This is a genomic window from Salinisphaera sp. T31B1 (assembly GCF_040361275.1).
Classification (GTDB): domain Bacteria; phylum Pseudomonadota; class Gammaproteobacteria; order Nevskiales; family Salinisphaeraceae; genus Salinisphaera.
The window spans coordinates 575,370-690,712 of record NZ_APNH01000002.1; the positions used below are offsets into that span (position 1 = coordinate 575,370).

The window sequence follows — 115,343 nt, forward strand, 5'->3', positions numbered from 1 at the left end:
CCGCGCCGCTGCTCGATTCCGCCACCGCGCCGCTCGTCGAGCCGATCGAAGCGATCGACCTGGACAGCCTGAAACGCTTCTTCGACCACCCGCCACGGGCGTTCTTTCGCGAACGCATCAAGCTCGATCTGGATATCGACGACCAGCGCCTCGACGACGCCGAGCCGATCGCGCTCGACCCGCTGGCCGCGGCAAGCCTGCGCCAGAACCTGTTCGAGTCTGCCGATGCCCAGGATCTGGCCACGGTGGATAGCGTGCCCAGCGCCCTGGAACGCGCCCGCGGCACGCTGCCCCCGCCGCCGCTGGCCGACCCCAACTATGCCGACCAGGCCGAGGCCGTGAACGCCCTGCTGCCCATCTGGCAGGCCTGGAAGGACCAGGGCACGCCCGAAAGCGTGGATATCGATCTGGCCATCGACGGCATCCGGGTGACCGGCCGGGTCGCCCAGCGCTGGCCCCACGCCCTGCGGCGGCTGCGTACCGGCAAGCTCAAGACCCGTTTTCGCCTGCGCTACTGGATCGATTATCTGGCCGTGGTCGCCAGCGGCCACGACGTGGCCCTGGAAATGGCCGGCTTCGCCCCCCGCAAGAAAACACTGGAGCCGGCCTGCTATGCCGGCCGTGTCGATGCCGAAACGGCGCGCCGGATCCTCGCCGAGCTGATCGGGCTATATATAGAAGGCCAGCAGCAGCCGCTGGCCTATCATCCCGATCTCGACGACGAATACGACCCGGGCCAGAACAAGGCCTTCGACAACGTGAGCTTTCGCTTCAAGCCGGACGCATATTTTCCGCACCACCTCACGCGCGATCCGTATTTCGCCCGCCTGCTCGGCGACGACGATGCGCCGCTGGGCGAAAGCGCCGAACAAAGCCCCTTCATCCGCGCCATCGAGGCGATCAGCGGGCCCTTGAACGTGACCCTCGCGGCCGTCGAGGCCAGCGATTGAGACAATTCCGGATGTCGCGTGCGCAGCCAACCGCGTAAGTTGCCGCGCCAAAACACTGTCGAGGGATCATCAATCGCATGAAAATTCTGCGTATCGCGGCGTTCGCGCTCGTGGCCACGGCCGGCATCGGCCTGTCGATCGCGAGCGTGCTGCCGCTCGTGCCGAGTTATATCTGGTGGATTCGCATCACCGATTTTCCGCGCCTGCAAAGCGCGTTGCTGCTGGTGGTCCTCATCGCGCTCGCCGCCTGCTTCGTGCGCCGCTATCGCTACGCCAGCCTGTCGCTGATGGCCGTGATGCTGGCGACGCTGATCTATCACGCCGTGATTCTGCTGCCCTACGCGCCGCTGCACGGCAGGCTCGAAGACACCGACTGCGCTCCCGACCAACGCCTGTCGGTGATGGTCGCCAACGTGCGCCTGAGCAACGACCCGGACGGACGGCTCATCCAGCAGGTGCGCCGCTACGCGCCCGATGTGCTCGTGGTCCTCGAAGCCAACGACCAGTGGCTCGATGCGCTTTCGCCACTCGAGCAGGCCATGCCGCATACGATCACCCATACCACCGGCTCGTACTTCGGCATCGCCCTGTATTCGCGCCTGCCGCTGCATTCCAGCGCGGTGCGCCATCTGGCCGGCCAGAACACGCCGCAGATCGTCACCGAGGTGGAGCTGCGCACCGGCGAGCAGATCGATTTTCTGGGTATCCACCCGCGTCCGCCGCATCCGTCGCAGTCCGCGCTGGGCCGCGATGGCGTGCTGCTCAAGGCCGGCCTGCTGCTGCGCGACAGCGACCGGCCCGGCGTGATCGCCGGCGATCTGAACGCCACGCCGTGGGAAAGAGCGGTGACCGAGATGCGCAAGATCGCGCGGCTGGTCGACCCGCGCCGCGGCTATGGCTATCTGCCGACCTACGACGCGCAATCGGCCTGGATGCGCTGGCCGCTCGACCACGTATTCTACGAAGCCGGCTTCGACGTCACCGAGCTGATTCGCGGCGACAACTTCGGCTCGGATCATTTCCCTTATGTCGCGCGGCTATGTCGCGTGGACCGCAGCAACAGCGAAACCGTCGAGGCCACCGATGCCGACACGCTGCGCGACGCACGCCAGACCATCGAACGGGCCCGTGCCCAGAGCGAACAGAAGAGCGGCGGTTGATGCGCGTACACGCTCGCCGGCACGCCGGGTCGCCAAATGACCCGGCCGGGCGCTAGCCTGATGACAACGCTTGATTGCCTGCGACAGCCGATGCCGCCTCATCCTCACCCATTCGAATCCTGCCGCGCCATCGATTCCCCGGCATGCGCCGTTCGCGATGACCGCTAGCCAGCCCTTCGAGGCCGCCACGCTGCCGCTGCACGGCCTGCGCCTGATCGAGGCCAGCGCCGGCACCGGCAAGACCTTCAGCCTCGCCGGGCTGTATCTGCGCCTGATCGTGGAAGAGCGCGCCAGCGTGCGCGAAATTCTGGTGATGACCTTCACTCGCGCGGCCACCCAGGAACTGCGCGAACGGATTCGCGCGCGCCTGGCCGATGCCGCACGTATCGCCCATAGGCCCGAACTGGCCGTGCCCGGCAACGCCGAACACGATTTCACCCGCAGTATTCTCGAGGCCAGCGACGAACCCGCGGCCGCGCTCGCGCGCCGGGCGGCCGATGCCGCCGCCCGCGTGGACGAAGCCACGATCGTGACCATCCACGGCTTCGCCCAGCGCGCAGCCACCGAGAACGCCTTCGAATCCGCGCTCGCCTTCGACCGCGGCGAGCCCATCGACGACCCGTCGATCTATCGCGAAGCCGCCGCCGACTACTGGCGCGAACATGTCTTCGGCGCGGCCGACGAAGCCGGCGATATCCTCGCGCTCTGGCCGTCGCCGGATGCGCTCTATGCCACGCTGGCGCCGCTGTTGAACCGCCCGCATATCCAGCTCGCGGGGATCGACCGCGAACGCCTGACCGCGCTGCAGGCCGAACTCGCCCAGCACTGGCCGGAAACGGCCGAACCGTTGGCGGCGACACTCGCCGAGGCGATCGAAGCCGATGCGCTGCTCAAGAGTGCGGCGCTCTACAAGGCGCTTGCGGGCATTGACGATATCCACACCGAAGTCGAAGCGATCGACCGTCGCATTCGCAACGCGACGCTCTCCGGTTCGATACCGGCCCTGCCGGACTGGGTGGTGGCACTCGCCGACCCCGCGCCGCATTTCAAGAAGGCGGCCAAGTACCAGGCATTCGCCGAGCCGTTGTCCGATCTGGCCGCCCTGCCGCTGCTCGCCGAGCTGCAGCCGCTCGCCCGGCTGGCCGCGATCGACGACGCCGTACGCGCTGTGCGCGCTCGCGCCGCCCAGCGCAAGATCGAGCGCCGCCAATACAGCTTCGACGATCTCATCGCCGCCCTGCACGCCGCGCTCATCACGCCCGGAACCGGCGACACGCTCGCCGACGCCCTGCACGCGCGCTGGCCCTATGCGCTGGTCGACGAGTTCCAGGATACGGACCCGCTGCAATACGCCAGCCTGTCGCGTATCTATCTGGAACGCCCGCGCGAGCGCGGCGCGCTGCTGCTCATCGGCGACCCGAAACAGGCGATCTACGGTTTTCGCGGCGGCGATATCTATGCCTATCTCGCCGCCGCGCGGGCCGCGGACGACGCGCGCTATACGCTCACCACCAATTTCCGTTCGACCCAGGGCGTGCTCGATGCCATCGAAGCGCTCTATGCGCTACCGGGCGACACGCCGTTTCTGGTCGACGCGATCGATTTTCCCCACGTCGAGGCCGGCCGTCGCGAAAACGACAAACGCCTCGTCGATGCCGACGGCCGGGAGATGGCCGCGCTGTCGGTCTGGAATCTCACCGGCGGCAAGGGCACGAAAGGCGAAGACCGGCCGCGGCTCATCGACCATACCGTGGCGGCCATCGCCCGCCTACTCGACGGCGGCACCCGCTGGCAGAGCGGCGACGGCCAGACGTCGGCACTCGCGCCCAGCGATATCGCAGTCCTCGTCAACAGCCACCACGAAGCCACCGCCATTCAGGCCGCGCTCGCGGCCACCGGCATCATGGCCGTCTGCCAGCATCGCGATTCGGTATTCGCCACCGAAGAAGCCCACGATCTGCGCCTGATCCTGCGCGCCATGGCCGCGCCGGACGATGCCATGGCCGTACGCGCGGCCCAGCCCACCGCGCTGCTCGGCAAGCGCCTGGCCGATCTCATCGCCCTGGCCGACGACGACCACGCCATGCAGCAGGCCATCGAACGGTTCCACGTCCTGCACGAAGCCTGGGCCACGCGCGGCGTGCTCACCGCACTGGAACGGCTGTTCGTCACCGCCGCGCCCGCCCTGCTCGCGCTCACCGACGGCGAACGCCGCATGAGCAACTATCTGCAGCTGGGCGAACTGCTGGCCGGCGCGGAAGCCGAATGCTTCGGCATGGCCAGCCTCAACCGCTGGCTGGACGAACGCATCGCCGCGGCCGTGGAAGGCAGCGCGAGCGCGATCGAGGACGACAGCCAGCTGCGCCTGGAATCGGATGCCGATCTGGTACGCATTACCACCGTGCACGCCGCCAAGGGCCTGCAGTACCCGATCGTGTTCATGCCGTTCGCGCTGTGGCTGGGCACCGCCGGCGCGCCCGACAAGCCGCCGCTGATCTTTCACGACGAGCGCGGCCGCGCGATGATCGATCTCGTCGGCGACGACGACACGCACCGCATACAGGCCGTGCTGGAAGCCCGCTCCGAAGCGCTGCGCCTGCTCTATGTCGCCCTCACCCGTGCCGAACAGGCGATCGTGCTCGGCTGGCGCGATGCGCCGACGACGGCTTCGAGCGCGCTCGCGAACCTGCTCGCCCGCGACGGCGGCACGGCCGACGCCGCGCTGGAACAACTCGAAAAGCGCCACCCGCACCAGATCGCAGTCGAGCCGCTGGACGTGGAACAGCCCGCGCCGCGCGTCGAACGCCGCGCGCCGAATGCCACCGATACGCTCGCCGAGGCACGCCACGACCTGCCCACGCCGCGCCTGCGCTGGTCGACCTACAGCTTCTCGCGGCTGGCGCATGCGCCGGCCGAGCATCGCCCCGCGGAACTGCCCGAACCCGGCGCCGAGGACGAACTGACCGGCAGCGCCGGCGAAACGCTCACCGCCGACGCCGAAGGCACGCTGCCCGCGCTCGATGCCCGCCTGTCCGGCGTACGCTTCGGCTCGGCGGTGCACGACGTGCTCGAAGCCTGGGTCGGCAACGACGAACGCATCGCCTGGCCCGCGCCGGGCGCGCCGTTGCCGGAGGAAGCGCGCACCTATCTGGTCCGAACGCTGCGCCAGTACGGCCTGATCGGCGACGACGAACGCGATGCGCGTATTGACGACACCGCCGCGCTCATCGCCCGCACCCTGCACGCGCCGCTGCCGGATCTCGGCCCGCTGGCCGCGCTCGAGCCCGCGCGTTGTCTCGCGGAAATGGAATTCATGCTGCGCCTGCGCGGCAATCGCCTCGGCGATCTGGTGGATACGCTGCGGGCCGCCGGCTATCTGCCCGCGGCCCTCGGCGGCGCGCCGAACCAGACGCTCTATGGGTTGATGCAGGGCTTCATCGATCTGGTGGTCGAACACGACGGCGCCTACTACGTGCTGGACTACAAGACCAACCGCCTCGGCGACACGCCCGGCGCCTATCGCCACGAAGCGCTCGAACGCGCGATCGGGCGTGCCCACTACGACCTGCAATACCTCATCTACACCGTCGCCCTGCACCGCCATCTGCGCCAGGCGCTGGGCGGGGCTTACGACCCCGCCCGGCATCTGGGTGGTGTGCAGTATCTGTTCGTACGGGCCATGGATGGCCAGACGAGCGCGGGCGTATTCACCGACACGCCGGATACCGCGCTGGTCGAAGCGCTGGACGCGCTATTCGATGCCGAAAACGCGGACCGGGACGCCACCGCATGAACGCGACTCCACACGTAGGTCGGCTTAGGCCAAAGGCCGTAAGCCGACATCGCCAAGTGGAGCGGCCTTTACCGGCCTGGTTCGACGCGCGAGTCGTTCGGCACTCACGAGGTCGTCGAACGTTCTGTTTCGCGCTGCAGCGCGACTCACTTTCGTTTGCTTGTCCAAACGAAAGTAAGCAAAGGAAAAGACACCCGGCACAGCGCCGGCTTCGCCGTGCCGTACGAGGCGAGGAGCAGAGCCTTCCCAGCGTCGCTGGGATGCGACCGCCGGCGTTCGGCAGGAGCCCGGGGCGACGACTCGTACGGTTCGCCCCGCCGAGGGTCGCATCCCACAGCTTCGCTGCGGGAACGCCCTGCTCCGCCTCTCGGGGCGATACTCCGATGCGTAGCGCCGACGGGATGCACGCCCTTGATAATCTTGATGAGGTCGGATCGCTTTGGCGATCCTCAAACATGCTGCGCGCACCGGCGCAATGCGCCGCACACCCGTCGCCACTACACCTCTCCGTCGCTGCACTAACGGGAGGGAATACAGGCAGGTTAGTCCGTAGTCCAGAGTCGTTACAGCCAGGAACTGAATCGTCGCCCGTGGCTGCGTTCTGTCGGATTACGCCTTTGGCTAATCCGACCTACAAAAAGCGTGACCTTGAGCGAGCGCCAGCGAGCTTGCCTGTATTCGCTCCCTTGGGCGCAGCGCCGAGCAGCGGAGGACGAACGCGGATACAGCCAGCCGGATGTTTGAGCGTAGCGAGTTTCCGGCTGGCCCGCGTTCGGCCGCAGCCGCGCAGGGCATCGGCGCGTAGCGCCGACGCAAGACAGGGTGTCCTTTGCTTTGGTTACTTTCATTTGGACAAGCAAATGAAAGTGACTCGCACAACAGTGCGAAACCCAAGGTACAAATGCACCCGAACATTTCGTTCAAACCGCTCGAGCACAAAGACCCGCCGAAGCCCCGAACCCTCCCGAGGCCGCCCATGAACGAATCCCGAACCGGCGATCTGTTCGACACCGAACCGGCCCCGCCCAAACCCAAGCAGCCACAGGAACCGAAGGCCGAGCCGCAACAAGAAATGACGGCACTCGCCGAGGACGCCAACCTCTCCGATCTGGACCTCGCTCTGGCCGACTGGGCCCGCCGCCACGGCGCGGATCGTCTCGTGGCCCGCGCCTTTGCGCTGGCGAGCTGGGCCGTCGCACAAGGCCATACCTGCCTCGCGCTGGATCAGATCCCCAAGGCATTGATGAGCGCCGCGAACCAGGCCGCGCTGCCCGACGCGCTCGCCGCCAGCGATCTCGTCACCGTGCTCGACGACGCCGACGCCGCTCATGCAGAAACACCGACCCGCCCGCTCATTCTCGAAGCCGGCCGGCTCTATCTGCAGCGCTATCACGCCTACGAAACCAAGCTCGCCGAACGCCTGAGCGCACTCATGGCCGCCGAACCGAACGCGGTAAACGTCGACACACTCAAACCCGGCAACGGCCTGTTCGCCGCAGACGCTGCCAACCCGAACGCCACCAACTGGCAGGCCGTCGCCGCATTCGCCGCCCTACGCCATCACTTCACCGTCATCTCCGGCGGCCCCGGCACGGGCAAGACCTACACCATCGTGCGCCTTCTGCGCGTGCTCATCGAAGCCGCGCTCGGCGAGAACGACACACCGCCGCTCATCGCCCTGGCCGCGCCCACCGGCAAGGCCGCCGCGCGCATGCTCGAATCCGTCCGCAACGGCCTGGACGACATGGGCGCGGATACCCGCTTCGACCACGCCACCGTCGGCGAACACATCCCGCAGACCGCCCGAACCCTGCACCGGCTGCTCGGCCTGACGGGTGCCACCACCCGTGCCCGCTTCAACGCCGACAACCCACTGCCCTACGACGTGGTGATCGTCGACGAAGCCTCCATGGTCGACCTGCCGATGATGGCCAAGCTCGCGGACGCGATAAGAAACGATGCCCGGCTGATCCTGCTCGGCGACCGCTACCAGCTCGCCTCCGTCGAATCCGGCTCCGTGCTGGCCGAGATCTGTGCCAACGCAGGCGTGAACCGCTTCACCGCCGAACAGCAAGCCGCCGCCGGCGATCTGCTCGCCCAACCCATGCAAACCGCCGACCACGCCCTGGCCGATCACGTGGTCACGCTACAAACCAGCCGCCGTTTCAACGCCGATAGCACCATCGGCCGCCTCGCCGCCGCCGTGAATGCGGGCGATGTCGACGCCGCGCAAGCACTGCTCGACGCAGGTTACGACAATCTCGTCTACCACGACCGCGCGGACGCCGCCGCCATCAGCCGGCTCATGGATCGACTGGCCGACGACTACGCCAGCCTCTGCGAAGCCACCGACCCATCGCTCGCCCTCGCCCAGCTCGCCAAGCAATGCGTGCTCACCGCCGTACGCCACGGCCCGGTCGGCAGCGAAACCATCAACGCCGGCATCACCGAACGCCTGGCCCGCCGCTTCGACTTCAACCCGGCCAACGCCTGGTACCACGGCCGCCCGGTCATGGTTAGACGAAATGACTACAAAACCGGGCTCTACAACGGCGATGTGGGTGTTGCGCTATACAACGAATTTGGGCAAATTCGAGTCTGGTTCATGGGGGACCACGGCCTGCGGGCTTTCTTACCGAGCGCACTACCCGCGCACGATTCCGTGTATGCGATAACCATTCACAAGAGTCAGGGGTCGGAGTTTGATTCCGTTACCTTGGTTTTGCCAAATTATGCTGTGCCGGTTCTGACGCGGGAGTTGTTTTATACGGGGTTAACTCGGGGGCGGCAGCGGTTGGTTGTGTTTGCTGAGCAGGACGCTTTGCAGCGGGCTGTTGGGTGGCGCATTAATCGAGTGTCGGAGCTCGCGGTTCGGTTAGCTAAAGGAGGCTAGAACATGCCTAGAAAAGCTTTCGAGGGCATAAAAGCTGGCCTGCTCGAAGCCATCCAGCATCAGCGCGGCCAACGGTCAGGCGTCGTGGTTATCAACTCAAAGGCGCCCAACCGCCTTGACACGAAACGCAAGACCTGATCCCAAAGTGCAGAGTACAGTGCGAAATGCGTCGTTACTTAATAGCGCCGTTCGTCGTTTCTTTGCCGTCCGGACGCGGCAACTTGACCCACCCAGTTTCGATTCATTGTCTGCGATTTCCGAAAACGCCATTAGCCCGGTCGAACCGGCATCTCCGACGCTTTACACAAACACTCCGGGATGGTGAACGACGTGTGGCCGGCGGGTTCGCCGGCCGAAGAAGTGACATTGCAAAAATTGATTAGGGGCTCGTGGCATGCGGCGGCGAAGCTCTTAAATTTTCGTATGGAGATATCGTGACGGGCAACTTTAGAACCGGCGTCTATTACGCCCGCCACGTCGTGCAATTCTCGTCACTGATCTTGCCGAATTTCAGTATCGCACCCACCGACGCTTTAACCGCCCCCCATTGGCGCTTCGGTCAGCGCGAGCCGCGGCCATCAAAGCCTTGCGCCGAGCCGCGCGTGCAGATAGCTAAGCCTGCAAACTAATAAAGAACGTACTGGGAGAGTCCCGGACCATGGTCGATACTCTAAGTCTTCAATATTCGCTTTGGCTCGATAAATTTCTGCAGCGACGCTTCATGGGGCAACCGGACCAGCGGCCGCTATACGCTTATCAATGCAACCGTGATGAGTATTTCGAGCTTTTGAATTTGCTGAAAAGGCAGGGTGCGAAGGCAAGCTACGACGAAAACCGCGCCGCTTGTGCCGCATTCGTGTTGTTCTGCGCGGAATGGTACCGACGTGACTATCAGCAGAATTTTGGTTGGAGCTGGGATCAAATCTGGCAGCGGCTGGGCTACGAATTATTGCCGAATGCACGCGCCACAGTTGTCAGCAAAGGCTTGGAGGGCTACTGGAAGCGGCCCTTGCACCATTACGACAGTGGCACACGGAATTTTCTAGGCTCCCTGTTCAGCGAAGGCGGCCTACCGTTTCAAGTTCTTCGCCAAGGAGATAACCGCTTCCAGACGTTGTTCGAGCGCACGCTCGCGCAATATGACCAAGCCCGGTTGCTGGGCTATGACACCTTTAAACACGTCGAACAGCAGCTCGAGCGTATCAATCTGCCGGCGGTCTTCTCGGAAGCCGTTTCCGTGCAGTTAATAGCCGAGATGACGGACCAGCTAGTGGCCCTGGTCAGGGAGTACAGGCTAACGGATACCAACGATCCGGTAGTCCATCTGGACACCAATAACCCTAGGTGGCGCGAACAGTTTCCACTGCCGTTGGATAACACGACCGGCAACAGGCTACTGAACCACCTGCTTAACCGAGCGACCAGCGAGACCAAAAAACGCAAACGAGACGATTCAGCACTTTGGCAGCATCTTTGGCGGCCCAGCCAGCCGGAACACCTTTGGTTTAAGGTCAATCTGCCGAAACAAATTAGTTTCCGACTCGAAACACAGCCGTCGACTACCCGTTTCGAGCTGGCTATTGTCGAAGGCGAGCAGTCGATCAAGGCGATAGGCCCCGGATATGCGGCGCTCGATGACTTGGTAGCCAGAATCCAGCTCCGCAATCCCAAAGTGATCGGCCCGCGCCAGTCCAGTCATCTGCCCCTTGGTCTAGTAGCCATGGCGGGCGGGATAGTCATTGCCAGCAGTCAGCTTACGGGCAGTGATGTTGCACTGGGGGAAGTGCCTCTAGGCTTTGAAAGAGAAGGCGACGATTGGCAGCTCTGTGGCCAAGCTTCGCTAGACACCGCAAGCGAAGAGCTCCTGCTGGCCCTACCTGCGGGCAGCGTTATCGAGGATCTCGAAGTGGTCGAGGGCCAGCCGGAAATTATCCCAATGCCGGAGATGCTGGGGCTCGTGGCTGTAATGATCTGCGGCAAGGCCGAGCTGAAGCTCAACGCAGATGAGTCCTACCGGATTCGCACGGGCCACGGCTCAAGTGGCGATCCGGGACTGGCGCTGGCCGGGGAATCCGTCGGTTGGGCTACCCAGCCAGCGCTGTCCTTCATAGGCCTACCGAAACCAAGCTGGAAGAACTCCGATCCGCGTGCGCAATACGATACCCGGCTGCTCATAGGCGGTCACGAACCTGGAAGTGTCGGTGCAGAGGATATGCTGGGCGTTCGCCATGTCACCATTCGCAACCGACAGGGCGATTCGCTACTGCGACGCAAGGCGGGAATCCTGCCAACCGGTTTTCGTCTACAACTGCGCCCCGGGGATACCGCCGGACAAGGCAGTGTTTTGGTGTTTTCATCCCGGCGCGTTCTGCTCGATATCCAAACCGATACGGTCACCACCCGGCAGATAAGGCATGACGACCATACCGAGTTGCGGCTAACAGCAAACAGTCTCCCACCGGTGGAACTGCGGCTGACTGTAACCCCTAGCCTTCTAGCAGACCCCATAGAAATTACCTTGCCTTTTCCGGGGACCGGCTGCCTCGGTTTCGATAAAAAAGGCGATAAGCTGCAATCGGTTCTATCGTTTGACGACCTACTGGGTAGCCGCCTTCTTTTGTTCGCAAAACCGCAGGCCGCCACCTGGTTTGTCCTTGAGTTGACCCTAAGCGGCTCGCTAGCAAGACACGTTTATTGCCGCTGGTCCTACCAGGTCATCAACAAGCCGGTCGAAATCAGCCTATACAACTTGCGCGAGCAAATTATTGATCTCATGTCGCTCAGCGGTGATATCGACCAGACGGTGGAATTACGGATATCCTCGCCCGGCGTCGGAGACAAAATCTATCGCATACGTCAGCACTCGGCAGAGCTGGTACTAGACCGTAATCGCGGGCTGCTAGCCACTTCCGGGCTCAATAAAATTAACGACGCATTCCCCGAGCCGGCTCTGATGCTATTGCATGACCCCCATCAGCGTGCACGGTTGCTGGTTTCACGGACCAGCCAAGGTACCGATGTCGGTACTTACGAATTGCCGGCCACTTTAGACAGGGACGGCCCGTGGCTGGTCGTGCCATCGACGTCGGATTCTTTGTCCTTCCGGCCAATTTTTCTGCCAGGCAACTGGCAGGCACCCGCCACGACCCGACCCTCCAGCAGTTTACAAAGCGCAGTACTAAATTTTGATCCGACGGCCTCGGCATCTTCGAGTCCTTTCATTCCTGTACTGAACGCCATGGCCGAAAACCCGTTGCACAGTGGCTGGCAGTTCCTGCGAGCACTGTACGATCAGTATGGCTACCTGCCACTCGCCACTTTCGAGGTTTGGAAGGCGCTGGTACACCACCCGCGGGCTTTGGCTATGTCGTTGTTCAAGTTCGAGATGGACCCCAAGTTTCTTGGCAGGATCGAAACAGAGTTCCCGATCCTCTGGGAGCTTTTTCCGATCGCTCACATACAACAAGCGCTTCGGGCCTTTAGCGTTTTTCTCGCCGAAAATGGCGTTAGACCCGAGGCTATCGACGAAATTTCAAACCGCTATCTGGAGCAACTCGGTGCAACACTTCCCAGCTATGGCGGAAATGTGCAGGCCTACCTGGGTGGCCACTTATCCAGTTCGCACATGAATGTTCCGTACGAGGCATTCAAAGCCGTCTTGCATAGCTGGCATCAGGAGTTGATCAGGGTCCACAGTGAGGATCAGTGGCCAGAATTTTATTGCAGCGAGCTCAAACAGTGGCAGCGGAGCCAACAGGAAGCCGTTATTGATTTCGATACCACCATGAGCTTTCGCAACGCGGTGGTCTATATGCCCATGTTCGCTGCGGCAGTGGCCAGCGGTGATGCCGAACTTGGCGATATCTTTAGTGAAGACAGAAAATCCGTTTTCTTCCTCCGCCAGGTTCGGGATTTCGACTCGAACTGGTTTACATCGGTTTACCAATACTGCCTGCTAAAGCGGCTCGCACGTTATTAAACAAAAAAACAGACGATGAATAACTATTTTGCCAATCTTTCTAGCCAAGCGCTTTCGCGAGCTACGGAGTCGACCCTAAGCATTCTGGGTATAACCGATCCCGCTTTGCGCGCGCACTTGGGCGATATTATGAGCCGGGATCCCGGCAACGCTGGATCTTTTCTAGCTCCGCCCGTTTTCGAGCAGATGTTTGGCTGGGAGACCTCTCCACAAACCATGAACGACTTGGCGACCGACGGCAGCATGCTAAGCCGCGAAGTCGTTAATTCTCTGGACAACGCCGCCAATGGCAGATATCGATTCGGCGCGGATTGGCAGCCGTTCACCCACCAACTGGCCAGTTGGCGGTCGCTTCTGGAAAAAAAGCACTCGGTCATAGTGACCAGCGGCACCGGTTCGGGCAAGACAGAATGCTTTATGGTGCCGGTACTTGAAGATCTTCATCGCGAGTACGTCGCTCGCGGCAGACAGCCGCTAGAAGGTGTACGTGCACTGTTCTTGTATCCACTTAATGCGTTGATAAATTCCCAGCGGGAGCGTCTGGATGCCTGGACACGGGGCTTCGGCAACGGTATCCGCTATTGCCTTTACAACGGCAATACCGAGGAAACCGCACGCAATCGGGCAGAACAGGCGCAGCGGCCCAACGAGGTGTTGTCGCGCCAGCTGATGCGGGAGAAACCCGCGCCGATTCTGGTAACCAACGGCACCATGCTGGAATACATGATGGTGCGTCAGGTAGACGCCCCCATCGTACGAAAATCGCGAGCAGAAAAATCGCTGCGGTGGATTGTGCTCGACGAAGCCCATACCTATGTCGGTTCACAGGCGGCCGAACTGGCGTTACAGCTACGCCGGGTGATGACCAACTTTGGTGCCGAGCCGGAAAACATTCGCTTTGTGGCGACTTCCGCCACTATTGCCGGCGACCCCGACGCCACCGGACGTCTGAAACGATTCCTATCGGACTTGTCTGGCGTAGCAGTTGCCAATATCGACGTCTGGGACGGACAAAGAGTTACGCCAGAACTCCCGCCCTGCCGAAGCCGCACCATGTCGCTGGACGAACTGGAATCGATACCAGCGGATTCTCCCAAAGACCGCGAAGCGAGCAAGCTCCGCTACGACGCTTTGGTCCATAGTCCGGAAGCGCGCCGCCTGAGGGGGCTCGTGGTAGATGCCGAAAAGCCGTTGACGCTGACCGAGATTATTACAGGCATGCACGGCGATAGCGATTGCAAGCCCTCGGCTCAGGAAACCTTGCGCTGGCTAGATGTCTGCTCCGGAACCCGTCCGGCATCTGACAAACCGGCGTTTTTGAAGCTCAGGGGGCACTTTTTTCAGCGTACTACCCATGGTTTGTGGGCATGTTTCGACGCCAACTGTTCAGCCAAGAGAGGTACTTCTCTGGAGAATGGCTGGCCTTTTGGCTATGTATACCCTACCCAGCGGCAGACTTGTACTTGTGGCAGCCCGGTATTTGAGCTGGCTTTTTGCCATGACTGCAATGAACCTCATTTACTCGCTCGGGATGCCTATGGCCGCCTGATGCAGTGGGAAGGCGTAAGCATCGACGAATTTTCGTTACAAGAGGAAACGCCGGCGGACGATGATCAAACTATCGCCGGTACCAAGCAAGACCATATCCAACCTCAATTGGCGCTGTGCCCCGCGGCCAACGCTGGCGAGAACTACCTTGCCCAGTGCTTTGATAAGCGCACTGGCTCCTTCGATTTGGGATCCGATGACCATGTCCAGCTGGGACTAAGGGACTCCGACCCACAGTGCAGCCGACCTGGATGCGAATACAGGGGTTCGCACGGCCGCCAAACGTTCAGAAGGGCACTGTTGGGCGCCCCCTTCTATGTCAGTAGCGCGGTGCCAACCCTTCTTGAGCATTGTAAGGATTTCGAATCCTCGGATTACGGAAAGCAATCGCTCCCTGGGCGCGGACGCCGACTGATCACCTTTACTGATAGTCGGCAAGGAACGGCCCGCATGTCGGTACGCATGCAGCAGGAAGCCGAACGTAGCCGCTTGCGCGGTCTTGTCGTGGAAATACTGAGCTGGCACCAGCGCCGGCACGCGCAGGAGGTTGAATGCTCTCCCGATCTAGATGCCGAAACGCTCCACGGGTTTATAGCCGATGCCCGAAAAAAGGCAGACCAATTCCGTAATCTTGGCTTACATACCCAAGCGAAGCGAGAGGAGCAGAGCATAGATGAATTCCGACAGAAGCTGAATACGGCAACCGGCAATAAGCCTCGCATCCCGCTCATATCGCTATCGTGGGGGGAAGTAGTTAACGAATTATCGAGCAAAGAGGACATCAGAAGCTCGATCTTGGATTACAACCGTTACTTGGATCCGGAAACTTTCGGACGAGACGCTGGGCCTCTTAAGCTTTCGGAATTATTGTTGTTTCGAGAGTTCGCGCGCCGGCCGAAGCGACAGAATAGCCTCGAGACGTTGGGCCTCGTCAAGCTAGGCTATGCCGGCCTCGAACACATAGACCGCTCTCCCGAGCGTTGGGAACAAAATGGGTTAACGCTCGACGACTGGCGCAGCTTTCTTATCGTGGCGCTAGATTTCTATGTTCGAGAGAACACCTATGTACAAGCCGACCGGGACTGGACCCGGTGGGTAGGCGCGCACTTTTCTCCCAAGACGCTGAGAACCCCCCTCTCCGAAGAGAAAGATGAGATTCGAATCAAACGCTGGCCGCAGATTCGAGGCGGCTATTACTCGCAACGGCTGATAAAACTCCTGCTGTTGGGCGCCAATCTGAGTCCGAGCGACACATCCCATGTCGATCTGGTGAACAGTTGGCTGCAGGCGGCGTGGAAGCAGTTGACTCAGACCAGCTTCATTCTTAAACCCGACGGCAACCAATACTCTCTTCCTCTCCAGAACATACGATTCTCCCTGACCGCCTGGGCTGACGTCTGCCCGGTAACTAACAAACTGCTGACGACTAGTTTCAAAGGTCTGACCCCTTACCTTCCTGCGCACATTGATTTCTCGCGGTCGGTTGACGAACTACGTGAGCGCTACCGCACCCTTCCGGTCGAGATGCCCGAGATCTGGCGGTTTGACAACTCTCAAGAGGACTACGACACCGGGCTCAGAAAGATCCGAGCCGAGGTAGGCCATGATCCGCTGATAGCCAGTTTGCGTGTCGAAAACCTTTGGACAGACATCAGCGACCGAGCGGTCGAAGGCGGTTTTTACTACCGCACTGCTGAACATTCCGCGCAACAGTCCGCCGGCCGTCTAGAGCAATATGAAAGTAAGTTCCAAAAGGGACAGGTCAATGTATTGAACTGTTCGACAACGATGGAAATGGGCGTCGATATCGGCGGTATTTCCGCGGTGGCCATGAATAATGTACCGCCCCACCCAGCGAACTACCTGCAACGCGCCGGGCGCGCCGGGCGCGGCAGCGAATCCAGGGCCATAGCCTATACGCTCTGCAAGAACAACCCGCACGATCAGCAGGTTTTTATGAGGCCGGAATGGCCATTTGAAACAGCGATACCGGCACCAGCCGTCGCATTGAATTCGGAGAAACTGGTGCAGCGTCATGTCAATTCGCTGCTGCTGTCGGATTATCTTTGCAACATCGTCGCCCCCACGCGCACCGAAAAAACCAAGCTGAACACGGCGTGGTTCTTCCATAACGAGGCTGGCCCGTCCCATTGTGATCAATTTATGGAACGTCTAGCACTGGCCGAGCTCAAGTGCCTCGACGACGCGCTCTACCGACTGGTCAAGCGAACAGCTTTGGACGGCATCAAACCCCATCGATTACGGCAGTATTCTCTAGAAGCTATTAAAAAACTCCAGGAACGCTGGCAAGAAAGCTACCGTAATCTCAGCGCCCAAGAAGCCAGTGCCGAACCCAAGACGCCCTTCCGGAAGCGTCTGGAGATCGAAAAATCCCGACACTGTCAAGAATATTTATTGCGCGACCTCGCTGCCCGAACATTTCTACCGGGCTATGGGTTTCCTACAGATGTAGTCAATTTCGACAATTTCACAATCGAAGACTATCTCAGGGAAATAAGGGGCGAAAATAAGGAGCGAGAAGACAATATCGCTCGCTACAAAGGCCTGCCCTCCCGCAACCTGGCGATTGCAATTCGCGAATACGCTCCAGGCGCCGAAATTGTTCTTGATGGGCGGGTTTTCACGTCGGCAGGGGTTTCTCTGCATTGGCATAATTTGTCAAGCGAGAGTAAGGAAGCCCAGAAGATGGATACCGCTTGGCGTTGCGACGTGTGCGGCCAAGTCGGCTACGAAGAAGGGCTTGGCCAGATGTCGGAGCTGACCTGCAGCAATAACCGATGTCAGAGTCTCATCAAACCGAATAATATTCGCAAGGTTTTACAACCGACCGGGTTTGTAACTGACGCCTATGCACCGATTTCCAATAACGTGCAGCGCCAGAAGTTCATCCCCGTCGAAACGCCTTGGGTTTTCGTCCGTGCCACCCCCGTCCCCTTACCCAACCCGGCTCTCGGCGACATGTCTTTTGCTCATGATGGGCGGGTCTTCCATTACAGCGCCGGGGAGAATGGCCAAGGTTATGCCCTGTGTCTGGGTTGCGGACGTGCTGATTCTATGTCCCCCCAGGGTGAATACCCGCCGGGGTTGAGGCCAAGCCAGAATCACTTTCCACCCCGGCCCGGCAAGGAGGATAAGGACAGCAATAACCACCGTGTCGCCTGCCCCGAAAGCGGTAATGTAAAAGCCGGCATTTATTTAGGGACGATCTCGACAACCGATGTATTCGAACTGATTATCCGTAACCCCGAGACAGGCGAGTATCTTCTGGATTCCGATAAGGAATGCCAGCAGATCGCCCTGACCCTAGCCGTGGCCATGCGGGCAGCATTAGCTGGGACTCTAGGCATATCTAGAGATGAGCTGGGTTACGCTACCCGTCCAAGTAAATTACCGGAAGGCCAAGCGGCTCTTGTCCTCCAACTATTCGATGTCGTGAGCGGCGGTGCGGGCTTTTCCAGTAGCGCGCCGGAACACGTGGAAGCGCTCTTACTTGGCATGGCAAAGCAGCTGGAATGTGAATTCTGCGAGACCAGCTGTAGCGAGTGTCTGCTTGACAGCCAGACACGCCATGATTTCAGCATGCTGAACCGCAAACTTGCGCTGCAATGGCTGGGCCAAAATTTTACGCGCCACGTAGTGTTGACCCGCGATGATCAACTCGGGTTGGAAGATGCGAGATACTGTCCAGGCAGCATGGAAATCGTGCTGCGACGGCTGATCAATCGCGGAGCGCATAAAGTCAGTATGCGGGCCACGGGCGACGCTTCCGAGTGGGATTTGTTGGCCCCACAATTTAACAAGGCCATCCAGCAGTACTTGTTCAACGACGAACTCGAAATCGACTTGCTTCTGCCCGACCACATCGGAGACCAGGTGCTATTGCAAGACCTCGACCGCCTAAGGTCTTTAGGGGCCAGAATTGGCTTGGCCAATAAGCGCCTGCCTCAACCCCTTGCCGCCCAGGTTTTCCTCGATGGAAAGATCATCACGCTAGCCACCGGGGACACCCGGGCCACCGTGCCGGGAGAAAATTGGCACCAAGCAGGTGAGATTGTCGTATCGTCCGAATCCTGTCCGGCATTCGAATTGCAGCCATTCGATTTTCCAGATACCAATCTGGCTCCGGTGGCAATCATTCAGATCCGCGATGAGGCCAATGCGCCTTGGCGGAGATTCGGTAGCCGTTTTTGGAACGCAGTCATAGCACAATGCCCTGCTGCGTCCGAGTTGCTGAAAGATGCAGCGGTGAGCCGTATTTGGTATTCAGACCGTTACATCCAGAACCCAGCTGCGGTTGCAATCCTCAGTTCTATTCTAAGTTATTTTCGCGGGCGGTTGACGTCCGATGCACATATTGGTGTCCACACGCTATTCAAATCGGGGAAGTGGGCCGGACGAAAGACTTTCGAAGACTGGGCAGAGCAACAGGACTTCGAGCTTTTCCTCCGTAGCTGGGTCAGCACTATTTTGGATAAACCCGTGGACGTGACCGTAGCAACCTCCAACAGGGATATTCCGCACCACCGCAAACTGGGCATTGAGTTTTCGAGCGGCAAAACATTGGAGTTAAGGCTGGATCAGGGCGTTGGCTACTGGCAGCTATGGTTTCGCGACCGCCGCGATGCGCTGTTTGATTTTGACCAAATCGTTGAACGGCAGCTGGTAGCGATGGGTGAGAAGCTCAAGTACGCCGAGGTCCGCAACTCAACAGATAAATGGCCAACCGATATATTCGCTGAGGTCCTTACTTGAAAACCGTATGTTGAGTAACCGGGTCAGATATCTTTTGCGATGTACCTGGGTGCTCTGCACGGTTTTCGGGCTCCAGCTCATTCGGCGGCTGAATCATGTCCCGCGTCATACCACGGTCATCGGAGATTACATCGCCCTGAATCAGGCCCCGTGCTGCGCCCGCCGCGTCGATTTTAGCGTGACGAGAACCCGGGAGATATCAAAGTACGCGGCTTCCTGGCCAGGGAGTAGCATCTGCAAAACTCGGGGGGCGTTCGAGAGCCCCCTCTTCGGGGCCACTGCTCTTTCCCACGTGGCCTTATCCACGATACGGGCGCCTTGCGGTAGCCTCCACTCGTAATTGCCGCTGCTGGTATGGCACCAGAGCTTGAGCAGAAATTCGGAAACCCGTTCGCATTCGGCGCCGTGAGTGATGAGATCGCCGACCCGATTTGTCGGATACAAAATCTAAATTCATCGTAAGGTTTACGTTGCGTCAATAGCCCTAATTCGCGACGCTGGCTCCTAAGCTATCCGAGAATCAGCTTATTACGGAAAAAGTTCGGGGTCAGGTCTTGCATTGTGCACCTACGCATTTTGGGGATAGACCACAATTTCCCATCTGCCGCGACTATCGACCCGCTTTGCTTTACGGCCGTCCCGGTTGATCTCGCGTCACCCGTTGCTTCAAAGTCCTGGGGGCGGCCATACGCGAAGGCGTGTTCGTATTGTGCGAGCGCGCTGCGATTATCTGCTAGCGTTATGAACGAGTAAGGTGCCCGGCCCACCGGCTGTCGCTCCAGCGGACTACAACAACGAAGGGAGAATTACATGACCGCGATTACCGCTTTGATGGCTTTTGTACTCTGGACGATCGTGCTGGCGCTGAGTTATGCGACGTATCGCGTACCCGTGATTCTGGCCGGCCGCCAGCGCGCCGACCACTGGGAACGCAACAGCAGCGAGGCCGTCGATGATCCGCCGCTACTGCAGCGTTCCAAGGCCGCGCACATGAACTGCGTAGAGAATCTGCCGTTGTTCGCAGCGGTGGTGCTGGCCGGCGTGGCCAGCGGCCAGAGCGCGGTCGTGGACGCTCTGGCGGCGTACGTGTTCTATGCGCGCTTGGTACAAAGCATCGCGCATCTGATCGGGACATCGTTCGTGCTGGTTTCGGTGCGAGCGACGTTCTTTCTGATCCAGATCGCGTTGATCGCTTATATGGCGTTGAACCTGATGGGTTGACGCTCACCACCGCCCGCTCGGCGACCTCCTGGCACAGCCGCCGAGCGGGCGGCCGTTCGAGAAAATTTGCGTCAAGTCTTGCATTGCCACATTCCGGGCGGATCCGGTGACAGTACGGATCCTGGAGTGATCCGGCCGCATTAGACCTAACTCAAAACGTTGCCCGCCGTTCTCTGCTTATCGGAAACTGGCCCGGTCGCTGGCCAAATTGACGTTGAAGGCGTCGGTCAAGGCATTGCTTCCCGCCTAGGCACGATCTATCGGTCCGACCACTCCGGGACGCGCTTGCCGATGAAAGCATCGATCCCCTCTTCCGCGTCGCGCGCGAGCATGTTCTCGACCATGACGCCCGAGGCGTATTCGTACGCTTGTGCCAACGGCATCTCACGCTGGCGGTAGAACGCCTTCTTGCCGGTGGCCACCGTCATGCTCGATTTCGCGGCCACCTGGTGCGCCACACCGGTCACATGGGCCGTCAGCTCCTCCGCCGGCACGACTCGGTTGATCAGCCCGATGTCGGCGGCGCTTTCCGCCGGTATGAGCTCGCCGGTCAGAAGCATCTCCATCGCGTGCTTGTTCGACACGTTTCTCGACAGCGCGACCATCGGCGTGGAGCAGAACAAGCCGATATGAACCCCGGGCGTGGCAAAGCGGGCTTCTGGACTCGCGTAGGCCAGATCGCAACTGGCCACCAGTTGGCAACCGGCCGCGGTCGCCACACCTGCGACCTCGGCGATGACCGGCTTGGGATTGTCGACGATGGCCTGCATCACGCCCGAGCAAGCCGCCATCAACTCGGTGAAATAGGCACGGCCCCGATCCGGTGCGTCGCGCACGGCCGTCATCTGCTTGAGATCGTGCCCCGCACAGAAGGCCGGTCCGTGGGCCGCCAGCACGATCACCCGCACCGTGTTATCCGCTGCGGCCCGGTCGAGCGACTCCCGTAGACGGGCGAGCATGGCCTCGGAGAGCGCATTGCGGCGTGCCATATCGTTCAGCGTCAGCCGGAGGATTCCTCGCTCGTCCGACGCTTCCAGGAGGATGTCGTCGTGCTGCTCGGCGTGTTGTTCTGGCGGCATTGCTGAACCTCTGATCCCGGTCGTTGCCTGTCAAAATCGCAATCGTGCCAGCGCGACGCGCTTGCAAGCGTGCCTTGCCGACCGGTCGCTCTGGAATTCGGCGCTGTTGGCGCCACCGAGCCTACCAATTTCCGCGCGCCGCGCCATTGAAGCGATCGGCGTATCGGCATCGCTCGCGGGCGAATCCGGCAACAGTGTACTCGGCGCGTATAGGCGTCGCGCTCTCTTTCCCGCTGTCTGCGGGAACGCAGCACCCGCCGCGCTTGAGCTGGTATTGCTCGACTTCGAGCCGGGTTATCGGCCAATCGGGGTGGCGGCGGCCGGTCGGCGCACCTCGGGCTATCCGTTTGATCAACCGTCCATGCAGTCGCGCACTCGCCCGGCTGCCGGCACCTACGACATACGGGAGTGCAGGTTCCAGAGGATCCAGATCGTACCGCCCGCCATCAACAGTAGTATCAGGAAGGTGAACAGAATGAGCTGCAGCTCGTCGCGGTGCGAGCGGCGCAGGTCGATATGCAGGAAGTAGCGAAAGTGCACGACGACTTGCAAGGCAGCCAACACCGTGATCGCGCCCAGCAGCATCCCCGGCGCGAATACGTGCCAGTGCACGAAGGCAAAGGCGAGCGCCGTCAACAGGACGGCCAATGCGCCGCCGATACAGTACTCGCGCATTTCCTTGCGCGGGTCTTCGGCTTCGCTATCCGGCAATTGGCTTGGGGGCATTCCCATCAGGCCGCTCCAAACAGGTAGACGAACGTGAAGATGCCGATCCACACGACATCGAGCATGTGCCAGAAGATGGCCAGGCGCATCAGGCGCATCTTGACCTCGCGGGTGAGGCCCAGCACCCCCAGCTGAACGATCATGACCAGCATCCAGACGAGGCCGCTGGTCACGTGAAGACCGTGGGTACCCACCAGCAGGAAAAACGACGACAGAAAGCCGCTCCGCTGAGGCCCATGGCCTTCCGAGATGTATTTGACGAAGTCGCTGCCTTCCAGATAGACGAAGCCGGCACCCAGGGCAAAGGTCACGAGCAGCCAGCCCACCAGACGCAGGCGATCCTGTCGGTATTTGAGCGCCAGCGCGGCCATGCCGAAGGTGAAACTGCTCACCAGCAACAACGACGTCTCGATAAACGGGTTCTTGAGTTCGAACAGGCTGTGCGGGGTGGGCCCGCCGGCGACCCCGTGCTGGCTCTGGGCGGCATAGGTGGCGAACAGCAGTGCGAACAGCACCAGGTCGCTCATCAGAAAAATCCAGAAACCGAACAGCACGGATTCGGCGGCCGCGTGCGTGCCCGGGTCCGTGTGGCCCAGATTCAGCCCCGGATGGCGCGATTGCTGGCGTGTCGTGCTCATACCGCCTCCGCCGCCAGGCCGCGGTTGGCCGGCGTGGTTTCCTGTTCGCGCGTGACCGCTTTGATCTCGCGCAACGACTGCAGCCAGTTTTCGTGTTCCTCGCGCACCTGGCGGGCGGGAATGGTGTGCTCGGTGTCTTGATAGAAGCTGCGCGCGATGACCGCGGCCCAGATGCCCACGAGCGAGACGATCGTCAGCCACCAGATATGCCAGGTCAGCGCAAAGCCGAGCAGGACCGCAAAGACCGCGATCACCGGGGCCACGGCGCTGTTCTTCGGAATCTGGATGTCCTCGTACTCGTCCGCAGCGGTATACGCCGTGCCGTGGTGCTTCATCCAGCTGAAGGCGTCGCGGTCATGCACGCGCGGAACGACCGCGTAGTTGTACTCCGGCGGCGGCGCGCTCATGGACCATTCCAAGCTGAGCCCGTCCCAGGGGTCGCCGGCCGGTACGGCCAGCTCGGCACGATCGCGGATACTCACCCAGAGCTGGATCATCTGGCTGATCAGGCCGGCGGTGATCAGCAACGCGCCGACGAACGCCACGATCAGCCACGGGAGATAGGCGGGTTCGTACCATTCGACGGTACGCCGCATGCCGCCCATCAGGCCGATCGCGTACAACGGCATGAACGCCAGATAGAACCCGAACGACCAGAACCAGAACGAGATGCGGCCCCAGCGCTCCGATAGCCGGAACCCGAACATCTTGGGGAACCAGACATAGTAGGCCGCGAACATGCCGAACAACGTGCCCGGGATGAGCATGTTGTGAAAATGCGCCACCAGAAACAGCGAGTTGTGAACGGCGAAATCCACCGGCGGGTTGGCGAGGATGACGCCGGTCAGGCCGCCGATGACGAATGTGAGCATGAACATGATCGAGAACAGCATCGGCGTTGTCAGGCGCACGCGCCCGCGCACCATGGTCAGCAGCCAGTCGTAGACCTTCACCCCGGTCGGCACGCCGATGAGCATGGTGGCGATACCGAACACCGCGTTCATGTCGGCCGTCTGGCCCATGGTGAAGAAATGATGCAGCCAGACCGTGAACGACAGTACGGCGATCGCCATGGTCGCGAAAACCAGCGAGTGATAGCCGTACAGGCGTTTGCCGGAGAACGTGGAGAATACTTCCGAAAACACGCCGAAGGCGGGCAGGATGACGATATAGACCTCGGGGTGCCCGAACAGCCAGAACAGGTTGGCGTAGTTCATCATGTTGCCGCCGGCCGCATTCGTGAAGAAGTGGAAACCGGCGTAGCGGTCGAGCGCGAGCATGGCGGTGGCCACGGTCAGCGGCACCATGGCGAAGATCATCAGGATGCTGGTGCACAGCGCGGTCCAGGTGAACAGCGGCACCCGGAACCAGGTCATGCCGGGCGCACGCATCTTGTAGATGGTCACGGCGAAATTGAGCCCGGTCAGGGTATTGCCGATCGAGCTCAGCGTCAGCGCCCAGATCCAGTAATCCACGCCGGGGCCGGGGTTGAACGCCTGCTCGGTGAACGGCGGATAACCGCTCCAGCCGCCGGTCGAGAACTTGCCGATGACCAGCGAGATCATGATCAAGGCACCGCCGGAAGCGGTGAGCGCCAGACTGATCGCGTTGAGCAGCGGAAACTTCACGTCTCGCGCGCCGATCTGTAGCGGCATGACCACATTGATCAAGCCGATGAGAAACGGCATCGCCATGAAGAAGATCATGATGGTGCCGTGGGTGGAGAACAGTTCGCCGAAGTGCTCGGGCGAGAGCGGCCCGGCCTGATTGACGGCCAGCATCTGCTGGGTACGCATCAGCGCGGCCTCGATGACCGCACGGATCAGCATCACCAGCGCAACCACGATATACATGATGCCGATCTTCTTGGCGTCGAGCGTGGTCAGCCATTCGCTCCAGAAGCTGCGCCACTTGCCGAACCAGGTGATCAGCACGAGCGCGGCCACGGCACCGCCGATGGCGATAGCCGCGGCGACCGCGCCGATCACCGTGCTGGAATTGGGGTCCTTGATGAGCTCGACGAACGGCAATGAATCGACACCGAGCTTGCCCAACCAGAAATGAAGCGGATGCGTGATCATGACTGCTGCTCTCGATAGTCGCGCCGTTGCTGCTTCAAACGCTCTTTCTCGCGCTGTTTTTCATGATCGGACTTGGGCGCGGCCACTGCGGTCGACGCCGCCGGTATACGCTTGGCATCGGACACGATGCGCTCGAACAGCTTCGATGGGGCCCTGCCGAACGTCTTGGGCTCGGGCAGAATGGAGCGTTCGCTCAGCTTGCGATATTCGGCCATATCCAGCGCTGGCCGCGAGCGCTGATCGGCGACCCATTCGTGGAACCGCGCCGCACTTACCGCCTGGACGCTGAACTTCTGTTCGGCGAATCCCTCGCCGTTGTATTGCGTATTCAGGCCGCCGTAACGGCCCGGTTTCGCGGCCAGCAGGTGCAACTGGGTCACCATGCCCGGCATGGTGTAGATCTGGCTGCCCAGGCGCGGAATCATGAACGACTGCATCACCGTGGCGCTGGTCAGGCTGAAGTGGATCGGGCGATCCACCGGCAGCACCAATTCGTTGACCGCCGCCATGTGCTGATCCGGGTAGATGAACAGCCATTTCCAGTCGAGACTGACCACCTGAACATCCAGCGCGGGCCGGTCGTGTGCGATCGGCTTGTACGGATCGAGCTTGTGCGAGACCTGCCAGAGATTCCAGCCCAGAACAGCCACGACGACGACGGGCAAACCCCAGATCAGCCCTTCCAGGATCCAGGAAAAATCCCAGTTCGGCCGATAGACCGCCCCCTTTTTGCCGATGCGGTATTTCCACAGCACGATCGGCGCGGCCACGAACAGCGGCACGATGACGATCAGCGTCCATCCGATAATGGAAAAGAAGTGGTCGCGCTCGGCCTGTGCTACCGGACCCGCCGAGGCGAGAAAGCCATGGTCGGTCAGCCCGCAGCCTGGTAGAAGCAGAACCGCCGCGAAAACGACGCAGTATCCAGCGACCTGTTTCACCATGGGCCTGCTGACCAAACGGGTTTGTCGTCTGTTGTCATTTGTATCGCGCCTCGTCTGTCACCCGCTCAAGGGTCCTATGCCCTCGCCCGGCCGCCGGCATGCGGCCGCCGCGCAGGACAACGCATAGCGAGATTCGGCAGCCTGCTTCCGGCAACGCTAATCACGTGACCGTGGCCGGTATGCCCTCAGCCGATACAGGGCCGCGGGCAAGCCAGCCTCGCACCGCGTGGATGGACGCTACAGCCCATGGTTGACCGCGCCGGACGCGAACGTGACGAACGAATCTCGCCTTCGACCCATTAGACCGTGGGCGATCATCAGCGCCGGCACGGACTCGACACCAGCCCCACGGGCCTGTTCGAGCAGCTGCTTCGGTTGTCGATCTCGCTTGGTTTAAAAAAACGGCGCGATCATAACAGCGTGCAGTATGCAGCTAAATCAGGGTAATTGCGTATACCGATGAATCCGGGCCGGCGCTTGCCGCCGCGGTCTGGGAATCTGCGGGCCGCGGCCTTACGATGGAAATCGGGAATGTCGCGATGCCGCAGCATGCCGTCGAGCCAGAAATTCGACTTTCCGAAGACCGAACAGTGCAGCTCAGCAAGAAGCGACCTGGTTCTGCTCGACGCCAAAGCGTACCGGCGTGTCCCATCTTTCACCTGCCGTTGGTCAGGTAGCCATTGAGGCAATCAGTGCCGCCCGCCCTTCCTCCAATTGCTCTTCGCTGAGGAACACGGTTGCCTGCAAGGGAAAGAACTGCAAGGAAGACAAACCCACGCATCCGAGTGCGGCGGTCAGATAGGGGATCAGAAAGTCGGGCTGCTTTGCACGATCACCCGTGAACACACCGCCCGCGGCGATACCGATATAGACGGGTTTGTCGTCTAACAGGCCCATCTTTTCGCCGCTCGGCGTTGTCCCGATCGTGCGACCCATCCTCAGGATTTGATCGATCCAGGCCTTGAGTACCGAGGGCACGGTAAAATTGTTGATGGGCGTGCCAATCACGAGGATGTCGGCCGCTTCGACCTCCTGTATCAGTGTTTCCGACAGTCGTGTCGCCCTGTCCATTTGATCGTGAGCCAGAGTCTTCGGCGAAGACAGCGCCGACGCGTAGTCCATGTCGGGATGTGGTATGGGTTCTCGGCCGAGGTCGCGACGCGTGACCCTCGCATCGGGAGCCATGTCGAGCAGCTGCGCAACGATGGCTGCCGACAGTTTCCGGCTATGAGAGTCGGGTCTTGGACTGCAATCGATATGGAGAATTTTCATACAACGTCCTTCAGGGAGTGGCCACGTTACGGATGGGTCGCAAGCGTGTTGCGCGAGCAAAGCAATTCCAGACATTGCTCCAGCGACGCCGCCGCCTGTTCGAGCAACTCATGGCTCATGGCATCACCGCGTCGGATGAGCTCGGCACTGTCCTCGCGCATGGTCTGACTCACCAGCCATAAAGCCCCATTGACTGCATCGACAAGGCTTTCTGCCTCCTCGACCATGACCGGGTATCCGCTCAATCCCGAGCGCTCGACAACCTGTGCCAGCGTGCCCTCGACGTGGCCGTTCAATTGCACAACGCGTTCGCCCATCAGGTTCACGTGCTGCTCGATCCGTCGTATGGCCTGAGTGCAGACCGCGCGGTGCTCAAGGTAAGCGCTGTCGGTTAGATGCCACCGGACCTGGCGACACTGGCTCTGCAGATCCACGCAGTCCGCGATGCATTGATTGAGTACGCGACAACTGTTGCCGTCCACGGCCGTCGGCGCATCGCGATCATCCGCCGCATGGTTTAGAACCTGGGCATATCCGTTGTAAAACAGTCTGTTCATGTCGAGGCTCAAGCGTTGACCCATGTTCGTGGATGCGGTGACGCTCGCGGCATCCATGATTTGGGGCTGGCTGATGCGAACCGACAGGCCCTGCGGGTTGCTGAGAGATTCCTGACTCATTGCGGGCTCCTGTGGGTAAGACAGACTGGGTCGGCACGGGATAGACCCGTGGATATCGCATTGCCCGTCAAAGGGGCGCGGGCCAATGTTCGGATCATGACGCGGTTGAAATCCGCCAAGTCGCTCGGCCAGCGCGTCGAGACGAGGCCTGCATCCACGACGACCGATTCGTCCATCCAGTAGGCACCGGCGTTTTCAAGATCGCGTCGCAATGAAGGCCACGAGGTGAGACGCCGTCCGCGAACCACGTCGGCATCGATCAAAGGCCAGGCACCATGACGGATGGTGGCCACTGGCTTGTCGTTATCGAAAAACGCACGTATGAAAGCCAGCGCTGCCTGCTCGGTCCGCAGCGCGTCGGCGTTCATGAGGCCACCGGGCAGGACAAGTGCGTGGTAATCATTCGAATCGGCCGTGGCCAGCGGCACGTCGACCGCGACGGCCTCGCCCCAGTCGTTCACATCCCAACTCCGCACCGGCCGGCGAGACGACGACACCACCGTCACTTTCGCGCCGGTGGATTCCAGGTGGCGCCGCGGCAGCAGATATTCGACGTGCTCGAAGCCGCCGGCAATCAGAACGGCGATGTTCAGACCGTAGAGTTCGGATGTCATTGGCTATCACCGTGTCGTTCAGGCCATCGCATACGGATCAAGCGACAATGACGCGGGCGGGATCCGCTGAGGCCAGAATCTCGGCACGGTCACCGTTCGGCGGATAGATCCATTGGGTATTGATCATCGTCTTGAGTGCCCCGGCCTCCGGCCCCTTCAGTTTCACCTGGCGATCCCAGCCTTCCGTATAGACAGCGCCCCACGGCCCCAGCGCCAGGCAGGTCACGTACTCCGACTGGCTGTACGCGATCGGGTCAAGACCCAACAAATCTGCCGCGACGTTGTGGCCCGCCGAGCGGCCGAGATTATTCGCGTGCTGGCAGGACATCATCGTGTGGTTGCCTTTGTCGTCGGTGGCGGCGTAGGCACAATCACCTGTTGCGAACACCGCATCGATACCCTTGACCTTCAGATTGCGATCCACATGAAGGCGCCCGAAGCGGTCGTGCTCGCCTGGAATCTGGGCCGTGAGTTCGCTGGCCCGCGCGCCGGCGGTCCAGATGACGGTGTCGGCTTCGATCCGCTCCCCGTTTTCCAGCGTCACCCCTGCCGCGTCGACGACTGCAACACCGGAGCCGAGCCGCCACGTCACACCCAATTCGGTCAGTGCCTGCGTGATGACGGGCCGCGGGCCGGGACCCAGGTCCGGGCCCACCTCGCCGGCGCGTTCGACCATGATCACGTTCACGGCCACGTTCGGCCCCAGGATTTCACGTAGACGTGCGGGCATCTCTGCCGCGGTCTCGATGCCGGTGAAGCCGGCCCCGGCAACCACCACCGTGTTGCGGCCGGCGCTGTCGGCGCGTTCTGCTAACCCGTGGAGATGCGCTTCAAGTCTTGCGGCATCGGCAATCTGGTCGACGTTGAATGCATGGTCCTTCAGGCCGGGGATCGGCGGGCAGTTCAGACGGCTGCCGGCGGCGAGTACCAGCCGGTCATATTTGATGTCGCAACCTGACGTGTCCGCGCCGGTGCCGATCAAGCGGACCTGCTGATTCGCCACATCGATGTGCTTCACCAGGCCCTGGATGAATTTCACGCCTGCGGTCTTGAAGATCTCCAGCAGCGGCGCCTTCATGCCTTCCGGGTTTTGCTCGTACAGACGGGGCCGGACATGCAGCGCCGGCTCCGGTGCGATCAGCGAGACCTCGACATCGCTGCGCCCGGCCTGTTCCAGCAGCCGGGCCGCGCCCAGCGCGCTCCACATACCGGCGAAGCCGGCGCCAATGACAAGAATCTGTTTCGACATGGGTCGTTCTCCTGGAACGGGTATTTGTTTCAGATGCTGAGCAGAGCTGCTGCTTCGATAGTCACGACTTGAAACGCGCTCGGCTTGACCGGCCTCGGATCATTTCGATGAGTGCGTACACGGCGCTTGGCACGCGCTGCGTTTCGTTTGCTATTGCCGCATGCCGATCGCCAAGCGGTTGAACGCACTCATCAGTGCAATGGCGAAGCACAAGTCGGATATTTCGACGTCGCTGAACTGCGCTCTGAGCGGCTCGAAATCGTCATCAGGCGCATGCGTGTGATCCACGTGCGTCAGCGACTCCGTCCAGGCCAGTGCGGCACGCTCACGCGCGTCGAAATGCTCGCCGACGCGCCATCCCGCCAGGCTGTCGAGCTTGGCGTCTGGCATGCCGCCCGTGCGCAGTGCTTTCGTATGCATCGTCAGGCAATACGGGCAGCCGTTGATCTGCGACATTCGAAGCCAGACGAGCTCAATCAATTCCCTGCCAAGACTGCTTTTTTCCAGTGCTTTCTTGGTAGCGCCCAGGCCTTTGTATGCGTCGGGCGAGAGGGACCAGTAAGGCAAACGAAGAGCACTCATTCTTAAATCTCCAGAAAGAAAACAAGCAAAACGACTTGATTCATCGAACCTACAGCGGTTGGCAGAAATGGATTCCTCTAGCCAACAAGCCTTGGCGAAAATAGAAACGTTGTCCCAGCGCGTTGGCCAGGGCGGTATCCAGAACAAAGTGCGCGCAGCCCTGTTGCTTCGCCTGTTCGCGCAAGGTATCGATCAGCTCGCCGCCCAGACCGTGGCGACGGGCCTCGGGGGCCGCGACCAGATCATCGACATAGAGAAAGCGCCCATAGATCAGGTTTTCCTGAATTCGATAGCCCGCCAAACCTTTGACTTCGTCGTCCTGCCACGCGGCGAGCAGGCGATACCCCTGCGTGGCTTGACGACGTGCCTGCGCGGTGAATGCGGCCGCATCGCTCAGATGGGGACGCAGTTCACGCATGACGTTGAAACAGGCCTGGTACTCCGGGTCGCTATCGACCGACCGCAGTTGAAAGACGCTCATGTGGATTTCCGTGTGGTACAGGCTGCAAAATTAGCCGGACGATGACCTGCTCGATAGGTCCAAGAATTGAACAAACGAGTAGGACATCGCCCATGGACCTGAAACACCTGAGACCCAACCGGGCGCAAGACGCACCGATCTACCTGCAGCTGTATCGACGCTATCGGGAGGCGATCGCGGCCGGTCGGCTTCACCCGGGGGACCGAGTACCCTCCGTACGTAGCCTCGCCAGTGATCTCAGCCTGTCGCGTGGAACCGTCGAAACGGCCTATCAGATGCTGGTGAGCGAAGGCTATTTCGTGACGCGCGGTGCGGCGGGCACTGTCGTGTCGCCCCGGCTGGGACGCCTGGGTGAGCCAAGTCAGGCGCCGACGCCTGAACCCCCTGCCCAATCGTCGCCCCGCCCCCAGGCCGTAGCGGGTAAGGCATTGCCGTTTCAACTCGGTATGCCGGCGTTGGACGCGTTTCCGCGAAAGACCTGGGCACGGCTGGCCGGGCGCAGCGTACGCACCCTGGACACGGCGGCGATGGACTATCCCGATCCGGCAGGATACGAACCGCTTCGGCGTGCCATCGCCACTTATCTGGGTATCTCACGCGGAATTGCGTGTTCGCATGAGCAGGTCTTCATCACGCCCGGTTATCACGGGGCGCTGGACCTGGTGTGTCGTACGCTGCTGAAGGTTGGCGACCTGGGCTGGTACGAGGACCCGGGATACATCCTCGCGCGCCAGTATCTCGAGCGTGCCGGCATGCGCCTGGCCGCGGTCCCGGTCGATGAAGAAGGTTTGAGCGTCGCGGCCGGCAAACAACGCGCCGCCGCGGCCCGCTTCGCCGTGGTGACGCCTACCCATCAAAGCCCGACGGGCGCGGCCTTGTCATTGCCCCGGCGCCTGGAACTGCTGGAGTGGGCCAATGACCGTCATGCCTGGGTTATCGAGGACGACTACGACAGCGAGTTCCGATACCACGGCCGGCCCCTGCCCGCCTTGAAAAGCCTCGATCGTGGTGGGCGAGTGCTCTACACCGGCACATTCAGCAAGGTGTTGTTTCCGGGTTTACGGCTGGCATATCTGGTGGTCGACGAATCTCTGGTCGACAAATTCGAGGAGACGGTGCATCTTCTTCGCGGGCCGGGTTCGATCCTGCCGCAAGCCATGGTTGCCCACTTCATGGAACAGGGCCATTTCTCCCGCCATCTACGCAAGATGCGCTCGCTTTATGCGGTCAGACGCGGTTATCTCGTCGATGCACTCACGCGAACCTTAGGAGAAAGTCTGGATGTCCAGCGACAGGCAGGCGGCATTCATATACTGGCTCACCTGACCACTCGGCAGAACGATAAAGCGCTGGCCGAGTCCGCAAAGGCCGAGGGGCTTGCCCTCGACGCATTAAGCAATTGGCAGATCAACAAGGCATCGCAACGCGGCTTGTTGATGGGGTTTGCCAACTTTGCGACGGCGGACGATGCAATGGCGTCGGTCCACCGCTTGCGAACAGTCCTGGCTAATCCTTAGTTCATTGGCCGAGCGGACAGCCGCTATTGCAACCATCGGGTGGGCTGGAAAGACTCGCCAACGGTACATGTCGATTGCCCGCCTATAGAAAACGATCGCGATTCTCAGCATGCGGCGATATCCAATCAGGAAACTGGCCGTAGTGGCGGCGCGTTCTGAGCGCGCCGGTCAACGTCTTGCGCATCGCTGGATGATGAGCGCTGCCGCCCGACGCTATGCAAAGAAATCGCTTCGAACGGTCACCACTCGTACTGCACGCCGCTATAGACCGCGCGTCCAGTACCCGGGTTGAACAGGGCCGCTTGCTCATCGGCGGTGCCGGCGATCGCCACCGTGCCGATATATCGTTTGTCGAGCAGGTTTCGCCCTTCGATATAGGCCGACCAGTTGCTGGTGTCTGGTTCGTAGCCGATTCTGAAGTTCAGCAGTGCGTAGTCGTCGGCCGTGACTTGGTTCCTATTGTCGACGTAGTAACTCTCCGGTACCCATTCCGTGCTCGGAGCGGCGTAGAACCCGTCGGGATGGTCGTAGCGCACTTCCGCGCGGACATAGTGCGGCGGCACCCCGGGAAGCTCGTTATCGCCATAGCGGCGATCGTCGTCGAAAAAGAAATCGCTGTAGGTATAGGTTGCGTTGAACCCGACACGGTCGCCCGCGACAAGAACCGATTCGAGCAACCCGAGGCCCAGACCCAATTCAACGCCCTGATGCACGGTACGGTCGGCGTTGACCACCGTGCAGGGACTGAATGGCGACGTGGTCAGGCACTGCAGCTCGTTGTCGATCTCGGATCGGTAGAGCGCGATATCCCAATGGAAATTGGGCCGCTCGCCGCGGGTGCCGATCTCGTAGGTGGTGGCGGTCTGGTCGTCGACGGTCGAACTCGCCGGCGTCGCGAAGGTGTTGGCGTCGTAGCTGGGCACTTCGGCGCTACGCGACACGTTGGCAAATGCCTGCCACTGCGGGTCGATATCCCAGAGCACGCCAATCCGGGGGCTATAGTTGCGGTAACTGCGGCTGCCTGATTGATCGCCGTCGGATAGGAATCGATCTCGCCGGTCACGCTTGGCGTACTGAAACTGAAGACCCGCGATCAGGGCGAGGTCCGACCGGAGATAAAACGAATTCTGCAGGTATGCGGATATGTTTTCTGACTTGTCCACATTCGACGAGAGCAGTTCGCCTTTGACTGCGTCTGTCTGATTGGCATATTGCCGATTATCGATTTCGCCGTTGTGAATATTCGCGCCCGCGATCACTTCATTATCGAACCCGGCGAACCTTAGATTATCGGTGAGCCGAACGAAGCCGCCGTAATCGTCGACATCGTAGTCGAGCCACTGAAAGATCGGGTGATCGACATGCCGGTGCACACCGAATGCACCGAACTCGAGCGTTGTATCGTCGAAGCGTAGCGTGGTCTTGTTGGCGATGCGTACCGAGTCGATATTGCGCTGCTGGTCGAGTCGTTCGAATTCCGGGTTCGCCGTACGAGGCGTTTCAAGGGCCGAACGTTTGGAGACCTCGCCCGGCAGGCGCTGCCGGATCCGGTTCAGATTCAGATAGAAGCGGGTCTCGGCATCCGGCGAGAACCGATAGCCGATATTGGAACTCAACCGTTGCTGGTCGCCATCGCTATGGTCGCGATAGCCATCGAAGCGCTGCGCTGATGCGGTGATGAAATAGTCGTACGCACCCTCAGCGCCGCCGGTGCTGGCTTGCGCTTTGCGATAACCGAAACTGCCGACGTCCAAGCGCCCGGCAAAAGGCGCCGCATCGCGGCCTGTCGGGGTCACGAAATTGACCGCACCGCCCAGCGAGTTGCCGCCATATCGCAGCGCATTGGCGCCCTTGTAGACCTCCACATAGCGGTACGCGGTCGGATCGATTTCGAAAAGATCGACCAGTCCGTCCGATGTGTTGATCGGGACGCCGTCGATGAACATGTTCACGCCGCGATTACCGTAGTTGCGCGACAGTCCGGAGCCCCGGATCGAGACGCGCGCGTCGTCGCCGAACCGCGGTTGGACGAACACGCCGGGCACCCAATCCAGCACATCCTTAACGGTCTGGGCGCGGCTATTCTTGAACTGTGTATCTGGCACCACCTCGACACCGCCGGGCGTGCGACGGATATCCGCGATGGCCTCAGGTGTGGTGGGTACGGTGATGCTGCCATGCTCGTCGGAAAGCGCCGGCGCATTGATGGTCAATGGCTCCATCGCGAGACTTTCGACACTCGAATCGCGGGTCGAAGTCTGTGCCCATCCCAGAGATAGCGGCGCGATGCCCGTCAAAGCGAGCGCGAGCTTGCAGGCCCTCGTGCTCAAGGTGCGACGGCGCCCCATTGCTGTGTGCCGTGCGCGACGTCCAGTGTGCATGTTTTCCCCTAAAACCGCCGCATCGGCGTTGCGCTCAACCCTTCGCGGGCAACGTCAGGTGTTTTTGAACCAGCCCGGCGGATATTAGAGGAAAAACTGTCGAAATAAGGGCTTTCACGGTGCGACAAATTGTCGCCGCGCAAGCTTTATAGCTATAACGGCGCTAGCCACGCGAATGTCGAGCGCCATTCTCAAGCATCAGCATGTACGGCTGGCTGGCCGCTGGATAAATTATAAAGTTCGAACCGATTTCCGACGACTGTAACCGCGCGACCTTGAGTGTCCCCGCCCGTGATCCATCGTCTATTTGGATAGTGCCGCCGGTTTTCCTTGGCCGCTTCTGAATCCGAGCGGACATCGGTCCGCTGCGACCGATTGGGCTAGATCGTTCGCCTGTCCCAACCGTTCAACCGTCAACCGATCGTTCGGCGTCACCAAGTCAGTACCCTGTCCACCATCGACTACTGGACGTGTCTCACAGCGCATGGACGTGTCCAGCCGGAAGTACGGTCGTGCAGAGATCGCGTAGCCATTGAAGTTGACGTTAAAGCCTGCTTAAAGGTTAGGGTTCTTCTTCAAGCAGGTCTTCAACGTAATATCGGGCCGCTGCACGGAAACGCGTTCTGATAGTTCGAGGAACAACCACGATGCAAACGATATTAGGCGCAAGCGGCCAAATCGGGCGTGAACTCGCGCGGCAGCTAAAACAGGACTTCACCAGTGAGATTCGGCTGGTGAGCCGTCATCCTCATCGTGTGAACGAGACGGACGAGCTTCTGAGCGCCGACCTGCTTGACGCCGAACAGACGATGCGCGCGGTAGAAGGCTCGGACATCGCGTACGTAACCGTCGGGCTGCCCATGGATACTCGAAGGTGGGTCGAGCAATGGCCGGTCTTGATGCGAAACATCATCGATGCCTGTGAAAAACATGGTGCCAAGCTCGTATTCTTCGACAATACCTATATGTATCCGCAGACCGCCACGCCACAGACCGAAAAAACGCCGTTTACTCCGAACGGCCGCAAAGGACAGGTGCGGGCCGACATCGTGCGCGATCTGCTTCAGGCCATGGAGGACAAACGTGTCGAGGCGGTGATTGGTCGGGCGCCGGAGTTCTACGGTCCGGGCAAGACCCAGAGCATCACGAATGCCACGATTGTCGACAACCTGAAGGCCGGCAAAGCCGCAAAGGTCTTCCTGCGAGACGACACCCGGCGCACGCTCATCTACACGCCGGACGCGAGCCGTGCGCTGGCCCTGCTCGGCAATACGCCGGACGCGTACGGTCAGACCTGGCATCTGCCCTGCGACGACGATCGCCTGACCTATCGGCAATTCATCCAGTTGGCGGCCGAGATCTTTAACACGAGCGCGCGCTATAAGGTGCTCAAGCGATGGCAGCTTCGCCTGGCCGGATTATTCAGTCAGCAGGTCAGGGATGCCGCAGAACTCTTGCCCCGCTATGCCGTGGATAATATTTTCGAGTCGAACAAATTCAAAAAGCGCTTTCCCGAGTTTGGCGTCACGTCATATCAAGATGGTTTGAGCGCTATTAAACGTGAGGGGTCTACCGCCTGAGGCGCTTGCTTGTACTGACCGGGGTAGTGAGTGTCGCTGCGCCCGGGCGGGCGGAATCGTCGACGCGCAGCCAAACGCGAGGGTGCTCAAGATCCAGACATCTCGATCGTTCCACCTCCTTCGACCCGGGCGATCAAATCATGGCCCATCAGGCGTGACGGCGTGGTGAAGCCGGGCGCAGGGCTGTTATCCAGCAAGAACCTGGTGACCGCGAGCGCCGCCGGGATAGTCAGGCTGTAACTGTTGGTGGTCTTGACCCGTGCCACCCGGCGTTCGCCGCTCGGGTTTCGAGCTTCGCCCCAGATATACACCGGTGTCTTTGATCGAGCCAATTCATCCGGGCCCTTCACGAACCGCGATATCGCGCGGCCCAAGAGCGACTGAAGCCAACGCTGTCGCAGTATGGGTCGGAGCGGGTTGATGATGCGCATGCCGATCAGTTCGGCGCGGCTTGTGGGCACATAGACGGTGATGTCGCCTATGCCTGTCGAATGGTATGCAGTGGCGACATCACCCCATGGGAAAGAGGCCGCCAGTTTTTCGCCGCGGCCATAATCGATACGCCGCGTGGCGTACCCGTGGCCAACGGTACGAATGACGCCATCACGACGAATCCGGCCGCCAACGGCTGCCCCTTCTATCGTCGTTTTCAGTGTCCCGGGCGACATCTTCATGTCGGTATCGAAGCCAAGGTCGAGCTCCGTGGCATCCGGCAGTGCTTCTTTAAGGGCGGCAGCCACGCAATCGGTCGGCACGACATCGAAACCCACACCCGGACAAAGCACAACGCCCGCCTCGCGGGCGGCGCGATCTGATGCCGCGACCTGTTCGAAGATATCGATCTCGCCGGTGATATCCAGATAATGGGCACCGGCTGCGATGCAGGCTTGCACCATCTGCGCGCTTGTTTTCGAGAACGGGCCGGCAGTGAGCAGGACGAGCTCGATGTTTTCGAGATGCGCGGCTGCGCTGGTTGTCTCGTCGAGGGTGAAGACCCGTGTCTCAAGACCGAGCTCCTCGGCCAGTGGCGCTATCTTGTGCCGACTGCGGCCCGCGAGCACCGGGTGCATGCCGCGTGATACGGCCTCGCGCGCGATCATTTCGCCGGTGTAGCCGTTGGCGCCATAGAGCATCCAAGCCATGTGTTGCGATGCCTCCTCAACCACTCCTATGGGGAACCGCGGCGCCGCGAGGTTTGACCCGTGGCGCCGCGGTCATAATCAATCTCGAATGAACGCCAACAAATCGGCGTTGACCGCATCGGCGTGTGTGGTGGGCAGGCCGTGCGGCGCGCCCGGGTAGGTCTTGAGCGTGGCGTTAGGCGCCAACTCCGCGGATTTCTTGCCGGCGATCTCGAACGGCACGACCTGGTCGTCCTCGCCGTGCATGACCAGCACAGGCAGGGTCGCGCTTTTCAGATCCTCGGTGAAATCGGTCTGGGAAAAGGCAACGATGCCATCGTAGTGCGCTTTCGCGCCGCCCATCATCCCTTGGCGCCACCAGTTCCAGATCACGGCTTCGGACGGGTCTGCGCCGTCGCGGTTGTAGCCGTAGAACGGACCGGCGGGGACGTCGTAGTAGAACTGGGCCCGGTTGGTCGCCACCTGCGCCTGGAAATCGTCGAACACCGATTGATCCAGGCCGTCCGGGTTGGCGTCAGTTTTAACCATCAACGGCGGCACGGCACTGATCAGCACCGCCTTGGCGACGTTGTCTTCGTCGTGGCGTGCCACATAGTGGATGACCTCGCCACCGCCAGTGGAATGACCGACATGGACCGCGCCCTGCACGCCGAGATGCTGGACCACCGCGGCGACATCGTCGGCGTAGTGATCCATGTCATGGCCGTCCCATACCTGGCTGGACCGACCGTGGCCGCGACGATCGTGCGCGATCACGCGATAGCCCTCGGCCAGGAAGAACATCATCTGTGCATCCCAGTCGTCCGCGCTGAGCGGCCAGCCGTGGTGAAAGAAGATGACCGGCGCATCGCGCGGGCCCCAGTCCTTATAGAAGATATCCACACCGTCGGTCGTCGTTACGTATCCCATGTCCGTATCTCCTGTTGGCGGGTGTTGACGAGATCGATCTCGAATCCCTGTGCGTTGAAGCCCAACGCACTTATCAGTCTGCGACCCAAACCTAGGATTGAAGCCCGGTTTAAGGTCAACGTCATGCATAAACTATGCGCGAGGCACCCAACAATGCGAACGCCGACCCGCACTTGACCTTAAATCTAGCTTCAACCATAGAGTCGCTAAATGGGAAAGCCGACCGCATCGCGCGATCGGATCGAAGAAGACATCGACACCAAGGCGACGCTATGGACGAAGGCTTTACGGAGATCGAGTTTGGATCACAGACCGTCGCGGTGCCCAAGGGCGGCTACTACGATCGGTTTCGCATGAACCCCGATCTGGACGCGGTCGCGCAGGATGCGGCAGTGGATGATGTCAGCTGGTTTCGACGGATTCCCAAACAGCGCGTCGAATCCCGCGTCGGGTCGATATGGGCACCGAACTTCTACTATCGTGCCCGCAGCATTCAACTCCTGATGACCGCGCCCGTCGCGCGGCTGCGCGCCATGCTCCCCGAGCCGTTGGAGCCGTTGCGCGCGTTTCCGGGCCGCGGACTCGTGGCGTTGACGTTCTTCGCCTACGACGTGTGTGATAACGACCCGTATCGCGAGGTATCCATCGCCGCGGTGGTGCGCCGGCCCGGCGCACGCGGCCCGCATTCGTTCGAGTTGCTTGATTCAATGCGGCGCCGCAGTTTCTTCGCCCACGTGCTCGCGCTACCGGTCGACACCGAGATTGCTCGGGTGCGCGGCGTGCATGGGTATCAGCTGCCCAAGTGGCGGACGACTATCGATATCGCAACCGATGATGCCGTGCAGGCCGAAATCCAGACGACCAACGGTTCGCCGGACCTGTCTATGAGCGCGCCAGTGCCTACATTTACGGAAGCCGCGTCGCAGTCGCATATGGGCACGAGCACGATGCTGCATCAGGTCGACGGTCGATGGCATCAAACCGTCGTTCGCTCGAACACGCTGTCGTACGCCCAGCGTTCCTTCCCGCACGACGTGCACTTGGAACGCCACGGCGGGCCAATAAGTCAGTTGCTAGACGGTCTGGGGGCCGCCAAGATCCTGCGAATGGATGTGGTTCGCAACGCCCAGACCGTACTGAATCTGCCTGCGCCGCTGCGTACGTCCGACCGTTAGTCCGTGATCCGACGGGAAGAAGGCAGCTTGTAATGACTTACAACATAGAACCAGAAAGGACTGACGCCATGAGCAAGCGCATCCTGCACGTCGTCAGCAACGTGTCGCACTACGAAGATCCGGCGCATCCGACCGGACTGTGGCTGTCGGAGCTGACCCATGCCTGGGACGTTTTCGCCGCCCAGGGTCACGAGCAGCACCTGGTCAGCCCGAGCGGCGGGCCGATACCGCTTGAGCCGCGCGCGCTCAAGTGGCCGCTGCTCGATGCGTCGGCCCGTGCCTGGCTGGCCGATGGGGCGCGTCGTACGCTGTTATCGAACACCGCCGCACCGCAGGACATCGACGCAGAGCAATTCGATGCGATCTATTTCACCGGCGGTCACGCGGTGATGTGGGATTTCCCCGACAGCGCCGGCCTGCAACGGATCACGCGCGAGATATTCGAGCGCGGTGGCATCGTTTCAGCCGTCTGTCATGGCTACTGCGGGCTACTCAATACAAAGCTGTCCGATGGCACCTTGCTGGTTGGCGGGCGACGCGTGACCGGGTTTTCCTGGACAGAAGAAATACTCGCCGGTGTCGCCAGGAAGATGCCGTATAACGCCGAGCAGGAAATGAAGAATCGCGGTGCGCGCTACGAGAAAGCCTGGTTGCCGTTCGTGAGCAAGGTGACGGTGGACGATCGGCTGGTGACCGGACAGAACCCGCAATCGGCCAAGGCAACCGCAAAGCGGGTCGCCGCGCTGCTATAGAACGTTACAGCTTCGCGGCCCGCCGATTAACGGGTTCGACGACGCGGGCGGTGCACGCTCGAAGGCGCGGCTGTGGCATCGAATGTCGCGGTATCGGCCATCTCGCTCAGGCCGATTCGCGACAGCACCCGTTTTGCATTCGCTTCACAGTCGATCGACTCCGGCTTGGTTTCGATATCGCGGATCACCGCTTGCAGCTGTGCCTTGCTCTCACCCAGCTGCGTTTCGAGTGACTCGATATCCGCCACTTTGCGACGAAGCGCCTCGACCAGAGAATCATGATCCCAATGCGCGAGATCGGGCGGCATGAGTTTTTGCAGTTCGTCCAGGCTGAAGCCGGCGGCTTGCCCCTGCGTGATCAGGTTAAGCACGAGTTCGGCTTCTGGCGGATAACTCCGGTATCCATTGGCCTGGCGTTCTACCGTCCTTAACAGTCCGATCCGTTCGTAGTAGCGGATACGCGATGCGGCCAGCCCCGTCCGCTTTGCTAGATCACCTATCTTCATATTCGAGTTCGCACCTGACTCTCATTAACCTTGAATCTGCCGCTGATGTGATTCGGTTGAAAGCATGGATCGGTTCATGGAGTCGCTTCGGATTCTCGACTGTAACTTCTATCGGGTTCGGTCACGCAATCATCAAGGTTCGCTAACGGCGGCTAGCCAGCTACGGCCAAGCGACATGTAAAAGCGCGCTCGCACGGCCTGCTAATCAAACGCGCTGGCGCAATTCGCCGCTGCCCGAATCGCGCAGACCGGGGCGTGGTGTGAAGCTATACCCCTCCTCCAGGATCGTTACTCTGGCTTCTGTCGAATGAAACGATCGGACGATTCGCGACGACCGATAAGAGATGAACTCAGTCGGCCGCGATCCATTACGCTGCGGTCAGAGCGTACCCGGCACGCGGGAAATGCACGTGCAGCAATCCGAATTCCCGGGTGTCCCGTGCGACGACGATACGGTCATCGGTGAACGCAGCCAGGGTTCCCGAGACCGGCACCTTGCCGTAGTCCGACGGGGTCACTTCCACCTTGGCGCCGATCGCGGCGGGCGCATCGGACACGCTTTCGGGCACGGGGCGCGGTTCGGCCTCTTTGGCTATCGCAAACGCCTTGTCCTTTGTGATCTCTGCACGCTCGCCGTGACCGATCTCACTGACACGCTGGTACCACGCTTCGACCTTTTGACCGGCCTCGAGCGGACGGCGATTGCAGCTGACATAGAGCCAGAGCGGATGAAAACAGGCGAAATCCGCGACGGAGACGGCGTCGCCGCCAACCCATTCATGGGTTTCGAGTCGGGTTTCCAGGTCGTCCAGCAAGGCGTTCAGTACGGCCTTGGCCTTGTCGCCCTGCGGGGCGCGGACCGTCGAGCCCTTGAGCAGGCTGATGCGGTCCTTGACGAAGCGTACCGTGCCGATCGGCCCGAACATGCGCAGCATCGTGCCGAACAGCCGTCGCGTGGGCACCGCCCCGATCGCGGCGAAGAACGCCTTGCCCTGGGCTTGCGCCATGAGTGCCGCGGCATCGGGGTCGACCTGCGCGGGATCGAGCGCCGGATAGTTCAAGCGCGTGGCCAGTTCCTGTGCGATAAGCGCCGTATCGCAGAACATGTCTGCACCGATTTGGGCGACGGGGATGCGGCGATAGCCGCCGGTGAGCGGGTCGAGGCTCGGCCGCGGTGGCTGCACCGGACACAGCACGGAGGACCACTTCGCGTCGGTCAGGCCGAACATCAGCCGGATCTTCTCGGCGTAGGGCGAGCCGTCATAATGGTGAAGGATCAGCGAGTCGTTCATTTTTATTGTTCATCCTTGGCATCGAATGACGCCGCGTGCCGGTTGCCGTAGGTCGACAGGCGCTTCGATTCCGTTAACAAAGCGAGATGGATCGTCCGCGCCAGTATAGGGAAGTTCGGATGCTGGAATGGAGCCGGCCGGATCCGGGGCAGCTCGTGGCTGTTGTATCGATGTGGCCGGCTCGGCATTCGAGCGCTGCGCCGCACGCTAGCGCAATGCCGCCCGTCCAACGGATGACTTGCGTTGCAAGCCCGGGGCACGCCGCCCCGTTCAGCCCTCGCCTCGTATGAGCTTTGTTGTATCAACTACGGTCTGCCTGCCGGACAGATTCGCTGTCCGCCTTCTCTGCATCTAACCGCCGATCTTCAATCCGCCATCGACGATTGCACCGGCGCACACGCCCCCGCACCGGGGACAAGAGGCCCGACGCTGCGCTGGAGAAACACACCCAGCGCTTTGGTAGGACGTATTCATTCGCGAGCCGCGATTGTCTGTTGCAGCAGGTCTGCCAGCGCCTGGTATCGGTGGTCGAAGTGATGCCCGCCGGGCAAGGCGACGACGTCCAGGCCGGCGGCTTGGAGTTGTTCGCAGACAGCATCCGGGTCGTCGACGCCGTACAGGCAAGTAGTGCGGTCAGCCGGTAGGCGCTGTGCCTCGGGCAATACCGCACGGCCCTGTGGGCCACGGCCGATCATGGACAGCAGGTGATATTCGAACGTGATGTGACTGGCCAGCCCGAGCAACAGGACAGCTGAAACCCGCGCCCGGGTATCGGCCGGTAAGCGGTTGTAGAGAAACGGCAGCACGTCCGCACCGCGGGAGTAGCCGACCAGCGCGACATGCGACAGCTGCCAGCGTTGTCGATAGGTCTGCACGATGCGATCGAGATCGGCGGCGGCTTCGGCAGGCTCGCGTGCCCGCCAGTAATAGCGCAGCGAATCCCAGCCGACAACGGCATACCCCGCCTGCGCCAGCGATTGCCCCACGGCTTTGTCGAGCCCGGCCCAGCCGCCGTCGCCGGAGAGCATGACAACCAGGGTGTCGGTCGCGTTGTCGCTGGCGTTGATATCCAATCCTGGTGGGTAGACGATCAGGGGCAGATCAGCCACCGCGGGGGCAACGGGTTCGCCGCCCGAGCGGAAAACACAGCCCGGCATCCCTAACAGAATCGCTGCGAAGCCAAGCAGCCATGCCGCGCGCTCAACAAGAAATCGCCGATTCATTCACTTCCCATCGCAGCAGACACGCACGCCCTGAGCCAAAGGTCGATGACCGACCGGGATACACGGGCCGGATTATACGTACATGCATCGAGGCCAGACGGCGAGTTTCGCGCATGAAACCGCCGGGCCCTGGACCGGCAACGGCAGCGATGGGGCATCGTTCCAGCCGCAGCAAACGGGCGCTTTCGATATGAAACCCCGGACGACGTCTTGTCTTTCGCACGGGATCCTACGATCGGCGTGCGCCTAGCCCGCGCGCAGCTACAAGACGCATGGAATTTTCTCGCCGACTCGCGAGATCACCGCCCCGGCAGAAACACGGAAACGCCCGGCGAACCGGGCGTTTCATACACCATCGGTCCCGACCGATCAGCCGCCGAATTTCTCGTTCTCGCCGATGTTCGGCGTCTTGTCGCTGTCTAGATTGGCCTTGGCCATTTCATACAGCTGAAAGACCTTGCTCTCCTTGGCGGCCCAGTGCTCGCCCATCTTGATATCGATTTCGAGCATGACGACGTCCGGGTCTTCCTTCTCTGGAAGCCAGGCCGCGACGCCCGGGTTCCAATACCGGTCGATTATGTTCTGGTCATCGGTAATACGTGCCTTGCCCGACATGGAGACATAAACGCCTTCGTCCTGATCGGAAAACGTCAGGCAGACATCGCTGTCGCCTTTCGCTTCCAGCACTTTTTCCGTGCTGCGTCGCGTGTAGAACCAGATCGTGCCGTCGTATTCGTCCTGCACCAGATGCATGGGCCGGGCCCGCGGCACATCTTCGTCCAACGTGACGAGCATCCCGACTTTGATGTCGTTGATGAGTTTCCAGATCTTCTGCTTGTGTTCAGGGCTAGACATGAACTTGCCATCCTTCGAGTACGTGAAGTGAATCAAACTCCGCGGTGCGGCCGGCGGATACGGCGTTCGGGCGCGAAACGCACGGCGCGTCGGCGGTCAGCCGAGATGGCACGTCGTAGGCGAATGCCCGGGGCCACGCCGCCAGTCGGTGACGAAGGTCTGATACCAGCATACGCGGGGACGAGCCGAATGGTGGCACCGGCCGTCATTCAGTCGCTGTCATCGGAACGCGCGCCATGGCGAGATATAGCGTCGCGTATTCAGCATCTTGCCCTCGCCGTACGACAACGAGGGGCGCGCGGGCAGAACCGGCATTCGCATCCACGCAGCGTTTGACGATCACCGGCGACTGAATACGGCGTCTGCGCCCACAGCCGATGCACCTGCACCGTCACATCGGGCCGGCGGGCCTCGATCGGTTCTTCCCAGCCGGAATCCCCGGCTCGCATAGTATGGTGTGGTGAACTCATTCGCGCCGGCGGCCGATCGATCAAAGGCCCGACGCCCATCGACAAGGATGCCGCGGCATGGCCAGTGACAGGTCTGATTCAGACGACGAGCAGAATCAGCATACCCAATCGAGCGACGATCAAAAGCCGGTCGACAAGAGTGAACAGGAACAGATCGCCCAGCCCCATACGCCCGAGGAACACGCCGAAAGCAGCGAAAAGGAAGAGCGCCGCGTAGGCCCGGGCCGGCTGGCCGCCCTCGCCCTGGGGGCGCTCGGGGTCTCCTACGGGGATATCGGCACCAGCCCGCTGTATGCGCTGCGCGAATGCTTCCGGGGATCGAGCCACCTCATGCCGACCAGTGCCAACGTGCTCGGCATCCTCTCACTGATCTTCTGGGCGCTGGTCCTGGTGGTCTCGACCAAATACATGCTGGTCGTCACCCGCGCCAACAACAATGGCGAAGGCGGCATGCTGGCGCTGGTGGCGCTGCTCAACCCCTGGCGGCGGGATGCCGGGCGTCACTCACGGCTGCTGCTCAAGCTCGGCGTGTTCGGCAGCGCCCTGCTCTACGGCAGCTTCATGCTCACGCCCGCTATATCGGTATCCAGCGCGGTCGAAGGCCTGAACGTGGCCACCTCGATCTTCCGGCCCTATGTGATCCCGATCACGATCGTGATCCTGATCGGGCTGTTCGCGATCCAGAGCCGCGGCACCGAGGCCGTGGGGCGCTTCTTCGGCCCGGTGATGATCGTCTGGTTCGTCACGCTCGGCGGCCTGGGACTGTATGGCATCGTGCAGGAGCCCAGCGTGCTCGGCGCGATCAACCCCTGGCACGGGGTGGACTTCTTCGTGCGTAACCGCGGTACCGGTTTCGTGGTGCTTGGTGCGGTGTTCCTGGTGGTGACCGGCGGCGAGGCGATGTATGCCGATATGGGGCATTTCGGGCGCCGGCCGATCCAGCTCGCCTGGTTCGTGCTGGTGTTGCCCGCGCTGCTGCTCAATTACTACGGCCAGGGCGCGATGCTGCTGCATTCGCCCGGTGAATCGGCCAGCCAGCCGTTCTATCATCTGGCGCCGGACTGGGCGCTCTATCCGCTCGTGGTGCTGGCGACCTGTGCGACCGTGATCGCCTCGCAGGCGGTGATCTCCGGGGCCTTCTCGCTCACCCGTCAGGCCGTCCAGCTCGGCCAGCTGCCGCCCATGCGGCTGTTCCAGACCTCGTCCGAGGAGTACGGCCAGATCTACGTGCCCACACTGAACTGGCTGTTGATGCTGGCCACCATCGGTCTGGTGCTCGGCTTTCGCAGTTCGGACAACCTCGCCTGGGCCTACGGGGTGGGCATCTCGTTCGCGATGACGATCACTACCTGCCTCGCCTTCTTCATCATGCGCGAGCGCTGGAGATGGCCGCTCTGGGCCGCCCTGCCGCTGACGCTGGGTTTTCTTGCCATCGATCTGCCGTTTTTCGGCGCCAATCTGCTCAAGATTCCCCACGGCGGCTGGTTCCCCGTGGTTACCGCGATAGTAGTGTTCACGCTCATGGCGACGTGGCGCCGCGGCCGCGAACTGCTGGCCAAGCGCCTGACCGAGGACGACCCGGTGCCATTGGAGGAATTCATCCATAACCTGGCGACCGAAGACACGGTCCGTGTGTCCGGCACTGCCATTTTCCTGGCCAGCAGCGATGCCGGCACCCCACCAATGCTGCTGCATCATCTGGAGCACAACCAGGTGCTGCACAAGCGCGTACTGTTGCTGACCGTACGCACCGAGGACGTGCCCCGAATCCCGGCCGCCGACCGGCTGGAGATCAAGGAGCTCGGTGAAGGGGTGTATCGCGTATTCGCCCGCTACGGCTTCATGCAGAACCCGAACGTGCCGGTCGCGGTACGGCTGTGCGAGCGCTTCGGCATCGAGATCGATACCGACAGGGTCACCTATTATGTCGGTCGCGCCACCATCATCCCCACCGACGACGTGCCCGGCATGATGCTCTGGCGAGAGAAGCTGTTCGCCTACATGTCGCGCAACGCGATCCAGCCGGTCTCGTATTACAAGATCCCGCCGGAGCGCGTTATCGAGCTCGGGCTGCGGGTCGAGATCTAGCGCCGCGGCTCGGTCGTCACGCAGCGGCCGTGGCCCTGCCCGACGGAACAGTCGATCGCCTTTACGGTCAGGTCTGACGTTTGCAACCGGCTGGCCGGCGCGCGGTGCACGGGCGATACCGCGCGCCTTAGACACCTGTAGCGGGTCGGCCGGTCGCGGGCTCACGATGTGCACGACGACAACCAATCGTGCTATCAAGCCTGCTGCACTCATCTGCTTCGATAAGGATTCCTCATGCCGCTCACCCCTGAAGTCGCCGGTGTTGTCGAGCGAATGCGCGAAGCCGGAATTTCGTTCGCCGACTTCGAGTTGGCCGAGGCACGCCAGTTCTATATCGATACGCTGGCGGCCAGCGGTGGCGAACCGGTGCCGATGGGCGAGGTCGTCGAGCACGAGCTTGCGCTCGACGGCCGCAGCCTGCGCGCGCGGCGTTATCGGCCGGAAGGCCTGGCCGAGGGCGCGGCCCCCACGCTGGTCTACTTTCATGGCGGTGGTTGGGTGCTGGGCGATCTGGAATCGCACGACCGCGTGTGCCGTCAGCTGGCCCAGCGCGCGGGCTGCCAGCTTGTCGCCGTGGATTATCGTCTGGCGCCGGAGCATTGCCTGCCCGCGTCGTCCGACGACGCGATCGCCGCTTATGGCTATCTGGTGGCACAGGCGAGCACGTTCGATATCGATGTCCAGCGGCTTGCCGTGGGCGGCGACAGCGCGGGCGGGCATCTGTCGGCGGTGGTCGCCCTGGCCGCGCGCGATGCCGGCTGGCCGCTGGCCTTGCAGGTGTTGATCTACCCGGCCACCGACCTGCGCGAAGCGGCCAGAAAATATCCGTCCAAGGGGCGCAACGCGAACGTGCCGCCGCTCACGGCCGAGCTCATGGCCTGGTTCGGGGCACGCAGCGTGGATGCCAATACCGACCCGCTCGACTGGCGGGTATCGCCGATGCTGGCCGACACGCTGGCGGGCACGGCGCCGGCACTCGTCCTCACCGCCGGCGCCGACGTGCTCATGGACGAGGGCGTGCTCTATGCCGCGCGCCTGGCTGATGACGGCGTCGAGGTCGACCACGCCCACTACCCGGGCGTCATTCACGGCTTTATTGAAATGCAGGCCTGGCTGGCGGCCACGAGCGACGCCATGGACCGCATCGCAACGGCGGTGCGTGCGCAGCTGAAAATTACCGGCTAGGCCTTTGCTTCGTACGCGCTGTGTAACCAGGCGTCGCGGGCAGACCGCGCCAGCCGTGGATGCACGCGTCCGCGATTGATCCGCGCCAAGCACACGCCCAGGCGTGAGGGCCGGCGTCGTGTCTAGGGTTGGGCGCCGTTTGCGGCCATACGGGCCATGATCTCGGGTCCGTCGTTCGACGGGCTGCCCACACGCGTATCGATCGGCCAGCTCTCGTATCGGTTATGGCGTTCGTGGTCGAGCACCTGCCGGGCCTGCTCGATATCCAGATCCGGATCAAGCCAGTGGCGTGCGCCTGCGGGCGTAAGCGCCTGCGGCTGACGACTGTGGATGTGTTCGATATCGGCGGTCGGCACGCCGGTGAGAATGGCGAACGTGACCTGGCCCGCGGCGGCGTGATCGCTTGGCAGACGCGCGGCCTTGGACCATATCCCTGCGAAGAAAAACGGCTGGGCGTCGGCGGGGCGGATTGCATAGGGCTGTTTCGCCTGGCCGGTTCGCTGCCATTCAATCCAGTAGTCGGCGGCTACAAGGCACCGCTGCTGCGCGAACGCCCGGGCGAACAGTCTCTTGTCGGCAGCGGTCTCGGATCTGGCGTTGATCGGTGCGAGCCGGGTATCGCTCGCCCAGTTCGGCACGAACCCCCACCAGGCCGGGCCAAGCGTCGTCGCGCCGTCATCGGGGTTGATCAGCCCGACCAACTGAAACGTGCCCGGCGGACGGTTATAGCTTGCGCTGTCTTCAAAGCGCGGCGACACGGTCGCACCGATGACTCGGGCACTGTCCTCGACGGCGGTATAACGTCCATAGCGACCACACATGCGACGAGTGTGCACGCCGGCCAAGGCCGGGAAAAGCCGGAGCCCCCCACAGACAGACTTGCGCGCGATGCGATGTCTCCGGTCGCGACATGGGGCACAGCCCAACCGGGAGGTTAAAACCGCAGAGAATTCCAGCGATCGTCCGCCGAATCGCACGTGGCCACTGCTCGACCTATGGCTCGCGAACGATTCGGCGGAGTGTCGTATCGATCTTGTGAATCGTTGCGATGGCTTGACACAAAAAAGCCCTCGTTCGAGGGCTTTTTCATACCGCTGAATCGGCGGTTATCTGTCGCCGCGTAGGGGCCGGCGCCCTACTGCGCGATCATCAGCGACTTGCTGTTGACGAACTCACGCATGCCGAAGCCGCCGTGCTCGCGTCCGTAGCCGCTGTCCTTGACGCCGCCAAAGGGCAGGTTCGGCTGGGCGATGTAGTAGCCGTTGATGCTGACCATGCCGGTATCGAAATGGTCCCGCGCGAGACCCACGGCGCGCTCCTCGTCTTCGGAGAAGATGCCGCCGCCCAGGCCGTAAACCGAATCGTTGGCGATACGGATGGCATCGGCTTCGTCCTTGGCCCGGATCAGCGAGGCCACCGGGCCGAACAGCTCGCCGTCATAGGCGGGCATGCCGGGCGTGACGTTTTCCAGAACGGTCGTGGGATAGAAGAAACCCTGTGCATCGGGTACTTCGCCACCGATCGTGGCGGTCGCGCCCTTCTCGACCGATTCCTTGACCTGCTCGTGCAATTTGTCACGCAGGTCTTCGCGGGCCAGCGGCCCGAGTGCGGTGTTCTGATCCGACGGGTCGCCGAACTCGACCTGTTTCATCTTCTCGACATAGGCGTCGCGAAACTTGTCGTAGACCGAATCCACGATCACGAAGCGCTTGGCGGCGACGCAGGTCTGGCCGTTGTTGTTGATCCGGCCGGTGACACAGGCATTGACCGCCTTGTCGATATCGGCGTCTTCGAGTACCAGGAACGCGTCGTTGCTGCCGAGTTCCAGCACCGTTTTCTTGAGATGCTGGCCGGCGTCCGCGGCAATCTTGCGACCGGTCGCTGCGCTGCCGGTGAAGGTCACCCCGCGTACGAGCCGATGTTCGGTGACCTGGCTGGCCTGCTCGTCGTGAATATAGAGCACGTTGAAGACGTTCTCGGGCACGCCGGCTTCGCGGAAGATGTCTTCCAGCGCTTCGGCACAGCCCCAGACGTTGGGCGCATGCTTGAGCAGCACCGTATTGCCGGCCATCAGGTTGGCGATGGTATAGCGGATCACCTGGTAGAACGGGAAGTTCCAAGGCTGGATGCCGAAGATGACGCCGATCGGCTGGTGCGTGACGAGCGCGCGACCGCCCGGCAGATCGCGGGTTTCGTCGCCCAGGAATTCGGCCGCGTGGTCGGCGCTGTAATCGCAGATACCCTTGCACAGGTCGATTTCGCCCGGCGCCTGCGCGATGGGCTTGCCCATCTCGTCGGTGGCCAGACGAGTCAGCCGGTCCTTGTGCGAGACCAGCAACTCGCCGACCTTGCGGATGAGCGCGCCGCGATCGTCGAACGACCGCTGCCGCCAGTCGAGGAACGCCTCGTGGGTCTGCTCGATTTTCCGGCGAAGTTGCTCATCCGAAATGGTATCGAATTCGCGGATGGTCTGGCCCGTGGCCGGGTTGATGCTCTTGACGGTGTTCGTCATACAGGACTCCAGAGATCGTAGAAAGACGCCTGGCGCGATGATGGCGATCGACCGCGTGGCGCCGTGTCACGTGATGGACCTGCCGGTAACCGGGGGTTTTTTCAAGCCGTGATCTACAATCCATCGTTCGCATAGCTACTGCATCGGCGCGAGCGGCCAGACTCCGATGTGCCCCACACGCCGCGGTTCGACGGACGCAACGCCGCCCGGGCGGCCCGCGACCAGCCGGTATGGAAAAATGAACGATCGGCGGGGGCTTGGTCGCTCGCTTCGAGTATCGCCAACGACCGGCCCGAGGCGGGTTCGAACCGGCCAGGTTCGCATGGGTGGCCCGGCATGCGATTGCGTCGTGTTACTCGGGTGACAGCGCGCGGGTTGTCGATACCGGTGGCCGACGGCTGCCCGTTCCGATCGGTCTCGCCGCCGGCGGGTCTATTCGTCTCGGCTCGTCTGGTGGAAATGCTGCTTGACGAGCGCCCGTGCACGCTGCCATAACGCCGGCGAACCGCGTTCGATCGTCGGGCCGTAGCGTTCGTGGACCTGCTGCTCCAGGACGCCGTTTTCGGTCCACGTGCCGCCGCCAGTGAGAGTGTTCAGCAACAGCGGCTGCAGGCGATCCAGGGCTTTGGCGAACCGCGCCTCCGGGGTTTCGGCGGCTTCGAACTCGTGCCAGAGCGCCTTGAGCCGCAATGCCTGGTCGTCGGGGAGCAGGCCGAACAGCCGCTCGGCGGCTGCGTGCTCGCGGGCCGCGACGCCCCCGCTGTCATGGTTGCCGTGGATCGGCGCATCGCCCGCGTCGATCTCGACGATGTCGTGGACCAGCAGCAGCTTGATGACCCGGGCCGTATCGACGGCTTCGTCGTCTGCCAGGACCAGCGCGAACATCGCCAGATGCCACGAGTGTTCGGCAGAATTCTCCCGGCGACTGCGGTCGGCGAGCGGCGATTGACGCACGACGGTTTTCAGGCCGTCGATTTCCGCGAGGAATGCGAGCTGTTCGGTAAGACGGTCTTTGCTCATAGGCCGATCGGTTGTGGGTGAATGGGCAGCGTGGCGCGCCGACTGTGTTCGGTTGATTTGGCCACCGTGATACACCCTTGGGTTGGCGGACCGAGATCGCAACCGGGCACAGAACGTGGCGCGCTCCGGTCACGCAAGCGTCCGCCACCGCAGGTGATCGCGTCGCCGGCGGTGATGAGGCGGATCGGCCGTGCCGCCCTGGGATACGGAACGTTTCACAGGCCGTGCCCGGGCGATTATGCAGGGTGGGTTTGCCGCCTGGCGTGGTGCGCCCCGGCCCGGCGAGGACATGACGCCGATCCGTTTGCACGCGTTTGTCGAAACGTGGTCTTGGGCAGTCGTCCGATAGACAACGACCGATAGCCCCGGCCCACATCCGGCCGAGCGAACGGGACAGCGACACGACGGCGGCCGGCTCAGGAAACAGAAATCACCTTGAATGTCTCGACGACTTACCGCGTCATCGTAAGCACGGATGACCTCGGCGAATGGATACCTGTGCCCCGTCTGGCCTGACTGCCGGGATGCGGCCCCGAGCACCGGCTCCCTGCTCATCCCACGGCGCGATAGGCCGTGGGCGCCACACCGAGCTGGCGCCGGAACATGGTCGAAAACGCGCCGGCACTGTCGTAGCCCAGATCGAGGGCGATACGGGTTACCGAGTCGCCGGCGGCCAGACGCGGCAGCGACAGCAGTACACAGGCCTTTTGACGCCAGGCGATGAAGCCCAGCCCGGTCTGCGCATGAAAACGACGCCGGAATGTTCGTGTGCTCCAGCGCAGGCTCTGGGCCCAGGTCGCGGCCGACTGATGAATATCGGGCTGGCGGAGAAAATCCTGACAGCGTGCCCGCAGGGCGGGCGTACTGGGCAACGGCAGGTACAACGGCAACACGGCGGCCCGACGGATCTCGTGCAGCGTCAACGCCATCAGTGCGCCGTCGCGACCCTGTGGGTCGTAGCCTGCCTCGATATCGACCGCTGCCATGAGCAACTGGCGCAGTAACGGGGATATCGCGATCACCTCGCATCGCGTCGCCGCCCGGCCACGAACCGCCGGCTCGATATACAGGCTGCAGGTGGTGACACCGAGCATGCGCACACGATGCGGCATGTCCGGGGGTATCCAGACTGCACGTTGTGGCGGCACCATCCAGTCGCCGTCAGCGGTCGTGACCTGCATGGTCCCGGTGGCCCCGAACAGCAGCTGCGCCCGGCGGTGGGAATGCCAATCCAGTAGCCGGCCATAGGGGTAATCGTTGCCGATCGGGACGACGGCCTGTGGCAGATGATCCAGTCGATCGATCGAAACATTGCGCATGAGTAACAGCCGTTGGCCGAATCACAAATATGACTGGACGTTACGCGAAAGACGGCCAGATTCGCGAAGGCTATCGTAAGCGCGACTCATCTGCCTGCGAACATTAAATGCTCTTTATCCTGCTGCTGGCTGGCTGCGGCGTGATCGCCGGCATTACGACCATTCTGTTCGGGTTCGGCGGCGGTTTTCTGGTGGTGCCCCTGCTCTATCACAGCCTGCTTTTACAACAGGTGCCCAGCCAGGCCGCCATGCCGGTCGCGGTGGCGACATCGACCTGTGTCATGGTGGTCACCGCGAGTTGGGCGACCTGGCGTCAGGCGCGTCAGGGCGCGGTCCACTGGCCGGCGATACGGCGGCTCATCGGCCCGCTGTCCCTCGGCGCCGTGCTCGGCGCGATCCTGGCCACGAAAGCCGACGGCGACTGGCTGCGCTGGGGTTTCGTGAGCTACCTGCTGGTAACCGTCGCCGACAGTCTGACTCGACGCGGGTTCGTACGACTCGCCGCCTCTCCGCCGGCGCCGGCATGCTCACGCCCGTTGTCGCTCGGGGTATTCGGCATTCTGATCGGCGGCATCGCCGCCGCGCTCGGCGTGGGCGGCAGCGTCATGACCGTACCCATGATGCGCCGACGCGGACTGCCCATGAACGAGGCTGCCGCCACGGCCAACCCGCTGACGCTGCCGATCGCCCTGGCCGCGACCGTCACCTATGCCCTGACCGAGGCCCCCTCGGACGTATCCGGCCCGCTCGGGCTCGGGTATATCGATATCGCCGCGTTCATCGCCATCGCCGCGGGTTCGTGGATCGGTATTCAGCTCGCCATGCCGTGGACACAGCGGATTCCGGACACGCTCCATGCGCGTGTGTATATCGGTCTGCTGATCGTGTTCACGATCGTCATGGCCTGGTAGTCGTGCGCGGCGGCAACGGCGTATTTGTGCCGGCCGCCGCCGCTCTGGCGTGCCGAGACAGACGAGACCGCCGGCGTGGGCATGACCACAGCACGGTTCAAGCGGCGGTGGCCGCAGTGATCTCCCGTTCTGGCCGGCGACGCTGCTAGAGTGCCGCGTGATCCACCCACCACCGGTATCGATGATCTTCTGCCCTTTGTTCGACACGCTGCAGCGCGGTCCGGCTGACCGATGCTGATACCGCTGGTGGCCATTGCGCTCGGGCTGGGTGTACTGATCTGGAGCTCGGAGCGTTTCGTCGACGGCGCGGTCGGCACGGCGCATCATCTGAAGCTGCCGCCGTTCGTCATCGGCACGGTGATCGTGGGGGTCGGCACGTCGGCACCGGAGTTTCTGGTGTCCGGGCTGGCCGCCTGGCAAGGCCAGCCGGGCCTGGCCATCGGCAACGCCTACGGCTCGAATATCGCCAATATCGGCTTGATCCTGGGCACCGCGCTGCTGCTGTCGTCGATGCGGGTGGGCGCAGGCATCGTACGCCGCGAGATGATGCTGCTCGTCGCGGCTACCGTGGCCTCGCGCGTGTTGATCGGCGACGGTCTGATCGGCCGCTTCGACGCCCTGCTGCTGGTCGTGCCGCTGATCGTCTACCTAGCCGTCATCGTTCGACAGGCACATCGCACGCCGTCGACGGACGCCGCTGCATCGCCGGCCGACACCGATGCCAGCCACGCCGGCGCGCGCGGTCTGGGCCGATCGCTGTTCTGGTTGACGCTCGGGCTGGTACTGCTGCTGGCCAGCTCCCGCCTGCTGGTATGGGGCGCCAGCACTATCGCGACCGCGCTCGGTGTCAGCGATCTGATCATCGGCCTGACCATCGTGTCGATCGGTACCTCACTGCCCGAGCTGGCTGCCTCGATCAGCGCGATACGTCGCAAGGCCTACGATCTGGTGCTGGGCAACGTGGTCGGATCGAACCTGTTCAACACATTGGGCGTGGTGGGTTTCGCCGGCTTGATCACGCCGATCGGCATCGAGCCGAGCGTGGCGAGCCGGGATTGGCCGGTCATGCTGGCGATGACGCTGTTGCTGGTTGTCTTTGCCATGCGATTCGGCCGCGGCCCGGCCCGCCTGACGCGCCTGGAGGGCGCCATCCTGCTGAGCGTGTTCGTGGCCTATACCGGCGCCCTGATCGCAAGCGCGCTCGCCACGGCCGGCTGAGACGCGCACGGCAGAGCATCTCGCCGCGATCCGGGCTTCGTGGCACAGTAGCCGACGTTCCCGCGTTCGACCTTCTCGATGAATCGGTTCTCCGACACGGCCTCCGCCTCCCCGTGGGCCAATCCGTTGTTGCTGGTGATGGTGCTTGCCGCGTTCACGAGCGTGCTCAACAACAGCATGGTGAACGTGGCGATTCCGACCATCAGCCGGCATCTGAACGTATCGCCCAGCCTGTCGGGCTGGGTGATCACGGCGTTCTCGATCGTGTTCGCAACCGGCGTGGCCCTGTACGGCCGCGTGTCCGACAGCTACAACTTCCGTACGACGTTTCTGGCCGCACTGGTGATCTTCGGAGCCGGTTCGCTGACCTGCGCGCTGGCGCCGACGTTCGGTTTCCTCGTGGGCGGACGCGCACTCCAGGCCGCCGGCGCGGCCGCGATCCCGTCGCTGGCGTTCGGCTCGGTGGCGCGCCTGTTCGCGCCCGGCCGACGAGGCGTAGTGTTCGGCACGTTGTCCTCGGCGGTCGGACTCGGTGCGGCAACCGGCCCATTGATCGGCGGTCTGGGTGTAAGCGCTTTCGGCTGGCGTGTCCTGTTTTACGGCACGCTGGTGGTGATCTGCCTGCTGTTTTTCGCAGCCTGGCGTTTTCTGCCCGACCTGAATGCCGAGCGCGAACCCCAGCCGCATCGTTTCGTACGGCTGGATCTGCCCGGCGGACTGCTGCTGGCATTGGGCGCGGCCGCGCTGCTCTACGGCGTGACCGCAGCCAACCACGTGGGTCTGGCCGCGCCGCGAGCCTGGGGAACGCTGGCGGCGGCGATCCTCATGCTGACGGGTTTTGCCGTACGTATCCGCAGCGCGGCCTATCCGTTCGTGCCGCCGAGGCTGTTCGCCAACCGGCAATTCCTGTCGGCCTCGGTCATTGCACTGCTGTCTCAAGGCGCGTTCATCGGCGGGGGACTTTTCCTCACCCCCTTGTTGTTGATCAACGAGCTGGGCATGTCGGCATTTCAGACCGGCCTGGTGATCGCGCCCGGCGCTTTTGCGGTCGCCCTGCTGGCGCCTACGATCGGCCGGCTGTCTGACCTGTTCGGCCCCCGAGCGGTGCTGGGTATCAGCCTGTCCTGCCTGCTCGCCGGCCTGTTGTTCATGTCATCGTTCGCGGTCGGCGGCGCACCGTGGAAGGTGGCCGTGGCCCTGGTAATCGCCAGTACGGGCTATGCAGGCGTGACCTCGCCGGCGGCCAACGCCGCGTCCAAGGCGCTGTCCAGCGAAATCGCCGGCGTTGGGTTCGGCATCTATCAATTGTTCTTCTTCATGGGCGCGGGCACGGGCGCGGCCGTGTTCGGTTCCGTGCTGTCTGCGCGCCAGCGCATCGGCGACGCGGCCTTCAACCCCTTGTACGCCGGCGGCGATGCGACCGCGGCCTATTCGGACGCCTATCTCGTGGCCTGTGTGGCAGTGCTATTCGCCCTCGGGTTGCTCATCGGTCTGGGTCGGGCCGACGCCCGACCGGTCGCCGACGACTGATCCGCAGCACGGCCACCGCAGCGGCCTCTGTCGGTGGCCTGCCCACCGCCGGTGTTGCGCACAGCGATATACTCTCCGTACGAAACCGGCCCCATCCGATTGTGCAGCGCAAGGGGCCGGCGTGGCACGACAACCGCAGACCTACGATTGATCTTCGCGCCTATTCCTTCCCCGTCATGGCTGATCGTCGCAACGATCTCGGCTGCTGCACTGTGTCTGTGCGCATCGGCGGGCGTCGCGCTGTGGCTGAATCCGCGCCTGCGTCGAGCCAGCCGCCGGCACCCAACCGCAAGGGCAATCTTCTTCGCACTCGCCGGTCTTTTATCGCTGCCGTTCATCCTGAGCCAGGGACTGACCGCCTGGGCGTTGGGTCGCGCGGCGCTGGACGAGCAGGCCCGCCGGCAGACGCTGGATACGCCGACCATCATCCAGCAGGTCAACATGCCGCGCAGCACGCGTCTGGTGCTCCGCGAGCCCGGGCAGCTCGAAACGTTCGAGCGCGCGGCGTTTCCCGAACCGATCACGGTGTATGGTTTCCGTGCGCTGGCGATGCGACGCATTCTGGGCATCGACGACACGGGCCGACGCGACCGACTGCACAGCGCGATGATCGAACTCGCCGAGGATCAGCCGTGGTCGGGCTGGCACTGCACGCGCGATACGCCGGTTGCGGTGGAACTGGGCCCCGACGGTCGGCTCGACTCGATTCGTTCCTGCCGCCTGGCCACCGAGTATGATCGCGGCGCAATCACGTTGCCGGCAGACAGCGAGATACGGGCGTCTGCGGGTACACGCTACGTCTCGGGCCGACGCGGACGCGATCGCTGGATCGTCTCTCCACCGCGGGGCACTGCGCTGGCCGTCGGTTCTCTGCGATTGAATGCCACGCTGTTTCTCGATCGCGAACGCCGACCGCTGCGGGCGCGCGGCGTGCTGGCGGACCCGCTCGCTCTGGGCGGCATCCACTACCCGCGCGGCACCGCCACACGGATTCGTTTCGATGCGGACACAGCGCGTGTGTCGTCCTGGTTCATGAGCCCGACACGGGACGGGATCGCGGCGCGCGACAACGGCGGCGATATCGTGTTCGGGCAGGCGGTTGCCCACGGCCCGGGCGGTGATGTGGTCGAGATAACCGACAATACGACAGCGGGCTTTCATCATCTGCGACCGCTGCGCACACCGCCCTGATCGCACCGGATCACTCGGACCCACCGACCGACACAAGCCCGCGGCGGGCTACCGCAACCAGTGGCGCAGGGCGCTTGCCGACACCTCTTTCGAGCGTTTGGCAGGCCCTGTCCTGAACCTGCGCGGTGGGCGCGACCGTCGCGGCGGCCGACGACAACCGCCTCACCGAGCTGTTGCGTGCGCTATACATTGAATGGTCTGATCGTGCGTGCTAGCTTGCCTGGCGATTGCACCTAGGGTTCCGCGCCCCGTCCGGCGGACTGGACCGAGCGGTGTCACGGTGCCCAGGTACCGACAACTGAAGGGATAAAAGCCTGGAGGTCTCATACATGGCCGACGCCATACGCGTCGGTCCCAGGGACCTTTTCGCATGACGCTTGCCGCCCTTGCCCTCATCCTCATCGCCGCGTTCCTGCATGCGGGATGGAATCTTCTCGCCAAACGCAGCAACGGGGGTGCCATCTTCGTATGGTTGTTCGCCGCATGCGCCTGTCTGATCTATGGCCCGTTCGTAGCCCTGCTCGCGCTGGCCTACCCGCCCCATCTCGATGGTTTGGCCTGGGCGTGCGTCTTGGCGACGTCGCTGCTGCATCTTGGCTATTTCCTGTCGCTTCAGCGCGGCTACCGGAGCGGGGATCTGTCGGTGGTCTACCCGCTGGCGCGGGGCACCGGGCCACTGCTGACGATGCTGCTGGCGGTTCTGCTGCTCAACGAGCAGCCGAGCGGCCTGGCCGTGTTCGGCGCGGGTCTGATCGTAGCGAGCGTATTCATCCTGTCCGGCGGGCCGGGCAATGTCGCCCGGCGGCCGCAGCCGGCCGCAATCGGCTACGGGCTGCTCACCGGCACGCTCATCGCCAGCTATACGCTGCTCGACAAATACGCGGTCAGCGCGGTGCTGGTGCCGCCGTTGCTCTATGACTGGCTCGGAAACCTGGGCCGCACGCTGCTACTCACCCCGTATGCGCTGCGGTGTCGCAGCCAGATCGCGGCCGAGTGGCGAGCCAACCGGAACGCGATTATGGGCGTCGCGATCATGAGTCCGCTGGCCTACATCCTCGTGCTGACAGCAATGACGTTCACCCCGGTCAGCTATGTCGCGCCGGCCCGGGAAGTCAGTATTCTGATCGCCGTCGTGCTCGGGGCGCGGCTGCTCGATGAAGGCGCCTTGCGCAGTCGCCTGATCGCGGCCGTGGGCATGGTCTGCGGCATCGCGGCCCTGGTGCTCGGCTGAGCCCCGCCCGGCGGCGTCGGTGGTCGTAACCGACCGTCGGTCGTGAACCGACAGCTGTGGCGTATTGAGTCGCTGGCGGCCGCCCGGCATGCTCGTCTCGTCGCTTTCACGGAAATCCCGCCTGCCCGACATGTCCGCCGCCTGCCCCTGCCGATCCGGCCTGCCGTACGCCAAGTGTTGCGGGCCGTACCACGCCGGTGCGCCCGCTCCGGCGCCGGAAGCACTGATGCGCGCACGCTACAGTGCCTATGCGCGCGGGAATGCGGCCTTCGTCGAGGCGAGCTGGCACGAATCTTCACGCCCCGAGCCGCTGGTGCTGCCCGAGGGCGACCACTGGCTGGGCCTGGCGGTCCTCGACAGCGGCGAACATGGCGACGACGGCTGGGTGCATTTTCGCGCAACCTGCCGTGACCGGGCCGGCTTTGCCGTGCTCGACGAGCGTTCGCGCTTCGTCCGCGAGAACGGACACTGGTTCTACCTCGACGGCTGCCCCGGTGTGACCGCGCTCAAGCCTGGGCGCAACGACCGCTGTCCGTGCGGCAGCGGGCGCAAATTCAAGAAATGCTGTGGGCACTAGCCGCGCACTGAGACGACACGGGCGAACAACCGATCGCTGACGGCTGGCGCTGTGAGGGCCTGCATGTTCGCCGCCCGGCCATTGAAAACTCCGCCACCAGGCCGTGCGGCCGGCCGCCCCGCCGGTAATCATGCTGGACGGGCGCGGTCGCCGCGTGTCGGTCCACAACCCGTGCGCACGATCGCGTGGGCGGCTCTCGTCCGAAGCAGGCCGAGACCTGCCGCTGCGCGGTCGGTGTCGACCCGCCTTTCGCGCGACCATCGGCCGACGATGATCGCGGTGGTCGTTCTTGACGGACGGCGACACCGCGCCTACGGTATTCGGTGCATCATGCAAATAGATCGCAGCCGCTCGTCGCGCGCGTCACGAGGCCGCTTCCGCGCGTTTGTCCGGACACCGCCGATGTCCTGCCCGGCCGCGACCTATCCGCTGCGGCCCACCGATCCACCCATCTTCCAACCGGAATAGCTCGACATGACCCAATCGACCACGCTGACGGTCAACGGCGAGAAGCACACCGTCGATATCGCCCCCGACACGATGCTGCTGTATGTGCTGCGCGACAACCTCGGCCTGAAGGGACCGAAATTCGGCTGCGGGCTGTCGCAATGCGGCGCATGCACGGTGCTGGTCGGTGGATCGGCGGTGCGCTCCTGCGTGACACCCGCGAGTTCCATGCAGGAGCAGGACATCACGACCCTCGAAGGGCTCGGAACGCCCGACGATCCGGACCCGCTGCAGCAGGCGTTCATAGACGAGCAGGCCGCCCAGTGTGGCTACTGCATCAACGGCATGATCATGCAGGCGAAGTCGTTCCTGAACGAAAAGCCCGATCCCGGTCGCGATGAAATCAAGCAGGCGCTGAACAACAACCTGTGCCGCTGCGGCACGCATATGCGAATCGTGCGCGCGGTCGAACGGGCAGCCAAGAACGGAGCCAAGGCATGAAGAACGGCGACAACACTCTGACAGGTGCAGGCGGCGGCAGCCAGCCGTCCGGCCTGAGCGATCTCGGCGCGAGCCGGCGGCAGTTCCTGAAGGCTTCGGGTGGCCTCGTGCTCGGCTTTTCCCTGTTCGGCTCGGGCCTGGCCACGGCCGCAGAGAGCATCGCCACCGGTCAAACCGATGTCCATGAGGCGAGCCAGCTCGATTCATGGCTGGCCGTGCATCCGGACAACACCGTGACGCTGTTCACCGGCAAGGTCGAGGTCGGCAACGGCAACGAGACCTCGCTCGCCCAGATCGCCGCCGAGGAGCTCTATTTCCCGGTCGACCAGGTGGTCGTCGTCATGGGCAGCACGGACCGCACTATCGACCAGGGCCCGACCTACGGCAGCCGTACTATTCCCTATGCCGGCCCCCAGATTCGGCATGCGGCCGCGGCCGGGCGACAGGCGCTGCTGTCGCTGGGCGCCAAGCATTTCGACCTGCCGGCCAATCAACTGTCTACCCAGAACGGCCGGGTGGTCGTGATCGGAGACCCCTCGCGCTCGGTGGACTACGGCACGCTCGTTGGCGGCGAACGCTTCAATGTCGACATCGGCGCGACCGGCAACAGTTTCGGCATGGACGTGGCGCCGGACGTGAAGGTCAAGGACGAAACGGCCTATTCGACTGTCGGCCAGTCGGTGCCACGCAAGGACATCCCCGAGAAGATGTTCGCGCAGTACAGCTATATCCAGGACATCAAGGTCGACGGCATGTTGCACGGTCGTGTGGTGCGCCCGTACGGCGTGCAGGCGACGCTCGAGCACGTCGACGACAGCGGCCTGAAGGATATCCCGGGCTTCGTGCAGATCGTGCAGGAAAAGAACTTCCTCGGTGTCGTCGCCGAGACTGAGTGGGGCGCTATCCAGGCGGCCAGCAAGCTCGGCTCGGTACTGCACCCGGAAGGCCGCAAGGCCGGCCAGGCGACCTGGTCGGACTGGAATGGCCTGCCGGACCAGGACTCGGTCTGGAAGACCGTGCGCGAAACGGCCGGCACGGACAACTCGGTGGCCTCCAATGGCTCGGTCGGGCTGGCCCGTCATTCCGCGGCCAAGACGGTGAAGGCGACGTATCTCACACCTTTCCAGATGCATGCCTCGATCGGCCCGTCCTGTGCCATCGCGGACGTGAAGAAGGACAAGGCGACGTTCTGGGCAGGCACCCAGATGCCGCACCAGGCCAAACGCGACATGGCCAAGATACTCGGCATCGACCCGTCGAACATCACGCTCTACTGGCACGGCGCCTCGGGCGCCTACGGCCGCAACGGCCTCGAACACGTGATCGCCGACGCAGCGTTCATGTCGCGTGCCGTCGGACGACCGGTGCGGGTGCAGTGGATGCGCTGGGACGAGCACGGCTGGGAGCCCAAGGGCCCGCCCATCGCTCAGGACCTGGAAGGCCTGATCAACGAAAACGGCAAGGTCATCGGCTGGCAGCATCACATCTGGGAGCCGACCACCGGTGACACGCGCCTGATCGCGGCCGATCTCGTGGGCCATCCGCACGGTTCGGAGGGCTCGGGCAACGGTGCCATCACCTATGCCTACACCTTCGACAACGCCGATGTGGCCTACCACGGCGAAGGACGCGTAGGCCTGCTGACTGCCTGGCTGCGCTCGCCGGGCCAGTTCGAGACGACCTACGCCATGGAGGCGTTCATCGACGAGCTGGCCGTAGCGACCGATACCGATCCGCTGAGCTTCCGGCTGGCAAATCTCAAGGACCCGCGTGCGCTTGACGTGCTGCAGGCGGCCGCCCGGAAGTACGGCTGGACTTCGCGCAAGCCGAGCGAGAACACGCATGATGGCAGTGACACGGGCAAGGCCAAGGGTCGCGGTATCGCCTGGGTCAACCGCGACGACAGCTACGTGGCTACGATTGCCGACGTGGAGGTCGACCGCAGTTCCGGCGAGATCCAGGTCAAGCGGGTCGTGGTTGCTCACGACTGCGGGCTGGTGATCAATCCGGATGCGCTGCGCAACCAGATCGAGGGCAACGTCGTCCAGTCGCTGAGCCGCACGCTGCACGAGGAAGTGACGTTCGACAATGCGCACGTGACCAGCCGTGACTGGATGGGCTATCCGATCCTGCGGTTCAACGAATTGCCGGACGATATCGAAATGGTCTTCGTGAACAATGCACCCGGACGCAAGAGCACTGGCGGCGGCGAGCCTTCGACCTGCCCGACCGCCGCAGTGGTCAGCAATGCCGTATACGATGCCATCGGCGTGCGGCTGCGTCAGACGCCGTTCCGCCCCGAACGCGTCAAGGCGGCCATGAGCTGAACCGACCCCGCCGGCACCCGCCGGGGCCTCATACCCAAACCGGGGCCTCGGCTATCGTGCCGAGCCCCGCGTGGCGTCGCTTCGTTCGGCTTCCCGGGCACGTAGCCGGACGTAGCGGCGCGGTCGGCCGTGCCGTTGCTGGCCCGGAAAGGCAACGGTATCATTCACTTATCAGACTTACGGCTAACTCGTATACGCCGCAACCCTGCGCTGTTCCGGCGCGCGGTTGACTTGCAGTCATGACAGCCCGACCTGGGTTTGTCTCGGCAAAGGATGACTGATGATCCATGGGCCGGCCCATACTCTGCGCCTGCTCCTGCTTGCCGGGCTGACCGGCATCGCCGGCTGTAGTGACCCGGGCGGTACCGCCATCCTGCATTTCGGCAAGAGCAACCCGATTCCTCTGGGTGGCGGGCCATTGCCAGCCTCACTACGCGAATCCATCCAGCAGCGCCTGGGCGAGTTCGGCGCGCTACGTATCGAGGCGATGGATCCCATCAAGATCCGCCACGACCAGGGCGTGATCACGCATCGGTATCGCCTGCGTGTGACGTTCGTCGATGCGCTCGACGACACCCAGCGACAAGCGATCCGTGATCTGTTCGATACGCTGGTGACCGCACGTGATCAATGGCCGCGCGGACTCACGCTGCACGGCGAGACCACGACGATCGATCTCGGCGACCGGGCCCGCCTGATCTACGTGCGCCGCAACGGCCTGTATCCCGACGCCGATGCCATCGGTGCCCCACCGACCCACTGTACGGTCAGCGTGGAACTGAATCCGCCCGTCTCCGGCGGCGATGTGGCGCTGGTGAAAGCCATGGACGATAGCGAGGTGACGTTCGATTTCGTGCCGCTACAACGTGCCTACGACGACGGGCAGTTCACCTTTTTCGACAAGACCGAGTTGTCCGGGCCATTCGGGGCGAGCGACGACACCCTCTATCATGCCGCCTTCGACTTTGGGGTGATCGGCACGGCGACAGATCTGGGCCCCATGGGCGGCATGGCCTCGCCGGGCAGCACCGACGAATGCATCACGCGTATCAGCCATGCCGGCCGTCCGTTCACCTTCAATATCGGATGGACACTGGACCGCACGAGGCGGGTCGAACTTGATTTCCCTGAAGCCGGCTAAGCGGGGACACCGCCGTTATCCGACGACACCCGCCCCTGCGCAAACAGTCGCCGGGCCGGTTCCTGCGGCTATGCCTGTCTGGCGTTGCCGCCCGGCGTGCCCGCCGGCCAACGGTGGTCAGACGCCCGTCGCGGCAGCCCACCGGGCGCTGCAAACGACCCCGCGACCGCGCGGCCGGGGGGAGTGCTCACGGCGATCTGGAGTGCGGCAGGCACACCGCACGGTCACCTTATCGGGCGCGTGAGTTCAATGGCAGCACGTTTCGCTTGACCTGGACTCGATCCTCGCAGAAAACCGTCTTTTCCTCGCCCCGCTCGACGATAGCCGGCACATTTCGGATCAGCCGTTGCAGATCGTCGATCGCCATCGGCCGCGCCAGCAGAAAGCCTTGCACCTCGCTACATTCATCGTAGGTCAGCATTGCCAGCTGCTCGTTGGTCTCCACGCCTTCGGCGGTGACCGTCAAATCCAGGGCCTGACCAAGACTCAGAATGGCTCGTACGATCGCCCGGTTGCCGTCATCGGTGTCTAGATCCCGGATAAACCGACGGTCGATCTTGATCACATCGAACGGAAACGAGCGCAGATAACTCAACGACGAATAGCCGGTGCCGAAGTCGTCGATGGCCAGGCGCACACCGAGTGTCTTGAGACGCTCCAGCACTGAGCGTGCGTGCTCCGCGTGATCGATCAGCACGCCTTCGGTGATCTCGAGTTCCAGGCGCTCGGGTGACAGGCCTGACCGCTCAAGCGCCAGGCCCACCGTTTCTACCAGGCTGTCGTCGCGAAACTGGATCGGCGATATATTGACGGATACCCCGAGCGTGTCGCTACGCTGGGCAATCGTGTCGCAGGCGGTATACAGCACCCACTCGCCGATGGGAATGATCAAGCCGTTGCGCTCGGCCAGTGCAATGAAATCGGCCGGTGGGATCACGCCTTTCTCGGGATGAGCCCAGCGGATGAGCGCCTCGACGCTGCGTATCTGCCGTTCGCGGGTATCGAAACGCGGCTGGTATTCGAGTATGAATTCATCGTTGCGAAGCCCACGACGCATGTCCTGGGTCAACGCGCGGTAGTCCACAACCCGGGCGTTCATTTCTTCAGTGAAATAGCTGTAGGTCGCGCGGCCGTCGTTTTTCGACCGGTACAGCGCGAGATCGGCGTTCTTGAGCAGCTCGTCCGGCGAGGTGCCATCCTGCGGCGAGATCGCGACGCCGATCGAGGCCGTGACGCCCAGCTCGCCTTCGGCATGACGCACGGGCATGGCAACGGTCTCGAGAATGCGCCGGCACATCGTTTCGATCTCGTCATCGTCGAGCGCAGGGGCCGCCACCACGAACTCGTCGCCACCGACCCGGGCGGCGATCTGATCGTCGCGCAGACAATGGCGCAGCCGATCGGCCACTTCGCCGAGTACGCGATCGCCGACATCGTGACCGAAGGTGTCGTTGACCGGCTTGAAACCGTCCAGATCGATATAGAACACCGCCAGACGTGCGCTCGGATGCGGCAGCGCGCTGGTCATGTAACTGGCCAGCTTGAGCCGATTGGGCAAGGCGGTGGTCGCGTCGTGCTGGGCCATGCGCGCGGCCTCGTCATAGGCTTGCGCCATGGCTACGTTCGCCGACACATCGGTCGCGAACTTGATCACCTTGTAAGGCTTGCCGTTGAGATCGAGCACGGGATTGTAGCTGGCCTGCAGCCAGATCTCGGTGCCTTGTTTCCCCACACGCCGGTACAGGCCGGTATGGAACGTACCCGTACGCAGCGTCTGCCACAACCGTACATATTCGTCTGAATCGGCGACACCAGGCATGACCAGAATGCTGTGATGCTTGCCCTTGAGCTCACTCAAGCGATAGCCGAAGGTCTCCAGGAAGTTGCTGTTGACGTCGAGAATCGTGCCGTCGAGGCCGAGTTCGACCACGCCCTGCGACTTGTTGATGGCATCGATCTGGCTCTTGTAATCGGCCTGCTGGATCTTCTCGCGGGTGATGTCGGTCGCGTACTTGACGACCTTGAAGACCTTGCCGTTCATGTCGAAGATCGGGTTGTAGCTGGCCTGCAGCCAGACTTCACGTCCTTCGTTGCCAAGCCGCTTGAACTCCGCGACCTTGTGCCGGCCGGCGGCCAGCTGGCGCCAGAACGTCTTGTAGGCATCGCTTTCGGCGTCGCGATCCTCGACGAACATACGGTGATGCCGGCCGCGCACATCGCGGTAGCGATACCCCATCAGACGCAGAAAATTGTCGTTGGCATCGAGTATGGTGCCCTCGACGTCGAACGAGACCACGCACTGGGCCTTGTGTATCGCCGCGATCTGGCCCTGATGATCGGCCTGCAGAAGCTTCTCGTCGGTTACGATCGTGGCGTACTTGATTACCTTCACCGGACGGCCGGCCATATCGAAGATGGGGTTATAGCTGGCCTGCAGCCAGACCGTGTCGCCGTTGCTGGCCACGCGCTGGTATTGCCCGGCGTGGTGGCGACCAAGCTCGAGATTACGCCAGAACTGGGCGTACTCGATGCTGTGTGCGTAGGCGGGCTCGACGAAGATCCGATGATGCTCGCCGATTACCTGGTCGGCGCTATAACCCATTGCCTCGAGAAACGCCTCGTTGGCGTCGAGCACGGTACCGTGCATATCGAACACGACCACGGCATTGGATTTGTGGATGGCTGCAACCTGCCACTGATATTCGGCCTGTCGGAGTTTCTCGCTCGTCACGTCGGTGGCGTACTTGACGATCTTGATCACCCGCCCCGCAGGGTCGAAGACCGGGTTGTAGCTGGCCTGAAGCCAGGCATCGGAGCCGTCCTTGCGAATCCGCCGGAATTCCCCGGTCTGATGATGCCCGCTCGCCAGCTCGGACCAGAACGCCCGGTACGCCGCGCTGCGCGCCTCGTCGGCTGCAACCAGCATGCGGTGATGCCGGCCGACCAGCTCTTCGCGCATATAGCCGACCGCCGCACAGAAGCGTTCGTTGACTTCGACAATCGTGCCGTCGCAGCCAAAGTGCGCCACGGCCTGAGAGACATTGATCGCGCGGACCTGGCCACGGTCATCGGCGAGTCGCAGCTGCGCTTCGGTCACGTCCTCGAAGATCACGACCACTTCGACGAGCTCGCCCTCGGCGAGAATCGGGGTGTAGGAAGTGCGGATCCAGGCCTGCGAACCGCCAGCGACAACTCGCAGCGCGGTCTGATCGCAAATCTGCCCGGCCCTGAGCGCGGCCCAGCGCGCCTGCGCATTCCTGTCCGCCTGAATCGCATAACTTGCCGATTCGTCGCTACCCAACGCGTGCTCGAGCGTCGTACCGAACAGTTTCAGATAGCGGTTGTTGGCACGGATCAGCTGGCCCGATCGATCGAACACGGCCACTGCGTAGTTGATATTGAGCGCCCTGAGCTCGGACGGAACGCGTTCGCTATTTATTGAATTGTTATCGATCATGGCCTTACGCGGTACCGCGCATCTTATTCGATCGGCATACAGTGTATATCGCACTGTTAGGTCGCACACAATGCAAGGCCTGGACCCGCGGTCGGCGATACGCTGCGCCCCGGGCGGGCCCGGTACGGCACCGGGGTGGTCGGTCGGCGACTCGATCGTATCCGGCGCGGTCGCCGTTGCCACGGGCCGCGATACGGCTTGCCCGATGGATCAGTCGCCTGGACGACTGTCAGCAGGCGCTGTCATCCGGCGCCCGGTCCATGCACCGGTTCAGGAAACGAACGGATCACCCGGGCGCGCGCCGCCGGCTGCGACCGTCAAGAGCCCCGCGGCCCGCCGATCAGCGACGATCGCCGTTTTCGAACTCTGCGGCAGCGCTCATCAGCGCGTCGAAATCGTCTTCGCGTGCGGCGGCGGCATCGGCCATGGCGTCGAGCTCGGCCGCGCCTGCGACATCGGTCCGCAGCGGCGCCGCGGGTTCGTGTTCGTCAGCGACCGGCGGCCGCTCGCTCTTTGGCGCCGCGTCGGCGCTGTGCCCGGATGTCGACGCGGCCTTGGGCTTCGCGGCGCCGCGGCTATTCTCGCTGGCGGTCTCGCAGATCCAGGTTTCATCGTTGGTCCACACGATCTGGGTGATCTCTGCGCGCCACTGCTTGTTGGCACGGGTAACGATGCGCACGGTGTCTCCAACCTGCACCGCGGCGGTGGTCCTGCAGCCCCAGTCCCCATTGCGCAGTTTGCAGGGGCTGGCTTCGACGAGTTCTTGTTCGCTCATGGGCTCCGCTGTTTGGCCGGGGATAAGATGACTATGTGCCTGGATGCTGGGGGCCGCGGCCAACAAATTCCAGTCTCGGGGGCCGTAGGCCGCCGGCTTCGATCGCCCGGTCAGCTTGCCTTCCGGTGCGTCGTGACCGGACGCGCGAGGCGAAAGCCTCCCCGCGAGCCATTCTGATGCCATCGGCTGCTCGATTCCCGCGGGTCGTAGTCCATGGGCGATGCTCGATCGGTCGATAGCGCGTACGCTGTCACCTTGTCGCGTAGCCCATGACTGCCATCGCAGACGTGAACCCCAGTCGGACGCATTGGAATCGCGATGCCGGAGCCCGTATACGACCCTTACCACCTGCCGCCCGGCCTGGCGCCGGGTGATCGCGTGATCCTGTTCGACGGCGTATGCCGCCTGTGCAACGGCTGGGCCCGGCTGATCATTCGCGGCGATACCTCGCGACGGTTTCGACTCGCCGCCGTACAGTCGCATACCGGCCAGGCGTTGTTGCGGCACTTCGACAAGCCGACCGATCGCTTCGATACCATTCTATTGATCGAAGACGGCTGCGCCTTCGAAAAGACCGATGCCGCGCTGCGTATTATGAGGCGGCTCGGCTGGCCGTGGCGGGCGTTCGGCGTGCTGCGGATCGTCCCGCGGCGGCTGCGGGATGCGTTATACGACGGCGTGGCGCGTCACCGGTATCGTCTGTTCGGCCGCTACGCCGCCTGTAGGCGGCTCGAAGCCGACCACGACGATCGGTTCGTCGACAGCGAACCGCGATGACCGTCACCGGAGGCATCGATACATGCCCGGGCCGGGCCCATTCCCAGGCTGTGCTCCCACGCCAGCGCACAGGGAGCCCGGGCGCAGCAATCGGCGCGAGCACACCGGCCGGTGGTTGCGCGTCAGCAATGGCCGGAGGCCCGTCCGTTCCGTCCGCCTTCCTGCGATGGCCCGGGGACGCGATCTGCCCAGCGCGGCCGTTCGCTGGGCCGCGGGAGCGCCGACCGCCGAGGCGTCGACAGACAGCCGATCGTCGGGCGCTCCCAGTTTATTTTCGAGCCGGCCGCTGCGCCGGCCCGAATACGGCTAGACTGAAGATCAGGCGGCTCGGGTTGCCGGGCATGCCATCGCCGATCGATACGATCGACCATGGCATCCGGCCCTCTTGCCGCCCACCGAGACACGCGCCCTCAGCGGCCGCAGGCCGCGACGCGTACGCCTCGATACGGGAGCATCGCTCATGAGCAAGGGTATGGATCGCAAGAAAGGCGAGAAGAAAAAGCCGGCTCGTACGTTGATGGAAAAACGCGCCGCCAAGGCAGCCGCACGCGGCAAGACGGGCAAGGGCTTGCTCGACTAGGGCCTGCCCGGACGGCCGGCGCATCGCCGACGGTCCGGCGACGCAGGCTATCGGCGCACTCAGTCGTGCGCTGATGCCTCACGCGCCCGGCACCAATCGAACAGTGCATCGGCACGGATGGGCCGGCTGAACAGGTAACCCTGGGCCTGGTCGCAGCCCCATTCGACGAGCAGCTCGAGCGTAGCGAGATTCTCGACGCCCTCGGCGACGACCGAATGCCCCAGATCGTGGGCCAGCCGGATGATCGCCCGGGTGAGCGTCTGGCCACGTTCATCCGTATCGAGCGTTTGCACGAATTGCCGGTCGATCTTGATCTTGCTGGCATCCAGCTTCTGGATATATGACAGATTGCAGTAACCGGTGCCGAAATCGTCGATCGCGGTCGCCACGCCCATGGCGTGCAACTGCTTGAGCTGGCGCGTAGCCGCATCCAGGTCGTGAATTAGCATGCTCTCGGTAAACTCGACCTCCAGGCTGTCGCCGGCCAATGAATGGAAGGCCAGACGCTGTGCGATGCGCTCGACCATGTTTTCGTCGGCGATGTCGTAAGCCGACAGATTCACTGCTACCGGCAGCGCCAGCCCACGCCGCCGCCAGGCCGCGCTCTGAGCCAACGCCGTATCCAGCACCCAGTCGGTCAGGGAACGCATCAGCGCGGTCTTTTCGGCGGCCTCGATCAGTTCGGCGGGCGGTATGAAGCCAAGCCTCGGATGCTGCCAGCGCAACAATGCCTCCACGCCGATACAGCGGTTGTCCACCGTTGCAATCTTCGGCTGATAGACCAGATACAGTTGATCGGTCGCACGCAATGCCGTGGCCAGATCCGCCAGCAGCTGGATCTTGCGTTGGCGGCGCTCGTCGCGGCCGGGTTCATAGCAGGCCCAGCCCCATTCGCCCTCCCAGGCATCGTCGGCGGCGACCGACGCACGGCGCAGGATCTCCACGGCGTCGCCGGCCCGATCGGTGCCGGGATCGATACGCGCCATGCCCATCACCGTGTCGGGTGCGAGCAGCACGCCTACGTCGGATTCGAACGGCTTGCGAAGGGTCTTCACCAGATCGGACAGTCGCGCCGCTGTTCGCTCGCCCGGTTGCTCGTCGAGAATCACGGCAAACCGGAACAATCCCACCCGGTACAGCGGCTGATCGCGCCCCAGTGCGCCGGCGAGCCGTTCGATACATTCGGCGATGAAGCTCTCGGCATGACCGTGCCCCAGCACCTGAATGAGCTCGTGCATCTGCCGGTGCAGCGCCACATCGACCACGCCCAGCAACCGCTCGGGACCTGTGCCTCGCGTGCGTCGCAGCAAGGTACCGAGCCGCTCAAGCAGCCGCTGACGGGTAAAGATACCGGTGGCCGGGTCCATTTTGCCGGCCGATTCGCGCATTCGGAGCCAGCCGCTGACCAGCGCTGCCAGATCGGCGAGCGTCCGGGCCTGCTCGTGGCCGAAATCGGGCCGTAGCTCATCGCTCATCACACACAGGGTACCCACGATATGCCCGTCGATCGTACGGATCGGCGCGCCCGCATAGAAACGGATATGCGGCGGCTCGGATACAAGCGGGTTGTTGGCGAAACGCATGTCGGCGGTAAGATCCGGCACCACCAGAAGCCGGTTGTCTTCGATGGCGTGAAGACAGAACGAATGGGCCCGAGGCGTGCCGTGGGCCGTCGTACCCACCCGCGACTTGAACCATTGCCGGTCCCGGTCAACGAGCGTGATCAAGCTGATGGGCATATCGAACAGACGTGCGGCCAGGGTCGTGGCCCGATCGAGCGCAGGATCACTCGGCCCGTGGATCAGATCGAGCCGATATAGTGCGTCCAGCCGCTCGGCTTCGTCGGCAGCGGTGTATGGGATCGTCATATTTTTAGAAGTCGGCAAAAAAGGGCCGTTATCGTCGCGACCCGGGTATTCTGACACTCTTCCACATCCCGGCGTTTTTCAGGAAGGGTCTCGTCACACGCCAAATAGCCGTCTGCAATCGGATGTTGGCTCGAATTTTCCACGCGCTACCGGCCCGGCCGTGGCGCGAAGGCTCGTATCACAGTTGGCGACGCCGGCCACACCGGCACCACATCGAGCCGTCTATCGGCGGCCGCGTGCGCGCGAGCCAGGCCCGGCAGTCAAGCAAACACAAGGCCGCATATTTCTTTGTCGCGGCATGCCCGCTTGGCCCCGATGGGCAAAAACCAGCCACCCCACGCAGGCCGCGGCCGCAATACGCGCATGCGCTCGCGCGTCGCGGTATCCTTTCTACCGGGGAGCTGACCATGGCCGTCTCACCCGTCGTATCCGAAGCCTGGAGCGGCTTCGTTGCGCCGGTCGGGCATCGCATCCGCGCACGCGGTGTTGTCGCCCGGCGGCCGGAACGCTGTACGGCAGAGAGCGCGCGACGACACCGCCGCGCCGGTCGCTGCCGCGGAGGGGCATAGCACGATGAAGACATGTTTCGCGGCCATGGCTGGCTGGAGCCGATCGGTCGTCGTGGGCGAGGCCGAGACCCCGGCACACCGCATGCACCTGATGTTCCTGTTTGCGGTAGCGCTTGGTTGTTTCGCCGGCGCCGCGCTCAACCATTTCGGCGCGATCACGCCGCATCTATACGTCCTGCTGCTCGCTCTGGTCGGGCTCATCGTTCTCGGCATGTGGTGGTACGCGCGCCGCCACGAACAGGCACAACAGGTTGCGGTGCTGTTCTGTGCGGCGGCGGTGTTCGCGATCCTGCCGTTGAACTGGATTTTCAACCAGGGTGTGGACGGACCAAGCCTGATGATTCTGGTGGTCGTGGTCGGCTACGCTTTCGGTGCGCTGGTGATCCGGCCCTGGAAGCGCGTGGTGCTCATGGCCTGTTTCGTGATTGTGCCGAGTGCGTTGATTTATGCCGAACTGCGCTGGCCCGAGTGGATATCGCCCTACCCCACGCGTCAGCTGCAGGCCGTCGACACCGCCATGACGTACTACATCTGTGTGGCGTTGCAGTTCGCGCTGATCAGCGGTTTCTTTCGCCGGTTCCGCAGCGAGCAGCGGCTGATCCAGGAATATGCGGAGCAATTGCGTGAAGCCTCGCGGCTGGACAGCCTCACCGGTCTGCTCAACCACGGCGCGTTCTATTCGAACCTGGAAGCAGCGCTGTCGACCGCGGACCGACACCAAGCCGCCGCGCTGGTGCTCTACGATCTCGATCATTTCAAGCGTATCAACGATACCTATGGGCATCTCTACGGCGACCATGCGCTGCGCGAATTCGCACGTCTTCTGGACCAGACGGTCGAGGCCTTTGGCGGCAGCGCCGGCCGCTGCGGCGGCGAAGAGTTCGCCGTGCTGCTGCACAGGGCCTCGTGGGCGACCGTGCAACGCATGGATCAGACTCTGCGCGACCGATGCGCCGCGCGACCCATGACCCACGGCATCATCCGGGTGAGTGGCGGTGTGGCGTTTTCGGCCAGCGAAACGCCCACGCGCTGGATGGAGCGCGCGGACCGGACGCTTTACGCCGCCAAGACCGAGGGCCGGGATCGGACGCTGTTCGCCGCCGCCGAGACCGTCGGAGCGCGCGGCGATACGCGCATGGACAACAACCGCAGGACCTCGGCGGCCGGCTGAGCTTGAAATCCCGGCCCGGTCGCCGGATCGTATCGGAGACGCGCCCCGCGGCTACAAGGTCCTTGCGTTGTGCTCGGCGGCCTGGTTGCCGCGCTCCAGATCGGCAATCGCGGACTCGCCCTGGCGTGCCATGTCGGCCAGCCGGGCGATTTGCTGGTCCAGTCGGGGCAACGCCTCACGACGATAACGAGATACCTCGTCGATCGCCCCGAGAACCTCGGCGAACGCATTCTCCAGTTTCTGGGTATCGAGCATCGCCGCGGCGCTGCGGTTCTGTATATCCACGCCCTGGGAGCGCAACTGTTTTGCGGTACCCGCGATCAGATCCGAGGTGGTGGTATTCAACGCTTCGACCCGATCAAGCACCAACCGCTGGTTGGCGAGCGCCAGCGCCGTGGTTACGGCCACACTCAGCGCCGATACCGTCACGTTGAGCGCTCGATCGACCCCGCGCACCAGCTCGCGATTGTTTCGGATCACCACCTCCAGTGCGAGTACGCCCTGCTGGCTCACCGCGAGCTGCTGCTGGAGATCCACGATACGCTGGCGCAGCGGAAACAGCAGTTCCTCTTCGATGAAGGCGCGCTTGGCGCTCTCGGCTTCGAGTCCGGCGCAGGCGTCTGTCAGCCGACGGTCGATCAACTGCCCGAGTTCGATCTGGCGTTGCAGCTGCTCGAGACTGTCACGCAGCGCCTGCTGGTCGTCGGCCAGGGTGAGGTTGTCGCGTCGCAACATATCCTTGCCCGCTTCGAGATCGGCAATGATCGCGTCGATGGCTTGCTGTGCCGTTTCGTATTTCTTGAAGTAGCGCTGGAGCCGGTTGCCGACGCCCGGGATGAACGACAACGCCCGTGCCAGCGGCCCGTCGGAGAGGTTGTGCCGGTTGGGATCGAGATCGCGCATGCGCCCGCGCAGATTCACCAGCGCCTGGGCGACCGGTCCGCCATCCTCGCCGTGACGGGCCAGTTCGCGGATGGGGGCTTCGAGCATGGCGCTGCGATGCGCGGCCTGGCGCTGCACCTCAACGCCCATGCTGTCGATCGCCTGGCGTCTTCGCTGTGCAGCCGCGGCCTCTTGTTCGTCGGCCGCCAGAACATCGGCAACGAACTCATCTGCGCGGGCGGCGAGCGCCGGGTCCTCCGCGGCCGAGCCCGATGCCGGCGTAGCGATCTCGCTGGCTATCTCGTCGACCGGCAGCGAGAGTCCGAGCGGTGCGCGCTCGTCCGGCTTCGAATCGTCGTGGTGGTCATGCCTTGTGTGCATAGCGGTCGGCCTTGTCCATGAATCGTTTCAAATCCGCCACGGCCTCATCGGCGGCCACCGAGGCCTGCGGACGGCCAGTGGCGACCCGCGCCATCACGACTGCCGCGTTGTCGAGGGTGGTCATTGCCGTTTCATTGCGCGCGCCGAGTTCGCTCAAGCGCCGCTCGGTGTCGGCCGCCAGATCCAGGCGCTGCTGGAGCGCATCGCGTTCGTCTGCGTGCAGCCGCTCGGACGAGTTCTGCAACCGGTGTCGTACGAATGCGGTATCGATCCCCTGCACCCCGGCGGCCAGCGAGCTCATGACATTGAGATTGTCCACCGCGGTCAGACAGACCTGAGCAGCCAGCGACCGAGACCGGTCGAAGGTAAGCTCGCGTTGATCGAACTTGGCACCGAGCACCTCCAGTACGCGGATATAGCGGGCATACAGTCGATCGGCCTGGGTGGCCAGCTCGGGCCGCTGAGCGTCGAGCAGGGCTTTTTTTGCCGCGCAGAGCGCACGTACCACGTCGTCGGCATCCGCCGGCGGCGCGGCCGGGTCGAGTACCGTCACGCCCTTCTCTCGCTGCGCATTCGCCGCGGCGTCGTGCGCACGCCGGGCCTCGCGCGCATCCACGGCCGCGCGTCGACGTGCCAGCCGGCGCGCACGCCAGCCTCGCCATCGCCGCTCCACAGGAATTTCAACCGCGAGACCGGCCAGACCGGCGATCCAGCCCAGCAGACTGGGACCAAACCCGCCCCAAAGCGACGTCAGCCACAGCAGAAAAGCCACGAACGGCACCACGAACCAATAGCGCAGAATCGCCTGCCAGCGCGACGGAGGCTCGGTCGGCACCGCCAGCCGCGGTTCCACCATGCCCACCACAAACCACGGCAGACAGGACAGGAACAGCCCGTAGGCGAAACCCTGTAGAAATTCGAACATGATCGCCCGCGCCTGCGCCCTCTGAATCGATTGCCGACGCCCTGGAAATGGGGTTGCCGACAACGATTATCAAACCGAGGGCGATCGACGACGGCCGACGGCCCGACTGGCGTGGCGGACAGGAGCGCGCGCCGGGCCGGTCAGCCGCCCACCATGCAGGCAATCGGACGCTCAGCGCAGGAGCTGGGTGACGTCGCGCACCGCGCCTTTCGAGGCATTGGTGGTCAGTGCCGCATAGGCCTTGAGCGCGGGCGAGACCTTGCGCAGACGGTTCTGCGGCTTCCAGGCCGTGGCGCCCATCTCGTCCATCGCAGCACGACGTGCCGCCAGCACGGCATCGTCGACCACCAGCTCGATCGCCCGATTGGGGATGTCGATAGCGATGGTATCGCCGGTTTCGACCAGACCGATCAGCCCGCCTTCTGCAGCCTCCGGCGAGACGTGGCCGATGGACAGGCCCGAGGTGCCGCCGGAGAAACGACCATCGGTGATCAGCGCACAGGCCTTGCCGAGGCCCTTGGACTTGAGATAACTGGTCGGGTAGAGCATCTCCTGCATGCCCGGGCCGCCCTTCGGGCCTTCGTAGCGGATCACGACCACCTCGCCGGCGGCGACTTCGTTGCACAGAATGCCGGCCACGGCCGCATCCTGGCTTTCATAGACCCGGGCCGCGCCGGTGAATTCGAGGATCGAGTCGTCCACGCCCGCGGTCTTCACGATGCAGCCTTCGGGCGCGAGGTTGCCGAACAGAACGGCGAGGCCGCCGTCGGCCGAAAACGGATGATCCGCCGAGCGGATGACGCCACTCTTGCGATCCGTGTCCAGGGTTTCCCAGCGCGCCGACTGGCTGAACGCGGTCTGAGTCGGAACACCGCCGGGCCCGGCGCGATAGAGATCGAGCACCGCTTCATCCTCGGTGCGGGTGATATCCCAGCGCGCGAGCGCTTCGCCCAGGCTGGACGAATGGATGGTCGGCCGCGACGTATCCAGCAGGCCGGCACGATCCAACTCGCCCAGGATCGCCATGATGCCGCCGGCGCGATGCACGTCTTCCATATGCACGTCGTTCTTGGCGGGCGCGACCTTGCACAGACACGGCACCCGACGCGACAGCGCATCGATTTCGGCAATGGAGAAATCCACCTCCCCTTCCTGGGCCGCGGCCAGCAGATGCAGCACGGTGTTGGTCGAGCCGCCCATGGCGATATCGAGGCTCATGGCGTTCTCGAACGCCGCACGCGTGGCGATGCCGCGCGGCAAGGCGCTTTCATCGTCGTTTTCGTAGTAGCGCCTGGCAAGATCGACGATGGTCCGGCCGGCGTTGCGGAACAGCGCCTCGCGGTCGCTGTGCGTCGCCAGAACCGAGCCGTTGCCGGGCAGCGCCAGGCCCAGCGCTTCGGTGAGACAGTTCATCGAGTTCGCGGTGAACATGCCCGAACAGGAGCCGCAGGTCGGGCAGGCCGAACGTTCGATCGTGGCCACGTCCTCGTCGGAATAGCGGTCGTCGGCGGCCACCACCATCGCGTCGACGAGATCGAACGAACGGCTATTCCCGTTGATGACGGCCTTGCCCGCTTCCATCGGCCCGCCGGAGACGAACACGGTGGGGATGTTCAGCCGCATGGCCGCCATCAGCATGCCGGGCGTGATCTTGTCGCAGTTGGAGATACAGACCAGCGCATCGGCACAGTGGGCGTTGACCATGTATTCCACGCTGTCGGCGATCAGCTCGCGCGAGGGCAGCGAATACAGCATGCCGTTGTGGCCCATGGCGATGCCGTCATCGACCGCGATGGTGTTGAACTCCTTGGCCACGCCGCCGGCCTCGGCGATCTCGCCGGCCACCAGCTGGCCCAGGTCCTTCAGATGCACATGGCCCGGCACGAACTGGGTAAAGCTGTTGGCGATGGCAATGATCGGCTTGCCGAAATCGGCATCGCCCATGCCGGTGGCGCGCCACAGCGCACGCGCACCGGCCATGTTGCGGCCGTGGGTACTGGTTCGGGATCGATAGGCAGGCATGGCGGCATCTCTGGGTTATCGCACGCAGCGATGCTATGTGGCGCCGCATCGTTTTTGAAATATATTATTCCGATCCGATTAAGTCGCCGGAGATATGAATAGTGGACGTACGACGGCTCAGACACTTCGTGGCCGTGGCCGAGACCCTGCACTTCGGCCGGGCCGCCGAACGACTGCACATGACCCAGCCGCCGCTGAGCCAGTCGATCATGGCGCTGGAACGCGAACTCTCCAGCCCGCTGTTTACCCGGACCAAGCGCAACGTGGCCCTGACCCCGTTCGGCCGGCAATGGCTCGAACCCGTACGTTCGGCACTGGCGAACCTGGACGCCCTGCCCGAAACGGCCCGCCGAATCCGGCACGGCCAAACCGGGCGCTTGAATCTGGCATTCGTCAGTACGGCCGATTACAGCCTGCTGCCTCGCCTCGTCCAGCGCTTTCGCGGACGTTACCCGGACGTGGAGCTGGCGCTGAGCGAGGCCACCAGCGATATCCAGATCGCGGCCCTGCTCGAGCGTGAAATTCATGCCGGCATTCTGATCCCACCGACACACGCGGCGCTGCCCGGCCAGCTGGCGTATCTACGATTGCTGTCCGAGCCTCTGGTCGCAGCCGTGCCCGAGCATTGGATCGAAGACGGACGGCTGACTTTGACCGCCGGGCGGCTCTCGCCTGCCGCCGTCGTCGGCTCGCCCCTGATCGTCTTCCCGCGCCACGTGGCGCCGTCGTTCCACGACCTGGTCACGAACTACTATCTGGACTGTGGCGGGCCGGCCACGATCGCCCAGCACGCAATCCAGATGCAGACCATCATCAGCCTCGTCTCGGCAGGCATGGGCATTGCGCTCGTCCCCGAATCGCTGCGCCACCTGGCACGAACGGGTACGCGCTACATACCGTTGGAAAGCCGCCCACCCCGGCTGGAGACCGGCATCGCATGGCGCCACGACGACGCCAGCCCGCTGCTGAACAATCTTCGCTCGATACTCGCCGAGTCCGCCCCGGCGGCGAAATGAACAAGCAGCCCGCACGTCTATCGCATGATCTGCCTCGTCTTGGTTTGTGTCCCGACAGCGTATCCCCGATCGCAGGGATCAAGAGCCAGCGATTGCAACTGTGTGCACACGGGCCTCGTATGCCTGTTGGAGCCAGCGTATAGCCGACTCGACTCATGAGCGCCTGCTGGCCATGGCTCGAGGAAAACGTGTCGTACGGCCGCGCTGCGCCGGGCATATATCGATGATGGCCAGGCCATATGCCGCGGAACCGTTCGTACCGTGCACATCAGAATGAACACGGCAATCTGACCCACGTCACCGCCACGCGCCGGCCCGTTGTGCGTATGGCGCCGGGCCGGCACGTCCGACGGACGCTGTACAGCCGAGCCTGGCGTGATACTGTACATACATACACTCTGCAGGAGATCCACCATGACCGAGAATACGAAGAACCATCCCGAAACCGATCACAGCAATCTGGAAAAACAGCCCAGCGACTGGACGACGGGCGACGAGGCGATGACCGGCGCTCAGCAGTCGTATCTGCAGACCCTGTGTGAAGAAGCCGGCGTCGAATTCGACGACTCGCTGACCAAGGCCCAGGCCTCCGAGCGTATCGACGAGTTGCAGGCCACGACGGGTCGTGGAACCGACGGCTGATTGGCGCGGCCAGTGTCATGGCGCCGGCCGATCGCGGCCCAGGCGTTGGCGAACGCCGAACCAGCGGTGTCGGGCCGCTCGGCGAATCGGCCGGTTTTGTGTGAATTGGCGTAGGCGCACCGCCGGGCTTTCGCTCGGTCGATAGCCCCCGGTCGTGCCAACAGATCGCGGCCGATACGGCGTCAGTACAGTCCATACCGTGCGTCTGGCCGACGACCCGGTATCGGGCCAGCGACGGCAGGGCCAGCGCTGCACACGGGGCGGACGGGGCAGCAGCCCGCCGCGTACTGCCGGGTTCAGCGCGACCGGCCACTCGAGCCGCTGTCGGCAGGCGTCTGCTTCCATAGCGCTTGTGCGGCCTCCTGGCGATTCAGTCCCTGGCGGCGCAGCGTGACGTAGTAGCTGCCGTACTGGCCGAAGTTGCCCAGTCTGCGTCGGCCGCTCGCGTGCTCGAAGACAGACAGCGTGTCGACGACCGGTTCACGAACGCCGGCCTCGCCGAGCATGCGGTGGATCTGCAGGGTACGATTGGCCAGCATGCGGCGACTCTCTTCGAACAACGGCGCCAGCCGATCGAATCGAACGCCGATCGCCACGACCTGGGGATCGTCGGTCGGCACCGCTCTGCCTGATAAACGGTTGACCAGCCAGCGCTCCGGTACGGCCTGACTGGCGTCGTCCAGCCAGTCGGAGACCGGTGTGGGTGCGGCGTCTCTGCTACCGGTTATCGGCTCGAAATGGCGATCGTCGCTGGCCGACGGCGAAGCATCGCAGCCGCCCATGAGCAGGCTCTGCCCGAGCAACAACAGCCCTATCGATCGAGCACGCATGAACATTCTCCGCTGGCATGCCGACCGAGCTTAGCAACGCTTCATGCGGCAACCGACCGGCGAACGTCGAATCGTGAAAATCTCCCGACGCGGCGCCGCTCGACCCGACCCGGGGGCCTTCCAGGGCAGACCGCGATCGATTTACGTCCGCCACACGGCTTGACGTCCGCACTGAGCCCGAGCTCATGGAGACCGCGCCCTAGCGCTTCCGATGCTCGGCTTCGCGCAGCACGCGCCGGCTGGTACGGGCGATCGTCCAGCCGATCAATACCACCACCAGCAACGTGGCCACCAGACCGCCGCCGTAGAGAAGCCATTCGTTGACGCCCCAGGCGGACGGCTCGGTCGCGCCCAGCAGCTTTTGACCGCTGGCCCCAATCCAGACCAGAAACAGCTTGATCGGGAGCATGCCCAGCAGCGAGGCCATCAGGAACGTCACCCACCGCAGAGTGCTGGCCCCCAGAACGTAGCTGGTCAGATTGAACGGGACCGCCGGCGACAAGCGGATCAGAACCGTGATCCAGAAGCCGCGCTGTTCGACCGCTGCTTCGATCTGTTCGGCAGTACGGTTACCGGCCATCTTGTTCGATACCCAGTCCCGGGCCAGCCAGCGCCCACAGGCAAAACCGATATTGGCCGCCATCAGCGCGCCTGCCAGCACGGCGGCCGCGGCAATCGAAAACCCGAAGATCGCGCCGGCGATCAGCTCGATGAGACCGGTCGGCGCGGCCAGTGCGCCAAGCACGCCGTAGATCAGCGCAAAGATCACCGGGCCGGCCCAGCCGAGCGATTCGAACCAGGCACGGGTATCTCGGAACAACTGACCCAGATCGAATACCGTCGTGCCGAGCACGAATACCGCGAGCACGAGCAAAAGCAACCCGATACGCATCAGTTGTTTGGGCGACACAGTACGTTCCTTGACGAGTAAGCAGGCATCGGTTGGATGCATCGACCGGCGCTATGGCGCTGGACAACGCCGTCGCAGGAACCGGAGTGGAGCGTGAGCATACGGGTCACGAGCCGCCACGTCTGTAGGCGTATCGCCCACTGGGCGCCAGCGCCGTTCGAGCCCGCGGCGACAGCCATCGAACAGGCAGGTAGTACACGACGCGCCCGGCCGCCGCATGCGGCGACGGCGGGATCTGGCGACAGGCGAAGACAAAGTCCCGCGCATATCAGGACTCGCCGGCCCGGCGCTGCGCCTCGGGCAGGTCCGCCCACCACTGTGCATAGCGAGTGTTGTCGGGTTTTCGACGGGATTCGTCCTCGGCGCCATCCGACCACCACACCGGCCCGCGTTCGCCCAGGCCGATCTTGGCCTGGTCGACCTGCCCGCGTGCCCTTCGTCGTTGTGCCTCGGTCTCGGCGTGCTTGACCGCGCGCCGAGCGTCCATCAGCTGTTTGACCAGCCGAGTGCGCTCGGTCTCGTCGAGCGAAGGATCGGTACAGCGCCATAGACGATTGCGGGCCACGAAATACCGCCCGTCGGGCGTTCGCGGGTAGCGCCGGCGAGTCAAACCGACCCCTCGGAAACACCACACCAGCACCAAATCGAACAATCCGTCGTACGCCGCCGCGCAGCACGGTGGTGTGCGCGGCGCCTGCACGATCGTTCAAGACGGCCTGCGGCCCCGGCGGCGATCATCGGGGCCTGTCTCCCGTACAGCGAGCGAATCGATTCATGGAGATCGTGATCTATACCTTCTGTGTAATGTATTCGCCGGGGCCGGTGAATCTCCTGGCCTTCAACGGCGGCGTACAGCGCCAGGGTCTCACGCTGGCAGGTTACGCGGCCGGTGTCGGGGCGGCGATGTTTACCGGTTTCGTCGTGCTCGGCACGCTCGGAAGCGCCGTCGTGAACGATGCGATCCTGCCCTATATCGCGCTGGCGGGCAGCGGATATATTCTTTATCTGGCATACCGGATGTTCCGGGCGCCGGTCTGCCCAGACACGCCGTGTAGCGCCCGGGTTCGCCTGCGTGTGCGCGATGGCTATCTGCTGCAATTGCTCAACCCAAAGGGGCTCGTGGTGATTCTGCCGGTAACCACTCTGATGCTTCCGGCGGCCGCTATCCACGGGTCCGCGCTGGTCGTGGTCGTCGCTCTCATATCGATCGGGGCGGTCGGCGCGCCGGCGGCGTATGCGCTGTTCGGTACCGCCGTCGGTCGACGCTGGAGGGACAAACGGATGCTCGGCCGGCTCAACCGGATCATGGCGGTCCTGCTGGTGCTGGTGGCCTGTTCGATCGTCTATGATTTTTTCCTGACCGGCGCGGTGTATCCCGCATGAACAGCAAGACCCGCGATAGCGACTGGTTCGTCCATACGCAAGGTACTCGGTTCGAGCGACTCGAAGCCTATTTCGGCGGCCATGCGTTCAACCCGCACCGGCATGATACCTACGCGATCGGACTCACCTTGTCCGGCGTGCAGAGCTTTCACTATCGCGGCGCCCTGCGCAGCAGCACGCCCGGGCATACCATCGTCGTGCATCCGGACGAGCTTCACGACGGCCATGCCGGCTCGGCATCGGGTTTTCGCTATCGCATGCTCTATGTACCGCCGACACTGATTCAGGACATTCTCGGCGGCCAGCCGCTACCGTTCGTCCCGGGCGGGATCGTGCGCGATGCGGCACTGGGCCGAGCGGTCGGCCGCCTGTTGCGCCATGTCCAGGCCCCGTTCGAGGGATTCGAGGAGGATGACGCACTGTTCGACCTGACCCGGGCCTTGTGTCGATACGGCCCGCACCCGCCGACGCCGCGGCATATCGATTATCCGGCCGCCGAACGCGCCCGTGATTACCTGGACACCGCGGCCGACCGCGGTGTCACACTGGCCGAGCTGGAAGGCGTGAGCGGCCAGAACCGGTGGCGCCTGTCACGGGATTTCCGGCTTCTGTACGGCACCAGCCCGTATCGCTATCTGACCATGCGCCGGCTCGCCCACGCGCGCCGCCAGCTGGAACGCGGGGTGCGACCGGCCGCCGCCGCCTTCGAAGCCGGGTTTGCCGACCAGAGTCACATGACCCGGCAGTTTTCCGACGCCTTCGGTATCACGCCCGGGCGATGGGCTGCGCTGATCGCCGCGCGCCGGCGCGAAGCGCAACACAGCTGACCCGCGTGCCGCGACAGCGAGTGGCCGAATCCGCGCCGCCGACCGTCCCCGAGCCGCTGGTGGCGGGCCCAGCCAGCCCGATGGGTCGGCGACGGGGAATGTCCGATGCGACCTCAGGTCGCCGGTGACGGCTCGCTGCCCGTGTCCCGCTTGAGCGGCGCGCGGCCGATATAGTCAGGGAACGCGATCGGGGCCGACAGCAATTCGTCGGGAATGGCGAAGGCCTGAACATAGGCCAGGGCATCGGGTCGGATCTGTTCGAGCAGCCTGAGCCGGAGTTTGCGGATCGCCTTGCTCTTCGACGCACTGAAATAGCCGTTTTCCAGGTACCAGCCGGCATCGGCATGGAGCGTATCGAGTACCGCCAGCTCACGCATAGTCTCCAGCGCGTCGCGCGAGGCACCCGGCGGCTGGCGTTCGATTACCGCGGCGAAGCATGAGGCGATGTGGTGGTCCATCTCCGCGCGCGCAAAGGCCATGACATGATCCTGGACATCGGTGAAGGCCAGGTAGGCATCCATGCCGTCGCTGATGCGCTTGCGCAGCCGCCGTGCAGCGGAGACCAGCAGGTTGTGGGCGCGCAGCTTGAGCACCTCGAGATGGAATTCGACATCGCGCAGATGATCTTCATCGGTCTTGCGAACGATGACCGGATTCGCCTCCAGCAGCTCGGTGCGTGCTCGCGCGGCCAGTTCGCGGGCGATGGTCATGACCAGGTCCTGTTCGAAGCTCTTGGCATACCGCGCCAGCCGGTTCTTGGCCACGAGGTTGAGCAACACGATGTTGTCGCCTTCGAAGGTGGCGAACACGTCGATATCGCGCCGAATGTTGGCGATCTGGTTCTCCGACAGAAAACCCAGCCCACCGCAGCATTCACGCGCCTGCTGACTGGCATCGATCGCGTTCCAAGACGCCATGGCCTTGAGTCCGGCGGCGAGTGTCTCGACTTCGCGCGCCGTGTCCTCGGTACGGTGCTTGAACCGGTCAACGAGATCCTCGACTGCGAAATGCAGCGCGTAGGTATGGGCGATCTTGGGGAACAGGCGTACCTGGTGTGTTCGATAATCCAGGATACGAAGCTCGCCGCCGGCCTCGCCGCCGAACTGGCGACGCAGCGTGGCATAACGCGTAGCGATCGTGAGTGACTTCTTGGCGGCCGTGACACAGGCCGAGGCCACGCTGATCCGCCCGCCCACCAGCGTACCGAGGGTGACGAAAAAGCGTTTGTTGTCGTTGGCGATCGGACTGTCGTACGTGCCGTCGGGCGCAACCTGGCCATAGCGGTCGAGCAGGTTTTCGCGAGGGATACGCACGCCGTCGAAATACAGCCGGCCGTTGTCGACGCCGTTGAGCCCCATCTTGTTGCCACAGTCCTCGATGCGCACGCCAGGCATGGGCGCGCCGTTCTCATCGCGGATCGGCACCACGAAAGCATGCACCCCGTAGCTTTCGCCGCCGGTCTTGAGCTGGGCGAATACGGTCGCGGCATGGCCGTCGCGGGCTGCATTGCCGATCCATTCCTTGCGGGCCGATACGCTCGGCGTATCGATCACGAATTCCTGGCGCTCGGCGTCGTAGCTGGCGGTCGTCTCGAGCTCCTGGACGTTCGAACCGTGCCCCGACTCGGTCATGGCGAACCCACCGAGCAGGGCCAGCGACGCGACGTCGGGCAGATAGCGTTTGTGATGGGCTTCGTTGCCGAGAAAGATGATGCTGCCGCCGAACAGACCGAACTGAACACCGAATTTCACCACCAGCGACAGATCGAACATCGCCAGGGCCGTGAACACGTGAATGAAGCCGGCCATATCGCCCTGGCCACCGACACTGGGCGGCAGCGCGGCAGTCGCGATATCGCGGTGTTCGGCCAGATGTTCGAGCCAGCGTAGTACCCGGGCGCGTTTTGTTTCGTCGGTCTCGTTGTCGGCGTAGACGAAGATGTCGTGGGCGAGCACCTTGCGGACATCGTCCCATTGCCGGGCATAGTCACCTTCCAGCACCGCCTGGATTGCGCTCGGATTGAATGGCGCCGGTATCTCGTCGAAACCCATCTCCACCGGTTCGCCGGCATCCTGAAATATCTCGGCCGACACCCCCACCCCGCTGACGCTGTGTTCGCGCGCGTAGGCATCGACAGCCTCGGCCAAGCCGGGGTCGCGGCCGGCGTGCAGCGCAGCGCTCATGGCGGCCAGACTCGGTTGCCGGTTCTTGACCCTTTCACGGATACGACGACGCAGATGCGCCATTTCGTCGACCCGTGGCGGTGAGTCGGGCGTCAGCCATTCTGTCAGGGTCTGGTGGTCGGCATCGTCCAGTGCCGGCAGGGCATCGGCGATCTCACGGATGCGTGTGCATTCGGCCTCGGCCAGGCCTCCATCGGCCCAGGCGATATAGAGCACCGGCATCAGCGGCGCCAGCGCGCTGCTGGAAACAAGCGATTCGAGACGGCGTGTCATATCGGCCTCTTGTGTCATGAGTCGGACAGATCTTCTTTCTACCAGAGCGTAGCGCTGGCCGATGCATCGCGGATCGATTCGAACGCCATCCAGGCGCCTTTGGCCAGCAGCACGCACGACAGGATCAGCAGCATGATCTCGATCATCCGGCGATAGGTCGTCTCGGAGAGCACGCCGGCAATCCAGCGTCCGACCCCGGTGCCCAGAATGCCCGTGGCCGCGAGCGTCAGCGTGAGGTGCCAGCTCAGGTTGTCCAGCTTGCCGAGATGCCAGTAGGCGGGCAGCTTGGCCAGGTTGCCGATGGCAAAAGCAATGGCGATGGTGCCGGCGAATTCGAGCTTGGGCAGCCGCTGCGGCAGAAGATAAGCCTGTACAGGCGGACCACCCGAGTGGGTGATGAAACTGGTTATACCGGTGATCGTGCCCCAGAACACGCCGGGCCCGGCCCGGGCCGGCACCGCCTCGACCGTGCCGGGACCGAGCCAAGTGCGCATGCAGTACCACAGGCCGATCAGGCCGGTGGCGATCAGCAGCAGACTCTCCGGCGTATAGGGCGTAACCACCGTTGCCACGGCGATGCCGACCAGCATCGCCGGCACGAGGATCTTCAGGTTCGACGCAGAGAAGTCGCGCCGGTAGAGCCATACTGCAACCCAGTCGGTGACGATATAGACCGGCAACAGCAGCGCGGCCGCCTGGATCGGATCCATGAAAAGCGCCAGCAGCGGCACCGCGATCGCCGCGGCCGAGGCCAGCCCGCCCTTCGACATGCCGACCACCAGCGCAGCAGCCAGTAGCATCGTCGTCTCTATCATCCGGCGGCCCGGGTCGGACGCCCGCCGCCTGGGACGAATAACCAGAGCCGGCTCAAAGCACAGGCCGCTCGGTATGCTCGAGGATCGCCGGAACGACGAGTTCCTCTTCGTCGGCCAGATGGCGCTCGAGCAGGCGCAGCAGGCGATCCGAGGCGTCGGCATAGGCATCGGCGGCGCGCTGCGCCATGTCCGCCCCGCGGTTGAGCTCGACGACCAGCGCACGCGCCCGATCCACTGTCATGACGACCGACGCATGAATGATCTCGTGATCGTTTTCCAGCAGATCGAAGCCTCGAATCATGCGTGTATCCAGCTGCCGGAACCGTGGGAAGTAGTGCTTGTCCTCGATTCGGTGGTGACCTTCCAGATGCGCCAGATAATCGTTCAGACGCGGGCCGAATTGCCGTGTGAACCCGGCAGTATCCAACCCGCCTTCGCGAAAGTCCGTGGTCAATTTGGCCAGGGCTCGCCCCTGGGCCCGCAGTCCGGCGTGGATATCGAGCCAGAACGCAGCGAGTTCGCCGAAGTCGCGGTGGGATCGCCAGCTCGAGGGCGGGTGGGTTGCACGCAAGAACGCCACTGTGGATGGCAGGCCCTGCCGGTCCGGCAGACGCAGCCCGGGCGGGATATCCGCCGCGGTCATGCGCCGATCCCCTTGGGTTGGGCAAGCACCGGCGCGTCGCCCGGATTGCACAGCACGCCCACGTTCAAAACGGCGGCCGGCGTCGTTCGCGCTGGCAGCGCCCGGCCTCCACCCACCAGCCGAGATCCTCGGCAAACCGGGCAAAGGAGCGCTCGAGCGCTTGTCCGGCCTCGCCGACAGGCCGGCCGTCGGCATCCAGCGTCTGGCCAATGGCTCCGACGCTGACCGTGCTCGACACCACCACCATGCCCATCTCGGACAACGTGCCATGCCAGGCCAGGCTCGCTCTTGCGCCGGCCAGACGCCCGGCCGAGTAGCTGATGATGCCGGCCGGGCGCCAGAACCATTCTTCCAGGAAATGATCGGCCAGGTTCTTGAGCCCTGGTTGCATGCCCCAGTTGTATTCTCCCGCGACGAACACAAACCCGTCGGCAGAGCGAATCTTCGCGGCGAGCTGTTCCATGGCGACCGGGGCCTGCCCGTTCTCATATTCCTTGTACATCCGATCGAGCATGGGCAGATCGACCTCGCGAGCATCGATCAGTTCGGCGTCGAACCCGACCGAAGACAGACACGCCACGGCATAGTCAGCCAGGCGGATACCGGCCCGGTCGTGCCGGTAGGAACCGTAGAACACCAGGATACGATCAGCCATGTATCACTCCGACGGCCTTCGATACGGCCTTGTAGCCAACTTGCCAGAGCGCTGTTTGTCGCACAGTTTTCGCTCGACGTCGACGCGGCCGAGACCCATCCGCGAATCCCACGGACTCGATACGAGCGCAGCGGCCGCGCGTCTGCCCAGCCTGTATGATCGAGGCGCGCGCAGGCGTCGGCCGCGGCGCCGCCATCCGTCCATCACAGGAGCCTGCATGATCATCCGATCCCGAGCGACCACTGCCGGTCGCCGGCCCGTGTTTCGAACGATGCTCGGCGCCCTTTGCCTGGTCGCCGCGATACCGGGCCATGCGCAGGCGCCGCTCGGCCCGGAAGATACCAATAGCGACGGCCAGATCAGCCGCGCGGAGGCCCGTAGCGCGCAGGCGCGCAACTTCGAGCGAATGGACAACGACGGTGATGGCCGGATCGACTTTGCGACCTTTGCCGATCGCGCGCCCGGCGTGCCGCATGCGGACGCCGACAGCAACCAAACCCAGCTCGAGGCGATGCTTCGCCCCTGGTTCGAGGATATGGACGCGGACGATGACGGCCAGCTGTCGGCGAGCGAATATCGTGACGCGGCCGATCCGCTGTTCGACGCGCTCGATACGAACGGGGACGGCCAGGTCACGCGCGACGAAATGCGCGCAGCGATGCCGCGTCCGCCTAAGCCGGAGTGATCACGACCGGCCGGCGCGGCGTCGCCATTCGGCCGTCTCATGTGCGCGCTCAGCGGAAAAGAAAGGCCGCCATGAAGCGTCGTTCGCTGCGATCCGGCTCACCCAGCCAGGTCACCGTCGATTCGGCAGGCCCGAGGCCCTTGTCGCCGCGGTTGACGGTGAACGCGCCCACGGCCTTGGTCTGACCGGGCCGCATCAGCGTCACGATCGTCTGGGCGTCGCACGCATGCGGCTTGCACGACGACAGCACCAGATAGTCGCTGCCGTCCAGGGTGATATCGCCCACGGGCACTTCGGTGCCGCCGGCGGCGATCCACGGATGGTCAGAGACGATCGGCTCAATGAGCGTCTTGTACTGATCGGCGAGTGCCGGACGGTCGGCCAGAAGCGCGCTCGGGTAGACGGTATCGTCGGCCACCGCCGTGCCCACACCCTGGGCCAGCACACCGAAAAGCAGACAGGAAAAAAGCAGTACACGCATGAACGATCCAGCGGTTGGTGAGCCGGCAGATCCGGCGAACGAGACACGATCGGCTGCAAGACGTTAACGCCGGCCATCTCTGCAGGCAAACCGGCCGCGCGGCGATCGGGTTCGGGCCGGTGCGCAGGCCGGCATACGCCGTCGGGCCAACTCCGAGCCCGCGCCAAGCATGGCGATACAGCCGTACGACGCGCCGGCCGATACCCTGCCCGGCTATGCGCGCTGCATGCTTCTCGACGGGCTAACGCGCGCCAGGGCCCTGCATTCCCGCATCGTCTTTATCCGAGCATGCACGGCCCAGGTGCTCGGGATGGCGTGTACAACGGCCCGGCGACGGGTTTGTCGTATGTCCAGCCACAGGGCTTCACGACGGGGCGCAAACTCAAGCGAGGCGCTGGCCACCGACTGGATCGAACTCGACCCCCGTCGGCAGCCGAGCGTCTGCCAACCCACCCGTACGTGGACCGTCCGAACGGCGCGAAATCCTTTCCCATCCACCCTAGGCTTCGACCATTTTCTAGAACGACTCCGACAGCGTTCACACGCGCCCGTATTCGGGCTGGCGGTGCGCCGCCACGTTACGTGTTCGCCTAGCACCCCGATATATAGCGGCTCAATCAATAGGCCGATGTGGGAATCGCGATCTGCATGCTCGACGTTCAGCGACGCGACAGGTCGCGCGATATAATCAGGGTCCGGTGTATTTACCATCAAGAGAACATCATGCGTGATCCGATTCGTGTTGCCGTGTTTGCCGCCGTGCTGGTCGGATGTGCCGCACTCCAGGGTTGTATTGCAGCTGCTGCCGGCGCCGGCGCGGCCGGCGGCTATGAGGCCCAGCGGCGCGGTTATGAGGTGCAGTCGCCGGTCAAGAAAGACGCTGCGGGTGGTTACAAGGGCCAGTCGCCGGTCATTTACGATGAGAGTAAGGACGAGAGCCGCCACGAAACGCTGCGCGACGACGAAAACGATAACGACATGTAGTACCGCCCCGCTCGTGGGATTGCAGCCGGTCGGCCGCACGGCCGATCGGCGGTGTACATGCGATCATGTCGCATGAACGCATTTTCCAGCTTCGCGCTGTCTGCCCCGCTCCTCGATGCGCTTGCTGCGCGCGGCTACCAGACACCCACTCCTATCCAGGCCGCGGCATTGCCGTGCGTACTTGCGCGCCGGGACGTGATCGCACAAGCCGCTACCGGCAGCGGAAAGACGGTCGTGTTCGGGCTGGGTGTATTGCAGTCACTTGCGCCGGAACGGACCGGGCTGCAGGCACTCATCGTCTGTCCGACACGAGAACTGGCCGATCAGGTGGCCGGCGCTGTCCGCCAGCTGGCGATGCATCTGTCGAACGTCAAGGTGCTGACTCTGTGCGGCGGCACGCCCATTCGCCATCAGCGCAGCTCGCTCGAGCACCCACCGCATATCGTGGTGGCAACGCCCGGCCGGCTCCTGGCTCATCTTCGCAATGGCCATCTGGCAGTCGATACCCTGCGCACCCTCGTGCTCGACGAGGCCGATCGCATGCTGGAGATGGGTTTTGACAAGGATATCGACGCGATCGTTGCGTATCTGCCGACGCAGCGACAGACATTGATGTTCTCGGCCACCTGGCCAGAGCCGATTCGTCGGGCCTCGGCACGCCTTCAGCACGACCCTGTCGATGCAATCGCCGATGCTCCCACCGACCGACCCGACATCCGCGAACAGCGCTGCGACGTCGGGGCGCACGACAAGCTCACCGCGCTGGTCGGACTGCTTGGCGCGGCCCGCGACGACGGGCGCGCACTGGTGTTCTGCAACACCCGCGCGGCCACCGATCGCGTGACCGCCGACCTGTCCCGTCGCGGTTTTTCTGCGCTGGCATTGCATGGCGACCGCGACCAGCGTGAGCGCGACGAGGTTCTGATCCGCTTCGGCCATGGCAGCTGTCGCGTGCTGGTCGCGACCGATGTCGCGGCCCGGGGCCTGGACATCACCGACCTGCCTTTGGTGATCAGCTTCGACGTGGCCCGCGACGCCGAGACGCATACGCATCGTATCGGTCGTACCGGACGGGCCGGTTCCTCGGGCCGGGCGATCATTCTGTGCGGCACGGACGAGCGCGAGCGCGCCGATCGCATCGCCCAATCACTCAATCGTCAGCCCGAGCGCATCGGCGTCGAGCGGATGCCATCGACTCGACCCGCGCCGGCGCCCTGGGTGACACTTCGAATCGAAGGTGGGCGCCGTGACAAGCTGCGGCCCGGCGATCTGCTCGGCGCGCTGACCGGTGACGCCGGCCTGCCCGGCTCGGCCGTTGGCCGAATCGATATTCAGGCCAACCGCAGCTACGTGGCGATCGATCAAGAGCACGCACGCACGGCCCTGGCCCGCCTGCACAAGCACGGTATCAAACGTCGCCGACTGCGGATCAGTATCGTAGGCGAGCGCTGAGGCCGGCCGCCACGCTGTCGCGAACGCATCGGGGCCGCGGCGAGTGCGGCGCTCTCGCGGCAACGGTTTTGCCCGGTTCACCGGATCAAGGAATGCATCCGGCGCTAGCCGGCGGAAACAGGCCTCGCCGCACGGCGGGCCGGCATGGGCTCGGCGAGCGCGCCCCCACCCATACCGGTCTCCAGTACGGCACCGACATCCACTCGTCGGACGATGGCCAGTTTGTCCAGTACGTGCTCGGTATGGTGACGGGCGGTATGAACGCTGATACCCAACAGTGCAGCGATCTCCCGATTGCTGCGCCGGCGGATGAGTAGGCGGGCCACTTCGGCTTCGCGCCCTGTCAGGCCGAAGCGCTCGCGCCACCAGATATCATCGGGCAAGGGTCCGCGCCGACGGTCGACGCACACGAGCACGGCAGATCGGTCCTGCTGTGTTGGGCGCGTTCTCGAGCGACCGATTGACGCCACGCGGATCCGGTAGAGGGCGACGCCGCGGCGCCTGTCTCCAGCGCCAGCGTCGATCGAACCGGTCAGACATTGTTCGGCTTGCCTAGCCGGGAACCCTTCGGTCAGAGCGCGGGCAGCCGCACTACACACGGCTTGCAGTACCCTCTGCGGCGACGGCTCGTCGGCGAGCAGCCGGTCCATCCCCGCACTGCGGTAGCGCTCGCGCGCTTGGCTGTCGTAGAGCAGCAGCGGCACGCCGAGCCGATCGAGTGCGGCCAGCCAGCTGCTGGCCGATCGCGGGTGGGCCACCTTGTCCTGGACGATCGGCCTGTTCATCGCGTGCCTCCGCGGCCCGGATCAGGCCGCGTCGCTCCGATTACGCCACCAGACCCGATATTAGGCTGATACAGCCCGTTCCACAACGTGCGTCGTTCGCGGCCATGGGCCGTGTCTGCCCATGCGTCATGCTCTCGGGCGTCCTAGTCTTGGCACATGAGTTTCCACCGGGGGCCGCCCGTATGGATCACCGTTCGAACCTCGGTAACCAGCTGCCGCGTGGCGCCAAGCGGCTGGCTACCAGAGCTGGCGTCGTCGCCGGTCGCCGGCCTCGGTTTCGAGGCGATCGATCGGTGCGACCGTGCACAGCCAGCCCCGGCTCGTTCATCGGCTGAACTGCACCCGAGGTTGAATCCATGGTCACGCTGCCCAAGCGCCTGTTCGCGGAATTCTTCGGCACGTTCTGGCTGGTGTTCGGTGGCTGCGGCAGCGCCGTCATCGCCGCGGCGTTTCCCGGGGTCGGCATCGGGCTGCTGGGCGTCAGCCTGGCCTTTGGTCTGACCGTATTGACCATGGCCTATTCGATCGGCCATATCTCGGGCTGCCATCTGAACCCGGCGGTGACGATCGGGTTGTGGTCGGGCGGGCGCTTTCCGATCCATGATATCGGGCTGTATGCCCTGGCCCAGGTGCTCGGCGCACTGTTCGCCAGCCTGCTGCTGCTCAAGATCGCCGGCGGTCGACCGGATTTCCTGCTGGCCAACGACGGGCTGGCCGCCAATGGCTATGGGCCCGGTTCGCCCGGCGGCTACGATATGCTCTCCGGACTGATCACGGAGGTGGTTCTGACGTTCGGCTTCGTGATGGTCATCCTGGGCGCGACCGATACCCGCTCGCCGTCGGGATTCGCACCGCTGGCCATCGGCCTGGCTCTGACCCTGATTCATCTGATCAGCATTCCGATCACCAATACCTCGGTCAATCCGGCGCGTAGTACCGGCCCGGCCCTGCTGATGGGCGGACTGGCCTTGCAACAACTGTGGCTGTTCTGGATCGCGCCGATTGTCGGCGCGCTGCTGGCGGGCGTGGCGTACCGCGCCGTGGCCGGCGATCCACCGGCGCCACCGGTCACCGGCCTGCCAATCTGAGCGTTACGGGGCGAACGGGTACTGGACGCCGGTCGCCGCACGGCGGATAGTCGGGGGGCGCACCTGCCCGATTTGCCGGCGGGTCTGTGGCCGCTTGTTGGCGTTGTTCATCCCGGCGAAGGAAGTTGTCCATGTGGCTGCGCACCCGCTGCGAGCTGACCTTCGATTTTGCCGTCGCCACGCCGCTGATTCTCATGCTGCGTCCGCATGGCGGCGCCGAGCAATGGGTCGGCCGTGAGGAATACCGGCTCGAGCCGTATGTGCACGCCTGCGAGTTCACCGACAGCTATGGCAACCTCTGTCAGCGGCTGACCGCACCGGCGGACGATTTCACGATCGTCACCAGTGCCGATGTCCAGGTCGTCGAGCGCGTCGATACGGCGCCCGGCGCGCCCTTCGTGGACATCGAGTCGTTGCCCGACGACGTACTCATCTATCTGTTGCCCAGCCGCTACTGCGAGTCCGACCGGTTCGGGCAGATGGCAGCCGAAATCGCCGCGGGACATACACTCGGCTACGACCAGGTGGCTGCAATCGCTGCCTGGCTGCGCCATCGTATCCGCTACGTGCCGGGTAGCAGCGATGTGCCGATCTCGGCCGTGGACGTCAATCTCCGCCAGGCCGGTGTCTGTCGCGACCTATCGCACCTGGGCATTGCGCTATGCCGCGGGCTGAGTATTCCGGCGCGGCTGGTGGTCGGCTATCTGCACGCGCTGGCGCCCATGGATATGCATGCCTGGTTCGAGGCTTATGTCGGCGGGCGCTGGTACACCTTCGATGCGACCCAGCCCGGATCCGCGGGGGGGTATGTTGCAATCGGATACGGGCGGGATGCCGCGGATGTGGCGATCTTCAACCAGTTCGGCCCGCCCGCCAACCGGACGTCACAGCAGGTCACGGTCGAACGACTCGACTAGCGAACGGCGCGCGCAGCCGACGCCCGGTCCCGTTCAGAGCGGCGTCGGGCCGCTGGGCAGGGTCGCGGTCTCGACATGGGCGGCGAAGAAATCGATGAACGCGCGTACCTTGGGCGGTACGAAATGCTGGTAGTGATAGACCGCGCTGATATCGGCCTGGGGCAGCGCGAACCGCGACAGAATTTCCACGAGTTCGCCGCTGCGCAGATAAGGCTCGACCTCCCAGGCGGCCCGCTGCACGATCCCGTGCCCGTCCAGGGCCCAGGCCACGACGCTTTCGCCGTCGTTGGCACTGAGGTTGCCGGCAACCTTGACCGCCAGCCGCTCGTCGTCGCGCTGGAATGTCCATATGCCGTGCGCCTCTTCGTTCTGGCGCAAGATCAGACAATTGTGACGGGTCAGATCCTCCGGGCGCCGCGGCGTACCGGCGTGCTCGATATAGGCCGGGGCGGCACACAACAGACGCCGATGATTGGCGATCTTGCGGGCATGCAGCGTCGAATCGGGCAATTCGCCGAAGCGAATACCGATATCAAACGATAGCGCCACAAGATCGACCGGGTGATCCGACAGATGCATCTCGACGGTGATCGCCGGGTAGCGCCGTACGAACGCCGAGACCACGGCCGCAAGATATTTGCGCCCGAAACCCAGCGACGCGTTGATGCGCAGCGCACCGCGGATTTCGCCGCGATGCGGGTCGAGCCGTTCGGCCAGATGCTCCAGGCGAGCGGCGATCAACTGGGCCTCCTGGAGATAGAGTTCGCCTTCCGCGGTCAGGCTCATTGCGCGGGTATGCCGGTTGAGCAACTGCACACCGAGACGTTTCTCCATCGCTGCCAGCCGCTTGCTGGTCGCTGCCGGGCTGACGTCGAGCTTGCGCGCCGCAGCCGACAGGCTGCCTTCACGACAAAGAAGAATGTAGAACTTCAGATCCTTGAGCGTATCCATTTTCAACCTCCGAGTTGAAACTTAAATGAATCGCCGCTCGTTGTCGCCATGGGGCCGCGGGCCTAGCCTCGTCGGCCTGTTCCCTATCGGCAGCCAGCATGAGAACGCACAAGATCGCCGTGATGCCTGGAGACGGTATCGGCCTGGAGGTCATCGAGGCCGGCAAGACGGTCCTCGCCCGACTGGCCGACAGCTCCGGCGCGCTCCGTTTCGACTTCACGGATTTCGACTGGAGTTCGAAGCGCTATCTCGAACAGGGCCGCTATATTCCCGAGGGCGGCCTGGACGAACTCAGAACCTTCGATGCGATCTATTTCGGTGCCGTGGGCAGTCAGGACGTCCCGGATCATGTCTCGCTCTGGGATCTTCGCCTGGCGATCTGCCAGGGGTTCGATCAGTACGCCAACCTGCGCCCGGCGCGCGTGCTGCCCGGCGTATCCAGCCGTTTGTCCGGCGCCGAGAAGATCGACTGGGCCATCGTGCGCGAAAACAGTGAAGGCGAGTACTCCGGCAACGGTGGCCGGGTTCATCGTGGACTGCCCAACGAAATCGGCACCGAGGTCTCGGTATTTTCGCGCGAGGGTGTCGAACGGATCCATCGCTTTGCCTTTGAACTGGCCGCGTCCCGGCCACGCAAGAAGCTGCTGCTGGTGACCAAGTCGAACGCCCAGCGACACGGCATGGTTCTCTGGGACGAAGTCTTCTTCGAAGTCGCCACCGAGTTTCCGGACGTCCAGATCCAGCGCGAACTGGTGGATGCGGTCACCACACGCATGGTGCTCAAGCCCGAGACCATCGACACCGTGGTCGCGACCAACCTGCATGCCGACATCATCTCCGATCTGGCCGCCGCCCTGTCGGGCAGCCTCGGCATCGCACCCACCGCCAATCTGAATCCGTCCGGCGATTTCCCCTCGATGTTCGAGCCTATCCATGGCTCGGCGTTCGATATCGCCGGCCAGGGCATCGCCAACCCGGTCGGCGCCTTCTGGACCGCCGTGATGATGCTTGAGCATCTGGGAGAAACCACCGCCGCGCGCCGCTTGATGGATGCGATCGAGACGGTCACCGGCGCAGGGCTGCTGGCGCGCGATCTGGGCGGCGACGCGAGTACGGCCCAGATCACCGAAGCGGTCTGCGCCGAGATCGATAGAACGGCCGACGACTGAGCCTGAGGCAACCTGCGCGCGGCCGAACCCGCGCTACCACGCCTGAGCCGCCGCACGATCGGCCAGGCGGCGCGTGAGTACACCGATAAGCGCCGGAACACGGTGCGCGACCGGCGAATAAAGAGGAGATAGCCATGTCCGGCGCCCTGATTACGCTGGCGATCCTGTTGATCGCCGTGGTGCTGTTCGTCACCGAGCTGCTGCCGCTGGCAGTCACTGCGCTGGGCGTGCTCATCAGTCTGGTGGTGACCCGCATACTCACCCCGGAACAGGCGTTTCAGGGGTTCGTCAACCATAACGTCATCCTGTTCTGTGCGATGTTCGTGATCGGCGGCGCGCTGTTCGAAACGGGCATGGCCAATCGTATCGGTGGTCTGGTCACCCATTTCGCCAAGACCGAACGCCAACTGCTGGCCGGGGTGATGATCGTGGTCGCACTCATGTCGGGCTTTCTGTCCAACACCGGGACAGCGGCGGTCATGATCCCGGCCGTTCTGGGAATTGCCAGCCGTTCCGGGATGCGGCGTTCGCGCCTGCTCATGCCGCTGGCCTTCGCCTCGGCCATGGGCGGCAACCTGTCGTTGATCGGCGCTCCGGGCAATCTCATCGTCGACAGCACACTCACGAAGATGACCGATGGCGCCGCCCATTTCGGCTTTTTCTCCTATGCGCTGATCGGCCTGCCCATGATGGTGGTCGCGCTGGCATATTTCCTGTCCTTCGGCTACAAGCTGCTGCCGGACCATGAAGTCGCCGACGACGGCGCGTTTTCCGACGATATTCAGCCGGCCGCACCCTGGAAACAGTATCTGGCGCTGGGCGTACTGGCCGCCACGGTGCTGGCGATGGTGTTCAAGTCCTATGTGGGCCTGGGCATGCACGTCATCGGCGTGGTCGGCGCGCTGCTGCTGATCGTGGTCGGCGTGATGTCCGAATCCAAGGCGCTGCGTGCGATCGATGCTCGGGTGATCTTTCTGTTCGCCGGCATGCTGCCCATGGCCACCGCCATGCAGCAGACCGGGCTCGGGCGTCTGCTGGCCGAAAGCGTGGTCGACTGGCTCGGCGAAGCGCCGTCTCCCCGTGTGCTGCTGAGCGTACTGTTCGTGATCTCGGCGGGCTTGTCGCAGTTCATGTCCAACACGGCTACCACCGCCCTGCTCGCGCCAATCGGCGGCGCGATCGCGGTCGGCCTGGGCGCGGACCCGAGCGCCGTGCTCATGGCCGTATGTATCGGCGGTTCGTGCGCGTTCGCTACACCCCTGGGCATGCCGGCGAACACCATGGTGCTCGGCCTGGGCGGCTATCGTTTCAACGACTATGTCAAAGCCGGCTGGCCGTTGATCCTCATGGGTTATCTGGTATGCGTGATCCTGCTGCCAATGATCTGGCCGTTCTTCCCGGCGGCCCCCTGATCCGCCGATACGCGGGCCGGGCCTGCATGACGACAGCGGCGCCGAGCGGCGAATTACGGAATCGGCAATACGCCGGTGGTGGCTGGCGGGTTATCGATGGACGGTGCCGAGTGGCTCGAACCTCGTCGAGAATCAGCGCGAGACCGCCTTTGCGTGATGCAAGCGCCCCGGCCGGCTCTCTTCTGAATCGGCTGGCACGCAATCGGCCGACTCTCGCGAGGTGGGTCAGCGGCGGTATCCCGATGTAGGGCCGCCGCTACCGCGAGCCGCATCCTTCGGCCCATAAGCGGTCCCAGTGGGTCACGCGCGGACGGGCCTGCACGCCGGCCGGGCCGATCGTCGCGCTCCTCGGTGGCCAAAAAGATCGCGAAGACATTCGCGAGCAAGGCTGTCTGAGACATCGCTAGCGAATGGCGGGGTGACCGAGGAACCGGCGATCGCCTGCTGTCAGCTCGTCCATGTCGGTTCGCCTGAGTACGATCCCGGCACGCCCTCTTGTTCGAGGCCGGACCAAGTCGCTGAGCCTGTCCGGCGAGTTGCCTGTACCGCTTGACCGCGGTAGAACGGCTGAACTTGCCATTCGGGCTTTCCGGAGCGAACCATGAGCCGAGCGATCGATATCATCACGGATACGGGGCGTATCGATGCCCATATCTTCACACCCGCGGGCGGCGATACGCCGCGGCCGGCCGTCGTGCTGCTCACCGATATCGGCGGGCTGCGCCCTTGCTACCATGACAAGGCGCAGGCAGTGGCTGATGCCGGCTATGCGGTACTTATGCCCAACGTCTATCATCGCGATGTCACCGGCCCGGCGGTGCCCGACGGCCAGTCGTTCCGAGACGCCGACGTTCGTCCGAGGCTATTCGAATATGCCGGTCGTCTGACGCCCCAAGCCCAGGCCGAGGATTTCGAGGCACTGCTGGCGTGTATCGACGCCGAAACTGAATTCGCCGACGGCGGCGTCGGCGTGGTGGGCTACTGTATGACCGGTGCCTTCGCGCTGCGTATGGCCGCCTGGCATCCGGAACGCGTCGTTGCCGCGGCCGGATTTCATTCGGCGCGGCTGGCCGAACAGGACGCCGCCGACAGCCCGGTCCATATCGTCGACCGGATTCGCGGGCGCGTGTATTTCGGCCATGCAGACGGCGACGCACTGTTGCCACCAGACCAGATCGCGCGTATGGATGCGGCGCTCGCGGCCGCCGGCGTCCACTTCACGACCGAGTTGTACAAAGGCGCCGCCCACGGCTATACCGCCTCCGACGCGCCGGTCTACAACGCCGAGGCCGACACGCTTCACTACAAGCGGCTGTTCACCCTGTTTGAAGAAACGCTCGGCTGAGCGGTGCGAACGGCAGCCGTACCCGCACGCAGACATTCATCAATCGGCCTCGGGCCCACGCGTCGGCTCGCCATAGGTCTTGAACTTGTCCACCACGCGCGCGACCTCGGCTTCGTCCAGAAGCACCGGGCCGCCTGTCTGCAGCGTCAGCACGTACAGGCGCGCCAGTTCCTCGACTTCGACAGCAAGCGCAAACGCGGCCTCCAGGGTAACGCCGCAAGCGATCATGCCGTGATTGGCCAGCAGACAGGCATGGCGTTGTCTCAAGGCGTCCAGCACGGCTGACGAGAGCTCGCGCGTACCGAAGGTGGCATAGGCCGCACAGCGGATGGTCGGCCCACCGGCCTTGGCGATCATGTAGTGAAGTGGCGGGATCTCGACACGCCGGATCGCCAACGCCGTGGCATAGGGCGAATGCGTATGCACAACCGCGTTCACGTCGTCGCGGGCAGCGAGTATGTCGCGGTGGAAACGCCATTCGCTGGTCGGCGCCCGTCGCCCTTCAAAGCGACCATTGGCCTGCAGAAATACAATATCGGCAGGCTCCAGGGCCTCGAACGCCATACCGGTCGGCGTGACGAGCAGCCCGTCACGGTGACGCACGCCGATATTGCCGGTGGTGCCGTGATTGAGTCCGCGCGCGGTCAGCGCCTGTCCGTAATCGATGATCGCGCTGCGTAGCGCCTGTTCCGACATGGTGGCTCTCTTTCGGATCGCTCGCGCCAAGTCTGGGCCGGACTGCCGACATTGGCCAGCATGATCGGCTGCGGGCAGCCCAACCGCTCGCCGGCGGACGAGCCCGCGTTCGGTCGCGCCGGCCTCAGGCGGCCGAACGCGTATCGACCGACGATGGATCGCCGGCGGCCGGCGGATGCTGCTCGGTCGGACGGTCCGTGCCGGTGGGCTCGAGTATCGGTTTGAATCGCCGCAGACGCAGCGAGTGAATCAGCACGAAGAGACTCGACACGCTCATCGCGCCTGCAGCGAAGGCCGGGTTGAGCAACCAACCGGTCCAGGGATAGAACACGCCCGCGGCCAGCGGAATGAGCAGAATGTTGTAGCCGTATGCCCAGAGAAAATTCATGCGAATCGTGGCCATGGTCCGGCGCGACAACGCGATCGCGTTCACCACGCCTGCCAGATCGGCGCGCATGAGCACCACATCGCCCGATTCGATGGCGATATCCGTACCGCTGCCCACGGCGACACCGACATCGGCCTGGGCCAGCGCGGGGGCATCGTTGATGCCGTCGCCCACGAAGGCGACCTTCTGATCGTCGCGCTGGAGACGCTTGATCTCCTGCGATTTACCGTCGGGCAGGACCCCTGCGATCACATCGTCGATGCCCAATTCGTCGGCGATGGCGTGGGCCGTCGCCGCGTTGTCGCCAGTCAGCATGGTCACGTCCAGCCCGAGATCGTGTAGTACCGCGACGGTCCCGGCCGCCTCGGCCCGAGCGGGGTCGGCGACCGCGATCAGGGCAGCGAGTTCGCCGTCGACAGCGACATAAAGCGGCGTGCGGGCGGCCCGCGCCAGTGTGTCGGAACGCCTCTCGAGCGAATCGATCTCGATGCCGAGCCGGCGCATGTAACGGCCGGCACCTATCTGAACCCGATGGCCATCGACGCGGGCTTCCACGCCTTCGCCGGTATGGGCCGCGAATCCGTCAATGGCCGGCAGCTCCAGACCCTGTGCACGCGCTGCGTCGACGATGGCCTGTGCGACCGGGTGCTCGCTGGCATTTTCCACCGCGGCCATCAGCCGGAGTACCGTGGCGCGCTCGAATCCGCCGACCGGTTCGATATCGGTCAGCGCCGGTGCGCCGTCGGTGAGTGTGCCGGTCTTGTCGAACACGACCGTATCCACGCCAGCGAGCTGCTCGATAGCGCTGCCGCGGCGGAACAATACCCCCATGGCAGCGCCGCGACCGGTGCCGACCATGATCGCCGTCGGCGTCGCCAGGCCCATGGCACAGGGACAGGCGATCAGCAGCACGGATACCGCCGCCACGAAGGCCAGCGCCAGCGCCGGGCTCGGACCGAACGCCATCCAGCCGATAAAGGTCAGCACCGAGATCGTCATCACAATGGGCACGAAGACGCCCGCGATACGGTCGGCGATCGCCTGGATGGCGGGTTTTTCCGCCTGAGCCTCTTCGACCATACGGATGATCTGCGCCAGCACGGTGTCACCACCGACTCGCGTTGCCCTGATCTCGAGGTGGCCGTTGCCGTTGACCGTGGCACCCACCACATTATCGTCCTCGCACTTGGCCACCGGCGCCGGCTCGCCCGAGATCATCGACTCGTCGACATAGCTATCGCCCGCGACCACGACGCCGTCCACCGGCACACGTTCGCCCGGGCGTACCGATACGATATCGTCCGCGGCGACCTCGTCCACATCGATCTCGACCCAAGCGCCGTCACGCTTAACGCGGGCCTTCTTGGACTGCAGACGCATCAGACCCTTGACCGCCTGGGATGTACGTCCCTTGGCCAGCGACTCGAGATACCGGCCCAGCAGAATGAGGGTCACGATCATGCCGGCGGCATCGAAATAGGTATGCGCCGTATTGCCGGGAAAGACCTGCGGCACGGCCAGTGCAGCCAGCGAGTAGCAGAATGCAGCATTGGAACCGATCATCACCAGGCTGTTCATCGCGGGCGCGGCATGGCGCAGTTCGCCCCAGCCCAAGGTGTAGAAACGCCGGCCGGCCCAGAACTGGACGGGCAGCACGAGCAGCAGTTCGACGACTTTCCATCCTCGAGCGGGCATCAGCGCGTGCATCAGGCTCGCCACGCCGGGGATCATCGGGGCCATGGCGACAAGAAACAGTGGCACGGTGAATGCCGCGGCAAACATCAGCGCACGCCTGAGCCGGTCCGTCTCGCTTGGTCCGCGGGCGTCCTGCCCGGCACCGCCGGTCGCTTCGAGCGCGATCGGCGTATAACCGGCGGCCGCCACGCAATCGAACAGATCGGCCTGATCCAGCGCGCCCGGCAGATAATCGACCCGGGCCCGCTCGGTGGTCAGGTTGACGGTCGCGCGAATCACGCCCTCGAGCCGTGCCAGCTTCTTTTCGACGCGCGCCACGCAGGCGCCGCAGGTCATGCCGTCGACACGGAACTCGGCGATGTCGGCCTCCGGTTCGTAGCCTGCGCTTTCGACTGCGGCGAACAGCTCCGAGACACCGCCCCGGTCGGCCGCGAGCGACACCGTCGCGCGCTCGGTCGTCAGGTTGACCGACGCGTCCGTGACGCCGTCGACGCCGGCGAGTTTTTTCTCCACACGCGCCACACAGGCGCCGCAGGTCATGCCCGCGATCCGAAAGCGCACCACGCGTGGCTCGGCAGTATCGGTCTGTTGGGCCATTAAGGCCTCCCCGCCTTTCAGCGGTATTTGAGAACGTCCATGAGCTCGGCCACGATCGCGTCTTCGTCGCCGCGTTCGTGGGCCGTGGTCACATGGTGCTTGAGATGTCCGCGCAGTATCAGATCGCCCGTCTTGGCCAACGCGCCGTTGACCGCCTTGATCTGTTTGAGCGCGTCCACGCAGTACACATCGTCGCGATCGAGCATCCGCAGAATGCCGTCGACATGGCCGCGAATCGAGCGCAGTCGGGCGCGTGCGTCGTCACGGATCGCGCCGTCGATCGCCAGATGTTCGCAGGGCCGCGGTTCGTCTGCTGCCATTACGCGGCGCTCGCCTGATAACCCTCGTCTTCGACGGCGGCGATCAGCTCAGCGGTTTCGGCACTGCCTTCGACCTGGGCCAGCCCCGCATCGAGATCGACCCGTACGACCCGCTCTACGCCGGCCACACTGGCGAGCGCCTGGTCCACCGCTTTCACGCAATGCTGACAGCTCATGCCCTGAATATGGATCGTAGTCATCGTCGGCTCCCGGTTTGCACCACCCCCTGGGGGGTGGGGTAGGCTGTTTATACATCGTAGAACCGGCCTCCGGTCCGGTCAAACCGAGGGATCGACAAGAAGGCCTGGCGGTCGGGCTCTCGCGCATTTTTCCTTACGGAGTATCGATTATGTCTATCGCGCTCATCGCCTGGGTCTCGATCGGGCTCGGCGTGGCCACCGCAGCCGCGATCGCGCTCGACGTTCGTGCCCACCCGCAGCCCATGGGCATCATGAATATCACCTGGCCGATCACCGGCCTGTATTTTCCGGTCGTCGGCTGGTGGCTGTATGTCGCCATGGGACGCCCGGACGCCATGGCCAGCCACGGCAGTCACGATTCGGGCACGAACGAGGGCGGCGGCAACCATGGTCATCACCATGCATCGAAGCCCAAATGGCAGAGCGTGTTCGTCGGTGTGACCCACTGCGGTGGCGGCTGTACGCTCGGGGACTCCGTCGCGGCACCGATCGTAGCCGCCATCGGCTTGACGGTCTTCGGATCGGAGCTGATCGGACATTTCGTGGGCGCGTTCATCGGCGCCTATCTGTTCGGATTGCTGTTCCAGATCGTGCCGACGATGCAGATGGGCGAGTCCAGCCTGGGTCGGGCATTCGTCAACGCCGTCAAGGCCGATACGCTGTCCCTGATCGCTTTCGAGATCGGTATGTTCGGCTGGCTGGCCATCGCCTTCAAGCTGATTCTGCCGGAAATGCCCGCCGTCGCCACGCCGGTGTACTGGTTCATGATGCAGATCGCGATGATGATCGGATTCGCCACCGCTTACCCGGCCAACTGGTGGCTCATTGATCGCGGTATCAAGCACGGCATGTAGCCCGCCACCGACGCGGTTTACAGCGGCAGAGCCGTCTTGTACTTGACCTGTTTGAGCGCGAAACTCGACTGAATGTTGGCGATACCGGCCAGCTGTGAGAGCTCATCGACGATGAAGCGTTCCAGCGCGTCAACGTCCTCGACCACGACGCGCAGCAGATAGTCCGAGGCGCCGGTCATCAGATAGCACTCCATGACTTCCGGATAGGCATTCATGGCCGCTTCGAAACGCTGCAGCGAGGTTTCCACCTGCTTCTCCAGGCGAACCTGGATGAACACGCTCACGCCCAGCCCCACCCGACGCGGATCGACCAGCGCCACATACCGGCGGATATGGCCGCTGGCCTCGAGCGCGCGGACGCGGGTCAGACAAGGTGAAGGCGATAGATGCACGCGCGTGGCCAGCTCGACATTGGTGAGCTTGGCATCATCCTGCAACGCACGCAGGATCTTAAGATCAATGGAGTCAGGCGTTGGTTTCGGCATATCGTTCCGCATTTTTCGAACTACGCGGAATTATATGCCGCCCAGAACAATGTTATCGGCGTATATCGGCAGCCCATGCGGCACGCGCTCGGCTAGGATGAGCGGCAACCCCGATGGAGCTCACCATGGCCGACCGTTCGAACCCACAATCTTCCGCCGCCTCCGCCGACGAGGCGGCCGATATCGACGCGCTCGAGACGGATGAATGGCTGGACGCGCTGGCCGGCGTACTTGCCAACGACGGTCCCGAGCGCGTGCGTTTTCTGTTACGCCGGTTGACCGCGGCCGCCCGTGATGAAGGTATTTCTCCGGATGCCGCGCCCTATTCGGCCTATCGGAATACCATTGGCGTCGAGCGCCAGGGACATTATCCGGGCGATCTCGCGATAGAGATGCGTCTGACCGCCATCCAACGCTGGAACGCGTTGGCCATGGTGGTACGCGCGAACAAGGCGTTCGGCGAACTCGGCGGACATATCGCCAGCTATGCCGCGGCCGCCGAGCTGTTCGAGGTGGGCTTCAACCATTTCTTCAAAGGCGTGGATGCCCCGGGCGGCGGGGATCTGGTCTATTTCCAGCCGCACTCCGCGCCCGGCGTCTATGCCCGGGCCTATCTGGAGGGCCGACTGAGCGAGGACGAACTCGCCCATTTTCGTCAGGAGACCGGCGGGCACGGACTGAGTTCGTATCCGCACCCGTGGCTGATGCCTGAATTCTGGCAGTTCCCCACCGGCTCCATGGGCATCGGCCCGATCAATGCCGTCTACCAGGCGCGGTTCATGCGCTATCTCGCCGCGCGCGGGCTCGCCGAGCCAGGCGAGCGCCATGTATGGGGCATATTCGGCGATGGCGAAATGGACGAACCGGAGTCGATCGGTGGCCTGACGCTCGCTGCACGCGAAGGCCTCGACAACCTCACTTTCGTGGTCAACTGCAATCTACAACGCCTGGACGGGCCGGTACGCGGCAACGGTCAGATCATCCCTGAGCTCGAATCGCTGTTCCGTGGCGCAGGGTGGAACGTGATCAAGGTGCTATGGGGCTCGGACTGGGACGCGCTGTTCGCGCGCGATACCCACCACGCCCTGTTACGTGCGTTCGCGGCCACGGTCGACGGCAAGTACCAGACCCTCGGCGCGAACGACGGCTCGTACAATCTCGTCCATTTCTTCAACCAGGACCCTGAACTCGCTGCTCTGGTCGAACACATGACCGATGCCGAAATCGACGGCCTGACCCGCGGCGGCCATGATCTGCGCAAGCTCCATGCCGCATTCGCGACCGCGCGGACACACACCGGCGCGCCGACCGTGATTCTGGCCAAGACCAAGAAAGGCTTCGGCATGGGGGGCGCGGGCGAGTCGCGCATGACCGCCCATCAGACCAAGAAGCTGGACCTGGAAGCGCTACGGGCCTTTCGCGAACGTTTCGAACTGCCGCTGTCCGACGACGATCTTGCTGAGTTGCGATTCTACAAGCCGGCCGAGGACAGCGCCGAGATGCGCTACCTGCGCACGCGTCGCGACGCACTCGGCGGTGCGCTGCCGGCGCGCCGCACGCAAGCCGAGACCGTGCCCGTACCTGAGCTGGCCGACTATGCCGGGTTTGCACTGGAGGCCGACGGCAAGCCGATGTCGACCACGATGGCCCTGGTGCGCCTGATCCGCGGCCTGTTGCGTGATCGAACGCTGGGACCGCGGCTGGTGCCGATCGTCGCCGACGAAGCCCGCACCTTCGGCCTGGATAGCCTGTTCGGCCAGATCGGAATCTATTCGCCCGTCGGCCAGCGCTACGAACCCGAGGACGCCGGTTCGGTGCTTTACTATAACGAGTCGCAGGACGGCCAGATTCTCGAGGAAGGCATCACCGAGGCTGGCGCGCTGTCGTCGTGGATCGCCGCCGGCACGTCCTATTCGGTGCACGGTCTGGCGATGCTGCCGTTTTATATCTACTACTCGATGTTCGGTTTTCAGCGCGTGGGCGATCTGATCTGGGCCGCAGCCGATCAGCGCACGCGGGGTTTTCTGGTCGGTGGTACCGCCGGCCGTACGACCCTGTCCGGCGAGGGTCTGCAACATCAGGACGGTTTCAGCCACGTCGTGGCTGCCGGCGTGCCCAACTGCCGTGCCTACGACCCGGGCTTCGCCTACGAGCTGGCGGTGATCGTCGATCATGGCATGCAGCGGATGCTCGTCGATCAGGCCGACGAGTTCTATTACCTGACCGTGATGAACGCCAAGGACGAACAGCCGTCCATGCCGCCCGGCGTCGAGGATGACATCATTCGTGGGCTGTACCGTTTCGATACCGCGTTCGCCGAGAGCCCGCGTGCACGGGTGCGCCTGGTCGGCTCCGGTTCGATCCTGCATGAAGTGCGCGCCGCCGCCGCCCTGCTCGCCGCCGACTGGCAGATCACCACTGAAATCTGGAGCGCGACCAGTTTCGCCGAACTGGCTCGCCAGGCGCGCGAGATCGAGCGCTGGAACCGACATCACCCCGATCAGGCCCAACGGGTCAGCCATGTTGCCGGCTGTTTCGATGACGCGACGCCGGTGATTGCGGCGACCGACTATGTCCAGGCTTACCCGCAGCTGATTGCCGCCTATATCGGCTCGCCGTATAGCACACTCGGAACAGATGGCTTCGGCCGCAGCGACACACGTGCCGCTGTCCGGCGGTTCTTCGAAGTCGACCGGTATCAGATCGTTCTGTCGGCGCTGTCCGCGCTTGCACGCGAGGGCACGATCGACCCTGTCCTGCCCGGCCAGGCAATCGCCGGCTACCGGATCGATACCGATACACCCGCGCCCTGGATGAGCTGACCCGCCACGGCAACCTCGTCAGCAGATCCACACATGGACCACTAGGCAACATCCACGAAAAAAAGGCGCGGATCCCATGATCCGCACCTTTTAAATCGCGCTTGATAATCGGCCGCCGGTGCCCAGGCGCCGACGACCGCTGGGCCGCGCTAGCGCGGTACGACCGCGAAGTTCGGGTAGTTGCGATAGTTCGGCTTGACCGAGCGCTGCTCGAAGACCTGCCACGCCGCCCGAGCTTTCGGATGGCTGCTGCCGGCGGCCATCGCCAGGCCCGGCTGCATGTTGGCCACGAAACCGGTCGCCGAATGGGCATAGCCCACCATTTCACCGAGCTTGTAGGTCTGGTTCGAGACGATATTGCTCAGCCGGTTGACCATTTCACGTGTATTGCAGGCCAGCCCCGTCAGACGCGGAAAATTGTTCCGGTAGACATCGGTCATGGACTGATAATCACCGGCGCCGCGGGAATCGCGAATCTGCAGCGAGTAGGCCGAGGCCTCGAGCCAGCAGAAACCCTGCGCCGGGTCACCCTGCCAATCGGTCATCCGGGCGATCGGGAAATCCGCCAGCCAATTCATAAACGCCCGAGCGCCGGGCTGGCCCTGCTCAGCCGCATGACCCACCGACCATGCGAAGAAATCGGCCTGCCAGGGCGCAACCCCGACGCGATCATTGCCGTTGGCCGGATAGATGACCGCGCCATAATCGTTGATTACATGCAGCGGCGACCGATCCGTGCCTACGTAGAGATCGTTGTAATCGTCGAAGATATTGCGTACGAGGCCGGTGAAGTAGGACTTCATCGGGTCGTCGTCTGGCGTGGCGAATGCGGCATCGCTGATGCTGCGCAGCGACCAGGCCTGGCCCCGCACCTGCGACTGCGCGGCGTGGAGCGTGCCTTTGTCGTAATCGCGGTATTCGGGATTACCCCAGAGTTCTACATACGAAGCCGTGAACTGCATTTCCTCGAGATAGTAGTAATCGCCGGTGACCAGGTACGGCACATAGCCGATCGACGGGTGGTGGGAGATGTCGAACGAATACGGCGAGTTGCAGTCCCCGCGACAGGCGGGCAACAAGTCTTTCTGATATTCACGGGTCTGACTGGCATGGCTGTAGTCGGCCAGCGTGACATAGGCATGGCGGGTGATTTCCAGAGGTCGGCCTGTCTCCCGATCCCGATAATGGAACGCGTAGCTGCCCACGGCGTTGTCGTTGGCGAGCATCCATTGGAAAGCGCGCCGATCGCCGGACACGGCGTAAGTCGATGTCCAGCGCGGCAACGGGCCGATTGCCGGTTGTGCGCCGGTGTTGCCCATCGCACGCGTCTGGTTTCCGTTGCTCATGGGCGGGAACTGCTGGGGCCGGGAGTCGAGAAAACTCTGACTCGGGCTCACATCCTCATAGCGCGAGATCGCGCCCGTGGCCTGCAGATAATCCGTGTCCAGACGTGCATACAAGCCCGGGTCATCGTGCCACCAGAGCACGCGGTGCCACCGCGCCTGACGATAGTGCTTGAGGTTGGGCAGCCGATACGTCTGGTCGCCGACCTCCATCTCGACCTGATACTTCACGTTTTGCGGCGCATCCACATACGCCCCGCTGTTTTCGATCACCGTGTCCACGCGTGCGCGTTCGACGTTGCCATTGCCGTCGGCATATGCGCGTATATGGAAATACACGCTGATATTCGCCGCCGGCCCGTTGGCCCCCGGCAGCGGACCGCCCACGATCCATTCCGAAACCTGATCGCCAGCCAACCAGTGCTTGCACTGCTTGCCCCATTCGCTGCATCCACCGGCCTGCGTGGCGTTCGCCAGCAGATCGCGCGCATCGATCGCGTAGGTCCTGCCGCGCGACTTGATCGACACGCGGCCACTGAAATCGCTGGCCAGGAGTGCGCCCGCAGTGACCGGAGTGCCGGCACGGGCGCGGTCGGTGAGTGCCAGCCGCGCATTGGTCATGCCCTTGCCTGCCGGCACCCGCGCGGTAATCACCGCGTGTCGTAGAGAACCGTCCGGCCAGCGCGCCTTGGCATCGACCTGCGTGGGCACACTTCGACCATCGATCTGGACCAGGATCGAGCGGCCCTTGGGCACGTCCGACTTGCGGAACACCTGTCCAAAGGTGATCGGCGCATCCGCACTGCGTCCCGTTGCATCGCTACCGACGATCTGAAACCCGACCACTGCGTTACCCGCGTCGGGAACGGATCCGGGGTCCGGGTCGGTCATACCATCATCGCCGCCGCCTACCGGGTCTTGTGTGCCGGGGGCGTCGTCATCGCCAATCGTGCCGTATGTCGGCCGCTTGCCTTCTTCGACCGGCGCTGGAGCCGGCGGCGCACCCTTGACCGGATTCCGGGTGGAGGCCGTCGGGGCCGGATAGTCTGCCCGAGAACTCGCTGCGGCCATCGTGCCATAACTCGCCGCCATCGACGGCGATATTGCCGCAAACGTAACGAACCCCCATGCGCCTGCAAGCAGGCAATGGGTGATGATTCTACGCATAGTTGTACCTGGGTTGGCCGGTTCACGGAACCGGTCGGTCGAATAAAGCTAGCCCCCCTGCACCGTGACCACGGTGCCCCCCGAGCATGACGAGAAAGATAAAAGCTGAATAGCAATCAGTCAGCAGTACAGCCGAACGCAGCCGACACCGCCGCTATCGACCGACGAATCGCCGATCGGCCACTGCTGATCGCGAGGCAACCTATGAAGCCCGGCAGGCCCTGTCAACTGCTGCACAACGAACAGACATCAGGCGAAACGAATCTTACGCTTGTCGGCTCGGCTACGCGTTGCGAGCCCCGCGCATATCGCCCGTGTCGAGCCCGTGTTAGCCTCCGCGGCCGCTGTCCGGCGTGTCGTCAAACCTTACAATGCCATGTGGCGCGGCCGAATAAGGCAAAAATTCATCGAATATTCAGCGACATGTATAACGGCACCGATCTTGCTTTGCTTGATCCGGCATCTGTCGCATACGGGGACCACGCCAATGCTAGCTTTGAACTATCGGACATATCACGACGGCCGCGCTTGTAGCCGCTGGCTGATCGCCGCCGCCCTGCTCCTCGTGCTGGCCCAAGGGACAGCCAGTGCGGCCGTAATACCTATTTCCGCGGCGAATTTCAGCCCTAGCGCGTTCGCGATCGGCTTCAACGAAGTACCGCTGGGCACGGCCAATCCGGTGTACGACGCACCGCCCGGCCTACCGACCACGGCGACCGTGAGCTTCGGCGGTTATTTTCTTGGCCAGACACTGGGCACGAGCGCGCAATGCGGTGGACAGGCGGGGTGCTTGATCGGTAACCCGGGCAGCGAGCTCACTCTGGATCCGGACGCTTCGAGCGTATTCACCACCCTCGATCTTGCTTCCAGCAACAACCCGGTACTATCGGGCGATCCGCTGTTCACTGGCTCCATATCGGTCCTGTTCGGACAGGATCAGGCCGGCGTCGGCTTCATGGCAGGCTTCGCCGATTCCATCGGGGCCAACCGGTTCACCGCGTTCGACCGCAACGGCAATATTCTCGGCACGATCGACAACCAGTCGCTGGGTTATAGTCTGCTCGCACTGGGCAACGACGACGGCACCGAGAACATCGCCGGCGTGCAGCTCACGCTTACCAACCTGTTGGACACCGGCGTGGCGGCAGAAAGCCTCTTCTTCGGCGGCGCCGACCAGCTCGACATCGAACCCGGCAGTAATGTCGATGTGCCCGAACCGGCCGGGCTCGGTCTGGCCTGCTTCATGCTCGGGCTTATCGGCTTCACACTGCGCCGCCGCCGGCCGATGTCACCACATCGCATCGGCTGATATCGGCTAGCGATCGGCCGCCGGCGCGCCGCACGGCGACATGTATAGGTATGGGCCCGCGACCGCTAGGCCATTGCCGATGAGCACCGCCTTGAGGCGCGACTGGTATTGGTTGGACATCCCGGTGCGTCGCGATGGACCGGTCTGTCGGCCGAGGCTCGTGTCTGGTCGAGACAACATGGGTCGTGCACACTGGGATGCTGCGACTTCTCCATGCCGGTGTGCTTGTACCTGATCCCGCCCATGCCGAGCCCGCGCCGCGGCCGATCGCTGCAAGCCGTCGTACGATCGGCCGGTCGAGCGCGTCCATGAACCCTGACACGTCCGAGCTGGAGGCGATCGGGTGGCCCGCCAGCCAACGCCCGCCAATCGGCGCATGGGCCGAGACGATGGCAGCCCACCCGAACAGCCGGCCGGCGCGGGTCGCAATCCAGCATCGCAGCGGGTATATCGTGGCCACCGCGCCCGACCAGAGCTTTGCTGTCGAATCGCTGTCCGACTGGCAGCGCCCGGGTCTCGCCACGACAAAGCGCCCGACGGTCGGCGACTGGCTGCTGATCGAGGACCGCGATGATGGCCGGCCGCAGGCGGTCGCCCTTCTGCCTCGCCGTACCACGCTCAAACGCGGCAGCGCCGTCGACAAGCCCGGCGAACAGCTCATTGCCGCCAATATCGATACGGTGTTCATCGTCTGCGGCCTGGACGCGGATTTCAACGCGCGCCGCATCGAACGCTACCTGCTGCTGATCGGCGGAGACGCCTGTCCGGTGGTCGTGCTCACCAAGGCCGACCGGGCCGAGTACGGCGCACGCCTCGCTGCCGCACGTCGCGCCCTAGCCGAGCTGGGCGATCAGGCGATCGGACTCTGTACGGTCGATGCCCGGTCACCGGATACGGTGGCCGTTCTGAAACCCTGGCTTGGCCGGGGCACCACGGCCGTCGTGGTCGGCAGTTCGGGGGCTGGCAAATCCACGCTCACCAACACCCTGCTGGGCGTCGAACGTATGAAAACCGGCGAGGTGCGGGCGCGCGATGCGCGCGGACGTCATACCACCACCCATCGCGCGCTGCTGTCACTGCCGTGGGGCGCCTGCCTGATCGACACCCCCGGCATGCGAGAGGTCCGACCAACCGGCGAAGAGACGCTGGCCGATGCCGGATTCGCCGATATCGAAGCATTGGCCGCTGAGTGCAGGTTTCGCGACTGCCGGCACGCCGGAGAACCGGGATGTGCGCTACGTTCAGCACTCGAGGACGGGCGCGTGGGCATCGAACGCGTCGAGCACTTTCTGAAACTCAGGGACGAACTCGCTCGACGCGGCACGCCGTCGGCGCCGGCAGGCGCCGGGCGCCCGGGCGCCCGGCGTCGCAAACGCTAGCCGGCCGGCAGATGGCGCTCTGAAGCGGCAACGTGTTCAGCCCGACGGTGCCGGTATGCCGCGAATGAGCATCACGTAGGCCGCCACGGATCCCGCCGCCGAAACGCTCATCACCATTGCCATTGCCTGCGCATCGCCGCCGAGCGCGCCGACCCCCCATGTGGCGGCCGCTCCCGCCGAGAACTGGCATACACCGAACAGCGCCGAGGCTGCACCCGCCGCGTCGGGCGCCAGATCCAATAGCCCGGCCACCGTATTCGCACCCGCCACACCAACCGTCGACAGCAGAAAGAACAGCGGAACGGCCACGCCCCAGAAGCCGCCGAAGCCGGTGAACGTGGTCGCCAGCAATACCAGACCGCAGGCGAGCGTGTTGCAAACGGCGACCCCGAGCAGCGTTCGATAGCCGTAGCGCATGACCAGTCGGCCGTTGGCGAAGGTGCCGATCAGCATGGCCAGCACGTTGGCACCGAAATAGAAGCCGAACACGGACGCGTCGATATCGAACTGGGTGATATAGACAAACGAACTGGCCGCTACATAGGAAAACAGCGCGCCGAACATCAGGCTTCCGCACAGAAGAAACAGTGCAACCGGCAATCGACGTAGCAGCGACAGGTAGCCGACATACTGCGAGACCAGGCTGCGATCCCGCACGCGTCGATGCGGCGCATGTGACTCGGCCAGCAGAAGGCGCAGCGCGATCAGGCAGGCGACCGCATAGACCAACAGCACCCAGAAGATGCCCTGCCAGGAAAAGACCGTCAGTATGACCCCGCCGAGAATCGGCGCGACCAGCGGCGCACTTGCCATGACCATCACCACAAACGACATGACGCTGGCGGCCCGCGCGCCCTCGAACTGGTCGCGCACGACCGCCCGTGCCATCACCGGCGCGGCCGCTGCACCAAACCCCTGCACCGCCCGGGCAGCAATGAGCATGCCGATCGAGTCCGACCGTGCACAGGCAAGGCTCGCGATCAGATACAGCGTGATCCCGAAATACAGGATCGGCAGACGCCCATAGCGGTCGGATATCGGGCCATAGGTCAGTTGACCCGCCGCCAGACCGATAAAGAACAGGCTCAGGCTGTACTGTACGTGAGCGGCCGAGACCGAGAACTGTTCGGCAAGCCCCGGCATGGCTGGCAGATACATGTCGATGGACAGCGGTGCGATCGCCGTCAGCATGCCCAGCACACCGACGAAGATCCAATGCGCTACCCCGCTGTGCGGGTTCGGCGCCATGCGACACACTCCTTGGGCAATCGAGCGACCGCGCGCGGGCGGGCAGCAGAAGATCAGCGTCGAGCCGCAGCCGCGCGCCGGGTCAGAGCCGCGGCATTATGCCAGCCGGCATCTACCACGGCCACCGCTTCACCGACCTCATCCTCACGTGGATGCAAGCGTGTGAGCACCCGGCCCGGTGGCATCTCGACAGCCAGCTTGAAGCCCGACTCGTGCACGATACGGGCACTGGCCGCCCAGTAGACGGTGCGCGCCATATTGAATATCAGGTCGTCGCGCACGGCCTCCTTATGCCAAAGCCGACGCCGGGCATTGGCACTGAAATAAGCCAGTTCGGGCGGCTCGAAGGCGACGCCGGCAGCCGCCCGGTCGAGCTCCGCAGCCGGCGCCTCGAGCAGCGCGCAATGCGACGGCACAGCTACGTCGAGGCGTTGCGTGCGCACCGCGCCGGCCCGCTCGGCAAGCTCGGCAATACGGGTCAAGGCCGTCAAATGACCGGCCACCACGATCTGTTCGTCACCGTTGACGTTGCCGACATAGACCGGCGTGCGATCACTGTGTACCTCGTCGACCAGGCTGCGTACATGTGCTTCGCCCAGGCCGATTACCGCCGCCATGCCGTAATCCTTCGGATAGGCGCAGCTCATCAGACGGCCGCGCTCGGCCACCAGCCGCAGCGCATCGTCGAAGGCCAGCGCACCGGCGATGACCGCGGCCGGCCAGGCACCGATCGACAGCCCCATGACGGCATCGACCACGGCCCCGTCGGCAATCAGATGCCGGGCGCTCGCCACACCGAGCACGGTCAATGCGATTTGTACATGGCGGGTATCGGCCAGTCGCCGGGCCTCGTCCAGGCCGGCCATCGGCAGATCGAGCGTATCGTCTGCCTCGGCCAGCGTCTGTCGCACGGTGTCGCTATCCGGCAGATCGGCTAGCATGCCGGGCCGCTGGGCGCCCTGGCCGGCAAAGGTGAACACCACGCCCATGCCTCAGCCCCGCCCGGCCGCGACCGGTCCGCTCTCGGTCACGGCTGGCGTGCCCCACGGATCGGATGACAGGCGCGGCCCGTGATCGGTCTTGATCAGTACCGATGGTGCCTGACTGGCCCACTCGGCCAGGGCCACGCCGCCCCCTGGGGTTTCGAGTTGCACGTCGCAGCGTACTGGCAGGCTGTTCAGATCGCGGCGCAGTTTGGCCGCCCCGCTGCGCGGCATCGGTTGGGGGGTGCGCACGACCAGATCCAGGTCGGAGGCGACGTGACAGACCGGATGGCCGCTGGCCAGTTCGAAACCGACCGCGCCCGAGATACCCCAGCACAGGTCGGCGGCGGCAAAAACGCTCGCCACCTCGGCGATCGCCGCTATCGCTGCGACACGCGTGCCCCGGCGGCTGGTCAATGATTCAGGCGCCACGCGCCGTATGATCGCGGATTCCGCGATATGCCCGCCGTATCGCTGGCCGCGATGGCTTCCGCGCAGCCCGACCGGCAGCCGGTCGCGGCAGCGCGGCGCACGCCGAATCACCGCCGGCAGTCCGGAGGCCAGACACGCACGCGCCCACGCCGGCGGATCGTCGGCGAGGGCCGCCGGCTCACACCAGACCAGATCGTGCGGCCGGGGAACGCCGGTATCACAGCTGTAGCCGAGCGATGCAGACATCGCGCTTGCCGCCGGCCTCAGGGCGCTGTGCGCCATTGTTCGGCCAGTCGCCGTCGTACCTCGACCGATGCCGTGCGTCCGGGGCTATCCAGCCGCGATTTCAGGCTCCGATCGTCGCCGATATCGGCACGCGCCCTGTCCAGGGCCGACATCACGCGGGCTACGTCGGCGGTGCCGGGCGTATCCGCAGAGTCCACCGCCAACCGTTCGAACAACAGCCCGAGCGTGTCGAAACTGGCGATGTCGTAGGCCATGGGCGTGATGGTCTCGGCCAGCTTGTCAACGCCTTCGACGGTTCGCTGTGTGATTCGAGCCGCGGCCTGCTTGCCCATGGCATGCACTTGTACGCCTTCGTCGTCGAGTGCGATCAGCCGGTTGGCCTGATAGCCGTGGGCCAGAAACGCACCCGACATGGCCTTACCGACGATGAGCCCGATCACCGGATGCCCGGCCTGCCTGGCTCGTGCGTAGCTCTGTGCCGCCGCGGCCAGGGCCTGATGAATACCGAACGCTTCTTCAATGCGCCCGTAGGCCTGGCTGGGCACGTCGATCACGGCGATGATGGGTCGTTTGTCCGGTTGCTTCGCATCGGCCTCGATTACGTCATCGAGTGCGCGCGCCAGCGTCCAGCCTTCGACCAACCCGACCTCGCCGGCGCGAGCCCGC

At 63.6% G+C, this 115,343-nt stretch carries 88 protein-coding genes and 1 pseudogene (2 of these 89 cut by a window edge); 41 read left to right on the forward strand and 48 right to left on the reverse strand.

The genetic code is table 11. The features are described 5' to 3' along the window. The 7 genes from recC to T31B1_RS09585 all read left to right on the forward strand — a co-directional run. On the forward strand, positions 1 to 950 hold the end of the coding sequence (recC, locus tag T31B1_RS09555; RefSeq protein ID WP_353249252.1) for an exodeoxyribonuclease V subunit gamma. Its footprint begins 2,425 nt before the window's first position; the window shows 950 of its 3,375 coding nt (coding positions 2,426-3,375); its start codon lies beyond the left edge, outside the window; the stop codon is at positions 948 to 950. 77 nt (positions 951 to 1,027) lie between these two features. Continuing rightward, positions 1,028 to 2,110: an endonuclease/exonuclease/phosphatase family protein gene (locus T31B1_RS09560; RefSeq protein ID WP_353249253.1), complete on the forward strand. Its 1,083-nt coding sequence runs from the start codon at positions 1,028 to 1,030 to the stop codon at positions 2,108 to 2,110. 157 nt (positions 2,111 to 2,267) lie between these two features. Continuing rightward, complete coding sequence (gene recB, locus T31B1_RS09565) at positions 2,268 to 5,903, forward strand: exodeoxyribonuclease V subunit beta (RefSeq protein ID WP_353249254.1); 3,636 nt, start codon at positions 2,268 to 2,270, stop codon at positions 5,901 to 5,903. 976 nt (positions 5,904 to 6,879) lie between these two features. Then, complete coding sequence (gene recD, locus T31B1_RS09570; protein WP_353249255.1) at positions 6,880 to 8,796, forward strand: exodeoxyribonuclease V subunit alpha; 1,917 nt, start codon at positions 6,880 to 6,882, stop codon at positions 8,794 to 8,796. A 658-nt stretch (positions 8,797 to 9,454) separates the two neighbouring features. Beyond that, positions 9,455 to 12,775, forward strand: coding sequence for an STY4851/ECs_5259 family protein (locus tag T31B1_RS09575; protein WP_353249256.1), 3,321 nt, complete (start codon positions 9,455 to 9,457; stop codon positions 12,773 to 12,775). A gap of 15 nt (positions 12,776 to 12,790) precedes the next feature. Continuing rightward, complete coding sequence (locus T31B1_RS09580; RefSeq protein ID WP_353249257.1) at positions 12,791 to 19,096, forward strand: DEAD/DEAH box helicase family protein; 6,306 nt, start codon at positions 12,791 to 12,793, stop codon at positions 19,094 to 19,096. 810 nt (positions 19,097 to 19,906) lie between these two features. After that, the gene (locus T31B1_RS09585; RefSeq protein WP_353249258.1) at positions 19,907 to 20,317 is read left to right on the forward strand and encodes an MAPEG family protein; all 411 of its coding nucleotides are present in this window, start codon (positions 19,907 to 19,909) and stop codon (positions 20,315 to 20,317) included. A gap of 257 nt (positions 20,318 to 20,574) precedes the next feature. Here T31B1_RS09585 and T31B1_RS09590 read toward each other — a convergent pair whose 3' ends face one another. The 11 genes from T31B1_RS09590 to T31B1_RS09640 form a co-directional block, all read right to left on the reverse strand. Beyond that, positions 20,575 to 21,396: an enoyl-CoA hydratase gene (locus tag T31B1_RS09590; RefSeq protein ID WP_353249259.1), complete on the reverse strand. Its 822-nt coding sequence runs from the start codon at positions 21,394 to 21,396 to the stop codon at positions 20,575 to 20,577. 393 nt (positions 21,397 to 21,789) lie between these two features. After that, entirely contained in the window at positions 21,790 to 22,128 is a 339-nt protein-coding gene (gene cyoD / locus T31B1_RS09595) for a cytochrome o ubiquinol oxidase subunit IV (protein WP_353249260.1), read from the reverse strand. Further along, positions 22,128 to 22,760, reverse strand: a complete 633-nt coding sequence (locus tag T31B1_RS09600) for a cytochrome (ubi)quinol oxidase subunit III (RefSeq protein ID WP_353249261.1) — start codon at positions 22,758 to 22,760, stop codon at positions 22,128 to 22,130. The genes cyoD and T31B1_RS09600 overlap by 1 nt, the downstream gene beginning before the upstream one ends. Further along, complete coding sequence (locus T31B1_RS09605; protein WP_353249262.1) at positions 22,757 to 24,841, reverse strand: cbb3-type cytochrome c oxidase subunit I; 2,085 nt, start codon at positions 24,839 to 24,841, stop codon at positions 22,757 to 22,759. Before T31B1_RS09605 ends, T31B1_RS09600 begins: the two co-directional genes overlap by 4 nt. Further along, positions 24,838 to 25,785 carry a cytochrome ubiquinol oxidase subunit II family protein gene (locus T31B1_RS09610; protein WP_353249263.1) on the reverse strand — a complete coding sequence of 316 codons (948 nt, stop codon included), beginning with the start codon at positions 25,783 to 25,785 and terminating at the stop codon, positions 24,838 to 24,840. Before T31B1_RS09610 ends, T31B1_RS09605 begins: the two co-directional genes overlap by 4 nt. A gap of 669 nt (positions 25,786 to 26,454) precedes the next feature. Beyond that, complete coding sequence (locus tag T31B1_RS09615) at positions 26,455 to 27,057, reverse strand: FMN-dependent NADH-azoreductase (protein WP_353249264.1); 603 nt, start codon at positions 27,055 to 27,057, stop codon at positions 26,455 to 26,457. 26 nt (positions 27,058 to 27,083) lie between these two features. Continuing rightward, positions 27,084 to 27,734, reverse strand: coding sequence for a ferritin family protein (locus T31B1_RS09620; protein ID WP_353249265.1), 651 nt, complete (start codon positions 27,732 to 27,734; stop codon positions 27,084 to 27,086). Next, entirely contained in the window at positions 27,731 to 28,348 is a 618-nt protein-coding gene (locus T31B1_RS09625; protein ID WP_353249266.1) for a type 1 glutamine amidotransferase domain-containing protein, read from the reverse strand. The genes T31B1_RS09620 and T31B1_RS09625 overlap by 4 nt, the downstream gene beginning before the upstream one ends. A gap of 37 nt (positions 28,349 to 28,385) precedes the next feature. Next, entirely contained in the window at positions 28,386 to 29,597 is a 1,212-nt protein-coding gene (locus tag T31B1_RS09630; RefSeq protein WP_353249267.1) for an NAD(P)/FAD-dependent oxidoreductase, read from the reverse strand. A 150-nt stretch (positions 29,598 to 29,747) separates the two neighbouring features. Beyond that, positions 29,748 to 30,179: a carboxymuconolactone decarboxylase family protein gene (locus tag T31B1_RS09635; RefSeq protein ID WP_353249268.1), complete on the reverse strand. Its 432-nt coding sequence runs from the start codon at positions 30,177 to 30,179 to the stop codon at positions 29,748 to 29,750. Positions 30,180 to 30,228: 49 nt separating this feature from the next. Next, positions 30,229 to 30,660: a GNAT family N-acetyltransferase gene (locus T31B1_RS09640; RefSeq protein ID WP_353249269.1), complete on the reverse strand. Its 432-nt coding sequence runs from the start codon at positions 30,658 to 30,660 to the stop codon at positions 30,229 to 30,231. A 92-nt stretch (positions 30,661 to 30,752) separates the two neighbouring features. On the opposite strand from T31B1_RS09640, the gene pdxR reads away from it, so the two are divergent. Then, complete coding sequence (pdxR, locus tag T31B1_RS09645) at positions 30,753 to 32,177, forward strand: MocR-like pyridoxine biosynthesis transcription factor PdxR (RefSeq protein ID WP_353249609.1); 1,425 nt, start codon at positions 30,753 to 30,755, stop codon at positions 32,175 to 32,177. A 239-nt stretch (positions 32,178 to 32,416) separates the two neighbouring features. Here pdxR and T31B1_RS09650 read toward each other — a convergent pair whose 3' ends face one another. Further along, positions 32,417 to 34,399 (reverse strand): TonB-dependent receptor family protein, encoded by a 1,983-nt coding sequence (locus T31B1_RS09650; RefSeq protein ID WP_353249270.1) that lies wholly within the window; start codon positions 34,397 to 34,399, stop codon positions 32,417 to 32,419. An 806-nt stretch (positions 34,400 to 35,205) separates the two neighbouring features. Between T31B1_RS09650 and T31B1_RS09655 the strand changes: the two genes are divergently transcribed. Then, entirely contained in the window at positions 35,206 to 36,138 is a 933-nt protein-coding gene (locus T31B1_RS09655) for an NAD-dependent epimerase/dehydratase family protein (protein WP_353249271.1), read from the forward strand. A gap of 86 nt (positions 36,139 to 36,224) precedes the next feature. Here the strand turns inward: T31B1_RS09655 and T31B1_RS09660 are convergent, their stop codons facing one another. Next, positions 36,225 to 37,280, reverse strand: a complete 1,056-nt coding sequence (locus T31B1_RS09660; RefSeq protein ID WP_353249272.1) for a saccharopine dehydrogenase family protein — start codon at positions 37,278 to 37,280, stop codon at positions 36,225 to 36,227. A 78-nt stretch (positions 37,281 to 37,358) separates the two neighbouring features. Further along, the gene (locus T31B1_RS09665) at positions 37,359 to 38,189 is read right to left on the reverse strand and encodes an alpha/beta fold hydrolase (RefSeq protein WP_353249273.1); all 831 of its coding nucleotides are present in this window, start codon (positions 38,187 to 38,189) and stop codon (positions 37,359 to 37,361) included. Positions 38,190 to 38,461: 272 nt separating this feature from the next. Between T31B1_RS09665 and T31B1_RS09670 the strand changes: the two genes are divergently transcribed. Continuing rightward, on the forward strand, positions 38,462 to 39,364 hold the full coding sequence (locus T31B1_RS09670; RefSeq protein WP_353249274.1) for an acetoacetate decarboxylase family protein: 903 nt from the start codon (positions 38,462 to 38,464) through the stop codon (positions 39,362 to 39,364). 68 nt (positions 39,365 to 39,432) lie between these two features. Continuing rightward, complete coding sequence (locus T31B1_RS09675) at positions 39,433 to 40,116, forward strand: type 1 glutamine amidotransferase domain-containing protein (RefSeq protein ID WP_353249275.1); 684 nt, start codon at positions 39,433 to 39,435, stop codon at positions 40,114 to 40,116. A 26-nt stretch (positions 40,117 to 40,142) separates the two neighbouring features. On the opposite strand, the gene T31B1_RS09680 is transcribed toward T31B1_RS09675, so the two are convergent. The 4 genes from T31B1_RS09680 to T31B1_RS09695 form a co-directional block, all read right to left on the reverse strand. Continuing rightward, entirely contained in the window at positions 40,143 to 40,622 is a 480-nt protein-coding gene (locus T31B1_RS09680; RefSeq protein ID WP_353249276.1) for a MerR family transcriptional regulator, read from the reverse strand. Positions 40,623 to 40,990: 368 nt separating this feature from the next. Continuing rightward, entirely contained in the window at positions 40,991 to 41,914 is a 924-nt protein-coding gene (locus tag T31B1_RS09685; protein ID WP_353249277.1) for a glutathione S-transferase family protein, read from the reverse strand. Positions 41,915 to 42,384: 470 nt separating this feature from the next. After that, the gene (locus tag T31B1_RS09690) at positions 42,385 to 43,137 is read right to left on the reverse strand and encodes an AcvB/VirJ family lysyl-phosphatidylglycerol hydrolase (RefSeq protein ID WP_353249278.1); all 753 of its coding nucleotides are present in this window, start codon (positions 43,135 to 43,137) and stop codon (positions 42,385 to 42,387) included. A 369-nt stretch (positions 43,138 to 43,506) separates the two neighbouring features. Then, complete coding sequence (locus tag T31B1_RS09695; RefSeq protein WP_353249279.1) at positions 43,507 to 43,992, reverse strand: pyridoxamine 5'-phosphate oxidase family protein; 486 nt, start codon at positions 43,990 to 43,992, stop codon at positions 43,507 to 43,509. Positions 43,993 to 44,519: 527 nt separating this feature from the next. Between T31B1_RS09695 and T31B1_RS09700 the strand changes: the two genes are divergently transcribed. Next, a complete protein-coding gene (locus T31B1_RS09700; RefSeq protein ID WP_353249280.1) occupies positions 44,520 to 46,550 on the forward strand; it encodes a potassium transporter Kup in 2,031 nt (676 codons plus the stop codon). Positions 46,551 to 46,784: 234 nt separating this feature from the next. After that, the gene (locus T31B1_RS09705; RefSeq protein WP_353249281.1) at positions 46,785 to 47,735 is read left to right on the forward strand and encodes an alpha/beta hydrolase; all 951 of its coding nucleotides are present in this window, start codon (positions 46,785 to 46,787) and stop codon (positions 47,733 to 47,735) included. 122 nt (positions 47,736 to 47,857) lie between these two features. Here the strand turns inward: T31B1_RS09705 and T31B1_RS09710 are convergent, their stop codons facing one another. The 4 genes from T31B1_RS09710 to T31B1_RS09725 form a co-directional block, all read right to left on the reverse strand. Further along, on the reverse strand, positions 47,858 to 48,556 hold the full coding sequence (locus T31B1_RS09710; protein ID WP_353249282.1) for an SOS response-associated peptidase: 699 nt from the start codon (positions 48,554 to 48,556) through the stop codon (positions 47,858 to 47,860). Positions 48,557 to 48,870: 314 nt separating this feature from the next. Then, positions 48,871 to 50,247 carry an NAD-dependent succinate-semialdehyde dehydrogenase gene (locus tag T31B1_RS09715; RefSeq protein WP_353249283.1) on the reverse strand — a complete coding sequence of 459 codons (1,377 nt, stop codon included), beginning with the start codon at positions 50,245 to 50,247 and terminating at the stop codon, positions 48,871 to 48,873. 432 nt (positions 50,248 to 50,679) lie between these two features. Next, positions 50,680 to 51,267, reverse strand: coding sequence for an HD domain-containing protein (locus tag T31B1_RS09720; protein WP_353249284.1), 588 nt, complete (start codon positions 51,265 to 51,267; stop codon positions 50,680 to 50,682). Positions 51,268 to 51,818: 551 nt separating this feature from the next. Beyond that, positions 51,819 to 52,586: an AraC family transcriptional regulator gene (locus T31B1_RS09725; RefSeq protein ID WP_353249285.1), complete on the reverse strand. Its 768-nt coding sequence runs from the start codon at positions 52,584 to 52,586 to the stop codon at positions 51,819 to 51,821. Positions 52,587 to 52,693: 107 nt separating this feature from the next. On the opposite strand from T31B1_RS09725, the gene T31B1_RS09730 reads away from it, so the two are divergent. From T31B1_RS09730 to T31B1_RS09775, 10 genes and pseudogenes are all read left to right on the forward strand, one after another. Then, entirely contained in the window at positions 52,694 to 53,497 is an 804-nt protein-coding gene (locus T31B1_RS09730) for a sulfite exporter TauE/SafE family protein (protein ID WP_353249286.1), read from the forward strand. Between the two features lie 231 nt (positions 53,498 to 53,728). After that, a complete protein-coding gene (locus T31B1_RS09735) occupies positions 53,729 to 54,715 on the forward strand; it encodes a calcium/sodium antiporter (RefSeq protein ID WP_353249287.1) in 987 nt (328 codons plus the stop codon). Between the two features lie 78 nt (positions 54,716 to 54,793). Then, positions 54,794 to 56,245 (forward strand): MFS transporter, encoded by a 1,452-nt coding sequence (locus T31B1_RS09740; protein ID WP_353249288.1) that lies wholly within the window; start codon positions 54,794 to 54,796, stop codon positions 56,243 to 56,245. 147 nt (positions 56,246 to 56,392) lie between these two features. After that, a complete protein-coding gene (locus tag T31B1_RS09745; protein ID WP_353249289.1) occupies positions 56,393 to 57,436 on the forward strand; it encodes a hypothetical protein in 1,044 nt (347 codons plus the stop codon). Positions 57,437 to 57,806: 370 nt separating this feature from the next. Then, positions 57,807 to 58,667 carry an EamA family transporter gene (locus tag T31B1_RS09750; RefSeq protein WP_353249290.1) on the forward strand — a complete coding sequence of 287 codons (861 nt, stop codon included), beginning with the start codon at positions 57,807 to 57,809 and terminating at the stop codon, positions 58,665 to 58,667. A 130-nt stretch (positions 58,668 to 58,797) separates the two neighbouring features. Next, a pseudogene (locus T31B1_RS09755) lies at positions 58,798 to 58,854 on the forward strand (SEC-C metal-binding domain-containing protein); the annotation flags it as partial. A 39-nt stretch (positions 58,855 to 58,893) separates the two neighbouring features. Then, complete coding sequence (locus T31B1_RS09760; protein ID WP_353249610.1) at positions 58,894 to 59,244, forward strand: YchJ family protein; 351 nt, start codon at positions 58,894 to 58,896, stop codon at positions 59,242 to 59,244. 474 nt (positions 59,245 to 59,718) lie between these two features. Beyond that, entirely contained in the window at positions 59,719 to 60,192 is a 474-nt protein-coding gene (locus T31B1_RS09765; protein ID WP_353249291.1) for a (2Fe-2S)-binding protein, read from the forward strand. Continuing rightward, complete coding sequence (locus tag T31B1_RS09770) at positions 60,189 to 62,519, forward strand: xanthine dehydrogenase family protein molybdopterin-binding subunit (RefSeq protein WP_353249292.1); 2,331 nt, start codon at positions 60,189 to 60,191, stop codon at positions 62,517 to 62,519. The genes T31B1_RS09765 and T31B1_RS09770 overlap by 4 nt, the downstream gene beginning before the upstream one ends. A 280-nt stretch (positions 62,520 to 62,799) precedes the next feature. Next, positions 62,800 to 63,660: a hypothetical protein gene (locus T31B1_RS09775; RefSeq protein ID WP_353249293.1), complete on the forward strand. Its 861-nt coding sequence runs from the start codon at positions 62,800 to 62,802 to the stop codon at positions 63,658 to 63,660. Positions 63,661 to 63,889: 229 nt separating this feature from the next. On the opposite strand, the gene T31B1_RS09780 is transcribed toward T31B1_RS09775, so the two are convergent. Together T31B1_RS09780 and T31B1_RS09785 are read right to left on the reverse strand one after the other, a co-directional pair. Further along, positions 63,890 to 67,117: a PAS domain S-box protein gene (locus T31B1_RS09780; protein WP_353249294.1), complete on the reverse strand. Its 3,228-nt coding sequence runs from the start codon at positions 67,115 to 67,117 to the stop codon at positions 63,890 to 63,892. 340 nt (positions 67,118 to 67,457) lie between these two features. Then, the gene (locus T31B1_RS09785; protein WP_353249295.1) at positions 67,458 to 68,075 is read right to left on the reverse strand and encodes a hypothetical protein; all 618 of its coding nucleotides are present in this window, start codon (positions 68,073 to 68,075) and stop codon (positions 67,458 to 67,460) included. Positions 68,076 to 68,210: 135 nt separating this feature from the next. On the opposite strand from T31B1_RS09785, the gene T31B1_RS09790 reads away from it, so the two are divergent. Next, positions 68,211 to 68,669, forward strand: coding sequence for a thiol-disulfide oxidoreductase DCC family protein (locus T31B1_RS09790; protein WP_353249296.1), 459 nt, complete (start codon positions 68,211 to 68,213; stop codon positions 68,667 to 68,669). A gap of 639 nt (positions 68,670 to 69,308) precedes the next feature. Here T31B1_RS09790 and T31B1_RS09795 read toward each other — a convergent pair. Beyond that, positions 69,309 to 71,117, reverse strand: coding sequence for a putative bifunctional diguanylate cyclase/phosphodiesterase (locus T31B1_RS09795; RefSeq protein WP_353249297.1), 1,809 nt, complete (start codon positions 71,115 to 71,117; stop codon positions 69,309 to 69,311). Positions 71,118 to 71,690: 573 nt separating this feature from the next. Between T31B1_RS09795 and T31B1_RS09800 the strand changes: the two genes are divergently transcribed. Then, a complete protein-coding gene (locus T31B1_RS09800) occupies positions 71,691 to 72,857 on the forward strand; it encodes a GGDEF domain-containing protein (protein ID WP_353249298.1) in 1,167 nt (388 codons plus the stop codon). Positions 72,858 to 72,908: 51 nt separating this feature from the next. Here T31B1_RS09800 and T31B1_RS09805 read toward each other — a convergent pair whose 3' ends face one another. The 3 genes from T31B1_RS09805 to ilvD all read right to left on the reverse strand — a co-directional run bounded on the left by T31B1_RS09805 (position 72,909) and on the right by ilvD (position 77,067). Further along, positions 72,909 to 74,120, reverse strand: coding sequence for a toxic anion resistance protein (locus T31B1_RS09805; RefSeq protein WP_353249299.1), 1,212 nt, complete (start codon positions 74,118 to 74,120; stop codon positions 72,909 to 72,911). Next, complete coding sequence (locus T31B1_RS09810; protein ID WP_353249300.1) at positions 74,104 to 75,045, reverse strand: cobyrinic acid a,c-diamide synthase; 942 nt, start codon at positions 75,043 to 75,045, stop codon at positions 74,104 to 74,106. Before T31B1_RS09810 ends, T31B1_RS09805 begins: the two co-directional genes overlap by 17 nt. A gap of 171 nt (positions 75,046 to 75,216) precedes the next feature. Further along, complete coding sequence (ilvD, locus tag T31B1_RS09815; RefSeq protein ID WP_353249301.1) at positions 75,217 to 77,067, reverse strand: dihydroxy-acid dehydratase; 1,851 nt, start codon at positions 77,065 to 77,067, stop codon at positions 75,217 to 75,219. Positions 77,068 to 77,168: 101 nt separating this feature from the next. On the opposite strand from ilvD, the gene T31B1_RS09820 reads away from it, so the two are divergent. Both T31B1_RS09820 and T31B1_RS09825 read left to right on the forward strand, forming a co-directional pair. Continuing rightward, complete coding sequence (locus T31B1_RS09820) at positions 77,169 to 78,083, forward strand: LysR family transcriptional regulator (protein ID WP_353249302.1); 915 nt, start codon at positions 77,169 to 77,171, stop codon at positions 78,081 to 78,083. Between the two features lie 414 nt (positions 78,084 to 78,497). Then, complete coding sequence (locus tag T31B1_RS09825) at positions 78,498 to 78,725, forward strand: DUF3072 domain-containing protein (RefSeq protein WP_353249303.1); 228 nt, start codon at positions 78,498 to 78,500, stop codon at positions 78,723 to 78,725. Between the two features lie 296 nt (positions 78,726 to 79,021). On the opposite strand, the gene T31B1_RS09830 is transcribed toward T31B1_RS09825, so the two are convergent. The 3 genes from T31B1_RS09830 to T31B1_RS09840 form a co-directional block, all read right to left on the reverse strand. Further along, entirely contained in the window at positions 79,022 to 79,555 is a 534-nt protein-coding gene (locus T31B1_RS09830; protein WP_353249304.1) for a hypothetical protein, read from the reverse strand. A gap of 199 nt (positions 79,556 to 79,754) precedes the next feature. Then, the gene (locus T31B1_RS09835) at positions 79,755 to 80,465 is read right to left on the reverse strand and encodes a TVP38/TMEM64 family protein (protein ID WP_353249305.1); all 711 of its coding nucleotides are present in this window, start codon (positions 80,463 to 80,465) and stop codon (positions 79,755 to 79,757) included. A gap of 268 nt (positions 80,466 to 80,733) precedes the next feature. Further along, positions 80,734 to 81,030, reverse strand: a complete 297-nt coding sequence (locus T31B1_RS09840) for a hypothetical protein (RefSeq protein WP_353249306.1) — start codon at positions 81,028 to 81,030, stop codon at positions 80,734 to 80,736. A gap of 209 nt (positions 81,031 to 81,239) precedes the next feature. Between T31B1_RS09840 and T31B1_RS09845 the strand changes: the two genes are divergently transcribed. Both T31B1_RS09845 and T31B1_RS09850 read left to right on the forward strand, forming a co-directional pair. Beyond that, complete coding sequence (locus T31B1_RS09845) at positions 81,240 to 81,848, forward strand: LysE family translocator (RefSeq protein WP_353249307.1); 609 nt, start codon at positions 81,240 to 81,242, stop codon at positions 81,846 to 81,848. Beyond that, complete coding sequence (locus T31B1_RS09850; RefSeq protein WP_353249308.1) at positions 81,845 to 82,675, forward strand: AraC family transcriptional regulator; 831 nt, start codon at positions 81,845 to 81,847, stop codon at positions 82,673 to 82,675. Before T31B1_RS09845 ends, T31B1_RS09850 begins: the two co-directional genes overlap by 4 nt. 113 nt (positions 82,676 to 82,788) lie before the next feature. Here the strand turns inward: T31B1_RS09850 and T31B1_RS09855 are convergent, their stop codons facing one another. The 4 genes from T31B1_RS09855 to T31B1_RS09870 all read right to left on the reverse strand — a co-directional run bounded on the left by T31B1_RS09855 (position 82,789) and on the right by T31B1_RS09870 (position 87,244). Beyond that, positions 82,789 to 85,131: an acyl-CoA dehydrogenase family protein gene (locus T31B1_RS09855; protein WP_353249309.1), complete on the reverse strand. Its 2,343-nt coding sequence runs from the start codon at positions 85,129 to 85,131 to the stop codon at positions 82,789 to 82,791. Positions 85,132 to 85,169: 38 nt separating this feature from the next. Further along, positions 85,170 to 85,931, reverse strand: a complete 762-nt coding sequence (locus tag T31B1_RS09860) for a sulfite exporter TauE/SafE family protein (protein ID WP_353249310.1) — start codon at positions 85,929 to 85,931, stop codon at positions 85,170 to 85,172. 67 nt (positions 85,932 to 85,998) lie between these two features. Further along, positions 85,999 to 86,589, reverse strand: a complete 591-nt coding sequence (locus tag T31B1_RS09865) for a hemerythrin domain-containing protein (protein ID WP_353249311.1) — start codon at positions 86,587 to 86,589, stop codon at positions 85,999 to 86,001. Between the two features lie 64 nt (positions 86,590 to 86,653). Further along, positions 86,654 to 87,244 (reverse strand): NADPH-dependent FMN reductase, encoded by a 591-nt coding sequence (locus tag T31B1_RS09870; RefSeq protein WP_353249312.1) that lies wholly within the window; start codon positions 87,242 to 87,244, stop codon positions 86,654 to 86,656. Between the two features lie 217 nt (positions 87,245 to 87,461). Here T31B1_RS09870 and T31B1_RS09875 point away from each other — a divergent pair, with 217 nt between their 5' ends. Next, positions 87,462 to 87,929, forward strand: a complete 468-nt coding sequence (locus T31B1_RS09875) for an EF-hand domain-containing protein (RefSeq protein ID WP_353249313.1) — start codon at positions 87,462 to 87,464, stop codon at positions 87,927 to 87,929. Between the two features lie 49 nt (positions 87,930 to 87,978). Here the strand turns inward: T31B1_RS09875 and T31B1_RS09880 are convergent, their stop codons facing one another. After that, positions 87,979 to 88,410, reverse strand: coding sequence for an Ivy family c-type lysozyme inhibitor (locus T31B1_RS09880; RefSeq protein WP_353249314.1), 432 nt, complete (start codon positions 88,408 to 88,410; stop codon positions 87,979 to 87,981). A gap of 648 nt (positions 88,411 to 89,058) precedes the next feature. Between T31B1_RS09880 and T31B1_RS09885 the strand changes: the two genes are divergently transcribed. Both T31B1_RS09885 and dbpA read left to right on the forward strand, forming a co-directional pair. Next, positions 89,059 to 89,394 carry a hypothetical protein gene (locus T31B1_RS09885; RefSeq protein WP_353249315.1) on the forward strand — a complete coding sequence of 112 codons (336 nt, stop codon included), beginning with the start codon at positions 89,059 to 89,061 and terminating at the stop codon, positions 89,392 to 89,394. A gap of 72 nt (positions 89,395 to 89,466) precedes the next feature. Beyond that, entirely contained in the window at positions 89,467 to 90,846 is a 1,380-nt protein-coding gene (gene dbpA / locus T31B1_RS09890) for an ATP-dependent RNA helicase DbpA (protein WP_353249316.1), read from the forward strand. Between the two features lie 104 nt (positions 90,847 to 90,950). Here dbpA and T31B1_RS09895 read toward each other — a convergent pair whose 3' ends face one another. Further along, the gene (locus T31B1_RS09895; RefSeq protein ID WP_353249317.1) at positions 90,951 to 91,631 is read right to left on the reverse strand and encodes a helix-turn-helix transcriptional regulator; all 681 of its coding nucleotides are present in this window, start codon (positions 91,629 to 91,631) and stop codon (positions 90,951 to 90,953) included. A 356-nt stretch (positions 91,632 to 91,987) separates the two neighbouring features. On the opposite strand from T31B1_RS09895, the gene aqpZ reads away from it, so the two are divergent. Together aqpZ and T31B1_RS09905 are read left to right on the forward strand one after the other, a co-directional pair. Beyond that, positions 91,988 to 92,719: an aquaporin Z gene (gene aqpZ, locus T31B1_RS09900; RefSeq protein WP_353249318.1), complete on the forward strand. Its 732-nt coding sequence runs from the start codon at positions 91,988 to 91,990 to the stop codon at positions 92,717 to 92,719. A 131-nt stretch (positions 92,720 to 92,850) separates the two neighbouring features. Further along, complete coding sequence (locus T31B1_RS09905; RefSeq protein ID WP_353249319.1) at positions 92,851 to 93,636, forward strand: transglutaminase-like domain-containing protein; 786 nt, start codon at positions 92,851 to 92,853, stop codon at positions 93,634 to 93,636. Between the two features lie 33 nt (positions 93,637 to 93,669). On the opposite strand, the gene T31B1_RS09910 is transcribed toward T31B1_RS09905, so the two are convergent. Then, positions 93,670 to 94,587 carry a LysR family transcriptional regulator gene (locus T31B1_RS09910; protein WP_353249320.1) on the reverse strand — a complete coding sequence of 306 codons (918 nt, stop codon included), beginning with the start codon at positions 94,585 to 94,587 and terminating at the stop codon, positions 93,670 to 93,672. Between the two features lie 98 nt (positions 94,588 to 94,685). On the opposite strand from T31B1_RS09910, the gene T31B1_RS09915 reads away from it, so the two are divergent. The 3 genes from T31B1_RS09915 to T31B1_RS09925 all read left to right on the forward strand — a co-directional run bounded on the left by T31B1_RS09915 (position 94,686) and on the right by T31B1_RS09925 (position 98,513). After that, positions 94,686 to 95,756 (forward strand): tartrate dehydrogenase, encoded by a 1,071-nt coding sequence (locus T31B1_RS09915; RefSeq protein WP_353249321.1) that lies wholly within the window; start codon positions 94,686 to 94,688, stop codon positions 95,754 to 95,756. Positions 95,757 to 95,890: 134 nt separating this feature from the next. Continuing rightward, on the forward strand, positions 95,891 to 97,168 hold the full coding sequence (locus tag T31B1_RS09920) for an SLC13 family permease (RefSeq protein ID WP_353249322.1): 1,278 nt from the start codon (positions 95,891 to 95,893) through the stop codon (positions 97,166 to 97,168). A gap of 601 nt (positions 97,169 to 97,769) precedes the next feature. Next, positions 97,770 to 98,513, forward strand: coding sequence for a dienelactone hydrolase family protein (locus T31B1_RS09925; RefSeq protein ID WP_353249323.1), 744 nt, complete (start codon positions 97,770 to 97,772; stop codon positions 98,511 to 98,513). 39 nt (positions 98,514 to 98,552) lie between these two features. Here the strand turns inward: T31B1_RS09925 and T31B1_RS09930 are convergent, their stop codons facing one another. From T31B1_RS09930 to T31B1_RS09945, 4 genes are all read right to left on the reverse strand, one after another. Then, positions 98,553 to 99,209 carry a class II aldolase/adducin family protein gene (locus T31B1_RS09930; protein ID WP_353249324.1) on the reverse strand — a complete coding sequence of 219 codons (657 nt, stop codon included), beginning with the start codon at positions 99,207 to 99,209 and terminating at the stop codon, positions 98,553 to 98,555. 124 nt (positions 99,210 to 99,333) lie between these two features. Beyond that, positions 99,334 to 101,889, reverse strand: a complete 2,556-nt coding sequence (locus tag T31B1_RS09935; RefSeq protein ID WP_353249325.1) for a heavy metal translocating P-type ATPase — start codon at positions 101,887 to 101,889, stop codon at positions 99,334 to 99,336. Between the two features lie 17 nt (positions 101,890 to 101,906). Beyond that, the gene (locus T31B1_RS09940) at positions 101,907 to 102,209 is read right to left on the reverse strand and encodes a metal-sensitive transcriptional regulator (protein WP_353249326.1); all 303 of its coding nucleotides are present in this window, start codon (positions 102,207 to 102,209) and stop codon (positions 101,907 to 101,909) included. Then, entirely contained in the window at positions 102,209 to 102,409 is a 201-nt protein-coding gene (locus T31B1_RS09945; protein WP_353249327.1) for a CopZ family metallochaperone, read from the reverse strand. The genes T31B1_RS09940 and T31B1_RS09945 overlap by 1 nt, the downstream gene beginning before the upstream one ends. 149 nt (positions 102,410 to 102,558) lie before the next feature. Between T31B1_RS09945 and T31B1_RS09950 the strand changes: the two genes are divergently transcribed. After that, positions 102,559 to 103,263: a DUF4396 domain-containing protein gene (locus T31B1_RS09950; RefSeq protein WP_353249328.1), complete on the forward strand. Its 705-nt coding sequence runs from the start codon at positions 102,559 to 102,561 to the stop codon at positions 103,261 to 103,263. A gap of 17 nt (positions 103,264 to 103,280) precedes the next feature. On the opposite strand, the gene T31B1_RS09955 is transcribed toward T31B1_RS09950, so the two are convergent. Continuing rightward, a complete protein-coding gene (locus tag T31B1_RS09955) occupies positions 103,281 to 103,748 on the reverse strand; it encodes an Lrp/AsnC family transcriptional regulator (RefSeq protein ID WP_353249329.1) in 468 nt (155 codons plus the stop codon). Positions 103,749 to 103,873: 125 nt separating this feature from the next. On the opposite strand from T31B1_RS09955, the gene mdeB reads away from it, so the two are divergent. After that, on the forward strand, positions 103,874 to 106,570 hold the full coding sequence (mdeB, locus tag T31B1_RS09960) for an alpha-ketoglutarate dehydrogenase (protein WP_353249330.1): 2,697 nt from the start codon (positions 103,874 to 103,876) through the stop codon (positions 106,568 to 106,570). 149 nt (positions 106,571 to 106,719) lie between these two features. Here mdeB and T31B1_RS09965 read toward each other — a convergent pair whose 3' ends face one another. Continuing rightward, positions 106,720 to 108,804, reverse strand: a complete 2,085-nt coding sequence (locus T31B1_RS09965; protein ID WP_353249331.1) for an RIFT barrel domain-containing protein — start codon at positions 108,802 to 108,804, stop codon at positions 106,720 to 106,722. A 763-nt stretch (positions 108,805 to 109,567) separates the two neighbouring features. Here T31B1_RS09965 and T31B1_RS09970 point away from each other — a divergent pair. Further along, entirely contained in the window at positions 109,568 to 110,389 is an 822-nt protein-coding gene (locus T31B1_RS09970; protein ID WP_353249332.1) for a PEP-CTERM sorting domain-containing protein, read from the forward strand. Positions 110,390 to 110,697: 308 nt separating this feature from the next. Further along, positions 110,698 to 111,768 (forward strand): ribosome small subunit-dependent GTPase A, encoded by a 1,071-nt coding sequence (gene rsgA, locus T31B1_RS09975; protein WP_502950953.1) that lies wholly within the window; start codon positions 110,698 to 110,700, stop codon positions 111,766 to 111,768. Between the two features lie 36 nt (positions 111,769 to 111,804). Here rsgA and T31B1_RS09980 read toward each other — a convergent pair whose 3' ends face one another. The 4 genes in view from T31B1_RS09980 to mdcD are tightly spaced (at most 53 nt apart) and all read right to left on the reverse strand, a layout consistent with a single transcriptional unit that may run on beyond the window. Next, positions 111,805 to 113,016 (reverse strand): Bcr/CflA family multidrug efflux MFS transporter, encoded by a 1,212-nt coding sequence (locus T31B1_RS09980; RefSeq protein WP_353249333.1) that lies wholly within the window; start codon positions 113,014 to 113,016, stop codon positions 111,805 to 111,807. Positions 113,017 to 113,069: 53 nt separating this feature from the next. Further along, the gene (locus T31B1_RS09985; RefSeq protein ID WP_353249334.1) at positions 113,070 to 114,005 is read right to left on the reverse strand and encodes an ACP S-malonyltransferase; all 936 of its coding nucleotides are present in this window, start codon (positions 114,003 to 114,005) and stop codon (positions 113,070 to 113,072) included. A gap of 3 nt (positions 114,006 to 114,008) precedes the next feature. After that, positions 114,009 to 114,677 (reverse strand): malonate decarboxylase holo-ACP synthase, encoded by a 669-nt coding sequence (locus tag T31B1_RS09990; protein ID WP_353249335.1) that lies wholly within the window; start codon positions 114,675 to 114,677, stop codon positions 114,009 to 114,011. A 17-nt stretch (positions 114,678 to 114,694) separates the two neighbouring features. Then, positions 114,695 to 115,343, reverse strand: the 3' end of a protein-coding gene (mdcD, locus tag T31B1_RS09995; protein ID WP_353249336.1) for a biotin-independent malonate decarboxylase subunit beta. The gene runs 1,025 nt beyond the window's last position; only the last 649 of its 1,674 coding nucleotides appear in the window; its start codon lies beyond the right edge, outside the window; the stop codon is at positions 114,695 to 114,697.

What these genes read in the sequence shown, in the direction of transcription:
- T31B1_RS09560 (WP_353249253.1), top strand. Translation starts at nt 1,028, where the DNA reads ATGAAAATTCTGCGTATCGCGGCGTTCGCGCTCGTGGCCACGGCCGGC.
- recB (WP_353249254.1), top strand. Translation starts at nt 2,268, where the DNA reads ATGACCGCTAGCCAGCCCTTCGAGGCCGCCACGCTGCCGCTGCACGGC.
- recD (WP_353249255.1), top strand. Translation starts at nt 6,880, where the DNA reads ATGAACGAATCCCGAACCGGCGATCTGTTCGACACCGAACCGGCCCCG.
- T31B1_RS09575 (WP_353249256.1), top strand. Translation starts at nt 9,455, where the DNA reads ATGGTCGATACTCTAAGTCTTCAATATTCGCTTTGGCTCGATAAATTT.
- T31B1_RS09580 (WP_353249257.1), top strand. Translation starts at nt 12,791, where the DNA reads ATGAATAACTATTTTGCCAATCTTTCTAGCCAAGCGCTTTCGCGAGCT.
- T31B1_RS09585 (WP_353249258.1), top strand. Translation starts at nt 19,907, where the DNA reads ATGACCGCGATTACCGCTTTGATGGCTTTTGTACTCTGGACGATCGTG.
- T31B1_RS09590 (WP_353249259.1), bottom strand. Translation starts at nt 21,396, where the DNA reads ATGCCGCCAGAACAACACGCCGAGCAGCACGACGACATCCTCCTGGAA.
- cyoD (WP_353249260.1), bottom strand. Translation starts at nt 22,128, where the DNA reads ATGGGAATGCCCCCAAGCCAATTGCCGGATAGCGAAGCCGAAGACCCG.
- T31B1_RS09600 (WP_353249261.1), bottom strand. Translation starts at nt 22,760, where the DNA reads ATGAGCACGACACGCCAGCAATCGCGCCATCCGGGGCTGAATCTGGGC.
- T31B1_RS09605 (WP_353249262.1), bottom strand. Translation starts at nt 24,841, where the DNA reads ATGATCACGCATCCGCTTCATTTCTGGTTGGGCAAGCTCGGTGTCGAT.
- T31B1_RS09610 (WP_353249263.1), bottom strand. Translation starts at nt 25,785, where the DNA reads ATGGTGAAACAGGTCGCTGGATACTGCGTCGTTTTCGCGGCGGTTCTG.
- T31B1_RS09615 (WP_353249264.1), bottom strand. Translation starts at nt 27,057, where the DNA reads ATGAAAATTCTCCATATCGATTGCAGTCCAAGACCCGACTCTCATAGC.
- T31B1_RS09620 (WP_353249265.1), bottom strand. Translation starts at nt 27,734, where the DNA reads ATGAGTCAGGAATCTCTCAGCAACCCGCAGGGCCTGTCGGTTCGCATC.
- T31B1_RS09625 (WP_353249266.1), bottom strand. Translation starts at nt 28,348, where the DNA reads ATGACATCCGAACTCTACGGTCTGAACATCGCCGTTCTGATTGCCGGC.
- T31B1_RS09630 (WP_353249267.1), bottom strand. Translation starts at nt 29,597, where the DNA reads ATGTCGAAACAGATTCTTGTCATTGGCGCCGGCTTCGCCGGTATGTGG.
- T31B1_RS09635 (WP_353249268.1), bottom strand. Translation starts at nt 30,179, where the DNA reads ATGAGTGCTCTTCGTTTGCCTTACTGGTCCCTCTCGCCCGACGCATAC.
- T31B1_RS09640 (WP_353249269.1), bottom strand. Translation starts at nt 30,660, where the DNA reads ATGAGCGTCTTTCAACTGCGGTCGGTCGATAGCGACCCGGAGTACCAG.
- pdxR (WP_353249609.1), top strand. Translation starts at nt 30,753, where the DNA reads ATGGACCTGAAACACCTGAGACCCAACCGGGCGCAAGACGCACCGATC.
- T31B1_RS09650 (WP_353249270.1), bottom strand. Translation starts at nt 34,399, where the DNA reads ATGGAGCCATTGACCATCAATGCGCCGGCGCTTTCCGACGAGCATGGC.
- T31B1_RS09655 (WP_353249271.1), top strand. Translation starts at nt 35,206, where the DNA reads ATGCAAACGATATTAGGCGCAAGCGGCCAAATCGGGCGTGAACTCGCG.
- T31B1_RS09660 (WP_353249272.1), bottom strand. Translation starts at nt 37,280, where the DNA reads ATGGCTTGGATGCTCTATGGCGCCAACGGCTACACCGGCGAAATGATC.
- T31B1_RS09665 (WP_353249273.1), bottom strand. Translation starts at nt 38,189, where the DNA reads ATGGGATACGTAACGACGACCGACGGTGTGGATATCTTCTATAAGGAC.
- T31B1_RS09670 (WP_353249274.1), top strand. Translation starts at nt 38,462, where the DNA reads ATGGACGAAGGCTTTACGGAGATCGAGTTTGGATCACAGACCGTCGCG.
- T31B1_RS09675 (WP_353249275.1), top strand. Translation starts at nt 39,433, where the DNA reads ATGAGCAAGCGCATCCTGCACGTCGTCAGCAACGTGTCGCACTACGAA.
- T31B1_RS09680 (WP_353249276.1), bottom strand. Translation starts at nt 40,622, where the DNA reads ATGAAGATAGGTGATCTAGCAAAGCGGACGGGGCTGGCCGCATCGCGT.
- T31B1_RS09685 (WP_353249277.1), bottom strand. Translation starts at nt 41,914, where the DNA reads ATGAACGACTCGCTGATCCTTCACCATTATGACGGCTCGCCCTACGCC.
- T31B1_RS09690 (WP_353249278.1), bottom strand. Translation starts at nt 43,137, where the DNA reads ATGAATCGGCGATTTCTTGTTGAGCGCGCGGCATGGCTGCTTGGCTTC.
- T31B1_RS09695 (WP_353249279.1), bottom strand. Translation starts at nt 43,992, where the DNA reads ATGTCTAGCCCTGAACACAAGCAGAAGATCTGGAAACTCATCAACGAC.
- T31B1_RS09700 (WP_353249280.1), top strand. Translation starts at nt 44,520, where the DNA reads ATGGCCAGTGACAGGTCTGATTCAGACGACGAGCAGAATCAGCATACC.
- T31B1_RS09705 (WP_353249281.1), top strand. Translation starts at nt 46,785, where the DNA reads ATGCCGCTCACCCCTGAAGTCGCCGGTGTTGTCGAGCGAATGCGCGAA.
- T31B1_RS09710 (WP_353249282.1), bottom strand. Translation starts at nt 48,556, where the DNA reads ATGTGTGGTCGCTATGGACGTTATACCGCCGTCGAGGACAGTGCCCGA.
- T31B1_RS09715 (WP_353249283.1), bottom strand. Translation starts at nt 50,247, where the DNA reads ATGACGAACACCGTCAAGAGCATCAACCCGGCCACGGGCCAGACCATC.
- T31B1_RS09720 (WP_353249284.1), bottom strand. Translation starts at nt 51,267, where the DNA reads ATGAGCAAAGACCGTCTTACCGAACAGCTCGCATTCCTCGCGGAAATC.
- T31B1_RS09725 (WP_353249285.1), bottom strand. Translation starts at nt 52,586, where the DNA reads ATGCGCAATGTTTCGATCGATCGACTGGATCATCTGCCACAGGCCGTC.
- T31B1_RS09730 (WP_353249286.1), top strand. Translation starts at nt 52,694, where the DNA reads ATGCTCTTTATCCTGCTGCTGGCTGGCTGCGGCGTGATCGCCGGCATT.
- T31B1_RS09735 (WP_353249287.1), top strand. Translation starts at nt 53,729, where the DNA reads ATGCTGATACCGCTGGTGGCCATTGCGCTCGGGCTGGGTGTACTGATC.
- T31B1_RS09740 (WP_353249288.1), top strand. Translation starts at nt 54,794, where the DNA reads ATGAATCGGTTCTCCGACACGGCCTCCGCCTCCCCGTGGGCCAATCCG.
- T31B1_RS09750 (WP_353249290.1), top strand. Translation starts at nt 57,807, where the DNA reads ATGACGCTTGCCGCCCTTGCCCTCATCCTCATCGCCGCGTTCCTGCAT.
- T31B1_RS09760 (WP_353249610.1), top strand. Translation starts at nt 58,894, where the DNA reads ATGCGCGCACGCTACAGTGCCTATGCGCGCGGGAATGCGGCCTTCGTC.
- T31B1_RS09765 (WP_353249291.1), top strand. Translation starts at nt 59,719, where the DNA reads ATGACCCAATCGACCACGCTGACGGTCAACGGCGAGAAGCACACCGTC.
- T31B1_RS09770 (WP_353249292.1), top strand. Translation starts at nt 60,189, where the DNA reads ATGAAGAACGGCGACAACACTCTGACAGGTGCAGGCGGCGGCAGCCAG.
- T31B1_RS09775 (WP_353249293.1), top strand. Translation starts at nt 62,800, where the DNA reads ATGATCCATGGGCCGGCCCATACTCTGCGCCTGCTCCTGCTTGCCGGG.
- T31B1_RS09780 (WP_353249294.1), bottom strand. Translation starts at nt 67,117, where the DNA reads ATGATCGATAACAATTCAATAAATAGCGAACGCGTTCCGTCCGAGCTC.
- T31B1_RS09785 (WP_353249295.1), bottom strand. Translation starts at nt 68,075, where the DNA reads ATGGCATCAGAATGGCTCGCGGGGAGGCTTTCGCCTCGCGCGTCCGGT.
- T31B1_RS09790 (WP_353249296.1), top strand. Translation starts at nt 68,211, where the DNA reads ATGCCGGAGCCCGTATACGACCCTTACCACCTGCCGCCCGGCCTGGCG.
- T31B1_RS09795 (WP_353249297.1), bottom strand. Translation starts at nt 71,117, where the DNA reads ATGACGATCCCATACACCGCTGCCGACGAAGCCGAGCGGCTGGACGCA.
- T31B1_RS09800 (WP_353249298.1), top strand. Translation starts at nt 71,691, where the DNA reads ATGAAGACATGTTTCGCGGCCATGGCTGGCTGGAGCCGATCGGTCGTC.
- T31B1_RS09805 (WP_353249299.1), bottom strand. Translation starts at nt 74,120, where the DNA reads ATGCACACAAGGCATGACCACCACGACGATTCGAAGCCGGACGAGCGC.
- T31B1_RS09810 (WP_353249300.1), bottom strand. Translation starts at nt 75,045, where the DNA reads ATGTTCGAATTTCTACAGGGTTTCGCCTACGGGCTGTTCCTGTCCTGT.
- ilvD (WP_353249301.1), bottom strand. Translation starts at nt 77,067, where the DNA reads ATGCCTGCCTATCGATCCCGAACCAGTACCCACGGCCGCAACATGGCC.
- T31B1_RS09825 (WP_353249303.1), top strand. Translation starts at nt 78,498, where the DNA reads ATGACCGAGAATACGAAGAACCATCCCGAAACCGATCACAGCAATCTG.
- T31B1_RS09830 (WP_353249304.1), bottom strand. Translation starts at nt 79,555, where the DNA reads ATGCGTGCTCGATCGATAGGGCTGTTGTTGCTCGGGCAGAGCCTGCTC.
- T31B1_RS09845 (WP_353249307.1), top strand. Translation starts at nt 81,240, where the DNA reads ATGGAGATCGTGATCTATACCTTCTGTGTAATGTATTCGCCGGGGCCG.
- T31B1_RS09850 (WP_353249308.1), top strand. Translation starts at nt 81,845, where the DNA reads ATGAACAGCAAGACCCGCGATAGCGACTGGTTCGTCCATACGCAAGGT.
- T31B1_RS09855 (WP_353249309.1), bottom strand. Translation starts at nt 85,131, where the DNA reads ATGACACGCCGTCTCGAATCGCTTGTTTCCAGCAGCGCGCTGGCGCCG.
- T31B1_RS09860 (WP_353249310.1), bottom strand. Translation starts at nt 85,931, where the DNA reads ATGCTACTGGCTGCTGCGCTGGTGGTCGGCATGTCGAAGGGCGGGCTG.
- T31B1_RS09865 (WP_353249311.1), bottom strand. Translation starts at nt 86,589, where the DNA reads ATGACCGCGGCGGATATCCCGCCCGGGCTGCGTCTGCCGGACCGGCAG.
- T31B1_RS09870 (WP_353249312.1), bottom strand. Translation starts at nt 87,244, where the DNA reads ATGGCTGATCGTATCCTGGTGTTCTACGGTTCCTACCGGCACGACCGG.
- T31B1_RS09875 (WP_353249313.1), top strand. Translation starts at nt 87,462, where the DNA reads ATGATCATCCGATCCCGAGCGACCACTGCCGGTCGCCGGCCCGTGTTT.
- T31B1_RS09880 (WP_353249314.1), bottom strand. Translation starts at nt 88,410, where the DNA reads ATGCGTGTACTGCTTTTTTCCTGTCTGCTTTTCGGTGTGCTGGCCCAG.
- T31B1_RS09885 (WP_353249315.1), top strand. Translation starts at nt 89,059, where the DNA reads ATGCTCGACGTTCAGCGACGCGACAGGTCGCGCGATATAATCAGGGTC.
- dbpA (WP_353249316.1), top strand. Translation starts at nt 89,467, where the DNA reads ATGAACGCATTTTCCAGCTTCGCGCTGTCTGCCCCGCTCCTCGATGCG.
- T31B1_RS09895 (WP_353249317.1), bottom strand. Translation starts at nt 91,631, where the DNA reads ATGAACAGGCCGATCGTCCAGGACAAGGTGGCCCACCCGCGATCGGCC.
- aqpZ (WP_353249318.1), top strand. Translation starts at nt 91,988, where the DNA reads ATGGTCACGCTGCCCAAGCGCCTGTTCGCGGAATTCTTCGGCACGTTC.
- T31B1_RS09905 (WP_353249319.1), top strand. Translation starts at nt 92,851, where the DNA reads ATGTGGCTGCGCACCCGCTGCGAGCTGACCTTCGATTTTGCCGTCGCC.
- T31B1_RS09910 (WP_353249320.1), bottom strand. Translation starts at nt 94,587, where the DNA reads ATGGATACGCTCAAGGATCTGAAGTTCTACATTCTTCTTTGTCGTGAA.
- T31B1_RS09915 (WP_353249321.1), top strand. Translation starts at nt 94,686, where the DNA reads ATGAGAACGCACAAGATCGCCGTGATGCCTGGAGACGGTATCGGCCTG.
- T31B1_RS09920 (WP_353249322.1), top strand. Translation starts at nt 95,891, where the DNA reads ATGTCCGGCGCCCTGATTACGCTGGCGATCCTGTTGATCGCCGTGGTG.
- T31B1_RS09925 (WP_353249323.1), top strand. Translation starts at nt 97,770, where the DNA reads ATGAGCCGAGCGATCGATATCATCACGGATACGGGGCGTATCGATGCC.
- T31B1_RS09930 (WP_353249324.1), bottom strand. Translation starts at nt 99,209, where the DNA reads ATGTCGGAACAGGCGCTACGCAGCGCGATCATCGATTACGGACAGGCG.
- T31B1_RS09935 (WP_353249325.1), bottom strand. Translation starts at nt 101,889, where the DNA reads ATGGCCCAACAGACCGATACTGCCGAGCCACGCGTGGTGCGCTTTCGG.
- T31B1_RS09940 (WP_353249326.1), bottom strand. Translation starts at nt 102,209, where the DNA reads ATGGCAGCAGACGAACCGCGGCCCTGCGAACATCTGGCGATCGACGGC.
- T31B1_RS09945 (WP_353249327.1), bottom strand. Translation starts at nt 102,409, where the DNA reads ATGACTACGATCCATATTCAGGGCATGAGCTGTCAGCATTGCGTGAAA.
- T31B1_RS09950 (WP_353249328.1), top strand. Translation starts at nt 102,559, where the DNA reads ATGTCTATCGCGCTCATCGCCTGGGTCTCGATCGGGCTCGGCGTGGCC.
- T31B1_RS09955 (WP_353249329.1), bottom strand. Translation starts at nt 103,748, where the DNA reads ATGCCGAAACCAACGCCTGACTCCATTGATCTTAAGATCCTGCGTGCG.
- mdeB (WP_353249330.1), top strand. Translation starts at nt 103,874, where the DNA reads ATGGCCGACCGTTCGAACCCACAATCTTCCGCCGCCTCCGCCGACGAG.
- T31B1_RS09965 (WP_353249331.1), bottom strand. Translation starts at nt 108,804, where the DNA reads ATGACCGACCCGGACCCCGGATCCGTTCCCGACGCGGGTAACGCAGTG.
- T31B1_RS09970 (WP_353249332.1), top strand. Translation starts at nt 109,568, where the DNA reads ATGCTAGCTTTGAACTATCGGACATATCACGACGGCCGCGCTTGTAGC.
- rsgA (WP_502950953.1), top strand. Translation starts at nt 110,698, where the DNA reads ATGAACCCTGACACGTCCGAGCTGGAGGCGATCGGGTGGCCCGCCAGC.
- T31B1_RS09980 (WP_353249333.1), bottom strand. Translation starts at nt 113,016, where the DNA reads ATGGCGCCGAACCCGCACAGCGGGGTAGCGCATTGGATCTTCGTCGGT.
- T31B1_RS09985 (WP_353249334.1), bottom strand. Translation starts at nt 114,005, where the DNA reads ATGGGCGTGGTGTTCACCTTTGCCGGCCAGGGCGCCCAGCGGCCCGGC.
- T31B1_RS09990 (WP_353249335.1), bottom strand. Translation starts at nt 114,677, where the DNA reads ATGTCTGCATCGCTCGGCTACAGCTGTGATACCGGCGTTCCCCGGCCG.